The organism is Bacillus sp. BP-3, from assembly GCF_028401955.1.
In the GTDB taxonomy this organism is placed as follows: domain Bacteria; phylum Bacillota; class Bacilli; order Bacillales; family Bacillaceae_G; genus Bacillus_A.
In genome coordinates this window covers 288,358-403,700 of sequence record NZ_JAQOTJ010000004.1, presented here as the reverse complement: position 1 = coordinate 403,700, position 115,343 = coordinate 288,358, and the positions used below count along the sequence as shown (strand labels likewise).

Sequence of the window (115,343 nt, the reverse complement as noted above, 5' to 3'; positions counted from 1 at the left end):
TCACAGTCTTGCTGCATTTTTTCACGATGATTCGATTCCATACGAGTTTCAACTTGAAGTTGATAATGTTATTTTAGGAAAAGCATTGGATCGGTATTTGGAAACAGATCAATCATTTTTATTATTTGTGCATCGTAATGCGCATATATTGATGAGTGATGAAAGTGAAAGTTTACTGCATTTATTATTAACGTATGAGAAGAAAGGGCTTTGTTTAAATCATATTGTGTTAGAAATAACAGAACATGATTTTAAAGAAGAAATTGAACAGTTTAACCATTTGCTTATGTATTACCGTACATATGGGATTCAAGTTGCGATTAATAAAGTAGGAACAGGCACAAGTAATCTCGAACGAATTAGTATGTTAACTCCTGATATTCTAAAAGTAGATTTAACAAACTTACGTCAAACGGCGTTGTTACAATCGTACCAGGATATTTTGTATTCATTATCACTCTTAGCGAGACGCATTGGAGCAACATTATTGTATGAAGATATTGATGCATTCTATCAGTTGCAATATGCGTGGAAAAATGGAGGGAGATACTACCAAGGGAATTATTTGAAAGAATCTTTGTCTAATTTTATTGATAAAGACATTTTGAAAGAGCGCCTTGGCAATGAGTGCCATCAATTTATTCAGCGTGAAAAACGAAAATTGCAGAAGGTTTATGAACTGACAGAAACGCTGCGAGAATATGTTGGGAATGTATTAGCAAAACAGAGAAAAATAGAAGATTTTAATAAATGGCTAATGAATTTTAGTCAACAAGTGACACATTGTAGCTTTCGTATTTTTATTTGTAATGAAGACGGATTTCAAAAATCAGGAAATGTTATGAAAAAAGATGGAGAATGGGTGTTAATGCCAGAGTATTATATGAAAAATTGGAGCTGGCGCCCGTACTTTTTAGAAAATATTATGAAGCTACGCGTTGAGCAAAAGGGGAGATTGTCTGATTTATACGGAGATCTTGAAACAGGTGAATTGGTTCGGACGTTTTCGTTTCCTATTGATGATGAACATTATTTATTTATTGACTTGTCTTATGAATTTTTATATGAAGAAGATGTTTTATTATGATGCACGAAATATTTCGTGCATTTTTTTGTTTGTTTTTATCATAAATTGGTAATAGTGACAACTATGATAAGAATGGTGTCTATCGTTGTAAACATTTTACGAACGAAAGCTACTCTTTCATTGCATAATCATTGCTACAATGAATAGTAGAAGGATAAGCTCTTTTTACAAGGAGGGTACGAAAATGAGGAAATACGGGATTTGGATTGTGCTATTTCTATTCGTTGCATTTGTAATTGGACAAAGTGTGACAACGGTTCTTGGAAAGGAAGAAACAAAAATTGATCAAAATGAAATATTTGAAACGATTCAAAAGGGATATGAGGCACAGTTTTCTATTCGTGATAAGAGACTACCAGTGGGAAAAATGTATGATATATTATCTCCTTATTTCACGGATAACTTTCTTCAAGTTTTTACGGACGAAAATAATCAGGATGTGAAACGGAGTGCTCAATATTTATTACCTACTAAAGAAGCACCATTTACTTTTTCATCAAAAACAAAAATTGTATACAATCAAGAGTATAATTTGTTATATGTGTATGAACGGAATATGAACACGGATGAGTATCAAATTATTACACTGCAAAAAAATGGTGATAAATGGAAAATGGCGGGGTATCATGAAAATAAACAGCTCTTATCTGAAATTAAAAAATACGAAAAAGAGTAAAATGACAGGAGTTGCACTTTATGCTACCATTTTAGTGTCCTTCAAGTATTGAGGTGAAGAATTTATCATTTGTGAATAGCGAAAAAAGTGACATATATACTGTCACTTTTTTTATTGTTCTAATTCTAAAAGCTGTTGTAATTTTTCAATTTGAAACCCAGCTACAACTTCCCCGTCTACAACAACAGTTGGGGTAGAATAGGACTCATAATCATAGAGAAGACGATTGCGAGCGGTAGCGTCCTTTTTGACATCGTATTCTGTAAAAATAACATGATTATGCTTTAAAAATTCTTTTATAATTTGACATGGTGGGCAATCAGGTTGTGTGTATATATCTACTTTCTTCATGGACTTCCTCCTCTTTAACTCATTTTCATTATATTCTCGTATATAAAAAACTTCAATAAAGTAAAATCTTCATTAACATGGAGATTTTTTTATCCCGCTATTCACGGGCAGTAAGACTCACACCTTAAGATTCGGCGAAAGCATTGTCCAGCTCTAGCGGCTAGAATCTCTGGTCGTTTCGCGCCCCCCTCGGACGAGGAAAAAAGCGCCTCTCTGTCGGGTGCGTGGGCGTCCTGCGATTCTGAACGAGCCGCTACCGCTTTTCTTAAGAAGAAAGGTGGAAGATAACTGCCCGTAAAAGCCCGACTGGTGAGGGCTAACCATCGGTGGGAGATGAAGAAAACCCCCGCCGATGGAAGTTTCACTTTATTGAATATGAATGTAATACCCCTTATATATCTTTATTTATAATATTGATATATAAATTCGTTTTGATATTTCAACATAAAGAGTGCTGCTATGTAGAAAAAGGAGCCTGTACTCGCTTTCTCTCTTTGTTTTTACTTCGCATGTGGCAGAAAAAAGGACCTAACTGCTTCTATGCATAGCTAAATCTCCATCTAAAAAGAATGTTTTTATGTCGTTTTTGGCTATTGATATATATAATTTTTCTGTAAAATGTGCAAGAAAAGCAGTAGAAGTGTGTATTTCGGCTTTTTGTATGTTTTTTCGACAAATTTTAGTTGAGTTTCTTGCTCATAAGCATTATCCTAAGGTGTGTGACATTTTTTCAGTTATGACGGATAGAATGAGTATTGCTGTAAAACCTATTCGTAGGAACATTAGAGAAAGGGGAGATTTCATGTCTCTGCTCCAAGGAATTTTAACTCGTCTTGTTAGTCTAAAAGAACAAGCTGAAAGCGGCGAAGTAGCACAACGCTATTTTGAAGTGAACGGTGAACGCAAATGTAGCGTAAAATATTTTGATAAAAGCGATATGTATGAGCTAGAAGTGTATCAACAAGGAGAAAAACCACAAGTATATCAATTCGATAATATTGATATGGTTGCAATCGAAATTTACGACATTCTTTCTTGATACATAAAAAGAAGGTGCCTCAAAATGAAGGCACCTTCTTTTTTTTATGATGAATAAGATTCTCTCTCTGGCCCTAAACTGATAACACATTTTATAAAGTGTAGTTTTCATAAATCGAGCTCTTATGATCAGGTAGCTTTGAGGTAGAATCCTGCTCATAAGCAGTGATATGAAGAGGTGAGAAAAGTGGAAAAAATGCCTATTGTTGTGTGTCCAAAATGTCATAAACAGTCAGAGATTATACATGTGTTAACAGCGCAATCTAATCAAAATGTTATTTTCAAATGTCCATTTTGTACATATTTAATACGGAATATCGAAACGAGCAAAGGATAAGTAAGTCATATTTTGTTGCTTTGTCCCATACAATGATAATGCAAAAGTCTGTCTATGAGAAGGGACGTGACTGTATGGACGGAGAATATCAATTTTATAATTTATCAGAGCGACACATGAGTTTCGAAACGGTATTCTCAAGAATTTGTCATTTTATTCAAAGCGCACCGCACAATATGTATCGATTGTCAATTGGAACAGATTCACAAGTACATCAAAAAGATACACGTTTTATTACAGCTATTCATCTGCATCGCGTTGGAAAAGGAGCTTGGGGGTGTTTATACCACCAAACGATAAAGCGAAAGCCCCCAAGTTTACGGGAAAAAATTTATTTAGAAACACAATTTAGTCAAGAGATTGCTTGTTTATTTACACCTGAGCGAATACAACAACTTTGGGATATTCTTTATCCATACTGCGAAGAAGGTGCTGAATTTGTTATGGAGATTCATCTAGATATTGGAAAATATGGTTTGACGAGAGAGTTTATTTCGGATATGACAAATAAGATTACAGCAATGGGATTAACACCTAAAATTAAACCTGATGCATATGCGGCGTCTAGCTATGCGAATCGGTACACGAAATGACTTTTGTAGTGAATTTTCAATCTATTAAATAAAGGGAATATTTTATATAATAAATAATAAGGACGGTTAAATAAGGGGAGGAAAAAATGAGTAGAGAAATTGATTTAACAAAAGAGGAGCAAAGCTTATTGTTAGATGTGTTGTTTCGACAAAATTATGCGAGTGAAATACTTTCCGTTGAACTTTCTGATATCGAAAACGGGCGAAAGAAAGCAGATGTATCTCATTACAAACAAATTACAAGCTTATTTGCTCGTCTGAAAAACGAAGGATATTAAGGCTACCAGAATGGTGGTCTTTTCTTTTGTTTCTATGGTAAAATGAACTGTGATTATTTATTTTAAATAAGAAAATAAGGACAGATAATAATATGTAAACGCTGTCATAAACTGAAAATAGAAATGAGAAAGTAGAGCATTACTTGAACGAATTGTTTTTTTACGATTGGTTTACAATTGCTACTTGTTAGAATGAGTCAAAATGGGGGATATCAATATGATTAGCATTCCAAAAGAAGAGTTTCAGCAAGTTTTTGTAAAGGACTTAATGATTTCATCGGAAAAAGTAGCACATGTTCAAATTGGAAATAGTCTGGAGCACGCTTTGCTTGTTTTAGTAAAATCCGGCTATTCAGCAATTCCGGTATTAGATCCGATGTATAAATTGCATGGATTAGTAAGTACAGCGATGGTTTTGGATGGTATTTTAGGGCTAGAGCGAATTGAATTTGAAAAATTAGAGGATATGAAAGTAGAAAGTGTGATGAAGGAAGATATTCCACGCCTTAAGTTACAGGATTCATTTTCAAAAGCATTGGAGATGACGATTGATCATCCATTTGTATGTGTTGAAAACGAGGAAGGATGTTTTGAAGGGATTTTGACACGTCGTGCCATTTTAAAATTATTAAATAAAACAGTGAGACGATTTAATCGATAATGTTGGAAAAGGCGACTTCAACTGAAAAAAGAAGTCGCTTTTATCGTTCAGTTGTAACGAAAGAAGGGGAAAACATTGCAAATTGATGATTTTCAGATGATGGTTATCTTAGCACAAGAATTAAATATGAGGAAGGCTTCTGAGCGCTTATTTGTATCACAACCAGCGCTTAGTCAAAGGCTCCAATCGATGGAAAAACAATGGGGGATGAAATTTTTTATTCGCTCTCAAAAAGGATTAACGATTACACCAGAAGGTGAGAAAGTAGCGAATTATGCGAAAGATATGTTGGAAAGGGAGGAAGCAATTAAGAGTGAACTAGCAACTTTTCAAACGGAAACATATGGAACTTTAAAGATTGCTGTTGCCTCTGTTATTGGGCAATATTGGTTGCCACCGGTTTTAAAGATGTTTGTACAAAAGTATCCATTCGTAAAAATTTCTCTCTTTACAGGCTGGAGTAGTGAAGTGCAAAATCACTTTTACGAAGGCGATGTTCATGTAGCAATTTTGCGAGGAACACAGGAATATAAAGGGTATAAACAACAATTATTTGAAGATGAGTTGTATTTAGTTGATACAGAAATTAAGGATATTTCTATGTTAAAAGACACCAATAGGCCGTTTATTCAATTTAAAAGTGATTCAACATATTATGGACAAATCCAAAATTGGTGGTATGGTTTATTTTCTAATCCCCCTAAACGTACGATTGTTGTTGATCAGATTGAAACGTGTAAGCAACTTGTTTTAAATGGTATTGGTTATGCACTGTTGCCATCTACTGTTTTAAGAGAAGTAAGGGAAAAGACATATAAAACTCCGGTACAATTGACGAGAGAAACGTGGTTATTAACAAGTGAATCGGCTAGACAATTAAAACAAGTGCAGGCGTTTTTAGATATTATTGAAGAAATTCAAGCTGGAAAATAAGATTATTTTCTTGCGAGGAGTCCTCTCGTTTGGTAGAGTAACAGTATAAATGGATTTAGGAGGCAACAAGCATGAAAATGATGGATGCAAATGAGATTATCTCGTTTATTCAAAAAAGTGAGAAGAAAACTCCTGTAAAGGTATACATAAAAGGGGATTTAAAAGAAATTATATTCCCTGAAACAGTACAAGCATTTGTAAATAAAAAATCAGGCGTATTATTTGGGGAATGGTCTGAAATTAAGACGATCCTTGAAGAAAATAAAAAACATGTTGTAGATTACGTTGTAGAAAATGATCGTCGTAACTCTGCAATTCCAATGCTTGACTTAAAAGGCATTAAGGCACGTATTGAACCAGGTGCTATTATTCGTGATCAGGTTGAAATTGGTGATAATGCAGTTATTATGATGAACGCAACAATTAACATTGGTGCTGTAATTGGTGAAGGTTCAATGATTGACATGAATGCAGTTCTTGGCGGACGTGCAACAGTAGGTAAGAACTGTCACGTTGGTGCTGGAGCAGTGCTTGCAGGCGTTATCGAGCCGCCTTCTGCAAAACCAGTTATTGTTGAAGATGATGTTGTAATTGGTGCAAACGTAGTAGTTCTAGAAGGTGTTACAGTAGGTAAAGGTGCAGTTGTTGCAGCGGGTGCAGTTGTAACAGAAGACGTACCACCATATACAGTTGTTGCAGGAACACCAGCACGTGTTATTAAAGAAATTGACGAAAAGACTAAAGCGAAAACAGAAATTAAACAAGAGCTTCGTCAACTGAATCCAGAAGAATAAAATAAGAAAGCGTAAGGGCTTGTAGGCTCTTACGCTTTTTATCAATGGTGGTGAAACGATGATAATAAATAAATTTATTCAAATGCGTAGAGACTTACATCAAATCCCAGAGCTTGGTTTTCAAGAATGGAAAACACAACAATATATTATAAATTATATAGATACCCTTCCAAGTGAATATATGGAAGTAAAGACATGGAAAACAGGTGTCATTGTAAAAGTGCATGGCCGTAATCCCGAAAAAACAATTGGTTACCGTGCTGATATTGACGGACTTCCAATTACGGAAGAGACAGGGTATGAATTTGCCTCATTACATGAAGGGATGATGCACGCATGCGGTCATGATATGCATACAACAATAGGCCTTGGGTTATTAACAGGTTTTGTTACAGAGCGAATTGATGATGACCTCGTTTTTATTTTTCAACCAGCTGAGGAAGGACCGGGTGGTGCTCTTCCGCTATTACAAAGTGAGGAGTTACAAGCATGGAAACCAGATATGATCCTTGGACTTCATATTGCACCAGAATATCCAGTAGGGTCTATTGCGACAAAAGAGGGATTGCTTTTTGCAAATACATCCGAGCTATACATTGATTTGAAAGGGAAAGGTGGACATGCAGCATATCCGCATACAGCAAATGATATGATAGTTGCTGCAAGTCATCTTGTCACACAACTGCAATCTGTAATTAGTCGCAATGTCAATCCGCTAGATAGTGCAGTCATTACAATTGGGAAAATTACTGGTGGAACAGTACAAAATATTATTGCGGAAAAGGCTCGTTTAGAAGGAACAATTCGTACATTATCTGTTGAATCTATGAAACGAGTAAAGGAACGGATTGAAGCAATTGTTGCTGGAATCGAAATGTCTTTTGGGTGTACAGCGCATATTGATTACGGAGCGATGTATCATCAAGTATATAACGATGAAACGTTAACGAAGGAATTCATGTCGTTTACGGACGAACATACAGATATGAATGTGATCAATTGCACAGAAGCGATGACAGGAGAAGATTTTGGATATATGTTACGTGAGATTCCAGGTTTTATGTTTTGGCTTGGTGTCGAATCTGAATATGGCCTACATCATGCGAAATTACAGCCAGATGAATCAGTGATTGAAAAAGCGATTCTATTTTTAACAACATACGTAAAATGGAAAGGGAACAGAGCATAATGCTTGTCCCTTTTTTGTATAAGAAAATTTGTATAGTATTTCTATATATTCATTTTAATCTTGCATGTGTTAGAAAAAGAAACTGACCGGTTCTATGTATGGCCAGATGCTCTAACTCACTTAAGAAGAAAGAGGGTTTTTATATCCTTTTTTAACTTGTATATATAGTGCATTTTTTTTGAAATTCTAGCACAATGCTTTATAATGGTAGATGGGAGAAAGAGTTGATAGTTAGTTGTTTTGTATTAATTATTAAATGATATTGACTAAAAACCATTTTTTCCCATATAATATAAGAGTAGACAATATATGACTAAAAATTAACGGAGGTTGGTACATATGGCAGAACGTATGGTAGCAAAACAAGCTCCACGCTTTGAGATGGATGCTGTTATGCCAAACAAAGAATTTGGTAAGGTAAGCCTTGAAGAGGTTATGAAACAAGACAAATGGACAGTGCTTTTCTTCTATCCAATGGATTTCACTTTCGTATGTCCAACAGAAATCATCGCACTTTCTGATCGTTATGATGAGTTCGAAGATTTAGATGCAGAAGTAATTGGTGTATCAACTGACACAATCCATACTCATTTAGCGTGGATTAACACTGACCGTACGAAAAACGGTTTAGGCGAGTTAAAATATCCATTAGCTGCTGATACAAATCATGCGGTATCTCGTGATTATGGTGTATTACTTGAAGAAGAAGGAATTGCGCTTCGTGGTCTATTCATTATTAGCCCAGAAGGCGAATTAATGTATCAAGTTGTCCATCATAACAACATTGGACGGGAAGTTGACGAAGTACTCCGTGTTCTTCAAGCGCTTCAAACTGGCGGACTTTGTCCAGCAAATTGGAAACCAGGTCAAGAGACTTTAAACGTTTAATTTTTGAATGAGTGAACAAGGTCTAGCAAATTGTTGTTAGACCTTTCTCTACATATATAAGGGGGAAATGTTATGAAATTACGTGAACCAATGCCTTCCTTAGAAGGAGCAACGACTGTATTAAATGGAGAAGTAGTTAGAGAAGCGCTAATTGGCGATAAACCAACATTAATTCATTTTTGGTCTGTTAGCTGTCATTTATGTAAAGAAGCAATGCCGAGTATTAATGAATTCCGTGATAACTATAAAGATAAATTAAATGTAATTGCTGTACATATGCCGCGTTCAGAAGAAGATTTAGATCTTGAAAAAGTGAAAGCAGTGGCAGATGAGCATGGTATTGTACAACCTATTTTGGTGGACAATAAGCATGCGATTACAGACTCCTTTGAGAATCAATATGTACCAGCATATTATGTGTTTGATAAAAATGGTGTATTGCGCCATTTCCAAGCGGGCGGTAGCGGTATGCAAATGTTAACAAAACGAGTAAATCGCGTACTTGATGAAGCTGAAAAAGAAGCTGAATAAATAAAAAACCTCCCTTGTAACAGGGAGGTTTTTATTTACATTTTATATGAAAATTGTGTAAAATCAATATGGTACATAGAGAAAAAAGGTAGGGGATAGTGTGCAGATTGGAAGTACTATACTATGTTTCTTTTTATATACATATGTAATTGTAGCAGCGATTTATTTTGGTGTTAGTTTTTATACATATTGTTTAGCAAAAAAAGAAAATTATACGAACACATATGAGTGGGTGAAAGAGTATTTATCACCTGTTGCCGAGATTATGAATGCATTTGCTCTATTCTTATTTGTTGGATTAATCGCTTTTTCGACGAGTTTAGTTGGAAATAAAATGACTTTATTTATCCTTGGCGCCATTCTTTTTATGCTATTAGGAATTCGAATTGGTAATATGGTATTTTGGAATAAGGCACTGGTGGAAGGTTATACTGGCATTTGTATTCCGGGATTGTTAGCTGCAATTGTTACTAATATAGAACATGAGTATTATCAGCTTCATTTTTGGTTAATTATTATTCTAACAATTGTCTCGCTCTTATACATAAGTGCGACTTTTTTAACGTATTGTGCACATAAACGAGAAGACAGGAATGCGGTATTACTCTTTCGAAAATGGGCTTTATTTTGGAGCGTTCCAACGATGGTTGTTATAGGAGCAATTGCAATTGCTGTGAACGGATATGAGCTAGTAAGCTGGCAAAAGATGATGGAAATGTGGTGGGTATTTATTGTTTCTTTTGCTGGTTTTTTAGGAGCAACTCATTATTTATTTCATCAGCATCACTATCAATTGGCGATATTATTTGCTTTTATAAATTTACTATTTGCTTTTTTTGGACAAGAAACATTAATGTTTGTATTTCAAACGTTTAGCTCGTTTGGAAATATATTCATCTTTGGTATGTTAGTATGTATGCTAGCTTTTTATTTACAACAATTTTTATATATTCAAAAACAAAAATAAGAGTGAAGATGCAATTATTGCAGTGTTTGTCTGTTATACGCGTAGTGAAACTGCTGTTTTAGGAATGTGAGGAATTTTGAAAGTCCCAATGGGGGAATGATTTTATTTCTATTATTTGGAATTATATAGTAATGATGGAAGTTTCACTATATAAAATATGCTACAATGATAGTTGGTTCTGATGTATAGGGTACAAAGCCTTCGCATCAAGTTTTTGAAGAGTTAAAGAAGATGGGTGGAATATAAGGGAATTTCACTGATAAAAGTTTTACTTGATACGATTTGATATAACTGGAGGAATTTGTGTGAGCACGAGAGAAAAAGAATTTGCTATTATTGGTCTTGGGCGATTTGGTGGTAGTATTTGTCGAGAATTAGCGCAATTAGGAATGGAAGTTATGGCGATTGATATGGATGAAGATCGTGTAAATGAGTTTGCAAATATTGCATCTCATGCTGTAATCGCGGATTCTACAGATGAGATGGTATTAAAAAGTCTTGGTATTCGAAACTTTGAGCATGTAGTTATTGCAATTGGAGATAATATTCAGTCAAGTATATTAACAACGCTTATTTTGAAAGAGCTAGGTGTGAAAAATATTACTGTAAAAGCACAAAATGATTATCATGAAAAAGTTCTTCGTAAAATTGGAGCAGATCAAATTGTTCACCCTGAGCGTGATATGGGAAAAAGAATCGCCAATAATATTGCCTCAAGTAGCGTTTTGGACTATTTAGAGCTTTCAGATGAGCATAGTATTGTTGAGATTATTGCGAACGAAAAAATTAATGGTCATTCATTGATTGATTTAGATATTCGTGCAAAGTTTGGATTAAACATTGTAGCAATTAAGCGTGGGAAGGAAGTTCTTGTTTCACCGCGTGCCACAGAAAACATTCAAATGGGAGACATTTTAATCGTTATTGGTCACGATAATGACGTAGACCGTTTCGAAATGTTTTTAACGAAATGACAAAAAGGACAATGCCGACATAGCGGCATTGTCCTTTTTAGTTAAATTTCCATAATGATTGGTAAAATCATTGGTCGACGTTTCGTTTTTTCATATAAGAATGGAGCCAATGTATCTGTAATTTCATTTTTGATTTCAGACCACTGTGTCGTTTTGCGCTCCATTACTTTTTCTAAATGAGTTGTAATTAATGTTTGTGCATCGTTAATTAAATCGCTACTTTCGCGCATATAAACGAATCCGCGAGAAATGATATCTGGTCCAGCCGCTACTTTGAAATCCTTCATATCGATGCTAACAACAACGATAACAAGTCCCTCTTCAGAAAGAATACGACGATCGCGAAGTACGATGTTACCGATATCGCCGATGCCATTTCCATCGATATAAACAGAACCAGACGGAATTTTTCCTGCGATTGCTGCTTCATCTTCACGAAGTGCAAGTACATCACCGTTGTCAATTATGAAGCAATTTTCTTCAGGGATACCACAATCATTTGCTAATTTTGCATGCATACGTTGCATACGGTACTCACCGTGAATTGGCATAAAATATTTTGGTTTAATGAGACGTAACATTAGCTTCTGTTCTTCTTGTCCACCGTGTCCACTTGTATGAATATCAGTCAATGGTCCGTGAATGACTTCAGCGCCTGCACGATATAACATGTTAATAGTACGGCTTACGCTTACCGTATTTCCAGGGATTGGAGAAGAAGAGAATACAACAGTATCACCTGGGATGATTTGGATTTGGCGGTGTGTACCGTTAGCAATGCGAGATAATGCAGCCATCGGTTCCCCTTGACTCCCTGTACATAAAATCACAACCTGATTTGCTGGTATGCGATTTAGTTGTGCGGGTTCAATAATTGTCTCTTTCGGACAACGAATATAGCCAAGATTTTGTCCGATTTCCATTGCTGCTTCCATACTTCGACCAAAAACAGCAATTTTTCGATTGTTTGCTACTGCAGCTTCTACAACTTGCTGCAGCCTGTGAATATTAGAAGCAAATGTTGCGAATATAATGCGGCCTTCTACTTTACGGAAAATATCCTGAATGCTGTCACCAACGCGGCGCTCAGACATTGTAAAGTGAGGGACTTCGCTATTCGTGCTATCAGATAGCAAGCAAAGGACACCTTCTTTTCCGATTTCAGCCATCTTTGTTAAGTTTGCTGGCTCACCGACTGGTGTGAAATCAAATTTGAAATCCCCTGTATGCACAACCTGTCCTTGTGGTGTCTTTACGACGATACCATATGAATCAGGAATACTATGTGTTGTGCGGAAGAAGGAAACGGATGTTTTTTTGAACTTAATTACATCGTCTTCTTTAATTTCATGCAATTGTGCTTTTCGGAGTAATCCATGCTCTTCTAACTTATTTTTAATCAGTCCAAGCGCTAGTTTCCCTCCATAAATTGGAATGTTTACTTGGCGCAATAAATAAGGAATCCCACCGATATGATCTTCGTGACCATGTGTAATAAAGAGTCCTTTAATTTTTTCTTCATTACGTACGAGATACGTGTAGTCAGGGATGACATAATCAATCCCAAGAAGTTCGTCTTCTGGAAATTTGATTCCAGCATCAATAATAATAATTTCATCTTGAAATTGAACAGCATATGTATTTTTGCCGATTTCACCGAGTCCGCCAAGTGCGAAAACAGCAGTTTGGTCATTTTTTAAGAATTTCATAAATTAAACGTTCTCCGCTAATTTGAAATCTGCATATTGCTTTTCATATTCAAGATGAGCACCAGTAACAGACTGGACAAACTCAATATTATATGCGAACTTGTGTAATTTTGTGCGAACTTCTCTTTCAGACTCAGCTTCTAGATATAGCACCTTAGTATTTTCACGTACAGGTACTTCTAGCATTTTTTCTTGATAAAATACTTTAAAAATCATTAAAACAATCTCTCCTTGTCTATGTTTTAGGCTATCTTTTACCTATTATAAAGCAAACGGTTATGATTTTCATGTTTTTTCGAATAAGAATGAAGAAAAAAGCCCGAAATGGGCATGAGTTAAGCAATTGTTTTTTTACGAAGCAAATCGTTCCAATATACTTTTAATTTTTTCTTCAATTTCTTTAGCACGGTTGTCCCTTCCTTTCTTCGCTCAAAACATGCAGATGGATCTTATTAGAATTTGAAAGAAGAATTAAGTTTCAAAAAAGAACTACTTGTAAGAAAATATCTCGTTCAACTTATAGTATGAGATAGAATAGAAAAGAAAATGCATATGTTGAACCGTAGTACCATTTTTATTTCAGTATATGCATATTGAGGTAGGAAGGTTAGATAAGAAGCACCTTATACATCGATATGTTATACTTTTTTAGTATTTGAAAAAAATATTTAGGGTATAAAGCGATACGCTTGAATTGATGAAGTAGAGAGGGTTATGTAAATGAATGATAAAATTGTCTTTTTTGATATTGATGGAACACTACTAGATCATAACAAAGAAATACCAAAGTCCACAAAAGAATCTGTCCGTCGTTTGCAAGAAAAAGGTATACATGTAGCAATTGCAACAGGACGTGCCCCATTTATGTTTGAAGATATTCGTAAAGAGCTAAACATTCATAATTATATAAGTTTCAATGGACAGTATGTGGTGTTTGAAGATGAGGTTATATATAAAAATCCTCTACACGCTGATGCATTACATGCTTTCACGAAATTTTCAGAGCAAGAAGGCTATCCGCTTGTGTACTTGAATCATAAAGAAATGAAGGCAACAGTAACATCGCATCATTATGTAACAGAAAGCTTTGCTAGCCTTCATATGGATCACCCTGCGTTTGAACCTAGCTTTTATGAGGAACGTGATGTTTATCAAACCCTTTTATTTTGCAGGGCAGGAGAAGAAGAAAAGTTTATTAACGACTATGCGAAGTTTCATTTTATTCGCTGGCATGCTTACTCTATGGACATTATTCCAATGGGAGGATCGAAAGCAAAAGGGATTGAAAAATTTATTGAAAAGCTTGGATTCACAAGGGAACAAGTGTATGCATTTGGAGATGGATTAAACGATTTAGAAATGATTGAAACTGTAGGTACAGGAATTGCTATGGGAAATGGACATGAAGATTTGAAAAAGCTTGCAAATTATGTAACTAAAGATGTTGCAGAAGATGGTATACTCCATGGACTGCAGTGGGCAGGGTTGTTATAAAGTGAAACTTTAATCAGTGGGAGTATTACTGCCAGTAAATAGCGGGATAAAGTATAAATATGAGATCCATTTTAATAAAAAGAGTCAGTTTTCACCAACTTCAGTGAAAACTGACTCTTTTTATCTTTCTAAAGGTGCTGCATTTTCTGGAGCCATAAATGGATTATCTTTATTTATATGGTCATAAAACATAACGCCATTTAAGTGATCAATTTCATGCTGGAATACAATTGCCGGTAATCCTTTTAAACGTAGCTTGACTTCTTGGCCATTCACTGTTGTTGCTTTTACAGTAATACGAGTGTAACGAGGTACATAGCCAGGGACTTCACGGTCCACTGACAGGCATCCTTCGCCCCCTGATAAGTATGTACGTTCAACAGAGTGGCTAATGATTTTTGGATTAAATAAAGCGTAGCTATATAATGTACCATCTCGATCTGTGACGTGAACAGCAATCATTCTTTTAGAAACACCGATTTGCGGCGCGGCTAAACCAATTCCAGGGCGTAAATTATATTTTTCAACCATTTCAGGGTTTTGACTGTTAATCACAAATTCGATCATCTTTCGTAATATATGAACATCTTCTTCGTTTGCAGGTAGAGCTATTTCTTCAGCCACTGCGCGTAAAATGGGATTTCCTTCACGAATTACATCATCCATTGTAAGCATATATAATCTCTCCTTTCATCATTAGTCTACCAAAGGTTATGAAAAAAGTCATGACAAAGAACAAGACGAACAAACGCCTTGTTCTTTTATAATTGTTTCATTTTACACTAACAGATGCAAGCAGCACCAACGATAATTAAAAGTATAAACAATACAACGATTAAAGCAAATCCGTGTCCAAAGCCTCCGCAACCACCACAACCACCGTAGCCATACGTAGGATATGCGCCAGTGCCAGTTGAGGGGTAACAAAAAGTGTATCCGTACATGGTGTGACCTCCTTTACCATTTCCGCGAATGCTGCGGTTAGTATAATGTATGGAACAAAGGAGAAAAATGTATAGTTATTCGCCTAAAAAGAAGGGAGATGCTGCATATTTTTATTAGGATGCGACAAAAGATAAGAGGGACATGAAACGTTTACATATTATTCTATGAGCAAAATATGTATGAAAAGGGAATAATATAACAGGAGGTTTTTGCTTACTAATACAGATAGTATTTTGAAAACTTGTATTTGTTAAGAAAATCTCTATAACCTTCGAAAAAAAACGGAATCAAAGTGATTGACATGATGATTAGAATAGTTGTAAACTTAAAAACGTGATCAAGATTGTATTAATTTGTTTAAATGAAAACATTAGTACAGATTGTTAGGTGCACAAATTATTCAATAACTGACGAATGATGCGTCAGTTTACAAACTTATGCTTTTATCATAGTGAAAGCGTTTAAGAATATGGTTCAAGAGAGGAAGAGGTGAACGGAATGGGTACTAAAACAAAAAAGGCCCTATTTAATGTTGATGAGCAAATGAAAGCTATCGCAGCTCAATTTGAAACATTACAAATTTTAAATGAAAAAGGCGAAGTTGTGAATAAAGCAGCTATGCCAGAATTAACTGATGAGCAATTAAAAGAATTAATGCGTCGTATGGTATATACACGTGTATTAGATCAACGTTCTATTTCTTTAAACCGTCAAGGTCGCTTAGGTTTCTATGCGCCAACAGCTGGACAAGAAGCTTCTCAATTAGCAAGTCATTTTGCTCTTGAAAAAGAAGACTTCATCTTACCAGGATACCGTGATGTTCCACAATTAGTTTGGCACGGCTTACCATTATATCAAGCATTCCTATTTTCTCGTGGACATTTCATGGGTAACCAAATGCCTGCTGATGTAAATGCACTTCCTCCACAAATCATTATCGGTGCACAAATCATCCAAACGGCTGGTGTTGCATTAGGTATGAAACTTCGTGGTAAAAAATCTGTTGCAATTACTTACACTGGTGACGGCGGTGCGTCTCAAGGTGACTTCTACGAAGGTATGAACTTTGCAGGTGCATTTAAAGCTCCAGCAATCTTCGTTGTTCAAAACAACCGTTATGCAATTTCTACTCCAGTAGAAAAACAATCTGCAGCAAAAACTGTAGCACAAAAAGCAGTTGCAGCTGGTATTTACGGTATTCAAGTAGATGGTATGGATCCATTAGCTGTATATGCAGCAACTGCTTTTGCTCGTGAGCGTGCAGTAAACGGTGAAGGTCCTACATTAATTGAAACTTTAACATTCCGTTACGGTCCACATACAATGGCTGGTGATGATCCAACTCGTTACCGTACAAAAGATATCGAAAATGAATGGGAACAAAAAGATCCAATCGTACGTTTCCGTGCATTCTTGGAAAATAAAGGCATCTGGTCTCAAGAAGAAGAAGAAAAAGTAATCGAACAAGCTAAAGAAGATATTAAAGAAGCGATTGCGAAAGCTGACCAAGCTCCAAAACAAAAAGTAACTGATTTAATGGAAATCATGTACGAAACAATGCCTTATAACTTAGCTGAACAATATGAAATTTATAAAGAAAAGGAGTCGAAGTAAGCCATGGCTCAATTGACAATGATTCAAGCAATCACTGATGCTTTACGCGTTGAAATGAAAAACGATCCAAACGTACTTGTATTTGGTGAAGACGTTGGTGTAAACGGCGGTGTATTCCGTGCTACTGAAGGATTACAAGCTGAATTTGGTGAAGACCGTGTAATGGATACTCCACTTGCAGAGTCTGGTATCGGCGGACTTGCAATCGGTTTAGCATTAGAAGGCTTCCGTCCAGTTCCTGAAATTCAATTCTTCGGTTTCGTATTCGAAGTAATTGATTCTATCTCTGGTCAAATGGCTCGTATGCGCTACCGTTCTGGCGGACGTTGGAATGCTCCAGTTACAATTCGTTCTCCATTCGGCGGTGGTGTTCATACACCGGAATTACATGCTGACAGCTTAGAAGGATTAATGACACAACAACCAGGTTTAAAAGTTGTAATTCCATCTACTCCATATGATGCGAAAGGTCTTTTAATTTCTGCAATTCGTGACAACGATCCAGTTGTTTACTTAGAGCATATGAAATTATACCGTTCTTTCCGTCAAGAAGTACCAGAAGGCGAATACACAATTGAAATTGGTAAAGCTGATGTGAAACGTGAAGGTACAGATGTATCTGTTATCACATATGGTGCAATGGTACATGCTGCATTAAAAGCTGCTGAAGAACTAGAAAAAGAAGGTATCTCTTTAGAGGTTGTGGACTTACGTACAGTTCAACCATTAGATATCGAAACAATTATCGCTTCTGTTGAAAAAACAGGCCGTGTTGTTGTAGTTCAAGAAGCTCAAAAACAAGCTGGTATTGCAGCTAATGTTGTAGCGGAAATCAATGACCGTGCAATCTTAAACTTAGAAGCTCCAGTTGTACGTGTTGCAGCTGCTGATACAATCTTCCCATTCTCTCAAGCTGAGAGCGTATGGTTACCAAACCATAAAGATATTGTTGAAGCTGTTAACAAAGTAATGAACTTCTAATTTGAATTTTATGTGCAAAAGAAATCAGCATGTGCTGACTTCTTTTGCAATTTCTAATAATAATGATATGAATCAGGGGGCTGAAATCCGTGGCATTTGAATTTAAACTACCAGATATTGGTGAAGGTATCCACGAAGGTGAAATCGTAAAATGGTTTATTAAACCAGGCGATGAAGTAAACGAAGACGATGTACTTCTTGAAGTACAAAATGATAAAGCGGTTGTAGAAATTCCTTCTCCAGTAAAAGGAAAAGTACTTGACATTCTTGTAGAAGAAGGTACAGTAGCAATAGTAGGAGATGTTCTTGTTAAATTTGATGCTCCTGGCTATGAAAACCTTAAATTTAAAGGTGACGATCATGACGAAGCTCCAAAAGCTGAAGAAGTAAAAGAGGAAGCTCCAGCAGCAGAGGCTACTCCAGCAGCCACTGAAGAAGTAGTGAATGAGCGCGTAATTGCTATGCCTTCTGTTCGTAAATATGCACGTGAAAAAGGCGTAGACATTCGTCTAGTAGCTGGCACTGGTAAAAACGGTCGTGTTGTAAAAGCTGACATCGAAGCATTTGCAAATGGTGGACAAGCAGCAGTAGCAGCAACTGAAGCTCCAGTAGTGGCAGAAACTCCAGCAGCTGCGAAAGAAGAAGCTCCAAAAGCACAACCAATTCCAGCTGGTGAATACCCAGAAACTCGTGAGAAAATGAGCGGTATTCGTAAAGCGATTGCAAAAGCAATGGTTAACTCTAAACATACAGCTCCTCACGTAACGTTAATGGACGAAGTAGATGTAACAGAACTTGTTGCTCACCGCAAGAAGTTCAAAGCTGTTGCAGCTGAAAAAGGTATTAAATTAACTTACCTTCCATACGTTGTAAAAGCGTTAACATCTGCATTACGCGAATACCCAATGCTGAACACTTCTTTAGATGATGCAAATCAAGAGATTGTTCACAAGCATTACTTCAACATCGGTATCGCAGCTGATACAGACAAAGGTCTATTAGTACCAGTTGTTAAAGATACAGATCGCAAATCTATCTTCACAATCTCTAACGAGATCAATGAACTTGCTGGTAAAGCACGTGAAGGTCGCTTAGCTCCAGCAGAGATGAAAGGTGCTTCTTGCACAATTACAAATATTGGTTCTGCAGGTGGACAATGGTTCACTCCAGTTATTAACCATCCAGAAGTAGCAATTCTAGGTATCGGTCGTATCGCTGAGAAACCAGTTGTGAAAAACGGTGAAATCGTTGCAGCTCCAGTATTAGCATTATCTTTAAGCTTTGATCATCGCTTAATCGACGGTGCAACAGCTCAGAAAGCATTAAACCAAATTAAACGTCTATTAAACGACCCACAATTATTAGTAATGGAGGCGTAATAAACAATGGTAGTAGGAGATTTCCCAATTGAATTAGATACAGTCGTTGTTGGTGCAGGTCCTGGTGGATATGTTGCAGCAATTCGTGCAGCACAATTAGGACAAAAAGTAGCTATTATTGAAAAAGCTAACCTTGGTGGTGTTTGCTTAAACGTTGGATGTATTCCTTCTAAAGCATTAATTAATGCAGGTCATCGTTATGAGAATGCAAAACATTCTGATGACATGGGTATTACTGCAGAAAATGTAAAAGTTGACTTCACAAAAGTTCAAGAATGGAAAAACGGCGTAGTTAAGAAATTAACTGGCGGTGTAGAAGGCCTTCTAAAAGGTAACAAAGTTGAAATCATTCGTGGTGAAGCTTACTTCGTAGATGCAAACACATTACGCGTAATGACTGAAGAAGCAGCTCAAACATATACGTTTAAAAATGCTGTTCTTGCAACTGGTTCTACACCAATTGAAATTCCTGGATTCAAATACTCTAAACGTGTTCTTAACTCAACTGGTGCTTTAAGCTTACCTGAAATTCCGAAAAAGCTTGTTGTAATCGGCGGTGGTTACATCGGTATGGAATTAGGTACTGCATATGCAAACTTCGGTACTGAAGTTACTGTATTAGAAGCTGGCGATGAAATTTTAGCTGGTTTTGAAAAAGCAATGAGCCAAGTTGTAAAACGCGCTCTTCAGAAAAAAGGCAACGTAACAATCCATACAAAAGCTATGGCTAAAGGCGTTGAAGAAACTGAAAACGGCGTAAAAGTTAGCTTCGAAGTAAAAGGCGAAGTACAAACTGTTGAAGCTGATTATGTATTAGTAACTGTAGGTCGTCGTCCAAATACGCAAGAAATCGGTCTTGAGCAAGTTGGAATTAAAATGACTGACCGTGGTGTAATCGAAATCGATGAGCAATGCCGTACAAATGTACCAAACATCTATGCAATTGGTGATATTGTTCCTGGACCACCATTAGCTCATAAAGCTTCTTACGAAGGTAAAGTAGCTGTTGAAGCAATTAGCGGTCATGCATCAGCAATCGATTACATCGGAATTCCAGCAGTATGCTTCACTGATCCAGAATTAGCATCTGTTGGTTATACGAAAAAACAAGCAGAAGAAGCTGGAATGGCAGTAGCGGTTTCTAAATTCCCATTCGCTGCTAACGGACGTGCATTATCGTTAAACAGCACAGATGGTTTCGTACAGCTTGTAACTCGTAAAGAAGATGGCCTTATTGTAGGTGCACAAGTTGCAGGTGCAGGCGCTTCTGATATTATTTCTGAGCTTGGTTTAGCTATCGAAGCTGGAATGACAGCTGAAGATATCGCTCAAACAATTCATGCTCATCCAACATTAGGTGAAATCACAATGGAAGCAGCTGAAGTTGCTCTTGGAATGCCAATTCACATTGTAAAATAATGATATACAAAAACAACCGTCTCCTATGGATTAGGAGGCGGTTGTTTTTATTTTGGAAAGGAATATGATAATGGAAATAGTAAACCAATTTGCTTCTTCTGTCAGTTTCCTCATATATATGTAATGATTTCTTTTAGCGCCCATATATTGTAATACAATAGGACGTGTGAAAGGAGGCAACAGCATGAAAATCACTTTCGTGGCTTTGTTTCATTTTATTATATGGAGCGGATTTTCCATTGTGTTATTGTTATCAAGTCGCGATAAATTTCATTACAAAGTACTGCTCTTTTTTGTGTTTTTTTATTTGGCTTATGTTATTGCTCATATGATGTTGCACTCCAGAAAAGAGGCAATTTTTTTCACTGTTACTAATAGTTTTCTCTTTTTTATGAGTAAGCTGCTCTTTTTTTAGTTAACGTTTATAAAAGTACATTGTTCTTCCATTGAAAAGCCGTAATTCTCCGTCTAATTTCTTTGCTAAAAATCTGCAAAATTCATTAGCTTTTCCTTTATCTCCAAATGTTGCAGTGGACGGTAATGTAATTTGTACAAAATACTGTTCGTTTTCAACTCCTATTCCTAGATAAATAGAATGATAGCGTTCATGATTAGATTTCAAACAGAGTGTTGTATCGGAAGTATCAACGATTTCGTACGGAAAGGCAGTACTTGCATATGCAAAGCCGAGTTGTTGACCTGTTTGAGCTGTAATTGTTTTATAGTTATAAAATAGTTGTTTAACATCGTCTAGAGAAATAGATTGCTGTTTTGAATTTGGGACGAGTTTAATAAATGCATCTTGCATAATAAACCTCCTAAGGACATAATATATTACTATTTTAACATTGTTGTAAATTTTTTGACAATTAAAAGGAATCTTGTTTTTTTTGTTTAATATATACATTGTGGATAAATCAAGAAGAAAGGAGAGGGACGATGTTTGAAAAATTATATGATGAACATGAAAATACAAAAGTCCGCTTTCTTGGTTTTATGACAAATGAGACACGATATGATTTTGGTGTGGTGTACACAACTATGTTTTTTGGTAAACCGCTTGTTGTTTGTATGCAGACTGGTCGAGCAACTCTCCTTGGACAGGATGATATTGAAAATGTGCACTATTTACAAGATGTCTTTAAACTTAAAACGAGTGAAGAAGCAACGGATCTTGCACAGTTTTTTAAGTTTTTATTGCCACCTACTTCTGTGCATGCTGAATATGAGGAATAATTGTGTAAAAGCAGTCGTAATAATAAATATACGACTGCTTATTATTTATAAATGTTTCATACTAATAAATTTAAAAAATAATTAATGTGTCACAATTAAAACTATTGACTAAAAAAGTATAACATATTAAAATGAAGACAGAAAGTTAAGCGGTTACAAAAGATTCTTGGGAATTACAATATTAGGGGGAATTAAAAAATGGGAACTATCGTATGTCAAATTTGTGAGAACACAATTGCGCATTTTGAGGATGAAAAAGTAACGGTATTATACGGAAAATGCGGTTCTAAATGTGAGTGTGAGCATAAAGAACATACTAAAGCCCAATAAATAAAAAAACGCCTGCATCAGCAGGCGTTTTTTAGTGGATTGAAGTCGTGTGGCCAATTGTTGCAATAATTGCATCATCTCGAATGGGAATGAGGTCAATTTCTGTTTGGATTTTCTTTGTAGAGGCAAATTGACTCATCATCCGACTATCTATTCGTGTTAGAAAATCTGTTAAATATGCTGTTAAAAAAGCGAAGGGAATACGTCGTTGATTGAGTACATCAATAATTTGACTTTCTGTTTTTACACCGACCCCATGCCCATAAAAAAAGAAATTTCCTAAATAAATTGCATTCTCTCCTTGCCATTCAATTGTTGCAGGGTTCACTTGTGGATTTTTAAAATAGACAAGGTCACCAGGAACAATTTCTCCTCCTGTTTTTGTAATGAGTTTCAAATCTTTATCATAGTCCCATGTATATAAGTAAAGATTTGCAAATAAACGATTAAAGGTTTCTTCATCATAAAATGCTAGTAGTGATTTATAGAAGAGAATAATCATTGCGGTTGCACATTCTGTTCCGTATTTTTTTCCGTTTAGAAAAATATCGCGAATAGCAAAAGAGGGTAACACATTAGGGCGAAGTTGAAAACCGCCTAAATGGGTTCTTTCCCAAAACTCAGGATTACAGTAAGATTGCTTAAATGTACGAAATTGTAGTCCGCTATTAAATAACTCTAAAGCAGAAGTAATAATATGAACACGGATATTTATATCAAAAGTTAACTCATGTAGTGATTGGAAATTGTATACTTCTTGGTTTCCAGTCATGATTTCTAAAATTTGTTGTTTTTCCGAAAAGAAAGGTTCGTTTTCATTTTTTATATATGGATGTACAATGGAACGGCCAATTACAATCATAAAATCCCACCTATATGTTTACATTCTTTTGATTTTGAATTAAAGGGCGGTGAGGCTCTCAGCTTAAAATTTAGAGGGAGTTAAGAAAAGTACTCTGAGATATCTAATTGATCATCACCAACTACTGTGACACGTATACGAACGTTTAGTGATTGCAAGGAGAGAACTATCCGTAAGAGCTGGGTTGGGCAGGCTTCTCACCTGATGGAAGTTTCACATTATATTGTATGAATAGGCGAATAAAGGGTGCATAGGAAAAAGGATATGAAGGCTGGAGAGGAATATTTGTGAATGAAAAGACCCACTCCAAAATATGAAGTGGGAAGGGAGTTATTCGCTAATCGCTTTATATTCTTTAATGACGCGTAAAGTTTGTAATGTCATATCTTCAGGACCTTGTACTGGTAGTCCTGCTTCTAAATTCTTTTGAATATAGTCTAAATTTTCTTTTGTAATAATTTCACCAGGAGCGAAAATTGGAATACCTGGTGGATAGACCATAACGAAATCGGCAATAATGCGGCCGGCAGCTTCTGCAAAAGGAACAACTTCTGTTTCAGAATAAAAGGCATCGCGTGGAGATAGCGCAAGCACAGGGATTTCTGGGATATCCACTTGCACTTGTACACCTTTTTCTGCTCTATGTTTAAAGGTAGCTGATAAATCACGCAGAGCGTGCACGAGTAGATTTGTTTCATCTTCTGTATCTCCAAGTGTAACAAGACACAAAATGTTATATAAATCGGAAAGCTCAACCTCTATATTATAATGCTCTCTTAACCATAATTCTACATCGTGTCCTGTAATTCCTAATCTTTTTACAGAAATAATGAGCTTCGTTGGATCATAATCAAAAGTTGCATCTGTTCCTAGTAGTTCTTTACCAGGACAATAAAGATGTTCGATCTCATTTACTCGTTTTCGAACATCTTCTGCTAATTGAATGGTTTTTGCAATAAGTTCTCGTCCTTCTGTTGCAAGACGCTTCCTTGCAACGTCAAGTGAAGCTAATAAAATATAAGATGTTGAAGTTGTTGTCAGCATACTAATAATTGATTGAACATGCTTTACGTTTACAAGCCCTTCTTTTACATTCAAAATAGAGCTTTGTGTTAATGAACCACCTAGTTTGTGAACACTTGTTGCAGCCATATCGGCACCAGCCTGCATTGCTGACATTGGCATTTCGTCGTGAAAGTGAATATGAACACCGTGGGCTTCATCAACTAGTACCGGTATATTGTATGAATGAACTAACTTTACAATTTGCTCTAAATCAGCTGCAAATCCAAAATATGTTGGATTAATGACAAGGAGTCCTTTAGCATCAGGATGCTCTTCAAGCGCTTTTTTTACAGAAGGAATTGTAATTCCGTGTGAAATTCCTAATGTTGGATCAATTTCTGGATGAATAAAAATCGGTTTTGCGCCTGAGAAAATAATCGCTGACATAACAGATTTATGAACATTACGTGGTACAAGAATTTTATCTCCAGGACCACAAACGCTCATCACCATTGTCATAATTGCTCCACTGGTTCCTTGGACAGAAAAAAATGTATGATCCGCGTCGAAAGCTTTTGCTGCTAAATCTTGCGCTTGCTTAATCATACCTTTTGGATGATGTAAATCATCGAGCGGTGCAATATTAATTAAATCAATTGATAATGCATTATGCCCAATAAATTCGCGGAACTCAGGATCCATCCCTTGTCCTTTTTTATGACCTGGGATATGAAATTGAACTGGATTTCGCTTGCTGTGCTCTTTTAAAGCAGTAAACAATGGTGTTTCGTATTGGGACAATTTATACACCCCTTCTTTTGGTTAATATTTATTAGTTTTGTTTTATGTTTATTCTGTTCGACTAATCAATAGCAGAAGAAAAATGCCCACTACTATTCGAAGTATCCCTTTATGTTCTATAAAACAAAAGCATTATATCACCTATAGGAGAAGATGTATAGAAAAATAATAATGGTAATTATCGTTTCTTCATGTTGGCAGGATTATTCGTAAAAAATGAATCACTGGATTGATGAAAATTCAAGGATAGAGTATCGACGAACGGAGCTTGAGCAAAATAAGTGACGGAAATAGTGAAAGCTATTTTGATTAACGGATGATATTTTTGCTGGATTCAAGAAAAATATTATTGATAAGATTTCGGATTGGTAAAACTATTAGTGAGTAAGCATACAGGTGGAAGTTTCACTCTATCTCGCGTATGATAATGAAGAAGAATAAATTAGAGTGTGCTGGAATAGATGAGGTGTTATTATGGAATATCAATATCCAATTCATTATGATTGGTCAACAGAAGAAATGATTGAAGTAATTAAATTTTATGAAGCGATTGAACAGGTTTATGAAAAAGGATTGAAAAGAGAAGATTTGATGAGTTTGTATCGTCATTTTAAAGAAATTGTGCCAGGAAAAGCAGAAGAAAAGAAAATCGACAAAGAATTCCAAGAAGTGAGTGGTTATTCCATTTATCGTACAATTCAAAAGGCGAAAAATTTACAAGAAGAAGATGTTGTTAAAATGTAAAAATTTTTTGAAAAATCAAAATCGAAGTGTTATAATGGGATAACAACTAGAAACGGACAATACAAATATTGTCCGTTTTACTTTATCGATTACAAATTTTATATAAAGGAAGGAGTGAGTGCATCGTTGTTTCAATTTTTTGGATGAATTGTGCATCAGTAAGATTTGCAAATTCTTCTGGAGAAATGTGGATTCCTACTAATAATTCTGCTTTTTTAACAGTGCTTAACCGCTCAATCATTTTTTGTAGCTCTTCTAATTGAAGAGTGCTATGTAATTTTACATCAGGCTTAGTATGGTCAATGGACCAAACGAAATCATTTGGTATATTTGTTTTTAAATCATTTAAATGCTTTAAAAAGGCATGAGCCGCTTCCATTTTTTGTGGGCACTCATAAATTAATCCAAAGTATATAAAAGCATGTGTCCCCCATAGTCCAATTTGAAAATGTGGTAGCATTTTATATCCGCGTTTATTTGTTGAAAATGCAACCCAAGTATCGTTTGGTGGATTGACTTTACGACGTGCATGTTTCGCGACATGATAGAAAAAAGGTTCACCAGTTTCATTTGTTAAGAAATGAGAAAATTGTTCGCCGAGAGCTTCTAACTTCGGGTGAATGTTCGTTTTAATTGCAGCCATTCTTTCTTCTAGACCATCCACAGAGAACACAGTGAAGTCTTTTTCTTTGAAAGTTTTTGATGTCATGGTTGTTCCTCCAACTCCTAGTTTGTTTTTATTCTAACATAGCTTGTACAATTCATAAAAAAGGACGCTTATAAAAAATTTTAAGATAAAAATGCAAATTAGTTGCATAGATGATTTATCCCACATAATATAGTATAAAACAAAAAATCAGAAAATTGAGTAAATTTAAAGTCGAGGGCAAACGAATATTGGGAGGAGGCAAACGAATATGAGACAGGTAATTAACGCATTAAAAAGAACAGATGCGGAGAAGAGAATTCCGGTGTTACGTTTAGAATTAGATTATGAATTAGCAACGTTATATGATGCAATGATGGAAAATGATGACATGAAAAAAGAAGAGTGTATGAAAAAATTAGAAGTGTTAAGACTTGAAATGATCCGGTTAGAGGCGTAATAATAGTGTATGTATAAAAAAATAGTTGGTGCGAACCTTATAAAGGGTTCGTTTTTTCTGTGAACTGTACAGATCGGAGTGTTTAAATATGCAAGAGGTATGGGAAGAAATTGATGCATACGCAAAACAATGGATAAAAGAAGCGGGGCAGCACCTTGTTTCATCAATGAAGCAGTCTCTTATTATCGAAACGAAGTCAAATGCCTCTGATTTAGTCACAAATATGGATCGAGAAGTTGAACAATTTTTTATTGAGAAAATTAAAGAGACATTTCCTAAACACTATATTCTCGGAGAAGAAGGATATGGCGATGAGTTGGCTTCAACGGATGGGATTTTGTGGTTAATTGATCCAATTGATGGAACGATGAATTTTGTTCATCAAAAGCGAAATTTTGCAATTTCAATTGGCATATATGAGAATGGTATTGGGAAAATTGGTCTCGTATATGACCCAGTTCATGATGAGTTATATCATGCGAAAATGGGTGCTGGGGCATTTTGTAATGAAATAAAAATCCCATCATTACAGCCGAGTGAAGTATCTTCAGGAGTTATTGCTGTAAATGCTATGTGGCTTACTGATAACCCTCGTCTTGATATGAGAGAAATGGCACAACTTGTAAAAAAAGCAAGAGGAACACGTTCGTATGGCTGTGCAGCACTTGAAATGGTATATGTAGCGACAGGACGATTAGATGCGTATGTGACGCCTCGTTTGTCTCCATGGGATTTTGGCGGTGGGAAGATTATTGTAGAAGAGGTTGGAGGGAAAGTAACCACTTTTACTGGAGAGCCGCTTCGAATTCTTGAGAAGAGCAGCGTTCTCGTTGCAAGACCAGGTGTGTATGAAGAGATGTTAGAATATGTACAATAGGTGTATAAAATCCATAGAAAAAACAAAAAAGTAAGAGGCATAGAAAATCGCTTCTTACTTTTTGCTGTTATTGTAGCTTACGCATTTTTCTTTTTGTTATAAATCCGTATCCGATTGTAAAAACCGTACCGACAATACAAATAATAACACCGACTGGGCTATTCTCAGCAATCATAATTCCAATGCCAATCATAAAAATAACGCCAATGATCGCTGTTAATAAAAAACGATATTGAATTTGTTCCATTTATTTCACCCTCCAATTTCATTGTACTTTCACAAAAGTTAGAATACAACTATATTTTCATTCTTGATTTTATTTTGATTGCTATTGCATCCCCATCGCTCTTATAATAGAGAAGGATTAAAAAGACACTAGGAGTTGGACATGTTGAAAAAACGAGAAGATTTACGAAATATAGCAATTATCGCCCACGTTGACCATGGTAAAACAACACTTGTTGACCAGTTATTACGTCAAGCGGGGACGTTCCGTGCAAATGAGCACGTGGAAGAACGTGCAATGGATTCAAATGATTTAGAAAGAGAACGCGGTATTACTATTTTAGCGAAAAATACAGCGATTCATTATGAAGATAAAAGAATTAACATTTTAGATACACCTGGACATGCTGACTTCGGTGGTGAAGTAGAACGTATCATGAAAATGGTTGATGGTGTTTTACTTGTTGTTGATGCATATGAAGGTTGTATGCCACAAACACGATTTGTGTTAAAGAAAGCACTTGAGCAAAATTTAACTCCAATCGTTGTTGTAAACAAAATTGACCGTGACTTTGCTCGTCCAGACGAAGTAGTTGATGAAGTAATCGACTTATTTATTGAACTTGGTGCAAACGAAAATCAATTAGAGTTCCCTGTTGTATTTGCTTCAGCAATGAACGGAACAGCGAGCTTAGATTCAAATCCAGCAAACCAAGAAGAGAATATGAAATCATTATTTGATACAATTATTGATCATATTCCAGCACCAATCGATAACAGTGAAGAGCCACTTCAATTCCAAGTAGCACTTCTTGATTATAATGATTATGTAGGTCGTATCGGAGTTGGTCGTATATTCCGCGGTACAATGAAAGTAGGACAACAAGTTGCATTAATGAAGGTTGATGGAAGTGTAAAACAATTCCGTGTAACAAAATTATTTGGTTACATGGGATTAAAACGTCAAGAAATTGAAGAAGCAAAAGCTGGAGACCTAGTAGCTGTTTCAGGTATGGAAGATATTAACGTTGGTGAAACGGTATGTCCAGTTGAACATCAAGAGGCATTGCCGTTATTACGTATTGATGAGCCGACACTACAAATGACATTCCTTGTAAATAACAGCCCATTTGCAGGGCGTGAAGGTAAGTATATTACATCTCGTAAAATTGAAGAACGTCTTCGTTCACAGTTAGAAACAGATGTGAGCTTACGTGTAGATAATACAGAATCTCCTGATGCATGGATTGTATCTGGACGCGGAGAATTACATTTATCAATCTTAATCGAAAACATGCGCCGTGAAGGATACGAATTACAAGTGTCAAAACCAGAAGTAATTATTAAAGAAGTTGATGGCGTAAGATGTGAGCCTGTAGAGCGCGTACAAATCGATGTGCCTGAAGAATACACTGGTTCTATTATGGAATCAATGGGTGCACGTAAAGGTGAAATGTTAGACATGGTAAATAACGGGAACGGCCAAGTTCGCCTTATTTTCATGGTTCCAGCACGTGGGTTAATTGGTTACACGACAGAATTCCTAACATTAACTCGTGGTTATGGTATTTTAAACCATACATTCGATTGCTACCAACCAGTACATGCTGGACAAGTTGGTGGACGTCGCCAAGGTGTTCTTGTTTCACTTGAAGCAGGAAAAGCATCACAATATGGTATTATGCAAGTTGAAGATCGCGGTGTAATCTTTGTTGAACCAGGTACAGAAGTATATGCTGGTATGATTGTTGGAGAACACACACGTGAGAATGATTTAACAGTTAACGTTGTAAAAATGAAACAACAAACTAACATTCGTTCTGCGACGAAAGATCAAACTTCAACAATGAAAAAACCACGCTTAATGACTTTAGAAGAGTCATTAGAGTACTTAAACGATGATGAGTTCTGTGAAGTAACTCCAGAATCAATTCGTCTTCGTAAAAAGATTCTTGATAAGAGTGAGCGCGAAAGAGCTGCTAAGAAAAAGAAATCTGTAGAAGCTTAAGTAATGTAGGGCTGCCTTTTAATAAAAGGCAGCTTTTTTATCGTAATTATTTTTTGAAAATTTGTTCTTTTTTGTGGACAGTATTTTTTTTGCAGGGTACTCTTATAGTAAGTAAATTGGAAATGAAATAGAAGGAGTTGTTATTTATTTGCGTGAGTAAGGGGGAGAAATGTAGTGCTTGAAAAAATGTCATTTTTTGCGAAGTTGTACAATGTAGATGTCGATCCAGAGGTGGGAATGTGGCTTCTTTACGGTACAATTATTATATTCAGCATTATTGTTTATAATTTAGGGTTTGCTAGAAAGTTATCTTTGTTAAAGAATGCAATAATTTATACTGTACTAATACTAGGTTGTACTATTTTAACCTTTTTTGCTGTTTTTCTGCCTGTAGGAGAAGGGCTTGTTGTAGCGATTATTATACTTGGTATATATAAATTACGTTTACGACAAGCGAAACATTCAAAAGCGAGCTAAAGGAGGAATGGAAGATGCATTCTGTGCAAGATGCATTATATAATTGGTTAACAATTAAAGTTGTTGCGGAGGCTCGTCCGTATGATGAAGCTGCTCAAGAAACATATATGCTTTTTCATAATATGCTACATGAAGATCATCAGTTAAAATATATAACGGTAGAAAAAAGGGAAGATATGTATTTTGTTACATATGAAAGAGAAGGGGAAAAGAAAGCAGTTCGGTTTCCGCTTGAGCTAATTGATTGTTTTTTAGAACAGATAAATCGAGATCCAGAGAAATATAAATAAGCTCTTATCCTATATTCGATAAGAGCTTATTTATACGTTACAATTATGTACATCATATCGTAGACGGCTGAATTTACTATACAGTAATATTTATTTGATTGCTTTCAGCGTTCAAATAAACGATATACCTATTAGCATATTACCATTCATCTTCAACTGTTTTATCACGATATAATCGGAAGTTACCAGTTGCGTGTCTTTCTAAAGTACGTTCTGAAATTCGATCCGTACATTGTTTACACATAAATGTATGAATAGGACGATTGCGAAGCCGTTTTGCAACGGGATTTTCGTCATTTAAATCTTCTCTTTTATCACAAAGAATACATTTAACTCTCATTTTGTCACCTCGGCACAAATTCTATCTTACTTTAGTATATCATGTGCTTTAGATATTTTTGAACTATAGGAGAAAAAATAAATATTTTCGCAATTCGAAAAATAGGTTATTATATAAGTGAAACTACTATCAACGTGGAATTATAATTTTTGCTGATGGTTAGTGGATCGATAAGGGCAGGTTTCTTTTCTTAAGTTTTTACAGTTAAGTGCCTGGCAGAGCGAAAGTAATATAGATGCTTATGGAGGTGGAAACATGGCAAATATAGTAGAGCTAACATTAACAAATGCTTTAGTGAAAGCGCTGCGTGAAGAGCGTATTGTAACAATTGCAACGACTGATTTTGAGAAAGGCATTCCAAATGTAAGTGCGATTTCATGGGTATATGCAATAGATGAAAAAGTTATTCGTTTTGCAGTGGATCAACGCTCTCGCATTGTAGAAAATTTGCGTCATCATGCGGGACTTGTTCTGACTGTTATGGCAGATGAGTCTGTATATTCTATAAGTGGTAAAGCGATTATAAAAACAGAGCGGATAGAAGGTGTTCCGCTGAAATTAACTTTAATTGAAGTTTCTGTGCAAGAAGTGCGTGACGTAATGTTTTATGGTGCGAAACTTGCTATTGAACCGAAATATGAAAAAACATATGATCTTCGTGCTGCGGCAAAGTTAGACAATCAAGTTGTATCTGCGATGAAGGATATGTGAAAAAGGATGGGCAGCAAAGAAAGTTGTTCATCCTTTTCTTTGTATTTTAAGTGATTTCTATTCTACCTCGTTTGTACAGTACATATAATTATAACAATGGTTCGTCCATAATCATGGATGAAACCCTTGTTCTACAAATTTAATGGTGGAGTCAGGGGGTAACAGGTTGAATAAAATTTATGTGCTAGACACGAATGTACTTTTGCAAGATCCGTTATCTATTTTTTCATTTGAAAATAACGATGTAGTCATTCCGGCTGTTGTGTTAGAGGAAGTAGATTCAAAGAAACGCTATATGGATGAGGTTGGCAGGAATGCACGCTATGTATCAAAACTAATAGATAAATTTCGTGAACTTGGGAAATTACATGATAGCATTCCTCTTGAGAATGGAGGGACATTTCGAATTGAATTAAATCATCGTTCATTTGTTCAATTACAAGATATTTTTGTAGAAAAAACAAATGATAATCGTATTTTAGCTGTGGCTAAAAATTTATCATTAGAAGAGCAAGAAAAAGAAAATGGAAAGTCTGTCATCCTTGTGAGTAAGGATGTACTTGTACGAGTAAAAGCTGATGCTCTAGGTTTACAAGCTGAAGATTATTTGAGTGATCGTGTTACGGAAGTAGAAAACATATATACGGGCTTCTTAGAGTATTACATACAAAAAGAGATTTTAAACCGTTTTTATGAAAAAGGAGAGCTTCCTCTTTCTGAAATTGCGAATCATCCGTTTTATCCCAATCAATTTATTGTAATGAAAGATGCTTTAGGTGGATCAAGTTCGGCTCTTGGGATTGTAGATCATTCAGGGAAAAAGATAAAAAAGCTTATTTTTCCAAATGAGCAGATTTGGGGAATTCGTCCACGAAATGTACAACAAATTATGGGGATGGAATTGTTGTTACGTGAAGACATTCCTCTTGTAACATTGACAGGAAAAGCTGGAACGGGGAAAACATTAATAGCATTAGCTGCAGGACTAATGCAAACAGAAGATTTGGGAATGTTTAAAAAGTTACTCGTGGCAAGACCTATTGTTCCAGTTGGAAAAGACATTGGATATTTACCAGGAGAGAAAGAGGAAAAATTAAGACCTTGGATGCAACCGATTTATGATAATTTAGAATATTTATTCAATACAAAAAAGCCTGGTGAATTAGATGCAATCTTAGCGGGAATGGGTTCTATTGAAGTAGAAGCTCTAACATATATTCGTGGACGTAGTATTCCAGAGCAGTTTATTATTATCGATGAAGCACAAAATTTAACGAAACATGAAGTGAAGACAATTTTAACGCGTGTTGGAGAGAGAAGTAAAATTGTTTTAATGGGAGATCCACAGCAAATTGATCATCCATATTTAGATGAATATAATAACGGTTTAACATATGTGGTAGAGAAGTTTAAAGAACAAAAAATTAGTGGACATGTGAAGTTTGTAAAAGGTGAACGCTCTAACTTAGCGCAACTAGCAGCAGATTTATTGTAGGAAAGAGTGGCGATAAGCCACTCTTATTTGTTTTCTATGAACAAACAATAAGTTCTTTCACTAATAGAATATTCATTTTACACAATAGTAAATTTTCGAATATATCGAATAGGATTATTGACATTAGAGCCATCACCGAAATAAAGGTGAACAGGGCCATCTTCTTTTAGTGGCTTCCCTATACTAGAAAAACCGAGAATAGCATCCTTTGCTTCGTTTATTGAAATGGTTGTAATACCAGATTCAGTATGAATTTCTACAAGTGTTGCGTCATTAGAAATTTCTGCGTTTTCTAAAAAAGGTAAAAAAGGTATGCCGAATGTTCCGGTAATAATCTTTTCTTTTTCAAATCTTGCAACGCTTTTATTAACCGGTGGAAAAATAGCTCCTTCTCTAATTTCACGATCCCAATGTTTGGATGCTTCTTTGGTATATTGTGCTAACTCACTTATTTTTTCTTTTGGAGTTGTAAAGTATGTTGTTAAGTCAACTTTTCGATCATCAAAAATCCAGACACTTGGATCAATTGTAATTGGAAAGCGTACATTTCCGTTAATAAATAAGATTTCATTCATTGTTGTTCCCCCATTTGTCTTATACTCCCACTTTTCAGTATAATAGGACTAGGAACAATTGTCACAGAAAATGTTTCTATTGCAATTTATGAAAACTATCGCTAATATTAATAGATAGGATAGGAGAGTAGGACGGAAACGGAGGGAACCAATTTGGCGTCTGAGACAGTAACAAATCATCAGGAAAAGGCACTTGCCCTTCTACAAGCTGATGCAGAGAAAATTTTAAAACTTATTAAGGTGCAAATGGACCACCTTACGATGCCGCAGTGTCCATTGTACGAAGAGGTACTCGATACACAAATGTTTGGCTTATCCCGTGAAGTTGATTTTGCGGTTCGTCTTGGTCTCATTGCTGAAGAGCAAGGTAAAGAAATTTTAGGAGAATTAGAACGCGAGCTATCGGCGCTACATGATGCTTTTACAAACAAACAATAATAGCTGGTTCAAATAAGGGGCTCAAACTGAATCAGTTTGAGCTTTTTTTGTGGAAAAAAAACGATTTTTCCTGAAAAGCAGGAAGAATGCAAATATATATGGAATACAACTGTAAAAAAGAAGAGAGAAAGAGGATTTTGAATGAAAAGAGTCTGGAAGTCAATAGATTATTCTTTAGTGCTTCCTCTTGTTATCGTATGTGTGATCGGCGTTATTATGGTGTATAGTGCCAGCTCTATTGTTGCGATTACAAAATATTATCCGAAATACGGGTGGACGAGCGATCACTTTTTTCTATCACAGTTAAAAGCATTAATCGTCGGAACAATTGGATTGCTTATTGCTATGTTTGTTCCCTTTCAAGTTTGGCGAAAGCGTATCATTGCTGTTTTAATCGTTGTGGTTAGCGTAGGAATGCTGTTAATTGTTTTAAAATGGGGAATTGTTGTGAATCATGCGAAATCGTGGGTGTTTGGTGTACAGCCGTCGGAGTTTGTTAAATTAGGGATCATCATTGTATTAGCGCGTTTTTATGCAAAAAAGCAAGCAACAGATGGACCGATTTGGCATGGTGCTGGCCGAGTGTTTATTTTTTTATTGATTACAATTTATTTAATTTTAAAACAGCCTGATTTAGGGACAACATTATTAATTATATCAACGATTGGGATTATGACGTTCTGTTCAGGGATCCCCTTTCAAGTTTGGCTAAAACGAATTGTTCTTACATCTATTATATGGATTCCGCTCGGATATCTTATAGGGAAAAATGTTTTAACACCTGTTCAAATTGCACGGTTCACTACATTTTGGAATCCGTTTAGTGATGCGCAAGGGAAGGGATTTCAATTAATCAATTCGTTTGTTGGTATTGCTTCTGGTGGTGTAGGTGGTAGAGGTTTAGGAAATAGTATTCAAAAGTATGGGTATTTACCAGAACCGCATACAGACTTTATTATGGCAATTGTATCAGAGGAACTAGGGTTTGTTGGAGTGGCTATTATTTTAATAGGTTTACTAGTCATTGTCGTTCGTGCTTTTCGAATTGCACAAAAATGTAAAGATCCTTTTGGAAGCTTACTTGCGATTGGAATTGGGAGTATGATAGGGGTGCAATCTATTGTAAACTTAGGCGGCATTACGGGAATTATGCCACTTACTGGTGTGCCTCTGCCATTTGTTAGTTATGGTGGTACTTCTTTAGTGTCAACCTTAGCGGCAATGGGAATTTTATTAAATGTAGCTAGTTTTGTGAAACAGCAAGAAAAAAGAGAGCAGCGAGAGCAAGAGCAAGAGCAACAACAACCTAAACAAGAGAGACATCTTGTTATTGTTAAATAAAAGAAGCTTTGTACAAATGTACAAAGCTTCTTTTATTTGCATATCTTCAGAAAAAAAGATGTTTATTTTGTTATTTCACAATAAAGAGTATGTCACATTTATTAAATGTGTTCTACAAAAAGAATGGTTGCTTCCTTCTTTTTATGCTATACTAATTTTGTCATATAATAATGGACAGAGTGCTTATCATTTGTCAAAAAATAAGGTATGATGAATAAAAATAAGGTGAAGCTTACACGCAGTGAAAAAGTACTGCTGAAAGTGAAATACTTACTCCCGCTAAAACGGGACAAATTTATAGTGTTTTGAATGGTAGGAAAATAGAGGGGGAAAATCATGAAAAGGCTGCAACGTATTCAGAAAGTATTAGTAGCTAACCGCGGAGAAATCGCAATTCGTGTGTTTCGTGCTTGTACAGAATTAGGGCTACGCACAGTTGCGATTTACTCGAAGGAAGATAGCGGCTCATATCATCGCTATAAAGCAGATGAAGCGTATTTAGTAGGAGAAGGTAAAAAACCAATTGATGCATATCTTGATATTGAAGGTATTATTGAAATTGCAAAAAGTAATCATGTTGATGCAATTCACCCTGGATACGGATTCTTGTCAGAAAATATCGAATTCGCAAAACGTTGCGAAGAAGAGGGAATTATTTTTATCGGTCCAAAGAGTAAGCATTTAGACATGTTTGGAGATAAAGTAAAGGCAAGAACACAAGCGCAATTGGCGAATATCCCTGTTATTCCTGGTAGTGATGGTCCTATAAATGATCTTGAAGAAGTAGCCGATTTTGCGAAAAAGTATAGTTATCCGATTATCATTAAAGCAGCTCTTGGCGGTGGCGGACGCGGGATGCGGATTGTACGCAGTGCAGGAGAATTAAAGGAAGCGTATGATCGTGCGAAATCCGAGGCGAAAGCTGCATTTGGGAACGATGAAGTATATGTAGAAAAATTTGTTGAAAATCCAAAGCATATTGAAGTACAAATATTAGCAGATGAACAGGGAAATATTGTTCATCTATATGAACGCGATTGTTCTGTACAGCGTAGGCATCAAAAAGTGGTAGAAGTAGCACCAAGTGTGTCTCTTCCAGTTGAACTGCGCAATCGTATTTGTGAGGCTGCAGTTCAATTAACGAAAAATGTTAATTATGTGAACGCGGGAACAGTTGAGTTTCTAGTAAAAGGAAACGAATTTTATTTCATTGAAGTGAATCCACGTGTTCAAGTGGAACATACAATTACAGAAATGATTACAGGTATTGATATCGTTCAATCACAAATTTTAATTGCTGACGGATATGCTTTACATAGTGAAAAAATAAGTATTCCAAAACAAGAAGATATCATTACGCATGGATTTGCAATTCAATCTCGTGTGACAACAGAAGATCCGCTAAATAACTTCATGCCAGATACCGGGAAAATTATGGCGTATCGTTCTGGTGGCGGTTTTGGGGTGCGTTTAGATACAGGAAATAGCTTCCAGGGTGCAGTTATTACACCATATTATGACTCATTACTTGTAAAAGTAACAACTTGGGCATTAACGTTTGAACAAGCAGCATCAAAAATGGTACGTAACTTAAAAGAATTCCGGATTCGTGGTATTAAAACAAATATTCCTTTTTTGGAAAATGTTGTAAAACACCAAAACTTTTTATCGGGAGAATATGATACATCATTTATCGATTCCTCACCGGAACTATTCGTATTTCCAAAACGAAAAGACCGTGGTACAAAAATGCTATCGTATATTGGCACGGTAACGGTAAATGGATTCCCTGGAGTAGGAAAACAAGAAAAACCGATTTTTGCAGAAGCGCGCATTCCAAACATAATACATTCTGAACCAATCAAGGCTGGTACGAAACAAATTTTAGATGAGCGCGGAGCCGATGGATTAGTAAAATGGGTTCAAGAACAAAAACAAGTTTTATTAACCGATACTACATTTCGTGATGCACATCAATCATTATTAGCAACGCGTATTCGTACAGAAGAGTTGAAACAAATTGCTGAACCAACAGCAAGAATGTTACCGAATTTATTTTCGGCAGAAATGTGGGGCGGAGCAACATTTGATGTCGCGTATCGTTTCTTAAAAGAAGATCCATGGGAACGTTTATTACAATTACGTGAGAGTATGCCCAATGTATTATTTCAAATGCTTCTTCGCGCATCAAATGCAGTGGGATATAAAAACTATCCAGATAACTTAATTCAAAAGTTTGTAGAATGTTCTGCGCAGGCGGGTATTGATGTATTTCGTATTTTTGATAGCTTAAACTGGGTAGAAGGTATGCGTGTTGCAATTGATGCTGTGCGTCAAAGTGGTAAAATTGCAGAGGCAACAATGTGCTACACAGGTGATATCCATGATCCAATGCGCAGTAAATATGATTTAAATTACTATAAAAACTTAGCAAAAGAGTTAGAAGCATCGGGTGCTCATATTTTAGGGATTAAAGATATGGCAGGATTATTAAAACCAAATGCAGCATACGATCTAGTATCCGCATTAAAAGAAACGGTATCGATTCCGGTGCATCTTCATACGCATGATACTAGCGGGAACGGTGTATTAACATATGCGAAAGCAATTGAAGCTGGTGTTGATATTGTAGATGTTGCGGTAAGCTCTATGGCTGGTTTAACATCTCAGCCGAGCGCTAATACATTGTTCTATGCATTAGAAGGAAATGAAAGACAACCAAATGTGGACGTAAATTCATTAGAGAAACTCTCTCATTATTGGGAAGATGTTCGTAAATATTATTCTTCTTTTGAAAGTGGAATGAATGCACCGCATACAGAAGTTTACATGCATGAAATGCCAGGTGGCCAATACAGTAATCTACAGCAGCAGGCAAAAGCTGTCGGATTAGGAGATCGTTTTGATGAAGTGAAAGTAATGTATCGTCGTGTTAACGATATGTTCGGTGATATTGTGAAAGTAACTCCATCTTCAAAAGTGGTCGGTGATATGGCTCTATTTATGGTACAAAATCATTTAACAGAGAAAGATATTTATGAACGTGGTCATGCATTGGATTTCCCGGGATCAGTTGTGGAGATGTTTTCTGGTGATCTTGGACAACCATATGGTGGTTTCCCTAAAGAGTTACAAGAGATTATTCTAAAAGGAAAAGAGCCTTTAACAGTAAGACCAGGTGAATTATTAGAATCGATTGACTTTGAAGTATTAAAAGAAGAATTATTCCATAAACTTGGTCGTGAAGTAACGATGTTTGATATTGTAGCGTATGCGTTATATCCAAAAGTATTTATGGATTATCAAAAGGTTGCAGAGCAATATGGAGATATTTCTGTTCTTGATACACCAACATTCTTCTATGGGATGAGACTTGGCGAGGAAATTGGTGTGGAAATTGAACGCGGTAAAACGTTAATTGTGAAATTGATTTCGATTGGAGAACCACAATTAGATGGTACACGTGTTGTCTACTTTGAACTTAATGGACAGCCTCGTGAAATTGTTATAAAAGATGAAAGTGTTAAAGCGACGGTTTCGCAACGAGTGAAAGGGAATCGTGAAAATCCAAGTCATATTAATGCTACAATGCCGGGCACTGTAATTAAAGTGGTGGTAAAAGAAGGGGAGCAAGTGAAAAAAGGTGATACCATGGCAATTACAGAAGCGATGAAAATGGAAACAACTGTACAAGCTCCATTTACTGGCACGGTGAAAAAAGTGTATGTGAAAGACGGAGATGCAATTCAAACAGGTGATTTGCTGATTGAATTCGAGTGATAAAATAAGGCTATTACTCCAATTTTGGAAATAAAAAAGAGCTGCTTTTGTGCAGCTCTTTTGCTTTTTGAAAATAATAACTTGTCGAAGAGACAAGTTATTATGATAGTTTCGTTTGCTTAGTAGTACGATGTATTTCTGTATTTTTCATGTTTGTTTTACTACGTGTTCCTAGCATCACTAAATAGCATAATACAGCAAATAAACATGATATAAAGAGTGAATGCAGAAGTGACATTGCTAAGCTTGCTTCTGTATATACAACTAAAATACCAGCGATTACTTGACACGCGACAAGAATGAAAGCTGTAATCCATCCATAACAGACAACAGGTTGTTGCTTATAATGCCTAATAGCTATCAGCATTGCATATAAAATCCAAGCGGAAATTAATAGAGCTGCAATTCGGTGTCCCATCTGTACCCATTCATGAAACTGCATTGGAAGTGGGCTATTTTTACTGCATAATGGGAAACTCGGACATGCTAAACTCGCATGCTCATGACGCACTAACGCTCCTGTATAAACAACAAGATAACTGTAAATTGTTACACCGTAAATATGAAATTTCATCTTCTTATCAATAACAAGTGAATGGGCATCAAATTTCTTATCGATCTCAAAGATAAGAAGTGTTAATAAAATAACAGCAGCAAACGAAATAAGGGAAATACCGAAGTGAATTGCTAATACAGCCGGAACTTGCCCCCACACAACCGCAGCAGCGCCCATTAGCGCTTGCGCTATTAAAAACACGAAAGATAAAATAGCCAGTGCTTTTGTTTCACGAACGTGTCCATAATATTTCCAAGATAAGATACATAGTAGTGTAACGAGAATTCCTGCAGAACCTGAAGTAAGACGATGACTGAGTTCAATAATTGTTTCCATGGATAAATTCGAAGGAACAAGTTCTCCGTTACACAGCGGCCAAGATTTACCACAGCCTTGTCCAGAGCCAGTTTTAGTAACTAATGCTCCGCCAAGTAGTACAAATAATAAATCAAGACTTGTAATGACTGCTAACCATTTTATAAAGCGTTGCAATCTTTTTCACCAACTTTCAATTTCAAAGTTATTGTGCAATATTTTAATAAAATAAAGTAAAACTTCCCTCGCTGTTGTTTTTCATCCTTACCAAGGGTTAGTTAAACTAATTTGGCGCATACGAGCAGTTCCTAACCTATATTCTTTCTGTCTTTAGAATCTTGAGGTACAGGCTTAGCTACTTGTAAATAGCCATAAATGTTATAGAAACAGAAATGCACTACAGTCCTATGATATAGAAAATCTGATAAAATAGCAAAGGGGAGAGAAAGGGAGAAAGAAAGGAAAATAAATTGCTTATTTTAACAAAAAATAGTGAGTTTTATAAAGAAATACACGGAAATACATGCAGAATCTGACAAAATGGTTTATTATAAAAGATAATTACATTCTATACTTGATGAAGTAATGGGAAAACTTTTTAAGTCATAGACACAAAAAGTTCATGTTTTCTTCACAATTTCTTCGTGAAATATGTTTTAATATATTCTAGCAAGAAGTGTATATTAATAGTAAAATCATAAAACAACATTTCCACTGTAATAATATTGCTGTATAAAAGCATGCTGTTTTATTTTAAGTAAATAGGCAAAAGAAAGTATGGAAGTTTTAAGAGGGGGTTAAAGTGATGAACCATGCAACAAGTGAACTGCATGATGAGTCAGCTGTAACAAATGTACCGGAAACAACACGTGTACAAGATTTATTAGCGCTCGTTAAGATGGGGATTGTAAATTCAAATACACTTACTGTATTTACAGGATTATGGTTAGCTCTACATTTCAATGGATTGAATGTAATGGACCATTTAGATAAAATGTTTTTTACAATCGTCGGCTCTGCATTAATTATGGCGGGGGCATGTAGCTTAAATAACTATATTGACCGTGATATTGATCATTTAATGGAACGAACAAAAAATCGCCCAACAGTAACAGGGAAATATAAACCTGGATTCGCATTAACATTAGGTATTTCAATTGCGCTTCTGGGCTTTGTGTTTTTACTATTTACAACACCAATGGCAGCATTTATTGGTTTTATTGGTTTCTTTACGTATGTTGTTCTATATTCATTATGGACAAAGCGAAAATATACGTTAAATACAGTAGTAGGGAGTGTATCAGGTGCAGTTCCTCCTTTAATCGGTTGGGCAGCTATTGATCCTAGCTTGAATCATCCTATTGCTTGGATGCTATTCTTAATCATGTTTGTTTGGCAAATTCCACATTTCCTCGCACTTGCGATGAAACGTGTTGAAGAATATCGTAATGCAGGTATTCCAATGCTTCCTGTTGCGCATGGATTTGATATTACAAAACGTCAAATTATGATTTGGACAGTATGCTTATTGCCACTGCCATTTTATATGAATGCACTTGGAGTAACATTTATGGTAATTGCAACTTTGCTTAACATCGGTTGGATCGTGTTAGGGTTTTATGGCTTCCGTAAGAAAGATGACATCAAATGGTCCGTGCAAATGTTTGTATACTCCTTAAATTATTTAACAATCTTATTTATTTCAATGATTGTTGTAACTTTCTTCTAAGACAACGACAACAGGGGATTTCTTTACGTTGAGATTTACTTTACTTACTATAAAGTACAATCTAATTAACAAAGAAAGTGGGGGTTGTTTGCATGAAGAAACAGTGGCGATTGCTTTCGCTTGTTTCACTAGTGGCTTTACTGTTAGGGGGATGCGGTAAAGCCTTTCAATCTACTTTGATTCCACAAGGTGAAGTAGCAAAAATGCAATATGATTTATTGTTATTAGCTAGTGCAATCATGATTGGTGTCGTTCTTGTAGTTACGATTATTTTCTTGTATGTAATTGTGCGTTTCCGTCAAAGGAAAGGCCAGGAAAATTATATTCCGAAGCAAGTAGAAGGAAATCACAAGCTAGAAATTATATGGACAGTCATTCCGATTTTACTTTTATTGGTATTGGCTGTCCCTACTGTTACATATACGTTTAAACTTGCTGACGTAAGTGGAATGGAGAAAAAGAATATTGATAAAGATACAATCGTTGTTGATGTAACAGCGAATCTTTATTGGTGGGAATTTTCTTACAATAATGAAAAATTAGTATCTTCGCAAGATTTAGTCATCCCTACAGGTAAAAAAGTGTATTTAAATTTAAAAGGTGCTGATATCAAACACTCATTTTGGGTGCCATCTTTAGCTGGAAAAATGGATACAAATACAGATAATGTGAACAAGATGTGGATTAAAGCAGATAAGACCGGCACATATAATGGATTTTGTACAGAATTTTGCGGACCTTCTCATTCTTTAATGCAGTTTAAAGTGAAAGCTGTTAATGAAAGCGAGTACAGAAAATGGGTTGCTAGTATGAAAGAATTAGATGGTAAAAAGACTGTTGCTACTTCGAAAGAGCAAGAAGGAAAACAAATTTTTGAAAAGAGTTGTATCGGTTGTCATGCTGTTGGATCAAATGATAGCAGACCACCTTCTGCACGTATCGCACCTAATTTAGCAAATTTTGCAGACCGTGATATGGTTGCGGGAATTGCTGAAAACAATGACGAAAATGTAAAAAAATGGTTAAAAGACCCTGAAAGCATGAAACCAGGAAATAAAATGACTGGAAAATACGGTAATCTTACTGACGATCAAGTAGAGTCATTAAATGCTTACTTGAAAACATTAAAAGTTGAAAAGTAATGAGAAACTATTTGCGAAGGGGAGGTTGAAAACGTGAGTTCTGTAGCAAAAAAACAGGGAGTTGGCTCTGTGATTTGGGATTATTTAACAACAGTAGATCATAAAAAGATTGCCATTCTCTATTTAATTGCAGGTGGATTATTTTTTATCATCGGTGGAATAGAAGCAATATTTATTCGGTATCAGTTAGCGTTTCCAAACAATGATTTTCTTGTTGGAGATGCATATAATCAAGTTTTAACAATGCACGGAACAACAATGATTTTTTTAGCAGCAATGCCGCTTGTATTTGCAATGATGAACGCAGCTGTACCACTTCAAATTGGTGCACGCGACGTTGCGTTTCCATTTATTAATGCGCTTGGATTTTGGCTATTTTTCTTTGGAGGCGTATTTTTAAATTTAAGTTGGTTTTTAGGCGGAGCACCTGATGCAGGATGGACATCATATGCATCGTTATCACTTGCATCAAAAGGGCACGGCATTGATTTCTATGTTCTTGGTTTGCAAATTTCGGGTATTGGGACATTAATAGGTGGAATTAACTTTCTAGTTACCATCATTAATATGCGTGCACCTGGAATGACATATATGCGTATGCCGATGTTTACATGGACGACATTTGTAACATCTGCCCTTATTTTATTTGCATTTCCACCACTCACAGTCGGTTTAGCTTTATTAATGTTAGATCGTTTATTTGGAACAAGCTTTTTTAACCCGGCCTTAGGAGGAAATACGATTATATGGGAGCATTTGTTTTGGATCTTCGGTCATCCAGAAGTATATATTCTTATACTCCCAGTTTTCGGAATATTCTCAGAAATATTCGCGACATTCTCTAAAAAAAGATTATTCGGATATTCATCTATGGTATTTGCAACGGTATTAATTGGATTTTTAGGATTCATGGTGTGGGCGCATCATATGTTCACAGTGGGTCTTGGACCGGTAGCAAATGCTATTTTTTCTGTAGCTACAATGGCAATTGCTGTTCCGACAGGGATTAAAATTTTCAACTGGCTCTTTACGATGTGGGGTGGAAGTATTCGTTTTACAACACCAATGATGTGGGCCGTTTCCTTCATTCCATCATTCGTTATGGGGGGGGTAACAGGGGTTATGCTTGCATCTGCTCCTGCTGATTATCAATTTCATGATAATTACTTTGTTGTCGCTCACTTCCATTACGTAATTGTAGGTGGGGTTGTGTTTGGATTATTCGCTGGGGCTCATTATTATTGGCCGCTTATGTTTAATAAAATCTTAGATGAGACACTTGGTAAAATTACGTTTTGGCTGTTCTTTATTGGTTTCCATTTAACGTTCTTTATTCAGCACTTCCTTGGTTTAATCGGTATGCCGCGCCGATATTTTACGTATTTGCCAGGCCAAGGATTAGAAACTGGAAACTTAATTAGTACAATAGGCGCAGCATTTATGGCTCTTGGAACAATTGTTCTTTTGGTTAATGTTGTAAAAACATCTTTTTCAAAAAAACAAGCCGGCTGCGATCCTTGGGATGGCCGCACGCTAGAATGGGCAATTCCTGCGCCGACACCTGAATATAATTTTAAACAATTACCATTTGTACGAGGGTTAGATCCATTATGGATTGAAAAAAGGGAAGGGAAAAATGAGATAACGCCAGCAGAGCCGATTGGTGATATTCATATGCCAAATTCATCGTTCTTACCGTTTGTTATCTCGTTAGGCCTGTTTATCGCAGCGTTTGGAGCGATGTATATGCAAGGTGGGAAAGAGAAAATGTGGTTAGTGGTAGCAATCGTTGGTCTTATTATTACGTTTGGAGCAATGTTCTTCCGATCTGTAATTGATGATCATGGATACCACATTCATAAAGAAGATTTAGATGATAAAGGGGGCAAGGCGTAATGCATGCAGAGGAAAAATTAACAAATGAAACCTTTCCAGCAGAGCCTGAAAAAGCAACCCTTGAAGGAAAGAATAAATTTATTGGATTTTGGTTGTTTCTAGGAGGCGAAACGGTACTGTTTGCTTCCTTGTTTGGAACATATTTAGCACTAAAAAATTCAACTAACGGCGGACCAACGTCACAAGAAATGTTTCAAATGCCGCTTGTGTTTATTATGACAATGCTTCTTTTAACAAGTAGTTTAACGAGTGTATATGCAATGTATCATATGAAGAATTTTAATTTTAAACAAATGCAGCTTTGGCTTATTATTACGGTCTTGCTGGGGATTGGCTTTTTAGGTTTTGAGATTTATGAGTTCAATCATTATACCCATGAATTTAAGCACACAATGAAAAGTAGTGCATTTGGTTCAGCGTTTTATGCATTAGTTGGTACGCATGGATTACACGTTTTATTTGGATTACTTTGGATTTTGACTCTAGTGGTTCGTAATGCGAAGCGTGGTTTGAATTTATACAATGCGCCAAAGTTTTACGTTGCATCAATTTACTGGCATTTTATCGACGTAGTTTGGGTGTTTATTTTCACTGTAGTATACTTAATGGGAATGGTGGGATAAACAATGGCGATAAAACAAACAAATATAAATAACCCTAAAGTGGATCTTGCTTACCGCAGAAAAAAAAGTGCAGAAGAAATGAAGCATCAAGTTGTTACTTTCGGATTAATGATTTTTTTGACAATTATCGGATTTGTAGCAGTTGCATATCCAAAAACATTTAGTCCACTTTTTTCTGTACCATTTATTTTACTGTTAGCTACCATACAAGTTATTTTTCAATTGTATTATTTTATGCATATGAGCCATAAGGGGCATGAAGCTCCGACATTTTTCTTATATGCTGGTTTACTAGTCGGATTAGTAACGATTTTAGCATTTATGACAATTGTTTGGGTTTAAAAAAGAAAGGAGATTGAGGGTTTATCAATCTCCTTTTATTTATCCCACTATTTGTGGGTAGTAAGCCCCCCACCTCAAGATTGAGAAAGAAGCGTGTCCAACTCTAACGGCTAGAATTTCCGGTCGTTTCGCCCCCTCGGACGAGGCAAAAAGCGCCTCTCTGTCAGGGGCGCGGGCTTCCTGCGATTCTGACAGAGCCGCTTCCGCTTTTCTAAAGAAGATATGTGGGGGATAATTGCCCGTAAAAGCCCGATTGGTGAGGGCTGATAATCAGTGGAGGACACTGATTAAGGTTTCACTTTATGAAAGGGAGGGTGTGAAAAAATGAACAACTTATGGATATTTAGTTTTGAAGCACTGTGGAGCCCAATCTTTTTTCTTTTTATACTAGCTGTCGTGATTAGTTATTTTTTAATTATTGGAAAATATCGATATCGTTTTCCGAACGGAGAGAAAGTAAGTAAACGGAAAATCTTTTATTTTACAAGTGGTATGCTCCTTTTATATTTGGTTAAAGGGGGCCCAATTGATTTACTTGGACATATTGTGTTTAGTGCACATATGTTAGAAATGGCAATCATGTATATTGCCGTACCTCCATTATTACTACTGGGGTTACCAATCTGGTTGTTTGAGTATATAACATCATTTCGATTGATTCATATCATGTTACGCATATGGGCAAATCCTATTATCGCATTAATTGTTTTTAATGGGGCATTTTCGATGTATCATTTACCAATTGTGTTTGATACGGTAAAGCAGAGTCAAATAGGACATCCGATTGTTCTTGCTGCATTGTTTTTTATGGCCATTATGTTGTGGTGGCCAATATTTAATCCGCTACCACAATATCAAACATTAAGTGATATTAAAAAGATTGGTTATATGTTTGCTAATGGGATGCTATTAACGCCGGCTTGTGCGCTTATCATTTTTGCGAATGAGCCGTTGTTTGTGACATATACAGATCCAAATGCATGGATGAAGGCGATGGAGCTTTGCGTGCCAGCTGGAACATTATCTAATTTAAATATTACAGGTCCTGATTTCTTACATTGGATTCCTGTTCTAGAGGATCAGAAAACAGGAGGGATTGTAATGAAGATTATACAAGAAATTGTATATGGCACGGTTATTGGATATGTTTTCTTCTCGTGGGCGCGTAAAGAGCGGAAAAAGGATGCTGAACAGATGCATGCATTACCTCCGTATTTGCAATCTCAATCACCCATGTCTGATGGAAAACTCTCATCTAAATAAAATGAAACTTCTCTCAGTAGGAAGGCTTACTGCGCTAAAGTAGCGGGATAAATTTACCAAACCAAAAGAAGGTGTACCATCGTGTACACCTTCTTTTGGTTTAGATAAATCCATTTTAATTTTTCGACATATAAGTCGCTGCTATGCAGAGTACATTATGATCGCTTCTATGTACGACTAGATGCTCTCGTCCTCTCTTAAAAAGAAAGTGATTTTTATGTCGTGTTTTAAATTGCATTTATAAAGGTTCTTTTTGAGAAGTACGATGTTCATAAAAGTATAGTAGTTTATCTCGGTGAAACTACTAGAAGTTTTCTTTATTCTATAATCGCTAAATCTTGCAACTCTTTTTCGATGTTTTGAAGTAACTGTTCGCTTTTTTGAAGAACATTTTTGGGGAAATTTTCGTTCTCTCCATACTCTACGCCATGTGGATAATAATGTTTACCAAGAAGAGGTTTTAATAACTTAATATGGGCGTGTCGGCTGCCGATATCTCCTTCAATTGCAAAACCTTGTATACGTAAATAATATACATCTTTCAGCAATTCAAATTTATAGTCGTATGTTACTCGCTCGTAATCCCATTGCCCAGCTAGTACAAAGTGATGATTGTCCATTACCTCAGAAAGAAGTGTAAAGTCAACCACTAGGCCTTCAAGTTTCGTATTTGTAAATTGCATGAAATAACCTCCTTATTATAAACGTAGAACCGCTTGAATTTATAATAGTACGAATAGTGAGAAAACGCAATTCATTATAGAGAGAAAAGGGGGAATGTCTGATTTTATAAAAGAATTATGATATAGTGAACATAGTGTGGTACACACAAAATGGAGAAAACAGTTTTGTTTGTGTATACCTCAATTTCATGGTTATTCAGGAGGTATATAATTTGAAAAAGTTGTTTCGTATTATAGTAATTACTATTCTTATTTTAGCAATTGATTTATACGGGAAATTACTCGTTTCTCAATATATATTTCAATCTTCTCAGTTAAAAAAAGAGCATAAAATTGTGAAAACAAAAAAAGAAAAAGAGATTAAGGGAGTACCAGAAACAATTCCAGAGTTACTAGGTAGTGATTCTGAAATTTTATTAGCGAATTGGGGTGAACCGGCACGAATTGAGCCATCTGCATATGGTTATGAATGGTGGATATATAATCAAGACTTATCGAAATATGTGCAGTTTGGAGTTAAAGAGCACAAAATTGTTACGATTTATGTTGGCGGAGAGAAAGTGAGTGTTTCACCATTTCATATTGGTGAAAAGTATGAAGATATTTATAAAAAAAATCCGTTTTCATATGAAATCTCACTTAAAATGGGAAAAAATAGCTATCAATTTGAATTATCTGATGTTGAACTAACAGAACAACCACTCGTTTCTAGCGAAGAGGGATGGGCGCAATTATATTTTGATCATTTTACACATAAACTTGTCGGTGTTCGTTATATGGATGATGAAACGTTAATCAAACAAAAACCGTATCAACTCGTTTCCTCTGGAGAATTAACGAATCCACAGCCGTTATCACCAGAACAAATGAAACAAGTTGAACAAGGAAATGCTCAGCAAATTTTAGATTTGACAAATGTTATTCGAATTCGTAATCATCTTCCATTATTAGTATGGGACCAGCAAACGGCGGTGGTAGCATATGAACATAGTAAAGACATGAAAGACAACAATTATTTTTCTCATGATTCACCTTTGTTTGGCACATTAGGAGATCGTTTGCACAAAGGAAATGTATCATTTCAGTTAGCTGGGGAAAACATTGCTGCGCAGCATAGTGATGCAATCGCGGCGGTTCAAGGATGGTTAAATAGTGAGGGGCATCGAAAGAATTTACTAAACGAACAATTCACTGGTTTAGGAATTGGCGTGTATGATAAATTTTATACGCAAAATTTTATTCAGAAGTAGGGTGTATGGATTGCCTAAAAATAGGCGAACCATGCGCCTTTTTTTTCTTACAATATAGTAAAAAGATACATCTGATGGGGTGGGTGATTGTAATGACAACAGTGAAAGGAGATTTACATCCTTCTATTCAAAAATTCAAAGAGTTTGTACGTCAGCATCCAAAGATGGTTCATGACGTTCGAAATGGAACGAAATCATGGCAACAGTTTTATGAAGAATGGTATTTACTTGGGGAAGGAGATGGTATATGGAATCGCTACAAAGTAAATGGAGAGATAGTTCCTCCTTCTGTACAAGAAGAGAGCGGAGAAAAGTCAGGGGATTTGATGGGACAAATGGTATCGTTTTTAAAAAAAATTGATGTGGAACAGGTGCAACAACATTTAGCGAATATGACGACAGCTATTGGGAGTGTACAGCAGGTTATTCAACAGTTTCAAGGGAATCAGACAACTAAACAACAGCGTAATGCCGAAAATAATCCGTTTTTCTTTCAAAAAGACTAGGAGGATGAGTGATGAGAGCAGAACTCATCGAATTTGTAAGGTCGAATGAAGATTTACAGAAATATATTCGCGAGCAGCCGTATTGGTATCGGAAGCTTTCTAGAAACCCAAGCGAAAAAGAAGCATTTGAATTAGCGGCCATGCAATATTTTAAAAAGACAATCCCAGATAAAGTGGCTAAATTTCAAAATCAATTATCCGTTGCTTCTCTTATGATAGACATGTTTCAATATATGAAACAACAAAACGTTGATTAAGTGGGAGGAAAAACTGTGTCCGTCATGCGAAACTTTTGTTACAATAAAAATGGATTATAGAAAAAGGAGTTGCAGCATGACGGAAATTTGTTTAGTACGACATGGACAAACTGATTGGAATTTTCAAGAAATTATTCAAGGAAGAGAAGATATTCCTTTAAATGAAATTGGGAAAAAACAAGCAAGTCAAAGTGCCGCAGCTTTAAAAGCTGAATCATGGGATATCATCGTTAGTAGTCCGCTAGTAAGAGCACACGAAACAGCACAAGCTATTGCTAATATGGTGAAAATAGACACTATTTACCTTGATGAACGTTTTATGGAACGGAATTTTGGAGTAGCATCAGGAAAGCCAGTTGCTGAAGTTAGACAGTTTATTGCAGATGGTAACGTAGAAGGAATGGAAACGGATCAAGAAATTGTTGAGCGGTGTTTTGCGGCATTAAAAGATGTTGCCCAAAAGTATATGGGAAAACGTATTATTATTGTTGCACATTCCCATGCAATTAAAGCTATGTTACATGCTATTTCTCCAAAAGAAATTACATTTCAAACTCCACTGCAAAATGCATGTATTAGTTATGTGAGAGAAATAGAAGGAACATGGGAAGTTGTAAAGTATAATATCGCTGAACATATTTGTTTGTAATTTATATCTGAATAAAGTCATAGAATTAGTAGTTCTGCTATAAATGTGATATGATTAATATTCGGAGGTGTCTCTCATGATTGTAGCGACGCTAGAGAGCGTAATGATTTTAGACAAGGCTGAACAACTTGCAAAGACAGTTGTTCTTTCAGATATAGCAGAGCAGTACCGCAAGTGCTACCATACATTGCAACAAGACCCGGAAGTACAAATGCTAATAGGGCAATTTACAGCAATGAAAGAGCGTTATGAAGAAGTGCAGCGGTTTGGAAAATACCATCCTGACTATACAACTGTATCGAAACAAATGCGGGAGTTAAAACGAGCGATAGATTTGCATGAAAATATAGCTGCTTTTAAAAAAGCAGAAAATGATTTGCAAAAGTTATTGGATGAGATTAGTGTAATTATGGGAGCCGAAATCTCTCCTGCTATTAAAGTTCCGACAGGCAATCCATTCTTTGATGCAGGTGGTTGTGGAGGCGGTTGTGGCTCTGGAGGTAGTTGTGGGTGTAAAAAAACGGGGTAATGTGCCCCGTTTTTTAGAATATAGAAGAAAAAAGACTATAAGAAACGGCTTCCGTTTTTTTAAAATATTTGAAAATCGATAATGAAATTTTCAACGATGGGGGCTTAATATCAGTTAATACGGGATAAATTTCTGCGGCTTATTGTGAAATAAATGAATGATATTAAATAAAAGGAGAACATTATGTTTGGGCAACGACAAAGTATGATTGTCTATCTACATTCCTTAAAAAATGCTAAAATTTTAAGGAAATATGGAAACATTCACTACATATCAAAACGGTTTAAATATGCTGTTGTGTATTGTGATATGGAGCAATTAGAACATATGATGCAAAAATTAAATAAGCTTCCGTTTGTAAAAAAAGTCGATCCATCTTATCGGCCGTTTTTAAAAACGGAGTTCGAAAATTCCAGACCAGATCGTGCAAAAGAATATGATTACAATAAGATGGATTAAAACCCCCACCAAAATTTTGGTGGGGTTTTTTGTACTCTTCATCTTATCCCGCTATTTGAGGGCAGTAATACTCCCGCCTCAAAATTCAGCAAAAACATTGTCCAGCTTCAGCGGCTAGAATCTCCGGTCGTTTCGCCCCCTCGGACGAGGCAAAAAGCGCCTCTCTGTCGGGTGCTCCAACGTCCTGCGATTCTGAGAGAGCCGCTTCCGCTTTTCTTTGTTGTCCAGCTCCAGTGGCTAGAATGTTCGGTGGCTTCGCTTCTTCCTACGAGGTAAAGAACACCTCGTAGGAAGAAACTCCATCCCTCACACATTCTGGGCGAGCCACTTCCGCTTTTCTTAAGAAGTTAGGCAGGAGATAAATCGCTGGCATGCGCCCGATTGGGGAGGGCTGATAATCAATAGGGGATGAAGAAACCCCCTGCTGATTAAAATTTCATTTTATTGCATCGGTGGAATAAAGTGATTCATTCGTAAAATACCGATGAGATGATTGAAGTATAGTTCATTTTCTGGAAATATTGTAGATGGTTTTACAGTAAAAGAAACTACTTTTTTTCCGATTTGTTCGGCGGTTTCTTCAAATAAAGTAATTCGTTTGCTTTTTTTATCTGTTAATAAAGGGATTCCTTCTCGACATATGTATAAAGGTTGAAAATTGCCTACTGTCGTAGGGTGAAGAACAACGACGAGAGAGCATACAGCTTTTTCGTTTTTCGAAGTATTAAATTGTAGCATATGCGATACTCGATGTTTGTTTGCTTTTGCAATTTCGAGTAATTCGTATAAATCGGAGTATCCCTCTCCTAGTTCAATAAAACGTTGAATCATGTCTTTTCCTCCTCTTTCTTCTACTGTATCATTTCATTTTCGAAATGAAAAGGAGACAAAGAAAAAACCCTGCCGAGGCAGGGCCCTTCTTATACTAGTATGACTAGCAAGAAGGAAAAGGGAGAGGAGAAACCGGAGGAAGAACTTATGGGGAAACGTAAGTCTTCTCCGCGGTTGGCAACAACATCGAAGGTGATGTTGTTATATTTATTTATCTCCAAACTGTGTGAAGATATACATTGTAAAATTAATTTTTCTCTTTTCCTTTTTATTTTTCTTTCGTATGTTTTATGATAGGATAAAAAAGGTGAATATACATAAAGTGAAACTTTCATCAGTGGAGGTATTACTGTCCACGAATAGCGGGATAAAGTTGAGCTTACATAAGAATTATTTATATGAACATTTGTTATATGAATCCATTTTGATTTTTCGACATATAGATTGCTGTTATGCAGAAAAAAAGGAGCCTGCACTTGCTTTCTTCCTTTTTTTGAACTTCGCATGTGGCAGAAAAAAGGCTCTGATCGCTTCTATGCATAGCCAGATGCTCTCACCCGCCTAATAAGGATGGTTTTATGTCGTTTTTTATTTGGATTGATATAGAAAGAGATAAAGGTAGTGAAAAATTATGAGAGTAGTTTCGGGAAAGTGTAAAGGTCATCCTTTAAAAGCTGTACCAGGTAATACGACACGGCCGACAACAGATAAGGTGAAAGAGTCGATTTTTAATATTATCGGTCCTTATTTTGATGGTGGTTTAGCACTTGATTTATTTGGTGGGAGCGGTGGACTTGGTATTGAGGCTCTTAGTAGAGGGATAGATAAAGCTATTTTTGTTGATCGTGATGGAAAAGCGATAAAGGTGATCTATCAAAATTTAGAAAGTTGCAAGTTAGAAGCGCAAGCAGAAGTATATAGAAATGATGCAGAACGTGCTGTAAAGGCGCTCATGAAACGTGAGATATCGTTCGATCTTGTATTATTAGATCCGCCGTATAAAGATCAAAAGATTATTTCTTTAATAAGTATAATGGATCAGCATAATCTATTGAAAGAAGATGGAATCATTATGGCTGAGCATGGGGTAGATATAGAACTACCTGAAACGATTGGTAGACTTGTGAAGGTAAGAGCTGAAAACTACGGCATTACAGCGATTTCGATTTATAAGTATGAAGGTGAGGGGAACGAATGGCAAGCATAGCAATTTCTTCGGGAAGTTTTGATCCGATTACGCTTGGGCATTTAGACATTATAAAAAGGGGTGCAAAAGTTTTTGATGAAGTATATGTTGTTGTTTTAAATAATTCATCAAAAAAACCGCTTTTTACAGTAGAAGAGCGTTTAGAATTAATTCGCGAGGCGACAAAAGACATTCCGAATGTAAAGGTTGATTCGCATAGTGGATTATTAGTAGAGTATGCGAGGATGCGCAATGCGAATGCGATTTTACGCGGTTTACGTGCGGTGTCTGACTTTGAGTATGAAATGCAAATTACATCAATGAATCGTAAATTGGAAGAGAATGTAGAAACATTTTTTATCATGACGAATAATCAATATTCCTTTTTAAGTTCAAGTATTGTAAAAGAGGTAGCTCGGTATGGTGGGAATGTTTCTGGACTTGTTCCGCCAATTGTAGAACGTGCTTTAAAAGAGAAGTTTCAAACCCCGTTATGATGAACGGGGTTTTTTGTTCTGAATTAGGCGGACAACGAGTAATAAAACGTATAAATATAAACAAAATAGTGTAAAGGCCGGGCCAAACGTAACAAGATAATCCCAAGCTTTTGCAAACACGGTAGATTGTTTAGATAAAAAGACTGGAATATCGTATTGGATAGGTGAAAAAGAATGTAATCTTTCATAAAGTGGTCCCCAAAATATGTATGTATAGATTGGAGCAAGGAAGCTTTGAATAATACGTGCAATAAAGTATGGTTTAAACCGTATATCTGTTTCTGCTAAAATACTGGCAACTTGAGCTTGAATAGAAAGGCCGCTAAAAGCTAAGACAAAACTTGTCATCATGGCTTGTTGTAAAATAGAAGTGTGTTCTGTTTGACTAATCATTTGACTCCCAAGTGTCATTTCTAAAAGGCCTGACAAAATAGGGGAACTAAAATAAGGCGAAAGTTGAAATGCGACCAATATTTGTTTCATAATAAAAGCAAGGAAAGTTGTAATATGAAAAACGGTTAACATTTTATTTAAAACAGAGAATAAAATAATAAACCCACCAATCATAAGCAATGTTTGGACAGAAGAAGTAATGGCATCACCAATTAATTTTCCAATGGGACGTTTTTCTTGTAATCGAGTTTTATGAAGAATGGAAAAAGCATGCTGCAATGGAATTGGTGATGTATGTCTTTTTGATTCTTGTTGCTTGCGATTATCTTGGTAAAAGCGCATAAGTAGTCCAACTGTGAAATTACTAACATAATGGGAGGCTGCTAAAATCATTCCTAGTTTTGGATTATCAAAGAAACCGATTGCTACAGCGCCAAAAATAAATAATGGATTAGAAGAGTTTGTGAAAGATACGAGACGTTCTGCTTCAATTTGTGTCAGTTGGTTTTCCTGACGTAACCGAGCGCTTAATTTTGCGCCTGCTGGGAAACCTGATGCCATACCCATTGCCCATACAAAACCTCCGATGCCAGGTACACGAAAGAGTGGACGCATCAAAGGTTCTAATAGCACACCGATAAACTTTACAATTCCCAGTCCGATTAGAAGTTCGGCGATAATAAAAAAAGGTAGCAATGAAGGAAATACAACTTCCCACCATATATTTAAGCCCCGTATAGATGATTGGAGTGCTGCTTGGGGATGGAGTACGAGAGAAATTGTAAGGAAAGAAACCGATATGGTGAGAAAGCCTGTTTTCCATTTTTCGTACATTTTATACCCCCCTTTGTCCCAAATGTTCATTTCAGTATACGAGGATACATAGTGAAATTAGACCATAAGTATAAAAAGAGAGTGAAAAATTTTTGAGGGTGAAGAAGATGAAAGAACCGAAAATTGGGTTAGCGCTTGGATCAGGTGGTGCGAAAGGATTTGCTCATGTTGGTGTTATTAAAGTACTACGAGAAGCTGGTATACCTATTCATATGATTGCGGGAAGCAGTATGGGGGCGTTAATAGGTACGTTTTATGCAGCAGGATGTAATGTGGACCGATTGTATCGTTTAGCAACAGTATTTAAGCGGAAGTACTATTTAGACTTTACTGTACCCAAGATGGGATTTATTACTGGAAAACGTGTAAAAGATATGATTAAAATGTTTACATATAATAAAAAATTAGAAGAGCTAGATATTCCAACGGCGGTTGTAGCAACGGATATTTTAAATGGTGAAAAGGTTGTCTTTACAAAAGGCTCAATTGCAGATGCTGTAAGGGCAAGTATCTCTGTGCCCGGCATATTTGTTCCAGAGAAAATAAATGGAAGACTGCTCGTTGATGGAGGAGTGATCGATCGTATTCCGGTATCAGTAGTAAGAACATTAGGGGCTGATATTGTGATTGCTGTTGATGTATCCCCTATTAAGGTCAATGGAGAAGTTACATCCATTTATGATGTCATTATGCAAAGTATCGAAATTATGCAACATGAGCTTGTAGTAAATAGACAAATTGCATCAGATCTTATGATGCATCCAGCTGTAGAACAATTTAGTTCGCGATCCTTTACGAATATAGAAGATATTATTCGTGTCGGTGAAGAAGAAGCAAAGCAGCACATTCAAACAATTTACACATTGATTGAGCAGTGGAAGGAGAAAAAAGATGTTTAAAAAATTTCGGTATTTATATGCACTACTCATTGGAGTAATGATTGCAATGTTAATCGTGTTTGTCCCTCTGCCATACTATATTACAAAGCCAGGCATGGCAGAGAAATTAGAGCCGTATGTAAAAGTTGAGGGAGGGAATAAAGAGAAAGGAGATTTTATGCTCGTTACAGTTTCGATGGGGCGAGCGAATGTTGTGAACTATCTTTCTGCTAAATTTAACAAATATGAAGAAATTTTTAAGAAGGATGAAATTTTAAGAAAAGGCGAAAGTGATGAAGAGTATCAATTTCGCCAAGTATATGCCATGAAAGAGTCACAAGATGCGGCTATTTATAATGCATATAGAAGAGCGAATGCCTCTGTTACGTTTGAAAATCAAGGTGTGCTTGTAGTTGGTATTGCAAATGATATGCCAGCTGCTGAAAAGTTAAAGCTTGGGGATCGTATTCTTGCTGTTGATGGTCAATCATTGCAAACGGGAGAACAGTTTATTGCCTATATGAAAACAAAAAAACAAAATGATGAAGTAAGCGTTAAATATGTCCGTGAAAATACAGAAAAGGAAGACAAATTTGTACTGAAGCCAATTCCAGAAGATAAAAGTCGCGCTGGTATTGGAGTTTCTATTATTACAGATAAGAAGCTTACAGTAAGTCCTAATGTGAAAATTGATGCGCATAAGATTGGAGGACCTTCTGCTGGTCTCATGTTTACGTTAGAAATTTATAATCAGCTGGTGAAAGAAGATATAACGAAAGGTCACGAAATAGCTGGAACTGGAACGATAAATGAAAAAGGAGAAGTCGGTCCAATTGGAGGTATTTCTCAAAAGGTAGTTGCAGCTCATAATGCAGGTGCAGAAATATTCTTTGCTCCAAATGAGAATGGAAAAGAGAAGTCAAATTATAAAGATGCAGTGAAAACAGCTAAAGATATAAACACTAAAATGAAAATTATACCTGTAGATACGTTAGATGATGCTTTAATGTATTTGGATAAAATGTCAGAAAAAAAGTAAATCCTCTCGTTTAAGAGAGGATTTTTTTATAAAAATATATGTTGTATTTCATCATATCGAAAAGGGTGCTGCGTTATATCTCGCTTTATCATTTCACTGCAAAGGGTTCCTTGTAAAATAGAGAAATAAGCAGCGCTTGCTTTTCGATCTATATCTAGAAGCGGATGCTGAAACGTTTTTGTATGAGAAAGCAATGGAAGTGTTATTTGTTTTTTCTTTGCTGATATATAGGCTTGTCCTTTTTGGGACATGCCGAGCAAACGAATATATTGTGCGTGTTGTTCTACACGGGCTTTGTGCATCTCTTCTTTTGTTGTGTTCGTTAAAATATGTGTACAAATGCGCTGTAGTCGTGTCCATGTGTAACGTTTTGTTTTTAATACTTCCATAAATTTCGTGAATGAAGTTGCTTCCTGAATAGAAGATAAAATCCGATGTTCCAACCCTTCCTCTACTTCATATATATTTTGTAATTGCGATGGTGACATTGTAAGAAGTTTATATTTTAGTAAGTGAAAATAACGCTCCCAATTATGTAATAGGTGATAGGAATGTGTATATTGCTCTAAAAGTAGTTTTGTCATTTTTGGAACAAACGGAATAATTGTTGGAAAAGTTTCTGGATCATTAAATAATTGTTTGCGAATGCTCGTTGCGCTGGCAATTCGTTCATCTTGAAATGTTTCGTCATGATAATGCGAAGCGAAACGCTTAATTGTACTTGCTTTCATTAAACTTTTTTGTTTGATAATTGCTTCTATGTAATGCATTCCTAAAATATTATTAGGCTCTGAAATGTCGATAGTAGCTATGTTTTTTTGTAAGGATGAAAATGCCTCAGAAGTTGCTTTCGCATAGCTTATTCCTGTTTTTAAGTATTGTTGTACGAGGGAATGGAATGTGTCTTGCTCAGCTTGACGTAAAGTAATTGTATTGTAAAAATGATCGATATTACCACTTTCACTCCCAAAGCAAACCTCAGAGACACGAAGAGCATCTAATATTGAAATAGCACCGTCTGCAAATGTTTCAGCTTTTTGCGTTGCAAAGGCATATGGAAGTTCGACGATAATGTCTACACCATTTGCTAAGGCCATTTGTGTTCGTGCCCATTTCGAAACGAGAGCCGGTTCCCCGCGCTGTAAAAAGGGTCCGCTCATAACAGCAATGATAATATCCGCATTTGTTAACTTTTTGGTTTGTTGCACATGATAAGCATGACCATTGTGAAATGGATTATATTCAACAACAATGCCGCTAGCTTTTATAATAATCTCTCCTTTCAGTGTAGCATCTTTTTCTAAAACATGATAATCTATATATTATTTCCTATAATGACTCCATTATAGTGTAAAGAAAAAATATTGACAAATATACAATGGCTAGCTATAATTTTGTTTGTTGCCTTGAGGTGATATGATATGAAATGGTCCATCCATCAATTGAACAAATATCGACATAAAGGACTAACGTTAGATGAGATGGTAGATGTAAGTGAGCTGAAAAATGTTGAGAATGAAGTTCGAGACATTACTCCTGTTCATGTGACAGGTAGAGTTGATTTTAGCTCTAACAAATTTACGTTCCATCTACATATAACAGGAAGCATGGTATTACCATGTTCTAGAACTTTAGTAGATGTAACATTACCATTTGACATTGAAACAACTGAAGTGTTCTTAGTTTCGAAAGAAGATTATGAAACTGAAGCAGATTTTCATTACTTAGATGGAGAAGTACTTGACTTACTCCCTGTAATTAAGGAAAATATACTATTGGAGATTCCAATGCAAATTTTCAGTGAGGATGTTTCAGAAGGAACACCGATGCAAGGTCGAGACTGGCAAGTGATTTCGGAAAAAAGCGAAGAAAAGCCTGTTGATCCAAGATTAGCAGGACTTGCGAAGTTTTTTGACAAATAATCAAAAGACCAGTATGGACTTTCGTATGAAAATAACTCTCTCTTTTAAGGAGGTGGGAAGAATGGCAGTACCTTTTAGAAGAACTTCTAAAACAGTAAAAAGAAAGCGTCGCACGCATTTCAAATTATCAGTACCTGGTATGGTAGAGTGCCCAAGCTGTGGTGAAGCAAAATTAGCTCACCGTGTATGTAAAGCATGCGGTACTTACAAAGGTAAAGAAGTAATCAGCAAGTAATTGCAAAAATAAACGCAGGAGGGAAACCTCCTGCGTTTATTTTTTTCGTTTTTCTTTACATGTTATTCTTCTATCTTTTCTAGTAACTGCATATGTTTAATAAAAAATGCAAAAGGAGGACTAGAGAGATGGCAACAACAAGACAAGATGCATGGACTGATGACGAAGATTTACTTCTGGCAGAAGTAGTGCTCCGGCATATTCGTGAAGGGGGAACGCAGCTTTCTGCCTTCAAAGAAGTTGGAAGACATTTATCGCGGACACCTGCTGCTTGTGGATTTCGTTGGAATTCTTACGTGCGTAAACAATATAAAGAACGCATTGAAGAAGCGAAGCAAATACGGAAAGCTGAAAATTATGAAGTGCAAGAACAAAAGAAGGAGAAAGTGAGCTCTCTTTCAATTACGTTAGAAGATGTAATTGTCTTTTTACAAAGCTATAAAAAAGAAGAAGACAAAATGGAGTTATATAAAAAAATTGAGGTGTTGCAAAAGGAAAAGGAAGGGCTTTTGCAGCAATTGTCTTTGTATGAAGAAGAATACCGTACTTTATTCGATTATATTGACAGAAAACGAAACTCGATGGTATTAGAGCCTTCTGAAAGAGAGAGAAAGCGAGAAAAGGGAATACTTGAAAAAACATCAAAATAAAAACAGCTGTCACGCAGCTGTTTTTATTTTTAAGCAGATTCACTTTTTGTAACCGCATTCAAATTTGCGTTTGGATACCAAACGTAGAAATCGCCATCATCAATGGTTACTTTTTCGAAGTGTAATTTCTCCCAAAAATCAGCAGATTGGACACGAGCAATCGTTTTGATAGGAAGATGCAGTTGTTTTACATAATTGACAAGCATCTTACCGAATCCTTGTTTTTGGAATGTTGGTAACACTTCAAGTTTAAAAAGTTCTACATAAGGTCCGGAAAACAAATTGTTGCTGGACTGTTCTTTCGTATACAAGCTCATGCGTGCGATAAGAGAACCGCCATAAAAAACTCCGTAAAAAGGGGATTCGCTATCGTTTTCGATGATATTTGTTTGTAAGTCCTCCAGCATAGATAATTCTTCAGCACCGCATCCTTTGAATTTTTTAAACTCTTCTAACGTTTTATAATTGATGAGCAAGCGCTCAACTTTCGGAAAATGCATAGAACCACATCCTTTTCTTGTTGTAAAATAAAGAAAAGTATAAATATTTACAATAATATTATAACGCATTTTTTAGTTTTTATGAAGAAAAGAGATCATTCTTTCAATATTTTTTTTAGAAGTTTGCTAAACTAATTTTATAAACTATAAAGTAAAGCTTTCGTTAGTAGAAATTTTTTTTATTAGTGGGAAGCTTTTAACAATTGGTTTTTGTAGAAAGTTATTCATAATGTATCTTTTAAATTTTGATGGATAGCGTGATGAAAATGGGGGTCTTTTTAAAGATGGAAATTGGAATTGTTGGGCCGGGAGCAATCGGACTTCTTTTTGCGTTTTATTTACAAAAAAATGAGCAGGATGTCACACTGTATACACGAACAGTAGAGCAATCTGATTGCTTGAATAAGTGCGGGGTTACATGTGTACAAAACGGTATTAGGGAAACTGTATTTCCTCGTGTTAGCCCTTTAGAGAATATAAAAAATGAAACACATGATTATACCTTCGTCGCTGTAAAGCAATATCATTTAGAAGAGATATTACCGTATTTGCAAGCGGAAAAACGAATTATTTTCTTACAAAATGGGATGGGACATCTTCATTTATTGCAACAAATTCAAGGTGCTAGCGTTGCGGTAGGAATTGTAGAGCACGGAGCGAAAAAGGAAAATGTGAATATCGTTCATCATACTGGGGTAGGTAGTACGAAATTTGGACTCATAAATGGAGAAAATCAGCAATTTGAGCCTTTGTTTCCTGCATTTTCTTCGAGTCTATTCCCAGTAGCGGTTGAAAATGATTGGAAGCAAACAATGATAAATAAGCTTGTCGTTAATGCGTGTATTAACCCGTTAACTGCGCTGTTCGGTGTACAAAATGGAGAGTTATTGACAAATCCTTCGTTTCACCAAGTGATGAAGCAAGTGTTTTCAGAAGTAATGGAAATTGTCGGCGACTTACAATGTAAAGCGTATTGGGATCGTGTATGCACAGTGTGCGAAAATACAGCTCACAACACTTCCTCTATGTTAACGGATGTACGCAATAATAGAAAAACAGAAATTGATGCAATTGTCGGTTATTTAATTCAAGAAGCAGAGAAACAACAAAAATCAGTTCCGACACTGTCTTTTTTGTATCATTCGATAAAAGGATTAGAAAGATAAGAGATATTCTTTGCTTTTATAGCGAACATTGACTACAATTTGGTTGGTGAGAGATCAGGAGATGAAAGGAAGAAGTATATGGAGATAAAAGAAATCTCTGTCCCGCTTCAAGGAGTTGTTGCGGACTATTTAAACCATGAAAAAGACATTCAAGAATGCTTTGATTATCCAATAGCAGAAGAGAGTTTTGTAAGACGTATACAAGATTTACGAAATAGACAGTATCCAAGACAAGAGTTAGTATCACATTTATTACAATATAATCAAAAATTAAATGCAGGAGAAAAAACGCTTCAAAATATTCATGCTTTGTTAGAAGAAGATACATACGTTATTGTAGGGGGACAACAAGCTGGATTGTTAACAGGTCCTCTTTATACAATTCATAAAATTATATCTATTTTACAACTTGCAAAGGAAAAAGAAGCTTCGCTGGGAGTGCGAGTTGTTCCTGTTTTTTGGATTGCTGGAGAAGATCATGACATTGATGAAATTAACCATGCATTCGTTACGAAAAACGGTAAAATAAAAAAGACAATTTTTCATGAGCGTCACCTAAATAAAGCAAGTGCTTCTGAAATGGAGATTTCCATTGAGGATTGTAAACAATGGATCGAAGAAATATTTAAAACATATCCAGAAACAAAACATACAAAGGATGTACTTTGTTTTGTAGAAGAATGTTTACAGCAATCACGCACATATGTTGATTTTTTTGCGCGCTTTATTACAAAACTATTTGCGCATTCCGGTTTAATTCTTGTAGATTCTCATCATCCTATCCTTCGGAATATTGAAATTCCGTTTTTTAAAGAACTACTAGCGCGTTACAAGAATGTACAAGGAGCGCTTAATAATCAGCAACGTGCATTACATGAGTTAGGATATAAACCGATTATTGAAACAAAACAGAATGTAGTTCATATTTTTATGGAAATGAATGGGGAGCGTCTTTTATTAGAGGAGGAAGAGGGACGTTTTATTTGTAAAGAGGGGATGTATTCGTTTTCGTATGAGGAGATTATAGAACGTATGGAGAGTCATCCTGAACAGTTTAGTAACAATGTTGTTACTCGACCTCTTATGCAAGAATATATGTTTCCAACGCTTGCATTTATTGGTGGTCCAGGGGAAATTGCGTACTGGAGTGAATTGCAGCAAGTATTTCATGCACTGGATTTTCAAATGCCGCCTGTCGTTCCTCGTTTGACAATTAGTTATTTAGAACGTGATATTGAAACTGATTTACGGGATTTGCAGATTCAAGAGAGCGAAGTGTTTCACAAAGGTATTGCTGCATTACGAGAAAAGTGGTTATCTATGCAAGTTGAAGAGCCGATGGATAGTCAATTTATGAATGCATCTGAACAAATTGGAGCAATTCATACATCTTTACAGCAATTTGTTCAAAAAGTGAGTCCAGGTCTTCGAAATTTTGCGAAGAAAAATGAGTTGAAAATTATGCAACAACTTGAATTGTTAGAGAGGACACTTCAAGCTGATTTAGAGAGAAAGCATGAAGTGCAGCTTAATAAATTCCGGAGAATTGAACACTCATTACAGCCATTAGGTGCGCCGCAAGAACGGATATGGAATATTTGTTATTATTTAAACGACTACGGTCTTGATTTTGTAGAGCGAGTTATGAAACAACCTTTTCAGTGGAATGGAAAACATCATATTATTAAATTATAAAATCTTGCTCTTGAGAGCAGGATTTTATTTTATTTTGTGGAATTACCTGTAAAATAAATTTATTTATTTATTGACTTTGTGAAATGTAAAGAATATGGATTGAAAGTAGTCTGTTTCTGAAGAACAGCACTTTTTTGCTAAAATGAAACAAAAAGAAGCGGATTATTATCTTTTTTCGACATGTTTTTATGAAATTTCCCGAAAAAGATGATAAAATTTAGTATATAATAAGATAAGACTATTATTTAGTAGGAAGTTGAATTCTTACTAATTACAAACCTCACCAATCGAACTCTTATGGGAAATGATTTCAATTCTTTATCGTTTTTGGAATTGACTTTTAAAGAGGAATAAACAGATGATTCAAGAGGATTATTTTGCAAAAAAGTAGGTGCAACTATGTTTAAACATGTAACAGTGCTTTTAAAAGAAACAGTAGACGGCTTAGAAATTAAACCAAACGGAACATATGTAGATTGTACGTTAGGAGGTGGCGGGCATAGTGCTTATTTACTATCTCAACTTTCTGAAGAAGGAAGACTAATTGCATTTGATCAAGATGAGGTTGCAATTCAAAATGCGCAAGAAAAATTCTCTTCTTATGACGGCCAATTTATAGCTGTAAAAAGTAACTTTCGCTATTTAAAGGAAAAGTTATTTGAATTAGGAATAACGGAAGTAGATGGTATTTTATTTGATTTAGGTGTTTCTTCCCCACAATTAGATACGCCAGAACGTGGATTTAGTTATCACCATGATGCTCCGCTTGATATGCGCATGGATCAAGATGCCCCACTAACAGCATATGACGTTGTAAATAGTTGGTCATATGAACAACTTGTAAGAATCTTTTTTCAATATGGTGAAGAAAAGTTTTCAAAGCAAATTGTAAGGAAAATTGAAGCGTACCGCGAAAAACAACCAATTGAAACAACCGGAGAACTAGTGGAGTTAATTAAAGAAGGGATTCCAGCCCCAGCAAGGCGGACTGGAGGGCATCCTGCGAAGCGAGTATTTCAGGCAATTCGTATAGCAGTTAATGATGAATTGAAGGTATTTGAGGAAGCGTTGGAAGCGGCGATTGACGTGACGAAAACAGGTGGCCGAATTAGTGTGATTACATTCCACTCGTTAGAAGATCGGATTTGTAAAACGACATTTAAAAGAAACAGTACAACACCACAGCTTCCACCAGGATTGCCAATTATTCCTGATGAATACAAGCCGAAGTTAAAACTAATTACAAGAAAGCCGATTTTGCCTTCTGATGAAGAGTTAGAAGAAAATAATCGAGCACGTTCTTCGAAGCTACGAATTGCTGAAAAATTATAAAAAGGAGAGAGAGGTATGACAAATTTAGCTGTTAAGTATAAAAAGCAACAAGTAGAAGTACAATCTCAAGCTCCGCAGCAAGTAGTACAGCCGGCTATAAAAACAAGAATTACAAGACTTGAAAAATTATTGTATGTTGCATTTATTGGTTTTTTACTATATGCATGCGTGGCTTTTATTGGTAATAAAGCGGCGTTATATGAAGCTGATGCTAAAGTAACAGACATGGAAAGCAATCTTATAAAACAACAAAAAGAAATTAAAGAGTTACAAGCGGAAACTGAAAAGCTAACACGTTATGATCGCATTGCAGAAGTCGCCAAAAAGCATGGATTTGAAATTAATGCGAAAAATGTAAAAGGCTTAAATTAATACAATAGGTGTGAAGAAAAGATGAATATACGTAAATTTCATACTAACAAAGGAGCAGGATTCTTCATTAAGGTGTTTCTCCTGCTCTTTTTTCTGTTGTTAGCACGCTTTCTTTATATTCAAGCAACAAAAACAGTGCATGGAGTAGATTTAAAGCCAATTGCAGAGCAAAAACATAGTAAAGATGGAGTACTTGAAGCAAATCGAGGTACGATTTACGATCAAAATGGTTACGTACTTGCCCAAGATACAAATTCATATAAGATGGTTGCTGCACTTAAAGGGCAAAAGTATGTGAAAGACAAAGAAGATGCTGCGGAGAAAATATCGAAAGTACTTGAAGTTGATAAAAATGAAATTTTACAGTATTTAAATAAAGATGCTGAACAAGTAGAGTTTGGAAAGATTGGAAAAAACATAACGAAAGAAAAGAAAGATCAAATTGATAATCTGAAGATAGATGGAATATCTTTTGTTACAGAAAAAGCAAGAATATATCCGAATGGAGATTTTGCATCTTACATACTTGGATTTGCAAAACCAAATGATGAAGGAATTGCAGAAGGGAAATTTGGACTTGAACAAAGCTTAGATAAATATTTACGAGCTTCTAACGGAAGTATGAAGTATACAGGAGATACAAAAGGTATCGCGTTAGAAGGCGGAAAACAGTCTATGAAGCCGCCTAAAAATGGAGATAATGTATATTTAACAATCGACCAACGGATTCAAGGTTTTCTAGAAGATGCGATGGAAGAGGCAGAAAAACATTATGAGCCGTCTATGTTAATTGGAGTCGTAGCAGATCCGAAAACAGGAAAGATTTTAGCGATGTCTAGCAGACCGAGTTTTGATCCGAATAAACGAGATATTCAATACTTTTTAAATGATCCGATTGCAAACGCTTATGAACCAGGTTCAACGATGAAAATTTTTACGTTGGCGTCTGCTATTAATGAGGGTGTATATAACGGACAAGATTACTATCAATCTGGTAGATACAAAGTAGGGAATGAGGAAATTAAAGACCATAATGGCGGTGCAGGATGGGGTTCTATTACGTTTGATGAAGGTGTTGAGCGTTCATCGAACGTTGCTTTTGCTATTTTAGGAAATGAAAAGTTAGGACCTGATCGTTTCCGTCAATATATTCATAAGTTTGGTCTAGATGAAAAAACAGGTATTGATTTACCTGGAGAAGGCGAAAATACAATTTTATTTGATAAGAAAATCCAACAAGTAACAACAGCATTTGGACAAGGTTCTACTGTAACTCCGATTCAACTTGTACAAGCAGCTACTGCAATTGCTAACGATGGGAAAATGATGAAACCCTATGTGATTGATCAGATTGTAGATCCGATGGATGATAAATTTGTCTTGAAACACCGTCCAGAGGAAGTAGGAAAACCAGTTACAAAAGAGACTGCAACACAAGTTAGGCAACTGTTAGAACGAGTTGTAACATCGCCGAAAGGGACTGGAACGATGTATAAACTCGATGGCTATTCCGTTGGTGGTAAAACAGGAACAGCACAAATTCCAGATGGAAAAGGCGGTTATATGACAGGGAAAAATAATTATATTTTCTCTTTCCTTGGTATGGCACCAATGGATGACCCACAGCTTGTCGTATATTTAGCAATTAAACAGCCTAAATTGAAAGACAATGAAAATGGTGCACAGCCGTTATCTGAAATGTTTAAATCTGTTACGAAAAATAGTTTGGAGTATTTAAAAATTAAGCCGAATGAAATAAAAGATGTGAAAAAACAAGTAAACCAGCAGCAAGCTACCATTCCAAATGTAACGGGTAAAACAATGGAAGAAGCAAAAGGAATATTGGAAAAGGAAAAATTCCGACCTGTAGTTTTAGGAGAGGGGAAAGTCGGACAACAAGTGCCAAAAGCGAATGAAAAAACGTTAACGGGTGATCGGGTATTTTTAGTAGGAAATCAACCGAAAATGCCGAATATTAATGGTTGGGCACTTCGTGATGTGATGAATTTAGCGAAAATATTAAATCTTGATTTGAAGCTTTCTGGTACAGGTTATGTAACAGAGCAAAGTGTCGCTGAAGGTACTCCTTTACAAGAAAGAACACAGGTAGAAGTAAAACTTGAACCCCCTCTTGAACCGCAGCAAGAAGCAGAGCAGCAACCAAATAAGAAGGAAAAGAAAGAGGGAACGTAACATAGGCGAAGTGAGTGTACGGGTTCTAATGAAACAAGTACAAGCATATATTGGAACAAGCTAGGCGTAAAGGAGGCTTGTTCCAATATGCGTGTATCAAATGTAACAGTAAGAAAAAGACTTATTTTTGTGCTGATTTTTGGTATACTTATTTTTACAATTATTGATATTCGTCTTGGATATGTGCAGTTTTTTCTTGGTAATATGTTAACAGATCGTGCGAAAGATTCATGGAGTCGTAATATTACATTTGAACCTGAACGTGGGAAAATTGTAGATCGTAATGGTGTGGAACTTGCAACAAATAAAAGTGCACCAACTGTCTTTGTGGTACCAAGGCAAATTGAAAAACCAGCAGAGACTGCAGAGAAATTAGCTGCAGTTTTAGGTGTGTCGAAAGAAGAGATTTATCAACGCCTCACGAAAAAAGAGTCTATAGTTAGATTAGACAAAGGCGGACGGAAAATTTCTCATGATAAGGCGAAAGAAGTTAGAGCTTTAAGTTTAAAAGGTGTATATATTGCTGAAGATTCCATTCGATACTATCCGTTTGGTAAGTATTTATCACATGTGCTTGGGTTTGCTGGGAGTGATAATCAAGGACTTATGGGACTGGAGTCATATTATGATAAAGAATTAAATGGTGACAAAGGATATGTCCGCTTTTTTGCTGATGCGAAAGGACAACGCATGCCGAACATTGGCGATGATTATAAAGAACCTGGTGACGGCTTGAATTTAAAGTTGACAATTGATGCGCGTATTCAGACAATTATGGAGAGAGAATTAAACATAGCAGAGTCTACGTATCATCCAGATGGAATCATCGCGATTGCTATGAATCCAAATAACGGTGAAATATTAGGTATGTCCAGTCGTCCGAGTTTTGATCCAACAGATTTCAAAAGTGTTTCACCAGAAGTGTTTAACCGAAATCTTCCAGTCTGGAGTACATATGAACCAGGGTCCACATTTAAAATTATTACACTTGCAGCTGCTTTAAATGAAAAATTAGTAGACTTGGAGAAAGATACGTTTTATGATGATGGAGCGGCAGAAGTTGGCGGTGCAAGATTGCGTTGTTGGAAAGCGGGGGGACATGGAAGCCAAACCTTTTTAGAGGTTGTTCAAAACTCTTGTAACCCAGGTTTTATAGAACTTGGAGACCGTTTAGGAAAAGAAAAGCTGTTTCAATATATCCGTGATTTTGGATTTGGACAAAAAACAGGTATTGATTTACAAGGAGAAGGTAGAGGGATTTTATTTGATCTAAAAAGAGTAGGACCTGTTGAACAAGCGACTACAGCGTTTGGTCAAGGAGTCTCTGTTACCCCGATTCAACAGGTAGCAGCAGTAGCGGCTGCTGTAAATGGAGGCACGTTATATCAGCCTTATATTGCGAAAGAATTCTTAGATCCAACTACGAACAAAGTAATTAGTAAAAAAACGCCAGTTGCAAAGAAACAAGTTATTTCCAAGGAAACTTCTGAAAAGGTACGTTATGCACTTGAGAATGTTGTTGCGAAAGGTTCAGGTAACAAAGCATATATTGATGGATATCGTGTTGGAGGGAAAACTGGTACAGCACAAAAAGTAAAAGATGGAAAGTATTTGGATAACAACTATATCGTATCATTTATTGGGTTTGCACCAGCGGATGATCCACAAGTTGTTGTATATGTTGCTGTAGATAATCCAAAGGGAGTTACACAATTTGGCGGAGTTGTTGCTGCACCAATCGTTGGGAATATTCTTCGGGATGTCTTACCGGTTATGGGAGTAGAGCCTAGAAAAGAGCAAATTGAAAAGAAATTAACTTGGGATGAGACGCCTTTAGTAGAAGTCCCTAATATAGTAGGGATGGATCGAAAGGAGCTACAAAGTCAACTTGTTGACCTACAAATTGATGCCAGCGGTGATGGAAACAAAGTGGTTGAACAGTCTCCAAAACCAGGTACGAAAGTAAAAGCAGGATCCAAGGTTCGAATATATTTTAATAAGTAAGTATGAAGACATGTGTGTACGATATAATAACACTCAACAAACTATATAAATACAAGTTGAAAAAACGACATAAAAGCCTCTCCTTTAAGGGAGAACGAGAGTACCTGACCGTGCATAGAAGCGGTAAGGTCCTTATCCTGCTACATCCGAGATTGAAAACAAAGGGAGCAAGCAAGTGCAGGTCATGTGTTGTTTTGCAAAGCAGAGGCTGATATGTCGAAAAATTTAAACATATTTATATATATAGATATAAATAAAGTGGCATAAAAACCCCTTTCCTTTTAGGGAGGGACGAGAGCATCTAGCCGTGCATAGAAGCGGTAAGGTCCTTATCCCCACATCCGAGATTGAAAACAAAGGGAGCAAGCAAGTGTAGGTTATGTGTTGTTTTGCATAGTAATGATCTATATGTTGAAAAATCAAAATGGCTTTATATAGTAGTGAGTTGTTGGATTCACACTGTCTGTTGGGTAAATATATGACGTTCTTATGTATGGAGCGTTTTGAACGCATCCATTTATAAGAGGTAAATAAAGAGTAGAGAGGATTTAAAGAAATGAAGTTGCATACACTCGTATCAAGTTTGCATGATTTTCCAGTCATTCCAAAAGAAAATCCAGAAATTACATCTATTGAAGCAGATTCACGTAAAGTGACAACTGGAAGTTTATTTGTATGTATAAAAGGTTTTACGGTTGATAGTCATGAATTTGCTATGCAAGCAGCCGCGCAAGGTGCGGCTGCTATTGTTGCGGAAAGGCCTATTGATGTTGACGTTCCAGTTGTACTTGTTAAAGATACAATACGTTCTTTAGCGGTGTTAGCTGATTATTTTTATGGACAGCCGACCCAAAAGTTACACTTAATTGGAATTACAGGTACAAATGGAAAGACAACAACATCGCATATAATGAACGAAATTATGCGCGCACATGGACATAAAACAGGACTAATTGGAACAATTAATATGAAAATAGGTGATGAAACGTATGAGGTGAAAAACACAACACCTGATGCATTAACATTACAAAAAACGTTCGCTAAAATGGTCGAACAGAATGTAAATAGCGTTGTTATGGAAGTATCTTCACATGCTTTGCATCTTGGAAGAGTGCATGGATGTGACTATGATGTAGCGGTGTTTACAAACTTAACGCAAGATCATTTAGATTATCATAAAACGATGGAAGAGTATAAATATGCAAAAGGATTGCTATTTGCACAGCTTGGTAATAGCTATCATCATAATCGTGTAAAGTACGCCGTATTAAATAATGACGATGCTGCAGCAATAGACTATACGAAAAATACAGCAGCAACAGTAATTACGTATGGGATTGATACAAAAAGTGATATTATGGCAAAAAACATTGAGATGACAAGTGCAGGTACGGCGTTTACACTCGTAACTCCAAGTGAAAGTATCGATATTACGATGAAATTAATTGGGAAGTTTAATGTATATAATGTATTAGCTGCAACAGCTGCATGTCTAATTTCTGGTGTAGCGCTGCAAACAATTATCGATGTTGTGAAAGAATTAAAAGGTGTGCCTGGCCGCTTTGAAGTTGTTGATAGAGGGCAAGAGTTTACTGTCATTGTTGATTATGCACATACACCAGATAGTTTAGAAAATGTATTGTTGACAACGAAACAATTTGCAAAAGGAAATGTGTATTGCATTGTTGGTTGTGGCGGGGACCGTGATCGTACGAAACGACCAATTATGGCCAGTGTTGCAACGGAATATGCAACGCACGCGATCTACACATCGGATAATCCACGCAGCGAACAGCCGCAAGCAATTCTTGATGATATGATTGAAGGTATAAAAGGAAATAATTATGAAGTAATTGTTGATCGAAAAAAAGCGATATTTCATGCTGTATCAGAGGCAAAAGATGGAGACATTATTGTAATTGCGGGTAAAGGTCATGAGACATACCAAATTATAGGTACAGAAGTATATCATTTTGACGATCGCGAAGTTGCTGGAGAGGCAATTGTAAAACGTTTAAGCATGAAAGAATAACAACAAGAGAGGGGGACTAAATATGCTTGAACAAGGATTATTAATTACAGTAGGGGTGGCATTTTTAATTTCGGTTGCGTTGTCACCAATTTTCATTCCATTTTTACGTCGTTTAAAGTTTGGACAGAGCATTCGTGATGAAGGACCAAAATCACATCAAAAGAAATCGGGAACACCGACCATGGGCGGAATTGTTATTTTTATTTCAATTATGATTACATCTATTATTATGATGTTTAAGTTTCAAAAGGGTGCTGAGATGTACTTATTGCTACTTGTTACATTTGGTTATGGGTTAATCGGATTTTTAGATGATTACATTAAAGTTGTAAAAAAAAGAAATCTTGGTCTAACATCAAAACAAAAATTAGTAGGACAATTTATTATTGCGGTAGCTTTCTTTATCATTGCAAAAGGACAAGGATTTGACACACATTTAATGATTCCAGGGACGGAAATTAAGTTTGACTTACATTGGGCGTACTTTATTCTTGTGCTCTTTATGTTGATAGGAGCTTCAAACGCAGTGAACCTAACAGATGGTTTAGATGGATTATTAGCAGGAACAGCTGCCATCGCATTTGGTGCGTATAGTATTATTGCGTTTGCTCAGGAACATTATACAATTGCTATTTTTTGTATGGCAGTTGTGGGAGCTGTATTAGGATTTTTAGTATTTAATGCTCATCCAGCAAAAGTATTTATGGGAGACACAGGGTCTTTAGCCCTTGGTGGTGCTTTAGCGGCTGTTTCCATTTTAACGAAAACAGAATTATTATTAGTTATCATTGGTGGAATGTTTGTTATTGAGACACTCTCTGTTATTATTCAAGTTGTGTCGTTTAAAACGCGAGGAAAGCGTGTATTCAAAATGAGTCCGCTTCATCACCACTATGAATTATGTGGTTGGTCAGAATGGCGAGTGGTTGTAACATTCTGGTCAGTCGGACTTTTATTTGCAATGTTAGGAATTTATATCGGAGTGTGGATGTAATTGAAAACGATAACTGACTATCAAAATAAAAATGTTCTTGTATTAGGTATGGCAAAAAGCGGCTTTGCTGCAGCTGTTTTATTAAAGAAACTGGGTGCAAATGTGATTATAAATGATAGCAAACCGCTAGCTGAAAATCCGTTAGCGACAGAATTGCAAAATCAAGGTATGGAAGTTGTATGCGGCGGTCATCCTTTAGAATTGTTAGAAAAAAATATTTCTGTCGTTGTAAAAAATCCAGGGATTCCGTATTCGAATCCGTTACTTGTAGCAGCAAAAGAAAAAAATATTCCGATTGTAACAGAGGTAGAATTGGCGTATCGTATTTCGGAAGCTCCGTTTATTGGGATTACAGGATCGAACGGGAAAACAACGACCACAACATTAACATTTGAAATGTTAAAAGAAGGAGAAAAACATCCTGTTATTGCTGGAAATATTGGCACGGTAGCATGTGAGGTTGCACAAGGTGTAACGAAACAAGAAGTGGTTGTAACAGAACTTTCTTCTTTTCAATTAATGGGTATTGAAACATTTCAACCGAAGATAGCAGTGTTGTTAAACTTATTTGAAGCACACTTAGATTATCATGGTACGAAGGAAGAATACGGTTTAGCAAAAGCGAATATTTTTAGAAATCAAACTGGAAATGACTATAGCATCATTAATGCTGACGATGAAGAAGTAATGATGTTGTCTGAGAAAAGTAAAGGACAAAAGGTGTACTTTTCTACGACAAAAATAATTGAAGAAGGTGCTTGTGTAAAAGACGGTGCTCTTTACTTCAAAGGTGAAAAAGTGATTGATGTTCAAGATATCGTATTGCCGGGGAAACATAATTTAGAAAATATCCTAGCTGCTATGAGTACTGCGAAGCTCATGGGGGTTGCAAATGAAGCGATTATAACAGTTTTAAAACGGTTTACAGGTGTAAAGCATCGTTTAGAATATGTAACGACGATTCAAAACCGTAAGTTTTATAATGATTCGAAAGCAACAAATATGCTAGCGACAGAAAAAGCATTGTCTGCATTTACGAACCCAGTCATTTTATTAGCTGGTGGACTAGATCGTGGGAATGAATTTGACGATTTAATTCCATACTTTGAGCATGTGAAGGCGTTATTTACATTTGGACAAACTGCACCAAAGCTTGTCAAAGCTGCAGAAAAGGCTGGAATGAAAGTTATTAAATGTGTCGATAATGTGGAACAAGCGGTGCAAGAAGCGTTTGCTTTGTCTGAAGAAGGAGATGTAATTCTCTTATCTCCTGCATGTGCAAGTTGGGATCAATTTAAAACATTTGAAGAAAGAGGAGACATGTTTATACAGGCTGTGCATAAGCTAGTATAAAGTGAAAGAATCATCAGTGGATTATTTCTACTGATGATTCTTTTATAGGTAGGATAATGTGGAATTTCTATTAGTGGGAGATCTCAGCATCTACTGATGGAAACTTAACAGGCAGTTATTTCGCACATATCTTCTTTGATTTTGCACATTTTTGAGGTGGGAATCATGCTGCTAGATGGCTGAATAAATGGGCTTCGGTTGTGAAAAAAGTATGCTTAACGAAAAGCTGCATTCAAAGAGGTGATACTCATTGCCAACAAAGAAGACTCCTGACTTTATTCTTATTATTGTAACATTGTTGCTTTTAACAGTAGGGATGGTGATGGTGTACAGCGCTAGTGCTGTATGGGCTTCGTATAAAATGGGAGATTCATTCTTTTTTGCAAAGCGTCAATTGTTATTTGCTGGGATTGGTGTTGTTGCTATGTTTTTCATCATGAAGATTGATTATTGGGTGTGGCGTACATATTCCAAATTAATTTTACTTATCTGTTTTGTTCTCCTTATTTTAGTTTTGATTCCTGGCATTGGACTGGTGCGCGGTGGAGCACGAAGTTGGATTGGGATAGGAGCATTTTCTATTCAGCCTTCTGAGTTTATGAAGTTTGCGATGATTATTTTTTTAGCGAAATTTTTATCAGAAAAGCAAAAAATGATTACATCTTTTAAAAGGGGATTACTTCCCTCGCTTAGCTTTGTGTTTGTAGCATTTGGTATGATTATGCTGCAACCAGATTTGGGAACAGGAACTGTAATGGTTGGAACTTGTATTGTTATGATTTTTGTTTCGGGAGCACGGATTTTTCACTTTTCCATGCTAGGACTAATAGGAATAGCAGGATTTGTAGGGTTGATTGCATCAGCACCGTATCGAATAAAACGGATTACATCTTATTTAGATCCATGGTCAGATCCGCTTGGAAGTGGATTTCAAATTATTCAATCGCTACTTGCGATCGGGCCGGGAGGATTATTTGGTCTTGGTCTTGGACAAAGTAGACAAAAATTTCTTTACTTACCAGAGCCGCAAACAGACTTTATTTTTGCCATTCTATCTGAAGAATTAGGTTTTATTGGTGGTTCGTTTGTGTTATTATTATTTAGTCTGTTGTTATGGCGTGGGATTCGTGTAGCCTTAGGAGCGCCAGACTTATACGGTACGTTTTTAGCAGTCGGGATTGTGGCGATGATTGCGATTCAAGTTATGATTAACATCGGTGTTGTAACGGGATTAATGCCAGTTACAGGAATTACCTTACCATTTTTAAGCTATGGTGGGTCCAGCTTGACCCTTATGTTAATGGCGGTTGGAGTGCTACTAAATATAAGTCGTCATTCTCGCTACTAAACCCTGTTTCTATGACAGGGTTTTTCGTATGTAAAAATAGAAATTAAGCGATTGACATATGAACAGCATACAGTGAAATTTACGATCAATAAGGTTAGCTAAACAAATTGTACTATTATCCCGCTATTGGCGGGATAATAGAAAAAAGAAGCGGAGGAATAGGCAGTGCGAGTATTAGTCAGTGGTGGCGGGACGGGTGGGCACATTTATCCAGCTCTTGCGTTAATTCGAGAAATCAAAAAAATTCATCCTGAAGCAAGGTTTTTATATATTGGTACAGAAAATGGTTTAGAAAGTAAAATTGTTCGCAAAGCTGGCATACCATTTCAATCTATTGTTATTAGTGGATTTAAGCGGAAATTATCAATGGATAATGTGAAAACGGTGATGCGTTTTGTAAAGGGGGTACAGGATAGTAAACGATATATACGTCGTTTTAATCCAGATGTTGTAATTGGCACAGGTGGTTATGTATGTGGTCCAGTTGTATACGCAGCAGCTAAAATTGGTATTCCGACAATTGTACATGAACAAAATAGTGTACCTGGTGTAACAAATAAATTTTTGAGCCGTTACGTGAATAAAGTAGCGGTGTGTTTTGAAGCGGCAGTAGAACATTTCCCGCAAAATAAAGTTGTGATGACAGGGAATCCTCGTGCTTCAGAAGTGATGAATCAAAATGGTATGAAAGGTAAGCGTTCGGTTGGTTTATCACTTTCAAAAAAATCAGTGTTAATTTTTGGAGGAAGTAGAGGCGCTAGACCAATTAATGATGCGTTTTTAGAGGCAATTGAACAATTTGGTAATAAATCTTATGAAGTATTGTACGTTACAGGTGAAGTGCATTATGATAAAGTAATGGAATTGGTGAAACAAAAAGGGAATCCACACAATGTCATAATTAAGCCGTTTATTGATAACATGCCAGAAGTACTTACTGGAGTGGATCTTGTTGTTTCACGTGCAGGTGCCACAACGTTAGCTGAGTTGACAGCTTTAGGTAAACCAAGTATCTTAATTCCAAGTCCATATGTAACAAACAATCATCAAGAAAAAAATGCTCTTTCTGTCGTTGAGAAAGGAGCAGCGAAGATGCTTCTTGAGAAAGAGTTAACAGGTGAAACACTTCTTGGTGATATTGATGAAATTTTATTGGATGCACAGAAATTACAAAATATGAAACTAGCTGCAAAAGAGTTAGGAATTCCAGATGCAGCAAACAAGTTATTTGAAGTGATGAAAAAACTTGTAGAAAATAACGTAAGGTGAATGCCCTGCATACTACTGTAGTACGGAGATTTAATATGGGGGAGAGCATCATGAAACAATTAGCAAACGAACTTATGGAAGCCAAGGTAGGAAAAGTATTAGAAAATGAACCATTAGCTCGTTATACAACGATGAAAATAGGTGGTCCAGCAGATATTTTAGTAATTCCAAGCAGCGTGGAAGGTGTAGAAAAATCATTAAAGCTTGTGAAGAAGCATGGAACAAAATGGACTGCAATCGGTCGCGGGTCTAATCTGCTTGTATCAGATAACGGAATTGAAGGTGTTGTTATTCGATTAGGAGAGGGTTTGGATCATTTAGAAGTGACAGGAACCAATGTCCGTGTAGGCGGAGGATACCCTCTTATTAAGCTTTCAACTTTACTAAGCCGTCAAGGACTCGCTGGATTAGAGTTTGCTAGTGGAATCCCAGGAAGTGTAGGCGGAGCCGTTTATATGAATGCAGGTGCCCATAAATCAGATATGTCTGAAATTTTGAAGAGTGCTCGTGTGATGTTTGAAGACGGAAAAATTGATTGGTTAACGAAAGAAGAACTAGGATTTTCTTATCGTACATCTGTTTTACAAAAGAAGCGTCCTGGTATTGTACTAGAAGCAGAGTTGCAGTTGAAAGAAGGAAATCGTGACGAAATTATTGGGATTATGCAAAAAAATAAAGATTATCGTCGTGATACACAACCTTGGAATCATCCTTGTGCAGGAAGTATTTTTAGAAATCCACTACCAAATTATGCTGGTAATCTGGTGGAAAATGCTGGACTACGCGGTTATCAAATTGGTGGTGCGAAAATTTCAGAAATGCATGGGAATTTTATTGTAAATACGGGGACAGCATCAGCTCAAGATGTTCTTGATTTAATTGCTTATGTAAAGAAGACAATAAAAGAACAATTTGGAGTAGATATGCATACTGAAGTAGAAATCATTGGAAGATAACAGTTGTCCGTCCTGCTCTTTATTATTTATGATATAATAATAAGAAGAACGGCATGCATAACATGCCGTTCTTTACGTTACATAGGGGGAGCGTACATGAAGAATAGTAAAGTTATTAAGCTACAAGATCGTGTACCAAAATTAAAAAATCCAAAGAAGAAAAAGCAAGTAAATAAACGATTAATTTTATATGTATCGATTTTATTTTTATTGGTGCTTTTTTTAATTTATTTTCGATCTCCGCTTAGCAATATAAAGAAGATTACAATCCATGGTAATCATTATATGACGGATGAACAAATAATGGAACAATCAGGAATTACATATAAAACAAGCTATTTTCGTGTAATGAGTCATCAAGCGGAAGCGAATTTAAAAAAGCAAGAGGAAATTAAAAATGTCCATGTGAAAAAACAATTTCCAAACAACATTGTTATCGATATTGAGGAATATGTGACAATTGGCTACATTAATAAAGAGGACAAATTATATCCTCTTTTACAAAATGGAAAATCATTAAATGCTCTACCAAATGGGAAGTTGCCAGTTGCTGCACCGATTTTTGTTCCTTTTGAAGAAAAGAAAATGAAAGAATTGATTGCTGAATTAGAAAAGTTAACACCAGCTGTTCTTCGGTCCATTTCAGAAATTCAGTATAAACCAACAGATTTGTATGCGGATCATCTTACACTGTATATGAATGAGGGATACGAAGTAAGTACAGTTATTCAAGACTTCGCAAAACGAATGGAAGCTTACCCTCTTATTATTAAGAACTTGTCGCCAGATAAAAAAGCAATTATCCATCTAGAGGTAGGTGCTTATACTGAATATATAAATTAATAAATAAAAGCGTGGTAAAGAGGCAAATTTGAGTGTAAAATATGTTTTGTTAGAGAAAATAGGAATGTATTCTTGAAAATCATGTGATTATGTCATATTTTTCCCTATTTTCTTTTTTTTAATATATTCTTGGGTTCAAGTTTCACTTTGCTAGAAGTACATCTTAGTGTAGACTTATATTTGGCGACAATCTTTGTAGTTAGAAAAGATTGTTTCAAAAAATAACAGTGATTTGCATATTACTGTTATAAAAGTGAATGAATGCCAAACAAAAATAAGAAAAATATATTGTTAAAAAAGGGAAACGCATAAATACGTTGAATATTTTTCTTATAACATAGTAAAACAACGATTGTTGTTCCATATATTGGATTTTGTGGTATAAATAAAGAAGGAGGTGCCAAAGAATGAACAGCAATGAAATATATGTTAGTCTTGACATCGGTACATCCAATGTTAAAGTTATTATTGGCGAGATGGTCAATGACGCTTTGAACATTATTGGTGTTGGAAATGTAAAGTCAAATGGTTTGAAAAAGGGCTCCATTGTTGACATAGATGAGACTGTACAATCGATTAAAAAGGCGATTGAACAAGCTGAACGCATGGTAGGAATACACATTGAACGAGTTGTTGTAGGTGTAAATGCAAATCAAGTGCAGCTTCTTCCTTGTCATGGAGTAGTCGCTGTTTCAAATGAAGACCGTGAAATTGGAAATGAAGATGTGCTTCGGGTACTTGATGCAGCACAAGTTGTGTCAATTGCACCAGAGCGCGAATTTATTGATGTGGTACCTCGACAGTTTATAGTAGACGGTCTCGATGAAATTAATGATCCGCGCGGAATGATTGGCGTACGTTTAGAAATGGAAGGTACATTAATTACAGGCTCGAGAACATTGTTACATAATTTACTTCGATGTGTAGAAAAAGCGGGTCTTGAAATAGTTGATATTTGCCTTCAGCCATTAGCAGCATCAGCAGTTGCTTTATCGAACGATGAAAAAAATCGAGGGGTTGCTCTTGTTGACATCGGTGGAGGTTCGACGACATTATCAATTTTCCAGGATGGAGAATTACAAACAACAAGTATATTACCGATTGGCGGAGATCATATAACAAAAGATATCGCCATCGGATTGAAAACATCAACTGAAAATGCCGATCAAATTAAGTTGAAATATGGACATGCTTTTTATGATACAGCATCTGAGGAAGAAATGTTTACTGTTTCCATGATGGGCAGTGATCAAACAGAGCAATATTCTCAATTAGAGCTAGCTGATATCATAGAAGCTCGTGTAGAGGAAATTCTTATGCTTGTACAAGATGAGGTACAAAAACTAGGCATCAAACACTTACCAGCTGGTTATGTACTTACTGGTGGTGTTGTTTCTATGTCTGGTATACTTGATCTTGCAAATGACATTCTACATCAAAATGTTCGTGTTGCAACGCCTGATTATATTGGTGTACGTGAACCACAATATACAATTGGTGTTGGACTTATTAAAAATGCATATCAAAAAGCTAAGTTGCGAGGAAAGAGTGTGCAGGAAAAACAGGAAAACTATGAATTACAGCATACACATGCGCCAATACCTGCTGCAGTGCAACAACCGGCAAAGCAAAAGTCTCGTAATAACAATAATAACAAGAATAACAATGATAACAATAATAACAATGAACGAATGATGTCAAAAGTGAAGCGTGTATTCCGATATTTATGGGATTAGATTTGAACGCGAAAAATGAGGTTCTAGGGGGATTTCGACATGTTAGAGTTTGATACTACACAAGATCAATTAGCAAATATAAAAGTTATTGGTGTAGGCGGCGGCGGAAACAATGCTGTCAATCGTATGATTGAAAATGGCGTACAGGGCGTAGATTTTATCGCTGTAAACACAGATGCACAAGCGCTAAATTTATCAAAAGCTGAAACAAGAATGCAAATCGGTGGTAAATTAACGCGTGGACTTGGTGCAGGAGCAAATCCAGAAGTAGGAAAAAAAGCTGCTGAAGAAAGTAAAGAACAAATTCAAGAAGCACTTCGTGGTGCGGATATGGTCTTTGTCACAGCTGGTATGGGCGGTGGAACTGGGACAGGAGCAGCTCCAGTTATTGCACAAATTGCAAAAGAATTAGGGGCATTAACAGTTGGTGTTGTAACTCGCCCATTTACATTTGAAGGTCGTAAGCGTGCAACACAAGCTACATCTGGAATTGCTGCGTTTAAAGAAAATGTAGATACAATCATTGTTATCCCAAATGATCGTATTTTAGAAATTGTGGATAAAAATACACCAATGCTTGAAGCATTCCGTGAAGCAGATAATGTATTACGTCAAGGTGTTCAAGGTATTTCTGACTTAATTGCAACGCCTGGTCTTATTAACTTAGACTTTGCAGACGTAAAAACAATTATGTCTAACAAAGGTTCTGCTTTAATGGGTATTGGTATTGGAACTGGTGAAAACCGTGCGACAGAAGCGGCAAAACGTGCGATTTCTAGTCCATTGCTAGAAACATCTATTGATGGTGCACAAGGTGTTATTATGAACATTACAGGTGGAACGAATTTAAGTTTATATGAAGTACAAGAAGCAGCTGATATTGTAGCTTCAGCTTCAGATCCAGAAGTAAATATGATTTTCGGTTCAGTAATTAATGAAAGTTTAAAAGATGAAATTGTTGTAACAGTGATTGCAACAGGTTTTGATGACAGCATTTCAATGCAACCACCTAAGCCAATTACTCGCCCTACAGCAACTTCTACTAAAAATGTACAGCAATCAGTACAACCGGTTAAACAACGTGAAGTAAAGCGTGAAGTTATGCGTGAAGAGCCAGTTGTGAATGATCGTCATACAGATGTAGATGATATCGATATCCCAGCGTTTTTACGTAATCGTCGTAGACGCTAAGGGAGCAATTATAAAGTGAAACTTTAAGCAGTGGGGACTCCCCACTGCTTATTATTTAAACCAATCAAGCTCGTCCTATTTATAGGTAGCGAGATGAACTTTCGTATATTATGGAACAAAAAAAGGCAATCATCTATGTATAATAGATGGTTGCTTTTTTAATTCTTTTTATCCCACTATTTTTGGTTAGTAAAATCCCTACTGATAGTGGTTTGTATATATATACAAATTTCGTTATCTGCTTAAAGAAAGTCTTTTTTCTACATGACAAATTATTCCTCAAAGTTTCAAAATAACAAAAAATCCCTTCCGTGAATTGACACACTTTTCCATTGGATATGCATTATACTAGTCTCAACTTTATAAAAAAGAGGTGAACCGTTTGGTCGTTTACGCCGACATTATATGGTTATTAAATGTCTGCATTGATTTTCTTTTACTTTTATTAACAGCAATTGTTTTAAAACGGAAAGTGAAAAGATGGAGACTTGTGCTTGGCGCATGTATCGGTTCAACAATTGTTATTTTTGCATTCACGCCGTTAGCATCGTTGATGACACATCCTGTAATGAAATTAATATATTCATTTCTTATTGTTTATGCTGCGTTTGGCTTCATTCGTTTTCGGACATTTCTACAGAGCGTTTTAATGTTTTATTTTGTGACGTTTATGGTAGGTGGCGGTCTTGTTGGCACACACTTTTTTCTTCAAACAAATGACATGATGAATGGACTAATTTCAACAAAATCTATTTCGTATGGTGATCCTGTAAGTTGGTTGTTTGTTATCATTGGGTTTCCTGTTATTTATTATTTTTCTAAAAAGAGAATTGAGGATGTAGAAGTGACAAAAATTCACTATGAGCAAATTGTGAAAGTAGCTATCAAAATTGATATAAATGATATTCAGCTAGATGGATTGATTGATAGTGGAAATCAATTGCATGACCCGCTAACAAAAACACCAGTTATGATTATTCATGTTTCTTCTTTGGAACATGTTCTTCCGCAATGGCTAATAGAACAAGTTCAAATGAAAACAGCTATTCCTTATATACCAGATGAAGAATCAAAGTGGACAACTCGGTTGCGTTTAATTCCTTACCGAGCTGTAGGAATTAATCAACAATTTTTATGGGCGTTTAAACCTGACTATGTGCAAATTTATCATGAAGGCACAAAGGTTACTGTAAGTAAAGTATTAATTGGTTTGAATGCACAGCAGTTATCGACGAATGGTGAGTATCAATGTATTTTACATCCAAAAATGTTATTGTCACAAAAAATAACAATTGCTTAATACAGGAACGGAGGGATTGGATTGAAATTGAAATTTCGGTTAACGTATCTTTGGTATAAATTATTATTAAAACTTGGAATTAAGACCGATGAAATTTACTATATCGGTGGAAGTGAAGCGTTGCCACCTCCATTAACGAAAGAAGAAGAAGAAATTTTGCTGCAAAAACTACCAAAAGGAGATGAGACAGCAAGGTCACTTTTAATAGAGCGCAATTTACGTCTTGTCGTATACATTGCTAGAAAGTTTGAAAATACAGGAATTAATATCGAGGATCTTATTAGTATTGGAACTATTGGTTTAATTAAAGCGGTTAATACATTTAATCCAGAAAAAAAGATTAAACTCGCAACGTATGCATCAAGATGTATTGAAAATGAAATATTGATGCATTTGCGAAGAAATAATAAAAATCGTTCAGAAGTATCATTTGATGAACCCCTTAATATTGATTGGGATGGAAATGAACTATTGTTATCAGATGTTTTAGGGACAGATGAAGACATTATTACAAAGGACTTGGAAGCAACTGTTGACCGGCATTTACTTATGAAAGCATTACATCAATTAAATGATCGAGAGAAGCAAATTATGGAACTTCGTTTTGGCTTAGATGGTGGGGAAGAAAAAACACAAAAGGATGTTGCTGATATGCTTGGGATTTCCCAGTCCTATATATCGCGTTTAGAAAAACGAATTATTAAAAGGCTTCGCAAAGAATTTAATAAAATGGTATGAGGCTAAGTGGTCGATTATTTCGTTATAAATAGTGTAAGTTTCATTTGAGAAAGTGAGATAAATGAATATATGCATAAAATTCCCTCCCAAGGAGATACTTTACACTGTACAGCAACTCCCGATAGGAGGGAACACTTTGACGAGAAACAAAGTAGAAATTTGCGGTGTTGATACATCTAAACTTCCAGTACTAAAAAACGAAGAAATGCGACGGCTATTTCGAGAAATGCAAAGCGGTGAAATAAGCGCTAGAGAGAAACTAGTAAACGGAAACTTACGTCTTGTACTGAGCGTCATCCAAAGATTTAACAACAGAGGGGAGTTTGTTGATGATTTATTTCAAGTTGGCTGCATTGGACTTATGAAATCCATTGATAATTTTGATTTAGGCCAAAATGTTAAATTTTCAACATATGCTGTACCGATGATTATCGGAGAGATTCGAAGATATTTACGTGATAATAATCCAATACGAGTATCGCGTTCCTTGCGAGATATTGCGTATAAAGCGTTGCAAGTACGTGAAAGACTCATTGCTGAAAATTCAAAGGAACCAACAGCGATGGATATAGCGAAAGTACTTGATGTGACGCACGAAGAAATTGTGTTTGCACTTGATGCAATTCAAGACCCAGTTTCATTATTTGAGCCAATATACAATGATGGTGGAGACCCGATTTTTGTTATGGATCAGTTAAGCGATGATAAACAAAGGGACGAGCAATGGGTCGAAGAGCTGGCACTAAAAGAAGGAATGAAGCGATTAAATGAACGCGAAAAGATGATTATTCGTAAACGTTTCTTTCAAGGGAAAACACAAATGGAAGTGGCTGAGGAAATTGGGATTTCTCAAGCACAGGTGTCACGTCTTGAAAAATCAGCAATTAAACAAATGAATAAAACAATTCAAGGCTAAGGTCTCATCATTATAGATGAGGCCTTTTATCGTTTTGAGATTCTGTTCATAGGAAAGATGTCCAACTCATATAATGACTATAAAGAAAAGGTTTTGTACGTGAAGGATGTATTCTCTGAAATAGAAATTCCGCTTTATCTCACCATGGTATACGGTAGAACCTTCATCTTAAGATTTAAAGAAGAAGAAGGTGTGAGAAGAAAAAAGCACCTATTGATGGGGTGGGATTTTTTATTGAGGTTGTTAGTTAAATATGGGGAAAAGGAGAGGATGACAATGATACGTATTTCAGAATTTCAAATGAAAGATGTTGTCAATGTATCAGATGGGAAAAGGCTTGGAAACATTGGAGATATCGATATTGATATGAGAACAGGGAAGATTCAAGCAGTTATCATTACAAAGCAAGGGAAAATGTTAGGGTTATTTGGAAAAGAGGAGGAATTTGTAATTCCTTGGAAACAAATTGTAAAAATAGGGGAAGATGTTATTTTAGTTCGAGCAGATCATGTTCCTACTGTTACAGAAACAATACAAACACCGACAACTTCTTAAAGAATATTACAAATTTCACTTTTTTTTATGTTGTCATTATGGAAAAATAAAAGTATGGTAAAATAGACGGGAAGTACCATACTTTTTATGTTATTTTATTATAAGGAGCCTTTTTATGAGAGAACCATTTACATATAAGGACGGTATGTTACATTTACATATGTGGGAAGAACATGGACACATTATAGCAGGATTTACTACAAAAGAAGGTGGAGTGAGTACCGGCTCCTTTCATACAATGAATTTAGGTTTACACGTTCACGACAAAGTAGAAGATGTTCATGAGAATCGACGGCTTTTAGCAGGGAAATTACACATTCCATTAGAAACTTGGGTTTGTTCGGAACAAGTTCATGATCGTCATGTTGTAAAAGTGGGCAAGCAAGAGAAAGGAAAAGGCGTCTTTTCTTATGAAGATGGTATCCCTAGTACGGACGGCATATATACGACAGATGCAGATGTGTTGTTAACATCTTGTTATGCGGATTGTGTGCCACTCTATTTTTATGCGCCATCTTATAGAATGATAGGACTTGCACATGCTGGCTGGAAAGGAACAGTCAAAGGAATTGCTAGTGAAATGATCGACAAGTGGAAAGAGGAAGGTATATCGCTTGATGATATACATGTGGCGATTGGTCCATCTATTGGTGCGTGTTGTTATGCTGTAGATGACCGTGTATTATCTGCTACGAAACAAGTACTTCATGATACTGTTCCATATGAAATGATTTCTGAAGGACAATATACAATAGATTTAAAGGAAATAAATCGTTTGCTATGTTTACAAGCTGGGATAAAAGAAGAAAATATTGCGATGTCATCTTTTTGTACAAGCTGTGAAACGCAATTATTCTTCTCACATCGCCGCGACCAAGGAAAGACGGGGAGAATGCTTAGCTTTATTGGGTTTAAGGAGGAGGGAAAGCAGTGACCGTACAAGAGAATTTAGCATATGTCGAGCAAGAAGTTAAAAAAGCATGTCAGCGAGTGAATCGATTCTTAGATGAAATTACACTTGTTGCTGTTACAAAAACAGTAGGCATTGAAAAAACAAATGAAGTGTTACAAGCTGGGCTTGTACATCTTGGTGAAAATCGCAATGAAGGTTTTTTACAGAAGTATGAGCATTTTGGAAACAAAGCGACATGGCATTTTATCGGGTCATTGCAAACTAGAAAAGTAAAAGAAATCATACATGAGATTGATTATTTACATTCACTTGATCGTCTTTCACTTGCAAAAGAAATTCAAAAACGAGCAACGAAACCCATTCGCTGCTTTGTTCAGGTAAAAACCTCAGCGGAAGAGTCTAAACAGGGGTTAGACGTAGATGAGATAATTGACTTTATTTACAACTTACAACAATTTGATAAAATTGAAGTTGTCGGACTGATGACAATGGCACCTTATACAGACGATGAAATGCAAATTCGCAGTTGTTTTCAAAGGTTGCGTAAGCTGCAAAAGCAGGTGCAAGATTTAAACCTATCATATGCTCCGTGTATGGAGTTATCAATGGGTATGTCAAATGATTATACAATTGCAATTGAAGAGGGCGCTACATTTATTCGTTTGGGAACGATTTTAGTGGGGAAAGAATAGAAGGAAGGAGAATTTTATTATGAGTTGGTCAAAAGTAAAGTATTTCTTTTTTGACACACCAGAAGAGAGAGAAGCACAATATGCTTACGAAAAGGAGCAAACTGAAATGACAAAACAACAGGACCCAGAGCAGGATATTCCTTTTGCAAAGGTACAATCGAAACAAAACGTAGTAAGCATTGAAACAGCGAAACAACCTTCGAAAGTTGTTTTATTAGAGCCGCGTACGTACTCGGAAGCACAAGGGATTGCTGATCATTTGAAAGGTCGTCGTGCAGTCGTAATTAATTTACAACGCATGTCGACAGATCAAGCGCTACGTATCGTTGACTTTTTAAGTGGAACTGTATATGCAATCGGCGGGGATATTCAAAAGCTAGGTCCAAAAACATTTATATGTACGCCGGATAATGTAGATATTGTTGGAGCAATTTCTGAATTGTTTGGTGAAGAAGAAGAGAAAAATATCAAAAGGTGGTAGTGCGCTATGACGATGATTTTAACAATTTTGCTCTATCTATTCAGGTTTTATTCATATGCGCTTATTATTTATATCCTTTTATCTTGGGTTCCGGGAGCAAGAGAGTCTACATTTGGTGATTTCCTTGCCCGTATTTGTGAGCCGTATTTAGAACCGTTTCGGAGATTTATCCCACCAATTGGTGTAATTGATATTTCTCCAATCGTGGCAATACTTGTTCTAAATTTAGCAAGTTCAGGATTAGTACGTGTATTTGAGTTTTTTTTGAGGTAAGACAGTATAGATGAGCATTTATGAACATTTCAGGCCTGAAGAAACGGTTTTTGTTGATAAAGTATTAGAATGGAAGCATGCGGCAGAAGAATATCATCAAGTGAAACTTACTGATTTTCTTGATCCGCGTGAACAGCAAATTGTTTCGATGATTGTTGGATATCAAGGGGATGCTGCGTTTCAATTATATGGAGCTGCTCCCAGTGCAGAAAGAAAACGGGCGTTAATATATCCCAATTACCTTATGCCGAATGCAGAAGAATTTCAGATAGAAATATTAGAAATTGACTATCCTTCTAAATTTTATTCACTGGAGCATCGTCAAATATTAGGAGCATTTATGTCACTTGGTTTAAAGCGAGAGAAATGCGGAGATATTTGGCTCCAGAATGATCGTGCCCAAATTGTAGTTGCAAAAGAAGTCGCATCGTATATAGAAATAAATTTACAATCAATTGGAAAAATAAAAGTATCTTTATCGCCTGTACCAACTGATCATTCATTACATATAGAAAATCAGTGGAATGAAAAGTCAGGGACAGTATCATCGCTTCGATTAGATGTATTGCTAGCAGAAATATTTCATGTATCTCGTCAAAAGGTTCAGCCGTCCATTAAAAATGGTCTTGTGAAAGTGAATTGGAAAGTTGTTGAGCAATCTGCTTATGAATGCTTTCCAGGCGATGTATTTTCTGTGAGAGGTTATGGCAGAAGTAAATTACTTACTGTTGAGGGAAAAACAAAGCGTGATAAATGGAGAATTTTGTATGGAATCTTAAAATGATTTCTTTTTTTAGAAGGAAACTCTCCCATTTTGTCGAAGAAAAGATATAATTAAAAGAGGAAATTTTAGATAACCTACTTGGAGGTGGCGTTTGTGCCGTTAACACCGTTAGATATTCATAATAAGGAATTTAGCCGTGGTTTTCGTGGCTATGATGAGGATCAAGTAAATGAATTTCTTGATCAAGTCATCAAAGATTATGAATTAGTAATTCGTGAGAAGAAGGCGTTAGAAGAAAAAGTCGCACAACTTGAAGGGAAATTAGAACATTTCTCTAATATTGAAGATACATTGAATAAATCTATTGTTGTAGCGCAAGAAGCAGCAGAAGAAGTTAAGCGTAATGCTCAAAAAGAAGCGAAATTAATTGTTCGTGAAGCAGAGAAGAATGCGGACCGTATTATTAATGAAGCACTTGTAAAATCAAGAAAAGTTGCATTTGATATTGAAGAATTAAAAAAGCAAGCAAAAGTGTTCCGTACACGTTTCCGTATGCTATTGGAAGCGCAGCTTGAAATGTTAAACAATGATGATTGGGACAAGTTAATTGAGTTAGAAGAAGAAGTAGATGAGCTTCTTAAGAAAGAAGAAACAGTGTAAGCTTGACGTTTTTCGTATTATTACATATAATTCTATACAACATAATTTTTTAGAAAAACGAAGATAGGGATAAGTACTTTTTTCATACCTTATATAGCGAACTGAGGACGGTGGAAGCTCAGGATAAGGAGAGAATGGGAATATCACCCTGGAGTTCCTCGCTGAACAACCAAGTAAGTAGAGGCGTGTATTCGCGTTAAGAATATAAAGAGGATTACTATATGTAGTAGTCTACTAGGGTGGTACCGCGGGAGACCTTCTCGTCCCTTTTTGGGGGATGAGAAGGTCTCTTTTTTATTCCATTTATTTAGAAAAAATATCATTCTTTTATATATTCAAGGAGGAATTAAGCATGGAGTATAAAGACACATTATTAATGCCAAAAACAGAGTTTCCAATGCGTGGAAATTTACCGAAACGTGAGCCTGTCATGCAAGAGCAATGGGCTGAAATGAGCATTTATGAAAAGGTACAAGAACGCACAAAGGGACGTCCACTATTTGTGCTACATGATGGACCGCCATATGCGAACGGCGACATTCATATGGGACATGCGTTAAATAAGGTATTAAAAGACTTTATTGTTCGCTTTAAATCAATGACGGGATACTGTGCACCATATGTACCAGGTTGGGATACACACGGATTACCAATTGAGCAAGCTTTAACAAATAAAGGTGTTAAGCGTAAAGAAATGACAGTTGCTGAATTCCGTAAACTTTGTGAAGAATATGCATACGAACAAGTAAATCGTCAGCGCGAGCAATTTAAACGTTTAGGTGTACGCGGTGATTGGGATAATCCATACATTACATTAAAACCAGCATATGAAGCACAGCAAATTAAAGTATTTGGTGAAATGGCGAAAAAAGGTTATATCTATAAAGGTCAAAAACCTGTTTACTGGTCTCCAACGAGTGAGTCTGCATTAGCTGAAGCGGAAATTGAATATAAAGATAAGAAATCTGCATCTATTTATGTGGCATTCCCTGTAAAAGATGGAAAGAATGTTTTAGAAGGCGACGAAAAATTCATTATTTGGACAACGACACCTTGGACGTTGCCAGCAAACTTAGGTATTTCTGTTCATCCAGAACTTGAATACAGCATTGTAAAAGTCGCAGATGCGAAGTATATCATTGCTTCTGAGTTATTTGAAACAGTTGCGAAAACATTAGAGTGGGAAAATGCTGAAGTTGTGAAAACAGTAAAAGGTAGCGAACTGGAATATACAACGGCAAAACACCCATTCTATGACCGTGATTCTCTTGTTATGCTTGGTGAGCATGTCACAACAGATGCTGGTACGGGGTGTGTACATACAGCACCTGGACATGGGGAAGATGATTTCCTTGTTGGAAAGCAATACGGTTTAGAAGTTCTTTGTCCAGTTGATGATAAAGGTGTATTAACAAGCGAAGCTCCTGGATTTGAAGGATTATTCTACGATAAAGCAAATAAACCAATCACAGAAAAATTAGAAGAGGTTGGCGCGTTATTAAAATTAACATTTATTACGCATTCTTATCCGCATGACTGGAGAACAAAACAACCAATTATTTTCCGTGCAACTGCACAGTGGTTTGCATCTATTGAAGCGTTCCGCAGTGAATTATTACAAGCTGTGGAAGAAACGAAATGGGTACCAGCTTGGGGTGAAACACGTCTTCATAACATGGTTCGTGATCGCGGTGACTGGTGTATTTCTCGTCAACGTGCATGGGGTGTTCCGATTCCTGTATTCTATGCAGAAAATGGTGATCCAATTATTACGGATGAGACAATTAATCATGTAGCAGGGTTATTCCGTGAACATGGTTCGAATGTATGGTTTGAACGTGAAGCGAAAGATTTATTACCAGAAGGTTTTACACACCCATCTAGTCCAAATGGCGAATTCCGAAAAGAAACAGACATTATGGATGTATGGTTTGATTCTGGTTCATCTCATCAAGCTGTATTAGAAGAGCGTGATGATTTGCAGCGTCCAGCTGATTTATATTTAGAGGGATCTGATCAATATCGCGGTTGGTTTAACTCTTCACTCTCAACAGCAGTTGCGGTAACAGGAAAAGCACCGTATAAAGGAGTTTTAAGTCACGGCTTCGTATTAGATGGTGAAGGCCGTAAGATGAGTAAGTCTATTGGAAACATTGTTGTACCGAAGAAGATTATGGACCAATTAGGCGGCGATATTTTACGTTTATGGGTATCTTCAGTTGATTACCAATCTGACGTACGTATTTCTGATGATATTTTAAAACAAGTAGCGGAAGTATATCGTAAAATTCGTAATACATTCCGTTTCTTATTAGGAAACTTAGCTGATTTTGATCCAAGTAAAGATGCGGTATCTGCTACAGAACTTCGTGAAGTAGACCGCTACATGTTAGTGCAATTAAATGACTTAATTACAAAAGTAAAAGATGCTTATGAAACATATGAATTTGCTGCTGTATATCATGCGATTCATAACTTCTGTACAATTGATTTAAGTTCATTCTATTTAGATTTTGCAAAAGATATTTTATATATCGAATCAGAAAATAATCACGACCGTCGTGCAATTCAAACGGTACTATATGATGTACTGGTTGCATTAACAAAACTTGTAACGCCAATTTTACCGCATACAGCAGATGAAGTATGGCCATATATCCCTGGAGTAGTAGAAGAGAGCGTCCAATTAACTGATATGCCAGAAGCTGTAGAAGTAGAGGGTGCTGAAGAGTTAAAAGGAAAATGGGATGCATTTATGACACTTCGCGATGATGTACTAAAAGCGTTAGAAGATGCACGTAATGCAAAAGTAATTGGTAAATCATTAAATGCAAGTATCACACTTTACCCAACAGCAGAAATGAAAGAATTGTTACAATCCATAACAGAAGATGTGAAACAATTATTTATCGTTTCTGAGTACCATCTTGGTGGAACGATGGAAGAAGCACCAGCTGCTGCACCGAAATATGAACATACAGCTGTTGTTGTAGCGCAAGCAACTGGTGAAACGTGTGAACGTTGCTGGGTTGTCTCTGAAACAGTAGGAAGTAATGCGGACCATCTAACACTATGTAAGCGTTGCGGAGAAGTTGTAACTGAACATTATGTAAAATAATGCAATGAGGAAAATCGACTGCATACAAGGCAGTCGATTTTTTTCTTCCTTGGAAGGAAAAATGTGTGTGCGGTAATCGTGTGCGTTTCGGATAAACTAACGATACATTCCAGCCGGGAGGGACGCACTTGTGACTGACACATACATGGAGATTCAAGTAGAACTACAATTAATGCAGCGAGAATTACAGGAGAGATTAGCTAAAGAAGAGTTGTATGCATATGATGTAGAATTTGGTCAGGAATTGCTAGGTATGGCGAAAACAGATGTGAAAAATAAATTATTATTGCATGATATGAGGGAAGATTTAAAAGATATAGAGCGAGCACTTTGGAAAATGGAAATAGGTATGTATGGAATTTGTGAGGAAACCGGACAAAGAATGACACTTAAACAATTAAAGGGAATGCCAACAGCACGTACAATTTATGAGTGTTTTTATGAAAAGGTAAAAACAATTTAAAGATAACAATATTATATTACCTAATTCATTTTATTTTATGCTCCAATGCGATGCTTCATTGTGAAAACATAGCAGCTATGCTAAAATTTTGAGGTACACTGTCATTGTGGGGGAAACGAAAATGATATATTATTTAATAGCTTTATTTGTGATTGCCATTGATCAAGTATCAAAATGGATTATCGTGAAGGAAATGGAATTAGGTGAGAGCATTCCGATTATTGATAATGTGCTGTATATAACGTCTCACCGCAATCGCGGAGCTGCATGGGGCATTTTAGAGAATAAAATGTGGTTCTTTTATGTTATTACAGTTATCTTTGTTATTTTTATTCTGTTTTATATGAAGAAATACGCAAAGACAGACAAGCTTCTCGGTATTTCGCTTGGGCTTATTCTAGGCGGAGCAATTGGTAATTTTATTGATCGTGTCGTGCGAAAAGAGGTTGTTGATTTTATTCATACATATATTTTTTCGTACAACTTCCCAGTATTTAACGTTGCAGACTCGGCATTATGTGTAGGTGTGGCGTTAATTATTATTCAAACATTACTAGAAGGAAAGAAAATAAAGGAGTAAATAATGAGCGAAGTAGTACAAGTAACAGTTTCAGAAGAGCAAAAGAGTGAACGGATTGACAAATTTGTTGCTGGAGTGAATAATGAATGGTCTCGTTCACAAGTACAACAATGGATTAAAGACGGTGTTGTAACGGTAAATGGAAAAGATGTTAAAGGGAACTATAAAGTAAAAACAAATGATGAAATTACAGTTACCATTCCAGAACCAGAGTCATTAGATATTCTTCCAGAAGATATGAATTTAGAGATTTATTATGAGGATAGTGATGTACTTGTAGTAAACAAACCGCGTGGTATGGTTGTGCATCCTGCACCAGGGCATACGAGCAGCACGTTAGTAAACGGCTTAATGTATCACTGTAAAGACTTATCAGGTATTAACGGTGTAATGCGCCCTGGGATTGTGCATCGCATTGATAAAGATACATCTGGGTTATTGATGGTGGCAAAAAATGATATGGCACATGAAGCGCTTGTTAACCAGCTTGTAGCAAAAACAGTAACAAGACGTTATCAAGCAATTGTTCATGGTGTTATTCCGCATGATAAAGGAACGATTGATGCACCAATTGGTCGTGATAAACAAGATCGTCAAAGTATGACCGTTGATGATAAGGGAAAACATGCTGTGACTCATTTCCGTGTATTAGAACGTTTTAATAACTTTACTCATGTGGAGTGTCAATTAGAAACAGGCCGTACGCATCAAATTCGTGTACATATGAAATATATTGGTTATCCACTTGCAGGTGATCCGAAATATGGTCCGAAGAAAACATTTGATATAAATGGTCAAGCACTACATGCAGGTATTTTAGGCTTTATTCACCCGCGCACAGGTGAATATTTAGAATTTGAAGCACCAGTTCCACCAATTTTTGTAGATCTTCTAAATGATTTGCGAAAATAAATATTGACAATCGTTATAAAAACTGACATAATAACAGCAGTTGAATAAGTCCTTTAACACAACCCCGTGAGGTTGAGAAGGTAACGGTTTGAAATACATAGGGTATATTTGTACCCTTTTTCAGAAGACCCTCTCGCACACGACGAGAGGTTTTTTTATACCATTCCTCTCATGCATGAAAAAAGCCTGGAGGTGAAGAACATGCAAGAAAAAGCAGTGGTACTAGATGATCAAATGATTCGCCGCGCTTTAACACGCATTAGTCATGAGATTGTAGAACGCAATAAGGGTGTTGAAAATTGTGTTCTAGTTGGGATTAAAACACGCGGTATTTTCATCGCACAGCGCTTAGCAGAACGAATTGGTCAAATTGAAGGAAAAGAAATGGCCGTCGGTAAATTAGACATTACGTTATATCGTGATGACTTAACTTTGCAATCTAAAAACAAAGAACCGCTTGTAAAAGGTTCAGACATTCCAGTTGACATCACAAATAAAAAAGTTATTCTTGTTGATGACGTATTATATACAGGAAGAACAGTGCGAGCTGCTATGGATGCGTTAATGGACATTGGTAGACCATCACAAATTCAGCTAGCTGTTCTTGTAGATAGAGGTCACCGTGAACTGCCAATTCGCGCTGATTATGTTGGGAAAAACATTCCAACATCAAGCGAAGAACGTATTGAAGTAGACCTTCAAGAAACAGATAAACAAGATCGAGTAAGCATATACGAAAAAAAATAAAGCCCTTTTAAATGTAGTCCCGTGAGGCTGCCAAAGGGTCTTGACTTTCATATGTCTAATTTGACATACGTAAGTATAGGACTCTTTGTGCATAGTCACAAAGAGTTTTTTTATTGTAAGTTTTCAGGTATTGGAGGAGGAGATATCAATGGAACAAAAGCCAGTGTTAGATATTCATGAAATACCGAAACCAGGAAAATGGTTATTGTTAAGTATACAACATTTATTCGCCATGTTCGGGGCAACGGTGCTTGTGCCATTTTTAACAGGGTTAAGCCCAGCAGTTGCTTTAATATCGAGTGGAGTAGGAACACTAGCATTCTTACTTGTGACGAAAGGGCAAGTACCAGCTTACCTTGGATCATCGTTTGCATTCATTGCACCGATTATTACAGCAAAAGCAGCAGGTGGCCCAGGAGCAGCTATGCTTGGCGGAATGATGGCAGGGCTTGTCTACATGTTGATTGCACTTGGAATTAAAAAGTCTGGATCAAACTGGATTATGAATCTCTTACCACCAATTGTAGTTGGTCCAGTTGTTATGGTAATTGGACTGGGGCTTGCACATACCGCGGTAAATATGGCAATGAATAATGCAGATGGAAAATATAGCTTTACACACTTTTCAGTTGCACTCGTAACATTAGCAATTACAATCATCTGCTCAATTTTTGGAAGAGGCTTCCTTAGCATCATACCAGTTTTAATTGGAATCATAGGTGGTTATATCTTTGCCTACTTCCAAGGCTTAGTTGATTTGAAACCAGTGGTAGAAGCAAAATGGTTCGATGTACCAGACTTCATAGTACCATTTGTCACATATACACCGGAGTTTTCGTGGAAATTAGTACTAGTAATGGTACCAGTTGCGGTCGTAACAATTTCAGAACATATTGGGCATCAAATTGTACTTGGAAATGTTATAAATAGAGATTTGATTCAAAAACCAGGTTTACACCGCTCTATTATGGGTGATGGCATTGCAACATTTATCGCATCAACAATTGGAGGACCACCAAATACAACATACGGTGAAAACATTGGGGTACTTGCGATCACAAGAGCATACAGTGTGTACCTATTCGTCGGATCAGCAATATGTGCAATTATCTTCGGATTTATTGGGAAAATCTCAGCGCTTATCCATTCGATTCCAACACCGGTAATGGGCGGTGTATCAATCTTACTCTTCGGTGTGATTGCATCAAGCGGTTTACGTATGTTAGTAGATGAGAAAACAGATTTCGGAGATAAACGTAATCTAATGATTGCGTCTGTCATATTAGTAATTGGCATTGGCGGTGCAGTACTTCATATTGGTCAATCTTTCCAAGTGGAGGGGATGGCTCTTGCGGCAATCGTGGGAGTACTGTTAAATCTCGTTTTACCTGAAATGAAAGAGAAAAAAAATCAAAGCAGATTGCTTCATAAAGACAGCCTTTTAATTCAGTCCTGTGAGACGGAAAAGGGTGTGTAGTTTGTTACACCCTAGTCTCACAAGATTAGGGTGTTTTTATGCAGTTAATATTATATAAATTCACAAGTGCTATGATAAAAATCAGAAAGATGAGGGATGACAATGAACCATTTGTTAACGATGAGTGAGTTATCGGAGCAGGAGATTTCAGAAATTCTAAAAGATGCAGAAGATTTCGCAAGCGGAAAGGGCATAAAAGCGACAGAGCAAACGTTTGTCGCAAACTTATTCTTTGAGAATAGTACGAGAACACGTTTTAGCTTTGAAGTAGCAGAGAGACGTTTAGGACTTGATGTTCTCAACTTCTCAGCAGAGTCTTCTAGCGTGCAAAAAGGAGAAACATTGTACGATACGGTAAAAACACTAGAATCGATAGGAACAAGTGCTGTTGTCATCCGCCACGAGCAAGATCGATACTTTGATGAACTTAGAGAGCAAGTGAATATTCCAATCTTAAATGCAGGTGATGGATGTGGAAATCATCCAACACAATGTTTGCTTGATCTACTAACGATAAAACAAGAATTTGGAACATTTAAAGGACTGAAAATTGCAATTGTTGGAGATATCAGTCATAGCCGAGTAGCACGTTCAAATGCAGAAGCGTTAACGAAATTAGGAGCAAGCGTTTATTTTGCAAGTCCAGAAGAATGGAAAGACGAAACGAACACATTTGGAACGTACAAAGCATTAGACGAACTAATTCCAGAAGTTGATGTAATGATGTTACTACGCGTGCAGCATGAGCGTCATGATCACTATGAAACAGACATTATGAAAGAGTATCATGAAGAACACGGTTTAACGATTGAACGTGAGAAACGCATGAAGCCAGGAAGCATTATTATGCACCCAGCACCTGTGAACCGTGATGTAGAAATTGCAAGTGAACTTGTCGAGTGTGAACGCTCACGTATCTTTAAACAGATGGAAAACGGTGTTTATGTAAGAATGGCTGTATTAAAACGCGCATTACCAAATGTATTAGGAGGAATGAAACATGAATTATTTGTTTAAAAATGGTCGCTATGTAAATGAAGAGGGAATTATCGTGACAACAGACCTTCTCGTACAAGACGGTAAGATTGCGAAAGTAGCAGAAAACATTACTGCTGAAAATGTAGAAGTGATTAATGTAAACGGAAAATTAATTGCACCTGGGTTAATTGATGTACACGTACATCTTCGCGAACCGGGTGGTGAGCATAAAGAAACAATTGAAACAGGTACACTTGCGGCAGCAAAAGGTGGATTTACAACAATTTGTGCAATGCCGAATACGCGTCCTGTACCAGATAGTAAAGAACATATGGAAGATTTACAAAAACGAATTCAAGAAAAAGCACACGTTAATGTATTACCGTACGGTGCTATTACAGTGCGTCAAGCAGGTTCTGAAATGACAGACTTTGAAACATTAAAAGAACTTGGTGCATTCGCATTTACTGATGATGGAGTAGGCGTACAAGATGCGAGCATGATGCTAGCTGCTATGAAGCGTGCAGCAAAATTAAATATGGCAGTTGTTGCACACTGTGAAGAAAATACGTTAATTAATAAAGGTTGTGTACATGAAGGGAAGTTTTCTGAGAAACACGGATTAAACGGTATCCCATCAGTATGTGAATCTGTACATATTGCCCGGGATATATTACTTGCAGAGGCGGCGGATTGCCATTATCACGTATGTCACGTAAGTACAAAAGGATCTGTACGAGTGATTCGTGATGCAAAACGTGCTGGAATTAAAGTAACAGCAGAGGTAACACCGCATCACTTAATATTATGTGAAGATGATATCCCATCAGCTGATCCAAACTTTAAAATGAACCCACCGCTTAGAGGAAAAGAAGACCAAGAAGCGTTAATTGAAGGATTATTAGATGGAACGATTGATATAATAGCAACAGATCATGCACCGCATGCGGCGGAAGAAAAAGCACAAGGTATTGAAAGAGCACCGTTCGGAATTACTGGTTTTGAAACAGCATTCCCATTACTATATACAAACCTTGTGAAAAAAGGAATTATCACATTAGAACAGTTAATTCAATTCTTAACAGAAAAACCAGCTGACACATTTGGTTTAGAAGCAGGTCGCCTGCAAGCAGGAAGAGCAGCTGATATTACAATTATCGATTTAGAACAAGAAGAAGAGATTGACCCAGAAACATTCTTATCAAAAGGAAAAAATACGCCATTTACGGGCTGGAAATGTCAAGGATGGCCGATTATGACATTAGTTGACGGTAAGATCGCATGGCAAAAGGAGAGTGCATTAGTATGAAAAGACAGCTTATCTTAGAAGATGGAACAGTATTAATTGGAAAAGGTTTCGGAGGAGAAATCGAAAAGTCAGGTGAAGTTGTATTTACAACTGGAATGACTGGATATCAAGAAACACTATCTGATCCATCATACTGCGGTCAAATTGTAACATTTACGTACCCATTAATCGGAAACTACGGCATTAACCGTGATGATTTCGAATCAATTCATCCATCTGTAAATGGTTTAATAGTAAACGAAATTTGTGATCACCCATCTAACTTCCGTAATGAAATTTCGTTAGATGATTATTTAAAAGAAAGAAACATTCCAGGATTAGCAGGAATTGATACAAGAAAATTAACACGAAAAATTCGTCAATATGGAACATTACGCGGACGTCTTTGCAACATGGATGTGGATGTAGAGTACATCGTTAGCCAATTAAAAGAGACAGTCTTTACAGATCATGTGAAAAGCGTATCAACAAAAGATCCATATCCAAGTCCAGGCCGTGGTCATCGCGTTGTACTTGTAGACTTCGGTATGAAGCATGGTATTTTACGAGAACTAAATAAACGTGACTGTGATGTAATTGTTGTACCATACAATACAACGGCTGAAGAGATTTTACGTCTTAGCCCAGATGGAATTATGTTAAGTAATGGACCTGGGGATCCAAAAGATGTACCAGAAGCAATTGAAATGCTAAAAGACATTATCGGAAAAGTACCATTATTCGGGATTTGCCTTGGCCATCAATTGTTCGCTCTAGCATCTGGTGCAAATACAAGCAAGTTAAAATTCGGTCACCGTGGTTTAAATCATCCAGTAAAGCATCTTGCAACTGGAAAAGTAGCCATTACTTCTCAAAACCATGGTTACGCAGTAGAAGAAGAATCAGTTAAAAGTACAGATCTTGAAATTACACATGTAGCTTTAAATGATGGAACAGTAGAAGGTCTTCGTCATACGAAGTTCCCAGCATTTACAGTGCAATATCATCCAGAAGCATCAGCAGGACCAGAAGATGCAAACAATTTATTTGAAGACTTCTTAACAATGATCGAAAACTTTAAGAAAGAAGGGGAAGAGTTATGCCAAAACGCCTAGACATTAACACAATTTTAGTAATCGGATCAGGACCTATTGTAATCGGGCAAGCAGCTGAGTTTGACTACTCTGGAACGCAAGCTTGTCAATCTCTTAAAGAAGAAGGTTACAAAGTAATCCTTGTAAACTCTAACCCAGCAACAATTATGACTGATACTGCAACAGCAGATAAAGTATACATTGAGCCTTTAACATTAGAATTTGTAAGCCGTATTATTCGTAAAGAGCGTCCAGATGCAATCTTGCCAACACTTGGCGGACAAACGGGACTAAACATGGCTGTTGAACTTGCGAAATCAGGTGTACTAGAAGAGTGCGGAGTTGAAATTTTAGGAACAAAATTATCAGCAATTGAGCAAGCGGAAGATCGTGATTTATTCCGTACATTAATGCAAGATTTAAACGAACCAGTACCACCAAGTGAAATTATTCATACGCTTGATGAAGCATATGAATTTGTAAAAGTAATTGATTATCCAGTCATTGTTCGCCCTGCATTTACGCTAGGCGGAACTGGCGGTGGTATTTGCCATAATGAAGAAGAGTTAATTGAAATTGTAACAAGTGGTCTAAAACATAGTCCAGTAACACAATGTTTATTAGAAAAAAGTATCGCTGGTTTTAAAGAGATTGAATATGAAGTAATGCGTGATGCAAACGATAATGCGATTGTAGTATGTAACATGGAAAATATCGATCCAGTTGGTGTGCATACAGGAGATTCCATCGTTATTGCACCAAGCCAAACATTAAGTGACCGTGAATATCAAATGTTACGTAATACTTCATTAAGAATTATTCGTGCATTAGGAATTGAAGGTGGATGTAACGTTCAGCTTGCATTAGACCCACATAGTTTCCAATACTATGTAATCGAAGTAAATCCACGTGTAAGTCGTTCATCTGCATTAGCATCAAAAGCAACAGGATATCCAATTGCAAAATTGGCAGCGAAAATTGCAGTCGGCTTAACACTTGATGAGATTGTAAACCCGGTTACACAAAAAACATATGCATGCTTTGAACCAGCATTAGACTATGTTGTTTCTAAAATTCCACGCTGGCCATTTGATAAATTTGAATCGGCAAACAGAACGCTTGGCACACAAATGAAAGCGACTGGGGAAGTCATGTCAATCGGTCGTAATTTAGAAGAATCATTATTAAAAGCAGTTCGTTCTTTAGAGCTTGGTGTTTATCATTTAGAGCTTGATCACTTAAAAGAGCTGGATAAAGAAACAATGAAAAAACGTATTATAAAAGCAGATGATGAGCGTCTGTTCGTTGTAGCAGAAGCGATTCGTCAAGGTGTAACGCAAGAAGAAATTAATGCATGGTGTGAAATGGACTTCTTCTTCTTACAAAAAGTTGAAAACATCGTAAACATGGAGCGTAACATTAAAAATCATGTAGGTGATATGGAAGTATTACAAGAAGCAAAAGCAATGGGATTCAGCGATCATTACATCGCAGCTGCTTGGGGTAAAACAGAGCGTGAAATTTATGATATGCGTAAAGAAAACAGTATGACACCAGTATTCAAAATGGTAGATACATGTGCAGCAGAATTTGAATCCGCAACACCTTACTACTACAGCACATATGGTGATGAAAACGAATCAATCGTGACAGAGCGTAAAAGTGTAGTCGTTCTTGGTTCTGGTCCAATTCGCATCGGTCAAGGTGTCGAGTTTGACTATGCAACAGTTCATTCTGTATGGGCAATTAAAGAAGCTGGTTACGAAGCAATTATTATAAATAATAACCCAGAAACAGTTTCAACAGACTTTAGTATTTCAGATAAATTATATTTTGAACCACTTACAATTGAAGATGTAATGCACATCATCGATTTAGAACAACCAGAAGGCGTAATCGTTCAATTTGGTGGGCAAACAGCAATTAACTTAGCGGCAAAATTACAAGAGCGCGGCGTGAAAATTTTAGGTACATCGCTAGAAGATTTAGACCGTGCAGAAGATCGTGATAAGTTTGAAGCAGCTTTAACAGAGTTAGGCATTCCACAGCCAGTTGGAAAAACAGCAACGACTGTAGAACAAGCGGTAGAAATCGCTGAAGAAATTGGTTACCCAGTATTAGTAAGACCATCTTATGTACTAGGTGGACGTGCGATGGAAATCGTATATCGTCAAGAAGAACTACTACACTACATGAAAAATGCGGTTAAAGTTCATGCGGATCATCCAGTATTAATTGACCGTTACATGGTTGGTAAAGAAATTGAAGTAGATGCAATTTCAGACGGTGAAAATGTATTCATTCCAGGTATTATGGAACATATTGAACGCGCTGGAGTTCACTCTGGTGACTCAATTGGAGTATATCCACCGCAAAGCTTATCTGCAAAACTGAAAGAACAAATTATCGAAAATACAATCGCACTTGGAAGAGGATTAAACATTGTTGGATTACTGAATATCCAGTTTGTAGTATTCAAAGACGAAGTGTATGTAATTGAAGTAAACCCACGTGCGAGCCGTACAGTACCATTCTTAAGTAAAATTACAGGCGTACCGATGGCGAATATCGCAACAAAAGTTATTTTAGGTCAAAATCTTGTAGAACAAGGATATGAAACTGGATATCGTCCAGAAGAGAAAGAAGTGTATGTAAAAGCTCCGGTATTCTCTTTTGCAAAACTACGTTCTGTTGATACAACATTAGGACCTGAAATGAAATCAACAGGGGAAGTAATGGGTAAAGATTTAACGCTTGAAAAAGCATTATATAAAGGACTTGTTGCTGCCGGAATCAATATTCCAACGCACGGATCTGTAATCATCACAGTAGCAGATAAAGATAAAGAAGAAGCAATGGAAATTGCAAAGCGATTCCATGAAATTGGCTATAATTTATTAGCGACAGCAGGAACTGCGAAATCATTAACAGACCAAGGCGTTCCAGTTCAAGTTGTAAACAAAATTGATTCTGAAGACTACAATTTGCTTGATATTATTCGCCAAGGAAAAGCGCAATTTGTTATTAACACATTAACAAAAGGAAAACAACCAGCACGTGATGGCTTCCGTATTCGTCGTGAGTCTGTAGAAAATGGTGTAGCATGTTTAACATCACTTGATACAACAAGAGCGATTTTACGAGTACTAGAGTCTATGACATTTTCAGCTCACGCAATGAAAGAATTTGCGGGGGCTGAGCGTCACGAGGTGGTACATGCATGATGCAAAAGCAAAATATGATCGTCGTTAACCAAAAAGAAATCGCAAAAAATATTTACGAGCTCGTGCTTCAAGGTGATTTAGTACAGCACATGAACGAACCTGGGCAGTTTGTACACATTAAGGTAGCAGAGGGCATTACGCCCCTCTTGCGCCGCCCAATTAGTATTTGCAATGTAGATCAAGAGAAAAATGAATTTACAATGCTATACCGTGCAGAAGGACAAGGAACAAAAACATTAGCAAAGAGAAAACAAGGTGACCTTGTAGACGTATTAGGGCCATTAGGTCATGGATTTCCAGTAGAAGAAGCAGAGGTAGGACAAACAGCTTTATTAGTTGGGGGCGGGATTGGTGTGCCACCACTTTATGAATTATCACAACGCCTTGTTGCAAAAGGTATACGTGTCATTCACATCTTAGGCTTCCAAACGAAAGATGTCGTCTTCTACGAAGATAAATTTGCAGAACTTGGTGATACGTATGTTGCAACAGTCGACGGTACACATGGTACAAAAGGCTTTGTAACAGATGTAATTGATGCATATGGAATTGACTTTGACATTCTTTATTCATGTGGACCACTGGCAATGCTACGTGCATTAGAAGGCCGTTATAAAGAGAAAAAAGCCTATATTTCCCTAGAAGAACGTATGGGCTGTGGAATTGGGGCGTGTTTCGCATGTGTATGCCACTTGCAAGAAGATCCAAGCGGACATTCTTACAAGAAGGTGTGTAGCGACGGGCCAGTATTTCCAATCGGGGAGGTTGTACTATGAACAGATTGCAAATTGAATTACCAGGATTATCATTGAAAAATCCAATCATCCCGGCTTCTGGTTGCTTTGGGTTTGGTCGTGAGTATGCACAATTTTACGATTTAAGTGTACTTGGATCAATCATGATTAAAGCAACAACAGAGCAACCTCGTTATGGAAATCCAACGCCTCGCGTTGCTGAAACACCAGGTGGAATGTTAAATGCAATTGGACTTCAAAATCCAGGTCTAGAAAAGGTAATGACTTCCGAATTACCTTTTCTAGAGCAATTCGATCTTCCTATTATTGCGAATGTTGCTGGGTCACAAGCTGAAGATTATGTAGCAGTTGCAAAGGAAATTTCGAAAGCACCAAATGTTCATGCGCTAGAATTAAATATTTCTTGTCCAAATGTGAAGACAGGTGGAATTGCTTTCGGTACAGTACCGGAAATTGCAGCAGATTTAACGAAACGTGTAAAAGAGGTATCTGAAGTTCCGGTATACGTAAAGCTATCACCGAACGTTGCAAACATTGTTGAGATTGCAAAAGCAATTGAAAACGCGGGGGCAGACGGATTAACGATGATTAATACATTGCTTGGCATGCGTTTAGATTTAAAAACAGCAAAACCAATTTTAGCAAATCGTACAGGTGGATTATCTGGACCAGCGATTAAACCAGTTGCAATTCGCATGGTGCACGAAGTGAGTCAAGCTGTTAACATTCCGATTATCGGAATGGGCGGTATTGAATCGGCGGAAGATGTAATTGAGTTCTTTTACGCTGGTGCAAGTGCAGTAGCAGTTGGCACAGCCAACTTCGTTGATCCGTTTGTATGTCCAACAATTATTGAAGAATTACCAGCACTTTTAGATGAATTAGGATTTGAACACATTTCGGAATGTCGTGGAAGGAGCTGGAAGTAAACATGTCACAATCTTTAATAGTTGCACTAGATTTTCCAGGTAAGGAAGAGGTAGAACAGTTTTTAAGTTACTTTGAAGGAGAACAATTATTTGTCAAAGTTGGTATGGAACTGTTTTATAAAGAGGGACCTGCCATTATCACGTATTTAAAAGAAAAAGGACATCAAATTTTTCTAGATTTGAAACTTCATGATATTCCGAATACAGTAAAAAGTGCAATGCGCAATATAGCTAGTTTAGAAGTTGATATGGTAAACGTTCATGCTGCTGGGGGAAGCAGTATGATGAAATATGCGCTTGAGGGATTAGAGGAAGGTAAGAAAGAAGGAAAAGAGAGACCGATTTGTATTGCAGTTACACAACTAACAAGCACATCGGAAGAAGTAATGAAAAAAGAGATCGGCATTGAGAAAACGTTAGAAGAAGCGGTTGCTCACTATGCGAAATTAACAAAAGAAAGCGGTTTGGACGGCGTTGTTTGTTCAACGCTTGAAGTACCAAAGTTACGCGAAGTATGCGGAGACGCTTTCGTAACAGTAACACCGGGGATTCGTCTTGCAAGCGACGATGTAAATGACCAAGTACGTGTGGCAACGCCAAAACGTGCGCGTGAACTAGGCTCTAGTTATATCGTAGTAGGACGTAGTATTACAAAAGCGGAAAACCCACGCGAGGCGTATCAAATTGTAAAAGAACAGTGGGAGGGTGTAACAGTATGAAAAAACAAATTGCATCTCATTTATTAGATATCGGAGCAGTATTTTTACAACCAAATGATCCATTTACATGGTCTTCTGGCATGAAATCACCAATTTATTGTGATAACCGTTTAACGTTATCATACCCAGAAGTACGCCAAGCGATTGCAGCAGGATTAGAAGAATTAATTCAAACTCACTTCGGAGATGTTGAAGTTATTGCAGGTACAGCAACAGCAGGTATTGCTCACGCTGCTTGGGTAAGCGATCGTATGAACTTACCAATGTGCTATGTACGCAGCAAGGCAAAAGGTCACGGTAAAGGAAATCAAATCGAAGGTAAAGCAGAAAAAGGCCAAAAAGTTGTTGTTGTAGAGGATTTAATCTCAACTGGCGGCAGTGCAATCACTTGTGTAGAGGCACTTCGCGAAGCTGGTTGTGAAGTATTAGGAATCGTATCAATCTTCACATACGAACTTGAAGCAGGCAAAGAAAAATTAGCAGCAGCAAACGTTGCATCATACTCTTTAAGCGACTACAGTGCACTTACAGAAGTAGCAGCAGAAAAAGGTATGATTGGCGAAGCAGAAATGAAGAAACTACAAGAATGGCGCAAAAATCCAGCTGACGAGGCTTGGGTTACAGCGTAATCATAAAGAAAAACACGACCGTGTGGGGGAAACGCGGTCGTGTTTTTTATATAAATACAAATTAAAAACCGAGCCTGAAAAACTTTTTCTTTTTTAGGTGGGCAAGAGCGTCTGGTCATGTGTAGAAGCGGTCAGGGCCTTTTTCTGCCGCATGCGATGTAAAAATAAAGATAATTTGAAATATGAATAGTATCTGATGGAAAGTGTAATAAGAAAGACTTTAAAGAATATAAGGATGTAAAAGATGACTTCGGTATTGGCGGAGTCATCTTTCTCATGTTCATAAATTTACATATTACAAGAAAAAGGAAAAATGTGCTATGTGTCGAAAATAAGTACGATGAAGGATGTCGTATCGAAAAGATAATAAAATGAACCGCCCTTATTAGTTTTTATTATTACATTTTTAACTAGGTGTAAGAGTTAGGAGAATTGTAAGTAGATTGTAACAAAAATAACGAAGGACTTGGGAGGAAAAGATGAATAATGATCAATTTAAAACAATAGAAGCAGCACGAGAAGGGAGAAAGAAAGTACATCCTATTTTAGCGGTAATATTAACAATTTTATTTTTAGTGTTAGGTGAAGTGTTTATGCTCTTTATGTTGTTTTTACCAAAGGCAAAAACGACCTTTATGGAGGGAATATATCTTGATTTACAAATGATATTAACATTTGGAGGAACAATTTTTATTGTATTTTTATGGGTTCGATTTGTAGAGAAAAGATCATTTTCATCCATTGGACTTTGGAAAGGACAATGGATAAAAAAGTATTTGCGCGGAGCTTTGCTAGGATTTATTTTCATATCAATACCAGTAGTAGTTCTTATTATAACAGGAGCTGTACAATTGCAAATACAACATATTACAACGACAGGTATCTTTAGTATATTCGGATCTTTAGTTGCATTTTTAATACAAGGAGCCGCAGAAGAGGTTGTAGTACGAGGGTGGTTGTTTCCTGTTATATCTGTAAGAAGTCGCACATGGATTGGGGTGGTTGTAACTTCAGTTCTATTTGGTTTTCTTCATTTATTTAACCCTGATATTACAATTCTCTCAATATTAAATATCATATTAGTTGGTGTATTTGCGGCATTTTATGTACTAAAAGAGGGCGGTCTTTGGGGGATATGTGCTTGGCATTCTATATGGAATTGGGCTCAATTTAATGTATATGGTTTTGCAGTGAGTGGAACAACTGCATATTCTACACCTTTATTTAAATCAGTTACGAGTGGTCCCGACCTATTACATGGGGGAGCATTCGGAATCGAAGGAAGTGTGATTACGACAATTATGCTTGCAGTTGTTTCGGTAGGACTATGGAGACAACTATGGGGAAGGAAGGGAAACAGCATAATGCCTGAGTAACTACTCATTCCCTCTGTAAATAAAGGAAGAAAAGCACTTTTTTAGATGGTCGAGAGGGACTGGTTATGTTTTGGAGCGGTCAGGGCCCTTTTCTGCCACGTGCAAAGTTTTAAAACAAAGAAAGGTAGCGAGGTGCATTGCTATTTATCTCTTCATGGTAGCAATTTATATGCTGAAAACTTCTAAATGAAATATATGGCTGAGTAGCTACATAATTTCATATGAAAATAATCTTATTTTAAGAAAAAAACGACCAAGGAGGAAACTAACGGGCAGTTTAGTTGAAGAAAAGGGGGAGAAAACTATGAGTGAGCAAGTTCAATCTTTGAATGAACTTATTGATTTAGAAGATGGATTAAGATTAGTTTATCAAGAACCGAAAGAATACATTCGATATTATTCCATTTATTATGGACAAAAATATGCAGACTACTTTTTTAGAAGGTCCTTGGAGACATTGTTAGAAATTGTAACCATTTTTGACTGTGGATATTTAATTATGAATGAGGAAAACATCATTGGTGGTGTTTTCCTAAAGCCAAATTTTATGTCAGATTTATTTGTTGTTCCTCCTTATGAGGATTATGACGGATTAGTCCACAAGCTTTTAAGCCATTTAAAAAAGGTATCGAAGACTGAGGAGAAAATCATCCTGAGAGACATTGTAGAAGAACGCGTACCAACTTATGAACAAAAAGGATGCCAGGTTCATGAAGTTAATTATTGGATGATTCGTCCAACACAATCATTAAAGGCAATGCTTCCTGAAGGGTATATCTCTAAATCTGTTTTAGGCGAAGATATAGATGATATAGCATGTTTAATAATGAAATCTTATAAAGCAAATCCAGCTTATAAACAAATCGGACTCAAAGAGGATTATACGAATCATGTAAAGGGGTTCATAGGAAAATATCAAAATAATAAAATCATGGATGAGTGTTCAAGAGTTATTATAGAACAGAGCACGAACAACATTGTTGGTGTATGTCTGCACATGGAATTTGAAGACTATCCTCTAATCATGAGTTTAGCTGTAGACCCTGAACATCAACATAAAGGTCTTGGACGATTTTTGTTAACCCATTCTATAAACATATCAAGTAAAGAGTACCCAGCTACCCGTTTAGCTGTAATCAAAGATAATCCAGCGATTAAGCTTTATGAAGACCTTGGATTTATTAGAAATAAATCTTTAAGCGATATGTATGTAGTATGATTGAAAAAAGATGGGGTCCCAAGAGTTGTTAAACTAACAGGTGCTTTATGAAGAAGATGTCATTTAAATTCATAAGAAAAGGAACTTGATTAAACAAGCTCCTTTTTATTGTGCTATTTTCACTGTTTTTTGGTGTTTTGTACTACAAAGCCGAACCCGTTAGGAGGAAACACGGTCGTTTTTTTATATGGATGGACTACAATATGGCTCCTTGTCTCAACATTCAGGGAAAATAAAATAGAGGTCCAGTAATCATTATCTAACAATTTTATCATGACGTACTAGAGCGTTTATGTAAGTATAGAAATTAGCTCATGCAATGATTGTATAGTAGGGACACTACATTGTTGTTTTTTATTACCTCGATCTAACCATATTCCGTGCATACCAGCATTTTTACTGCTAAGAGCATCTGTTTCTAATCTGTCTCCTATATAATAGCAATCTTGAACCCGGCACTTTGCTGTCATACTAGCTGCTTGGAAGATAGCTATATTTGGTTTTGCCACCCCTACCCTACTAGAGGCGATGACTGCATTAAAATAATGTAGGATATGTAAACGGTTTAGTTTTTCAATTTGTTGATTGTAATCTCCATTACTAATAATTCCTAATAGATAACCTTTTTGTTTTAAGCTCTCCAATACATCGATTACATCTGCATACACTGTCCAGTTTTCTTTGTATGAGGATAAATATAGGTTAAATTTCAGATCAGCTTCTTTGTTCGTTAAATGAATACCGTATTGCTGAAAAAGGTCTTTCATTCGTAATCTTTTTTGCTCTTGAAACGATAATTCATTACATAAAAATAGATTGAAGTATTGTTCTGAGAGTCGATTCCATAGTTTACTAGCTTCGAATTCTTTGCCAGAAAAAACGGAATTATGTTTACGAAAGAAGTCAAGAATACCATTTTTTTCAGCAAGCTCATAATCAAGTAAAGTACCATCAATATCAAAGAAAATCATGAATAGTGCTCCTTTAGTAACATGTAATGATATATATAAATCCAAATTAAAAACCTGACATAAAACCTTTTTCTTTTTAGATGGACGGGAGCGTCTGGCCACGCGTAGAAGCGGTTAGTTCCTTTTTCTTCCACATGTAATATTTAAATAAAGAGAGAAAGTAGCAAGTTACTTGTTGCTTTGCATGGCGACAAATTGTGTGTTGGAAAGTCGATTTGTATGTATATAGTTATTGCTTTTTATCTACTTCTTTTTTACCCTTTACAAATAATAGTGTTATATAAGAAACAAGAAATGAAAAAATACTATACATCCCAACCCAAAAGAAAAATGATCGATTAAATAAGGTTACTGCCAAAATAAGAAAAATCGCAAATGTAATAATAGGCATCACATAATATGTTTTTGTAACCCGTGTACCAATAACAGAAAAAATAAAGATAAGTAATGGACAAACAAATAATACGAATATAAATTCACTCATGCGTTGTCCTCTTTTCTTACAAGTTTATTATTTTCCTGTTAAACGTTTTTCTGTACTCGTTTCTTTTCCTTCTAATCGCTTCTTAAATGTATTTCGCCAGCTACCTGATAAAGAATCAACTGCTAATATGCGTTGTATACCCTCAATATTTTGTTTATCGTGGTGCATGATTTCATTTGCGAAGGCTATTGTGATGCGATGTTTATTTTGTTCTATTAATTTTATTTCATCAGAAGGGGAAACAGTTCCTTCTGTTAGTACTCTTACATAAAAGCCAGTAAATCCCGTGTTTTGAACAAGAAGCGGGAAGTCTTTTAGATCGTAGCGATAAGATAGTTTATAGCAAGGTTGCCTCGGCTGTGTTACTTGTACGAGAGCTTCTCCTATTTTATATATATCACCAATGCATACATCTGATTCCAGTAATCCTGTTACTGTTAAGTTTTCTCCGAATGCTCCGTATGGAAGTTGCTGCGTTAGCTCTTGTTCCCAATATGGATAATGTTCAATGGCATATATACAAACAGCTTTATCTTTCCCGCCGTGGTGTTTTAAATCAGCTTGACCGTCGCCTTCGAAGTTAAGTGTCGATAAATGTAACGGTTTGTTAACACTTTTTTTAAACAAACCAGTTTCAATTTCTTTCCCTTGAAACTGGAATTTTTGCGGTGTTCCGATATTGATAGAAATAATGTGTGGCATAAGTATAACTCCTTTCGGTCTTTATATATGGTTTATATTACCATAAAATGTGATAGGGATTACGATTTTTGTTAGAAAATTCATGTAATTGCAAATTGATTATAGCAGAGGTCATAAATAGCATGAAAAAGTATGAATATCCTTCAGTATGGTTAACTGTTTAAAATAGGAGAACAATTTCACTCACCGTAATAGAATAAGGACGACATACAGAAAACATAATGAGTAAATGTTATAATAAAAGTAATTCTAAATATGGAAAATAAAGGAGGGGTTATGGCGAAAAAAATAGGTTTTTACGGCTTAATTGGTTGTTTTATTTTATCTATTATTTTAAATCATCGAATTGCAGGCAATTGGATAAACATTGTTTTTATTGTTGGAATTATTTTTTCTTTGCTATATAGGTGGGATGATATTCGAAATTTAAGTAAGAAAAAGAAACTAATTTTTACGATTGAATATATTATTCTAGTACCTACTGTAGCATTTTTATTATTAGAAGGTCAGAAAAAAATGGCTGTTATGTCACTTTTTCAAGAGTGGTTATTTTTAGCGAAATTCATTTATATATTTGTAATTTTAATCGTTTCTGGAATGATTGTTTCCACAGTTAATAGAAAGTTATTATTACATGACGATACATTTAATGTATAAAAAATATTGCTTTTTCACCTTATTTATTATAGGATAATCATTAAGTAAATAAGATAAGCGATGAATGGAATAAAGTAGTGTATGTTCTCCCTGTTAAAGAGAGCTGGCGGTTGGTGTAAGTCAGTACATAGAACAACATGAATTACGATCCAGGAGCATCTTCTTCGAGCGAATAGTAAGGGGAAGACGGTGAAGAGCCGTTATAGAGAATGAAGAGATTGGCATATAAAGTTTGCCAATAACTAGGGTGGTACCGCGAATAAAATCGTCCCTACTGATTAATTTCAGTAGGGATTTTTTGTATTTTCATAACAACAAAATAATAGATAAGCGATGAATGGAATAGAGTAGTGTATGTTCTCCCTGTTAAAGAGAGCTGGCGGTTGGTGTAAGTCAGTACATAGAACAACATGAATTACGATCCAGGAGCATCTTCTTCGAGCGAATAGTAAGGGGAAGACGGTGAAGAGCCGTTATAGAGAATGAAGAGATTGGCAGATAAAGTTTGTCAATAACTAGGGTGGTACCGCGAATAAAATCGTCCCTACTGATTAATTTCAGTAGGGGCTTTTTATTCGCTTTTTAAATAGAAGTACCTAAATGTATGAATGATGATGTTTTTAAAAGGCTTAATTGTGGATAAGATTGACAGGCCGTTATTTAAAAAATGAATTTAGCTAATATAAATCAATTCATTCACCAAGTACAAATAGAAATGTAAAGGAGGTGAATAGCTATGGAAGATGGCTATTACTATGTAAAATCACTTGCAAAACAATTTGAAAAACTAGGAACAGAAAGAGGAGAACAGAATGAAGAAAGATGGTTTAAAGAAAGAGTTATTACCTAGACATGTGCAATTTTTAGCGTTAGCGGGAATGATTGGTACGGGTATTTTTAAAGGTAGTGGAGATACTTTAGGGATTGCTGGGCCTGGCGTAATTATTTCGTACTTACTTGGTGGATTATTAATGATGATTGTTATGGTGGCTTTAGCTGAAATGGCTGTTGTTTATCCAAATCAAAATGTTCAACATTTAGTTCATAAGGCTTTTGGGTTTCACGTATCATTTGTAGTTGGATGGCTATACTGGATTAACTGGACGCTTGTTACAATTGTAGAAATATTAGCTGCAGGATCTTTTTTACAATTTTGGTTTCCAAATGTACCTCTTTGGTTACTAAGTGCTATTTGTGCGCTTTTAGTTGTGGGAATTAACAGTTTTCAAGTGAAATTTTATGGCGAAATGGAATTTTGGTTTGCTAGTATAAAAATTTTGGCACTTGTATTATTCATCCTTTTAGGAGGAGCAGTCTTATTTGGACTAACGAGTTTTGCTCCGTCAACACCAACGGAACATTTACTTGGGCATGGTGGATTCTTTCCAAATGGTATTAAAGGGGTATTTAGTGCTTGTTTTATTGTAATGTTTTCGTTCGGAGGATCTGAATTAATAGGGGTAGCAATTTCTGAGACAAAAGACGTTGAAAAGGTGTTACCTAAAGTTATAAAGGGTGTTGTTTGGCGCGTAATCATATTTTATATCTTGCCCATTATAATTATTGCGGGATTAATACCTTGGAATGAAGTTGCAGGAAATGAAAGTCCATTTATACAAGTAATGAATGCCATTGGTATCCCAGGTGTTGCGCACATTATGAATTTTGTTTTATTAACTGCAGTTCTTTCAGCTGCGAATTCAGGAGTTTTTGCTACTTCCAGAACAATGGTTGCGTTAGCTGAAAAAGGAGAAGCGCCAAAAATATTGAAACAGACTGCGAAATCAGGTGCGCCAATCATTGCAATTGCTTTAAATGGCTTATTATTATTGATAGGGGCAGGACTAGCATTCTTTGCTCCAAATAGTATTATCGGAACAATGATGACAATTCCAGGGTTTACAATGTTATTGCTTTGGTTAAGTATTTGCTTTGCGCAACTTAAATTACGTCCTAACTATGCAACGATGCCTAACTTTAAAATGAAGTTATTTCCAACTACAACTATTATTGGAATCGTGGGATTATGTATTATTTTCATAGGCTCAACGTTTAGTAATGGAATTTCAGTCGGAACAGTGGTTTGTTTTACAACTTTAGCAATTTTAATTGGTTTTGCTTTATTTAAAGGGCGGAATAGAAAGAAAGAAGAAACACAATTAAAGCATATAAGCTAAATTTATGAGCGGAATAATATAGTATATTTTAAAACTTAATAGAGTAATGATCAGGGTACACTTCTATTGAATAAGTGTGCTCTGTCATGTTTGAAGATAAAAAGTGTAGTCTGGGGCAAAAAAATAATTTCATTTACTGAAATAAGAGTTTAATAAAATTAATCAAAGTCATAACAAAAAGCTGTATTACTTCACCTATAAAGTAATACAGCTTTTTTACATATTATTTTACGGATTGAGCCTGTTGCATTTTTTTAATCATGCGAATTTGTCCACGATGATTTAGTTCGTCTTCAAACACATGAAACCATTTGAAATAATTGTTTGCTGGCTTATCCTCCCAAAATGGAGTTGTTTTAAATAACCATTCGTTTGGAAGTGATTGAAATGTAGCGATTGTTTTATCACGAACTTCTTGTAATGTGTTGATGTAGAAGTCTAACGGTTGGTTTTTTATTTTTTGGCGTCCAAGATTACCTAATTCAACGCCTGGTAGCCAGCGTTCTAGTTCTTCCTCCGTCGGCTCTCTTTCTTCAAAGGTATGAATTTGATAATAAAACTCGATAGCCGCCATATGATACAGAAGCATACCGATTGAATTTGCATTTTCATCATATAAGTAATCTAATTCTTCAGTTGTTAAATCTTGAATGGCACGTAGTGTTGAGAAGCGTGCATAATTCATCATCGAAACAAGTTTAGAAAAATCGTCGCTTAATCCGTCGATTTTATCAATTAAAAATAAATTCTCCATTGTAATCCCCCTATTATGGAATGTAGACCTTTATCCCGCTATTCGCGGGCAGTAATACTCCCGCCTCAAAATTCAGCGGTAGCATTGTCCAGTTCCAGTGGCTAGAATCTTGCCCACCTCGGACGAGGCAAAAAGCGCCTCTTTGTCGGGGGCTTCGACGTCCTACGATTCTGAACGAGCCACTTCCGCTTTTCTTAAGAAGCTAGGCGGGAGATAAACTGCCCGTAAAAGCCCGATTGGTGAGAACTGATTAAAGTTTCACTTTATTTCATTTCTTCAAATAGGAAGAGATTCCTTTTTTTGTAGGGGAATAAAAATGTAGTGATTGATCTTTAACTGCTATGATTTTGGGATTTAAATTATTCCTTCACGTTTTTTGTTGATAAATAATATGTTCAACTTCCTTTTCTAGAGAGGTCAGTAGATGAGAATCTAGTTTAGCATTGTTTTGCATAATGATGCTTAGTGTTCCTGTTTCTTTAGGGAAGAGACGGACAGTTTTTTTAAGTCTGTAACTTTTATATTTTTTTCTATATACGAGACATAAGTGTAGAGAAATTGCTAATAAGTAATAGAAAAGAAAAAAATATATAATCGTATTATTTTGGAATACAAAGAAAAATAAAAGGAAAATAGGAATGGTTAATTTGAGAATATAATGTTGCAGGAAAAGGGGAACTACTTCGATATGTTGATTGTTCATTTATAACCTCCTGTTGCATTTTATTTTAAATTTGTGAGATGGCATACTATTTTGGTTATAAATACAATAAAATTCTGTTTGTTCAGAATTTTATAGGGGTAACTGAAAGGTATGAATCTCTATTAGAGTACAATTCTGTGTCAAAAATAATCTGGAGATAACTTTTATGTAATAAAAGTTTGGAGAGTCACACATTTATTTGAATTAAAGGAACAATCAGTTGAACGGTATAGACAAAATAACAAATGATATACATAAAGCCTTTTAGAGTTGAAAGAAATAAAAAAAGGACACCTTACAAAATGGATGTGAAAAAATAATAAGATTTTGTAAGATGTCCGGTGGAACAAGTGTTAGTCGGTGTTCTATTTATATATAATTAGAGACCTTTTGAACGATATATTGTATTGTAGATTCCATTTTTGAGTCGTCTACTTCGTCTTTATATTTATGATGAATGATTTGTTGCTTTTTAAGAACGTAATAATCAAAGAGTGCTTGATATAAAGTCATATTGTTTTGAATTAAGATTGTAGGTTCAAAAAGCTTTCGCAGTAGTATATCGTCTTGGAGCAGTATGAGTGCTGGATTGATATCGTTGAACACTTCTGTGTCTATATGTTCCTCATAGAATTTTTTTAATTTAGTATTTCGTTCGTTTTGAGCTTGTATGATTTGTTCATATAGTACAGGAGCATTATGTTTTAAGTCTGATAGAAAGGTATCAGATATGTAGAAAGCTATGAGTAATGACTGTTCAAATGTTTTTTGAAATCGCTCTCCAAATGGAACTGTCACTTCAAAAATTATTTGGTCAATGCTTGTAATATATTCGGCATAAATTTTGACGATGTATTGGATAATTTCTTCTTTTGATGAGAAATATTTGTACATAGTTGCTTTGCTAATATCCATATAACGGGCAATATCATCTGTTCGTAATGAGCTTATTCCATGTTTTTTTACGACTGGTAATAATTTGAAAATGAGCTTCTTTTTCATTTCTAC

The 115,343-nt window shown here is 36.2% G+C and carries 116 protein-coding genes, 2 pseudogenes and 3 other annotated features (2 of these 121 only partly in view); of the genes and pseudogenes, 94 read left to right on the top strand and 24 right to left on the bottom strand.

Going from position 1 to position 115,343, the window contains the following annotated elements:
* Together PLX19_RS09690 and PLX19_RS09685 are read left to right on the top strand one after the other, a co-directional pair.
* Positions 1 to 1,087 carry the 3' portion of an EAL domain-containing protein gene (locus tag PLX19_RS09690; protein WP_272188302.1) on the top strand. Its footprint begins 131 nt before the window's first position, so 1,087 of the gene's 1,218 nt are visible here — the last part of the coding sequence; its start codon lies off the left edge, out of view; it ends in the stop codon at positions 1,085 to 1,087.
* A 184-nt stretch (positions 1,088 to 1,271) separates the two neighbouring features.
* On the top strand, positions 1,272 to 1,763 hold the full coding sequence (locus tag PLX19_RS09685; protein WP_272188301.1) for a DUF3993 domain-containing protein: 492 nt from the start codon (positions 1,272 to 1,274) through the stop codon (positions 1,761 to 1,763).
* 111 nt (positions 1,764 to 1,874) lie between these two features.
* On the opposite strand, the gene PLX19_RS09680 is transcribed toward PLX19_RS09685, so the two are convergent.
* Positions 1,875 to 2,114 carry a glutaredoxin domain-containing protein gene (locus tag PLX19_RS09680; protein ID WP_272188300.1) on the bottom strand — a complete coding sequence of 80 codons (240 nt, stop codon included), beginning with the start codon at positions 2,112 to 2,114 and terminating at the stop codon, positions 1,875 to 1,877.
* A gap of 802 nt (positions 2,115 to 2,916) precedes the next feature.
* Here PLX19_RS09680 and PLX19_RS09675 point away from each other — a divergent pair.
* The 11 genes from PLX19_RS09675 to PLX19_RS09625 all read left to right on the top strand — a co-directional run bounded on the left by PLX19_RS09675 (position 2,917) and on the right by PLX19_RS09625 (position 11,297).
* Positions 2,917 to 3,153, top strand: a complete 237-nt coding sequence (locus tag PLX19_RS09675; protein ID WP_020059327.1) for a YkuJ family protein — start codon at positions 2,917 to 2,919, stop codon at positions 3,151 to 3,153.
* Positions 3,154 to 3,563: 410 nt separating this feature from the next.
* Complete coding sequence (locus tag PLX19_RS09670) at positions 3,564 to 4,082, top strand: ribonuclease H-like YkuK family protein (protein WP_272188354.1); 519 nt, start codon at positions 3,564 to 3,566, stop codon at positions 4,080 to 4,082.
* A gap of 86 nt (positions 4,083 to 4,168) precedes the next feature.
* Positions 4,169 to 4,360, top strand: a complete 192-nt coding sequence (abbA, locus tag PLX19_RS09665; protein ID WP_272188299.1) for an antirepressor AbbA — start codon at positions 4,169 to 4,171, stop codon at positions 4,358 to 4,360.
* Positions 4,361 to 4,577: 217 nt separating this feature from the next.
* On the top strand, positions 4,578 to 5,021 hold the full coding sequence (cbpB, locus tag PLX19_RS09660) for a cyclic-di-AMP-binding protein CbpB (protein ID WP_272188298.1): 444 nt from the start codon (positions 4,578 to 4,580) through the stop codon (positions 5,019 to 5,021).
* Between the two features lie 96 nt (positions 5,022 to 5,117).
* A complete protein-coding gene (locus PLX19_RS09655; RefSeq protein ID WP_090994990.1) occupies positions 5,118 to 5,954 on the top strand; it encodes a LysR family transcriptional regulator in 837 nt (278 codons plus the stop codon).
* 71 nt (positions 5,955 to 6,025) lie between these two features.
* Positions 6,026 to 6,748 (top strand): 2,3,4,5-tetrahydropyridine-2,6-dicarboxylate N-acetyltransferase, encoded by a 723-nt coding sequence (dapD, locus tag PLX19_RS09650; RefSeq protein ID WP_272188297.1) that lies wholly within the window; start codon positions 6,026 to 6,028, stop codon positions 6,746 to 6,748.
* 58 nt (positions 6,749 to 6,806) lie between these two features.
* Entirely contained in the window at positions 6,807 to 7,937 is a 1,131-nt protein-coding gene (locus PLX19_RS09645) for an N-acetyldiaminopimelate deacetylase (RefSeq protein WP_272188296.1), read from the top strand.
* Positions 7,938 to 8,276: 339 nt separating this feature from the next.
* Positions 8,277 to 8,825: a peroxiredoxin gene (locus PLX19_RS09640; RefSeq protein WP_272188295.1), complete on the top strand. Its 549-nt coding sequence runs from the start codon at positions 8,277 to 8,279 to the stop codon at positions 8,823 to 8,825.
* Between the two features lie 72 nt (positions 8,826 to 8,897).
* The gene (locus tag PLX19_RS09635) at positions 8,898 to 9,356 is read left to right on the top strand and encodes a TlpA disulfide reductase family protein (RefSeq protein WP_272188294.1); all 459 of its coding nucleotides are present in this window, start codon (positions 8,898 to 8,900) and stop codon (positions 9,354 to 9,356) included.
* Positions 9,357 to 9,456: 100 nt separating this feature from the next.
* Positions 9,457 to 10,323 carry a cytochrome C oxidase assembly protein gene (locus tag PLX19_RS09630; RefSeq protein WP_272188293.1) on the top strand — a complete coding sequence of 289 codons (867 nt, stop codon included), beginning with the start codon at positions 9,457 to 9,459 and terminating at the stop codon, positions 10,321 to 10,323.
* Between the two features lie 305 nt (positions 10,324 to 10,628).
* Entirely contained in the window at positions 10,629 to 11,297 is a 669-nt protein-coding gene (locus tag PLX19_RS09625) for a potassium channel family protein (RefSeq protein WP_272188292.1), read from the top strand.
* 41 nt (positions 11,298 to 11,338) lie between these two features.
* Here PLX19_RS09625 and rnjA read toward each other — a convergent pair whose 3' ends face one another.
* Complete coding sequence (gene rnjA, locus PLX19_RS09620; protein WP_272188291.1) at positions 11,339 to 13,006, bottom strand: ribonuclease J1; 1,668 nt, start codon at positions 13,004 to 13,006, stop codon at positions 11,339 to 11,341.
* 3 nt (positions 13,007 to 13,009) lie between these two features.
* The gene (locus tag PLX19_RS09615; RefSeq protein ID WP_272188290.1) at positions 13,010 to 13,222 is read right to left on the bottom strand and encodes a DNA-dependent RNA polymerase subunit epsilon; all 213 of its coding nucleotides are present in this window, start codon (positions 13,220 to 13,222) and stop codon (positions 13,010 to 13,012) included.
* 504 nt (positions 13,223 to 13,726) lie between these two features.
* Between PLX19_RS09615 and PLX19_RS09610 the strand changes: the two genes are divergently transcribed.
* Positions 13,727 to 14,500, top strand: coding sequence for a Cof-type HAD-IIB family hydrolase (locus PLX19_RS09610; protein ID WP_272188289.1), 774 nt, complete (start codon positions 13,727 to 13,729; stop codon positions 14,498 to 14,500).
* Positions 14,501 to 14,620: 120 nt separating this feature from the next.
* On the opposite strand, the gene def is transcribed toward PLX19_RS09610, so the two are convergent.
* Together def and PLX19_RS09600 are read right to left on the bottom strand one after the other, a co-directional pair.
* Positions 14,621 to 15,175 carry a peptide deformylase gene (gene def / locus PLX19_RS09605; RefSeq protein WP_272188288.1) on the bottom strand — a complete coding sequence of 185 codons (555 nt, stop codon included), beginning with the start codon at positions 15,173 to 15,175 and terminating at the stop codon, positions 14,621 to 14,623.
* A gap of 107 nt (positions 15,176 to 15,282) precedes the next feature.
* Positions 15,283 to 15,363, bottom strand: a pseudogene (locus PLX19_RS09600) (YjcZ family sporulation protein); the annotation flags it as partial.
* 580 nt (positions 15,364 to 15,943) lie between these two features.
* Between PLX19_RS09600 and pdhA the strand changes: the two are divergent.
* From pdhA to PLX19_RS09575, 5 genes are all read left to right on the top strand, one after another.
* The gene (pdhA, locus tag PLX19_RS09595) at positions 15,944 to 17,059 is read left to right on the top strand and encodes a pyruvate dehydrogenase E1 component subunit alpha (protein ID WP_272188287.1); all 1,116 of its coding nucleotides are present in this window, start codon (positions 15,944 to 15,946) and stop codon (positions 17,057 to 17,059) included.
* Between the two features lie 3 nt (positions 17,060 to 17,062).
* Complete coding sequence (gene pdhB, locus PLX19_RS09590) at positions 17,063 to 18,040, top strand: pyruvate dehydrogenase complex E1 component subunit beta (RefSeq protein WP_272188286.1); 978 nt, start codon at positions 17,063 to 17,065, stop codon at positions 18,038 to 18,040.
* Positions 18,041 to 18,129: 89 nt separating this feature from the next.
* Positions 18,130 to 19,419 carry a dihydrolipoamide acetyltransferase family protein gene (locus PLX19_RS09585; RefSeq protein ID WP_272188285.1) on the top strand — a complete coding sequence of 430 codons (1,290 nt, stop codon included), beginning with the start codon at positions 18,130 to 18,132 and terminating at the stop codon, positions 19,417 to 19,419.
* A gap of 6 nt (positions 19,420 to 19,425) precedes the next feature.
* Positions 19,426 to 20,838 (top strand): dihydrolipoyl dehydrogenase, encoded by a 1,413-nt coding sequence (lpdA, locus tag PLX19_RS09580; RefSeq protein WP_272188284.1) that lies wholly within the window; start codon positions 19,426 to 19,428, stop codon positions 20,836 to 20,838.
* Between the two features lie 184 nt (positions 20,839 to 21,022).
* Complete coding sequence (locus tag PLX19_RS09575) at positions 21,023 to 21,253, top strand: hypothetical protein (RefSeq protein ID WP_272188283.1); 231 nt, start codon at positions 21,023 to 21,025, stop codon at positions 21,251 to 21,253.
* Here the strand turns inward: PLX19_RS09575 and PLX19_RS09570 are convergent, their stop codons facing one another.
* Entirely contained in the window at positions 21,254 to 21,646 is a 393-nt protein-coding gene (locus PLX19_RS09570) for a DUF1885 family protein (RefSeq protein ID WP_272188282.1), read from the bottom strand. It abuts the gene before it with no gap.
* Positions 21,647 to 21,777: 131 nt separating this feature from the next.
* Here PLX19_RS09570 and PLX19_RS09565 point away from each other — a divergent pair, with 131 nt between their 5' ends.
* Both PLX19_RS09565 and PLX19_RS09560 read left to right on the top strand, forming a co-directional pair.
* Positions 21,778 to 22,074, top strand: a complete 297-nt coding sequence (locus tag PLX19_RS09565) for a DUF3055 domain-containing protein (protein ID WP_272188281.1) — start codon at positions 21,778 to 21,780, stop codon at positions 22,072 to 22,074.
* 198 nt (positions 22,075 to 22,272) lie between these two features.
* Positions 22,273 to 22,404: a GapA-binding peptide SR1P gene (locus PLX19_RS09560; RefSeq protein WP_020059303.1), complete on the top strand. Its 132-nt coding sequence runs from the start codon at positions 22,273 to 22,275 to the stop codon at positions 22,402 to 22,404.
* A 31-nt stretch (positions 22,405 to 22,435) separates the two neighbouring features.
* Here PLX19_RS09560 and PLX19_RS09555 read toward each other — a convergent pair whose 3' ends face one another.
* Positions 22,436 to 23,266 (bottom strand): protein-glutamine gamma-glutamyltransferase, encoded by an 831-nt coding sequence (locus PLX19_RS09555; protein ID WP_272188280.1) that lies wholly within the window; start codon positions 23,264 to 23,266, stop codon positions 22,436 to 22,438.
* 330 nt (positions 23,267 to 23,596) lie between these two features.
* Positions 23,597 to 25,081 (bottom strand): aminotransferase class I/II-fold pyridoxal phosphate-dependent enzyme, encoded by a 1,485-nt coding sequence (locus PLX19_RS09550; RefSeq protein WP_272188279.1) that lies wholly within the window; start codon positions 25,079 to 25,081, stop codon positions 23,597 to 23,599.
* A 465-nt stretch (positions 25,082 to 25,546) separates the two neighbouring features.
* Here PLX19_RS09550 and PLX19_RS09545 point away from each other — a divergent pair, with 465 nt between their 5' ends.
* Complete coding sequence (locus PLX19_RS09545) at positions 25,547 to 25,816, top strand: UPF0223 family protein (protein WP_272188278.1); 270 nt, start codon at positions 25,547 to 25,549, stop codon at positions 25,814 to 25,816.
* A gap of 82 nt (positions 25,817 to 25,898) precedes the next feature.
* On the opposite strand, the gene PLX19_RS09540 is transcribed toward PLX19_RS09545, so the two are convergent.
* Complete coding sequence (locus PLX19_RS09540) at positions 25,899 to 26,525, bottom strand: YktB family protein (RefSeq protein ID WP_272188277.1); 627 nt, start codon at positions 26,523 to 26,525, stop codon at positions 25,899 to 25,901.
* 208 nt (positions 26,526 to 26,733) lie between these two features.
* On the opposite strand from PLX19_RS09540, the gene PLX19_RS09535 reads away from it, so the two are divergent.
* Together PLX19_RS09535 and PLX19_RS09530 are read left to right on the top strand one after the other, a co-directional pair.
* Positions 26,734 to 26,922 carry a hypothetical protein gene (locus tag PLX19_RS09535; protein WP_035429204.1) on the top strand — a complete coding sequence of 63 codons (189 nt, stop codon included), beginning with the start codon at positions 26,734 to 26,736 and terminating at the stop codon, positions 26,920 to 26,922.
* Between the two features lie 88 nt (positions 26,923 to 27,010).
* Positions 27,011 to 27,799: an inositol monophosphatase family protein gene (locus PLX19_RS09530; protein WP_272188276.1), complete on the top strand. Its 789-nt coding sequence runs from the start codon at positions 27,011 to 27,013 to the stop codon at positions 27,797 to 27,799.
* A gap of 67 nt (positions 27,800 to 27,866) precedes the next feature.
* Here PLX19_RS09530 and PLX19_RS09525 read toward each other — a convergent pair whose 3' ends face one another.
* Entirely contained in the window at positions 27,867 to 28,046 is a 180-nt protein-coding gene (locus PLX19_RS09525) for a DUF5325 family protein (RefSeq protein WP_272188275.1), read from the bottom strand.
* Positions 28,047 to 28,187: 141 nt separating this feature from the next.
* Here PLX19_RS09525 and typA point away from each other — a divergent pair, with 141 nt between their 5' ends.
* The 3 genes from typA to PLX19_RS09510 all read left to right on the top strand — a co-directional run bounded on the left by typA (position 28,188) and on the right by PLX19_RS09510 (position 30,799).
* On the top strand, positions 28,188 to 30,032 hold the full coding sequence (gene typA / locus PLX19_RS09520; protein WP_272188274.1) for a translational GTPase TypA: 1,845 nt from the start codon (positions 28,188 to 28,190) through the stop codon (positions 30,030 to 30,032).
* A gap of 174 nt (positions 30,033 to 30,206) precedes the next feature.
* Complete coding sequence (locus tag PLX19_RS09515) at positions 30,207 to 30,509, top strand: YlaH-like family protein (RefSeq protein ID WP_272188273.1); 303 nt, start codon at positions 30,207 to 30,209, stop codon at positions 30,507 to 30,509.
* A 14-nt stretch (positions 30,510 to 30,523) separates the two neighbouring features.
* Positions 30,524 to 30,799 (top strand): hypothetical protein, encoded by a 276-nt coding sequence (locus PLX19_RS09510; RefSeq protein WP_272188272.1) that lies wholly within the window; start codon positions 30,524 to 30,526, stop codon positions 30,797 to 30,799.
* Positions 30,800 to 30,938: 139 nt separating this feature from the next.
* Here the strand turns inward: PLX19_RS09510 and PLX19_RS09505 are convergent, their stop codons facing one another.
* Entirely contained in the window at positions 30,939 to 31,139 is a 201-nt protein-coding gene (locus PLX19_RS09505) for a YlaI family protein (RefSeq protein ID WP_272188271.1), read from the bottom strand.
* Between the two features lie 255 nt (positions 31,140 to 31,394).
* Between PLX19_RS09505 and PLX19_RS09500 the strand changes: the two genes are divergently transcribed.
* Together PLX19_RS09500 and PLX19_RS09495 are read left to right on the top strand one after the other, a co-directional pair.
* Positions 31,395 to 31,850 carry a pyridoxamine 5'-phosphate oxidase family protein gene (locus tag PLX19_RS09500; protein WP_272188270.1) on the top strand — a complete coding sequence of 152 codons (456 nt, stop codon included), beginning with the start codon at positions 31,395 to 31,397 and terminating at the stop codon, positions 31,848 to 31,850.
* A gap of 166 nt (positions 31,851 to 32,016) precedes the next feature.
* Positions 32,017 to 33,345 carry a PhoH family protein gene (locus PLX19_RS09495; RefSeq protein ID WP_272188269.1) on the top strand — a complete coding sequence of 443 codons (1,329 nt, stop codon included), beginning with the start codon at positions 32,017 to 32,019 and terminating at the stop codon, positions 33,343 to 33,345.
* A gap of 77 nt (positions 33,346 to 33,422) precedes the next feature.
* Here the strand turns inward: PLX19_RS09495 and PLX19_RS09490 are convergent, their stop codons facing one another.
* Complete coding sequence (locus tag PLX19_RS09490) at positions 33,423 to 33,920, bottom strand: peptidyl-prolyl cis-trans isomerase (RefSeq protein ID WP_272188268.1); 498 nt, start codon at positions 33,918 to 33,920, stop codon at positions 33,423 to 33,425.
* Between the two features lie 153 nt (positions 33,921 to 34,073).
* Here PLX19_RS09490 and PLX19_RS09485 point away from each other — a divergent pair, with 153 nt between their 5' ends.
* The 3 genes from PLX19_RS09485 to pyc all read left to right on the top strand — a co-directional run bounded on the left by PLX19_RS09485 (position 34,074) and on the right by pyc (position 39,479).
* Positions 34,074 to 34,358, top strand: coding sequence for a YlaN family protein (locus PLX19_RS09485; RefSeq protein ID WP_020059288.1), 285 nt, complete (start codon positions 34,074 to 34,076; stop codon positions 34,356 to 34,358).
* A gap of 141 nt (positions 34,359 to 34,499) precedes the next feature.
* Positions 34,500 to 35,699: an FtsW/RodA/SpoVE family cell cycle protein gene (locus tag PLX19_RS09480; protein WP_272188267.1), complete on the top strand. Its 1,200-nt coding sequence runs from the start codon at positions 34,500 to 34,502 to the stop codon at positions 35,697 to 35,699.
* Between the two features lie 336 nt (positions 35,700 to 36,035).
* Positions 36,036 to 39,479 (top strand): pyruvate carboxylase, encoded by a 3,444-nt coding sequence (pyc, locus tag PLX19_RS09475; RefSeq protein WP_272188266.1) that lies wholly within the window; start codon positions 36,036 to 36,038, stop codon positions 39,477 to 39,479.
* 100 nt (positions 39,480 to 39,579) lie between these two features.
* Here the strand turns inward: pyc and PLX19_RS09470 are convergent, their stop codons facing one another.
* Positions 39,580 to 40,527, bottom strand: coding sequence for a COX15/CtaA family protein (locus tag PLX19_RS09470; protein ID WP_272188265.1), 948 nt, complete (start codon positions 40,525 to 40,527; stop codon positions 39,580 to 39,582).
* A 628-nt stretch (positions 40,528 to 41,155) separates the two neighbouring features.
* On the opposite strand from PLX19_RS09470, the gene cyoE reads away from it, so the two are divergent.
* The 6 genes from cyoE (at position 41,156) to ctaG (ending at position 47,345) form a co-directional block, all read left to right on the top strand.
* Entirely contained in the window at positions 41,156 to 42,079 is a 924-nt protein-coding gene (gene cyoE / locus PLX19_RS09465) for a heme o synthase (RefSeq protein ID WP_272188264.1), read from the top strand.
* A 92-nt stretch (positions 42,080 to 42,171) separates the two neighbouring features.
* Positions 42,172 to 43,221: a cytochrome c oxidase subunit II gene (coxB, locus tag PLX19_RS09460; RefSeq protein ID WP_272188263.1), complete on the top strand. Its 1,050-nt coding sequence runs from the start codon at positions 42,172 to 42,174 to the stop codon at positions 43,219 to 43,221.
* A gap of 33 nt (positions 43,222 to 43,254) precedes the next feature.
* Complete coding sequence (ctaD, locus tag PLX19_RS09455) at positions 43,255 to 45,117, top strand: cytochrome c oxidase subunit I (protein ID WP_272188262.1); 1,863 nt, start codon at positions 43,255 to 43,257, stop codon at positions 45,115 to 45,117.
* Positions 45,117 to 45,740, top strand: coding sequence for a cytochrome (ubi)quinol oxidase subunit III (locus tag PLX19_RS09450; protein ID WP_272188261.1), 624 nt, complete (start codon positions 45,117 to 45,119; stop codon positions 45,738 to 45,740). The genes ctaD and PLX19_RS09450 overlap by 1 nt, the downstream gene beginning before the upstream one ends.
* A gap of 3 nt (positions 45,741 to 45,743) precedes the next feature.
* Positions 45,744 to 46,082 carry a cytochrome c oxidase subunit IVB gene (gene ctaF, locus PLX19_RS09445; RefSeq protein WP_272188260.1) on the top strand — a complete coding sequence of 113 codons (339 nt, stop codon included), beginning with the start codon at positions 45,744 to 45,746 and terminating at the stop codon, positions 46,080 to 46,082.
* Positions 46,083 to 46,406: 324 nt separating this feature from the next.
* Positions 46,407 to 47,345, top strand: coding sequence for a cytochrome c oxidase assembly factor CtaG (gene ctaG, locus PLX19_RS09440; protein WP_272188259.1), 939 nt, complete (start codon positions 46,407 to 46,409; stop codon positions 47,343 to 47,345).
* 317 nt (positions 47,346 to 47,662) lie between these two features.
* On the opposite strand, the gene PLX19_RS09435 is transcribed toward ctaG, so the two are convergent.
* Positions 47,663 to 48,028, bottom strand: a complete 366-nt coding sequence (locus PLX19_RS09435; protein ID WP_272188258.1) for a YugN family protein — start codon at positions 48,026 to 48,028, stop codon at positions 47,663 to 47,665.
* Positions 48,029 to 48,240: 212 nt separating this feature from the next.
* Here PLX19_RS09435 and PLX19_RS09430 point away from each other — a divergent pair, with 212 nt between their 5' ends.
* The 6 genes from PLX19_RS09430 to PLX19_RS09405 all read left to right on the top strand — a co-directional run bounded on the left by PLX19_RS09430 (position 48,241) and on the right by PLX19_RS09405 (position 51,678).
* Positions 48,241 to 49,278 (top strand): CAP domain-containing protein, encoded by a 1,038-nt coding sequence (locus PLX19_RS09430; protein WP_272188257.1) that lies wholly within the window; start codon positions 48,241 to 48,243, stop codon positions 49,276 to 49,278.
* Between the two features lie 92 nt (positions 49,279 to 49,370).
* The gene (locus PLX19_RS09425; RefSeq protein WP_272188256.1) at positions 49,371 to 49,784 is read left to right on the top strand and encodes a YlbD family protein; all 414 of its coding nucleotides are present in this window, start codon (positions 49,371 to 49,373) and stop codon (positions 49,782 to 49,784) included.
* An 11-nt stretch (positions 49,785 to 49,795) separates the two neighbouring features.
* The gene (locus PLX19_RS09420) at positions 49,796 to 50,041 is read left to right on the top strand and encodes a YlbE-like family protein (RefSeq protein WP_272188255.1); all 246 of its coding nucleotides are present in this window, start codon (positions 49,796 to 49,798) and stop codon (positions 50,039 to 50,041) included.
* A 76-nt stretch (positions 50,042 to 50,117) separates the two neighbouring features.
* Positions 50,118 to 50,690 carry a histidine phosphatase family protein gene (locus PLX19_RS09415; protein WP_272188254.1) on the top strand — a complete coding sequence of 191 codons (573 nt, stop codon included), beginning with the start codon at positions 50,118 to 50,120 and terminating at the stop codon, positions 50,688 to 50,690.
* 76 nt (positions 50,691 to 50,766) lie between these two features.
* On the top strand, positions 50,767 to 51,219 hold the full coding sequence (locus tag PLX19_RS09410) for a YlbF family regulator (RefSeq protein WP_272188253.1): 453 nt from the start codon (positions 50,767 to 50,769) through the stop codon (positions 51,217 to 51,219).
* Between the two features lie 183 nt (positions 51,220 to 51,402).
* The gene (locus PLX19_RS09405; RefSeq protein WP_272188252.1) at positions 51,403 to 51,678 is read left to right on the top strand and encodes a YlbG family protein; all 276 of its coding nucleotides are present in this window, start codon (positions 51,403 to 51,405) and stop codon (positions 51,676 to 51,678) included.
* 441 nt (positions 51,679 to 52,119) lie between these two features.
* On the opposite strand, the gene PLX19_RS09400 is transcribed toward PLX19_RS09405, so the two are convergent.
* Positions 52,120 to 52,509: a DUF7147 family protein gene (locus PLX19_RS09400; protein ID WP_272188251.1), complete on the bottom strand. Its 390-nt coding sequence runs from the start codon at positions 52,507 to 52,509 to the stop codon at positions 52,120 to 52,122.
* Positions 52,510 to 53,140: 631 nt separating this feature from the next.
* Here PLX19_RS09400 and rsmD point away from each other — a divergent pair.
* Both rsmD and coaD read left to right on the top strand, forming a co-directional pair.
* A complete protein-coding gene (gene rsmD, locus PLX19_RS09395) occupies positions 53,141 to 53,716 on the top strand; it encodes a 16S rRNA (guanine(966)-N(2))-methyltransferase RsmD (protein ID WP_272188249.1) in 576 nt (191 codons plus the stop codon).
* Complete coding sequence (coaD, locus tag PLX19_RS09390; protein WP_020059268.1) at positions 53,704 to 54,192, top strand: pantetheine-phosphate adenylyltransferase; 489 nt, start codon at positions 53,704 to 53,706, stop codon at positions 54,190 to 54,192. The genes rsmD and coaD overlap by 13 nt, the downstream gene beginning before the upstream one ends.
* Here the strand turns inward: coaD and ylbJ are convergent.
* Positions 54,187 to 55,419 (bottom strand): sporulation integral membrane protein YlbJ, encoded by a 1,233-nt coding sequence (ylbJ, locus tag PLX19_RS09385; RefSeq protein ID WP_272188248.1) that lies wholly within the window; start codon positions 55,417 to 55,419, stop codon positions 54,187 to 54,189. The genes coaD and ylbJ overlap by 6 nt on opposite strands.
* Positions 55,420 to 55,526: 107 nt before the next feature.
* On the opposite strand from ylbJ, the gene PLX19_RS09380 reads away from it, so the two are divergent.
* Together PLX19_RS09380 and PLX19_RS09375 are read left to right on the top strand one after the other, a co-directional pair.
* Positions 55,527 to 56,318: a patatin-like phospholipase family protein gene (locus PLX19_RS09380; RefSeq protein WP_272188247.1), complete on the top strand. Its 792-nt coding sequence runs from the start codon at positions 55,527 to 55,529 to the stop codon at positions 56,316 to 56,318.
* Positions 56,311 to 57,336 carry a SepM family pheromone-processing serine protease gene (locus tag PLX19_RS09375; protein WP_272188246.1) on the top strand — a complete coding sequence of 342 codons (1,026 nt, stop codon included), beginning with the start codon at positions 56,311 to 56,313 and terminating at the stop codon, positions 57,334 to 57,336. The genes PLX19_RS09380 and PLX19_RS09375 overlap by 8 nt, the downstream gene beginning before the upstream one ends.
* Positions 57,337 to 57,362: 26 nt before the next feature.
* Here PLX19_RS09375 and PLX19_RS09370 read toward each other — a convergent pair whose 3' ends face one another.
* Positions 57,363 to 58,604 carry a nucleotidyltransferase gene (locus PLX19_RS09370; protein ID WP_272188353.1) on the bottom strand — a complete coding sequence of 414 codons (1,242 nt, stop codon included), beginning with the start codon at positions 58,602 to 58,604 and terminating at the stop codon, positions 57,363 to 57,365.
* Positions 58,605 to 58,757: 153 nt separating this feature from the next.
* On the opposite strand from PLX19_RS09370, the gene PLX19_RS09365 reads away from it, so the two are divergent.
* From PLX19_RS09365 to PLX19_RS09355, 3 genes are all read left to right on the top strand, one after another.
* Positions 58,758 to 59,258: a YceD family protein gene (locus PLX19_RS09365; RefSeq protein ID WP_272188245.1), complete on the top strand. Its 501-nt coding sequence runs from the start codon at positions 58,758 to 58,760 to the stop codon at positions 59,256 to 59,258.
* Positions 59,259 to 59,319: 61 nt separating this feature from the next.
* Complete coding sequence (gene rpmF / locus PLX19_RS09360; protein WP_001984764.1) at positions 59,320 to 59,493, top strand: 50S ribosomal protein L32; 174 nt, start codon at positions 59,320 to 59,322, stop codon at positions 59,491 to 59,493.
* Between the two features lie 128 nt (positions 59,494 to 59,621).
* Positions 59,622 to 60,143: an RsfA family transcriptional regulator gene (locus PLX19_RS09355; protein WP_272188244.1), complete on the top strand. Its 522-nt coding sequence runs from the start codon at positions 59,622 to 59,624 to the stop codon at positions 60,141 to 60,143.
* Positions 60,144 to 60,172: 29 nt separating this feature from the next.
* On the opposite strand, the gene PLX19_RS09350 is transcribed toward PLX19_RS09355, so the two are convergent.
* The gene (locus PLX19_RS09350; protein WP_272188243.1) at positions 60,173 to 60,643 is read right to left on the bottom strand and encodes an N-acetyltransferase; all 471 of its coding nucleotides are present in this window, start codon (positions 60,641 to 60,643) and stop codon (positions 60,173 to 60,175) included.
* A 284-nt stretch (positions 60,644 to 60,927) separates the two neighbouring features.
* Here PLX19_RS09350 and PLX19_RS09345 point away from each other — a divergent pair, with 284 nt between their 5' ends.
* The 41 genes and pseudogenes from PLX19_RS09345 (at position 60,928) to PLX19_RS09145 (ending at position 107,887) form a co-directional block, all read left to right on the top strand.
* Positions 60,928 to 61,809, top strand: coding sequence for a 2-dehydropantoate 2-reductase (locus PLX19_RS09345; RefSeq protein WP_272188242.1), 882 nt, complete (start codon positions 60,928 to 60,930; stop codon positions 61,807 to 61,809).
* A gap of 78 nt (positions 61,810 to 61,887) precedes the next feature.
* Complete coding sequence (bshC, locus tag PLX19_RS09340; protein WP_272188241.1) at positions 61,888 to 63,504, top strand: bacillithiol biosynthesis cysteine-adding enzyme BshC; 1,617 nt, start codon at positions 61,888 to 61,890, stop codon at positions 63,502 to 63,504.
* Positions 63,505 to 63,903: 399 nt separating this feature from the next.
* The gene (gene rsmH / locus PLX19_RS09335) at positions 63,904 to 64,836 is read left to right on the top strand and encodes a 16S rRNA (cytosine(1402)-N(4))-methyltransferase RsmH (protein ID WP_272188240.1); all 933 of its coding nucleotides are present in this window, start codon (positions 63,904 to 63,906) and stop codon (positions 64,834 to 64,836) included.
* 15 nt (positions 64,837 to 64,851) lie between these two features.
* Positions 64,852 to 65,208 carry a cell division protein FtsL gene (gene ftsL, locus PLX19_RS09330; protein WP_272188239.1) on the top strand — a complete coding sequence of 119 codons (357 nt, stop codon included), beginning with the start codon at positions 64,852 to 64,854 and terminating at the stop codon, positions 65,206 to 65,208.
* A gap of 21 nt (positions 65,209 to 65,229) precedes the next feature.
* Positions 65,230 to 67,401 (top strand): penicillin-binding protein, encoded by a 2,172-nt coding sequence (locus PLX19_RS09325; protein ID WP_272188238.1) that lies wholly within the window; start codon positions 65,230 to 65,232, stop codon positions 67,399 to 67,401.
* An 87-nt stretch (positions 67,402 to 67,488) separates the two neighbouring features.
* A complete protein-coding gene (locus tag PLX19_RS09320; protein ID WP_272188237.1) occupies positions 67,489 to 69,405 on the top strand; it encodes a stage V sporulation protein D in 1,917 nt (638 codons plus the stop codon).
* 556 nt (positions 69,406 to 69,961) lie between these two features.
* Positions 69,962 to 71,437 (top strand): UDP-N-acetylmuramoyl-L-alanyl-D-glutamate--2,6-diaminopimelate ligase, encoded by a 1,476-nt coding sequence (locus PLX19_RS09315; RefSeq protein ID WP_272188236.1) that lies wholly within the window; start codon positions 69,962 to 69,964, stop codon positions 71,435 to 71,437.
* A gap of 22 nt (positions 71,438 to 71,459) precedes the next feature.
* On the top strand, positions 71,460 to 72,431 hold the full coding sequence (gene mraY / locus PLX19_RS09310; protein ID WP_272188235.1) for a phospho-N-acetylmuramoyl-pentapeptide-transferase: 972 nt from the start codon (positions 71,460 to 71,462) through the stop codon (positions 72,429 to 72,431).
* A complete protein-coding gene (murD, locus tag PLX19_RS09305; protein WP_272188234.1) occupies positions 72,432 to 73,784 on the top strand; it encodes a UDP-N-acetylmuramoyl-L-alanine--D-glutamate ligase in 1,353 nt (450 codons plus the stop codon).
* A 250-nt stretch (positions 73,785 to 74,034) separates the two neighbouring features.
* Positions 74,035 to 75,132, top strand: a complete 1,098-nt coding sequence (gene spoVE / locus PLX19_RS09300; protein ID WP_272188233.1) for a stage V sporulation protein E — start codon at positions 74,035 to 74,037, stop codon at positions 75,130 to 75,132.
* A 165-nt stretch (positions 75,133 to 75,297) separates the two neighbouring features.
* The gene (murG, locus tag PLX19_RS09295) at positions 75,298 to 76,401 is read left to right on the top strand and encodes an undecaprenyldiphospho-muramoylpentapeptide beta-N-acetylglucosaminyltransferase (protein WP_272188232.1); all 1,104 of its coding nucleotides are present in this window, start codon (positions 75,298 to 75,300) and stop codon (positions 76,399 to 76,401) included.
* 50 nt (positions 76,402 to 76,451) lie between these two features.
* Positions 76,452 to 77,357, top strand: a complete 906-nt coding sequence (gene murB, locus PLX19_RS09290; RefSeq protein WP_272188231.1) for a UDP-N-acetylmuramate dehydrogenase — start codon at positions 76,452 to 76,454, stop codon at positions 77,355 to 77,357.
* 96 nt (positions 77,358 to 77,453) lie between these two features.
* Positions 77,454 to 78,200, top strand: a complete 747-nt coding sequence (locus PLX19_RS09285) for a cell division protein FtsQ/DivIB (RefSeq protein WP_272188230.1) — start codon at positions 77,454 to 77,456, stop codon at positions 78,198 to 78,200.
* Positions 78,201 to 78,607: 407 nt separating this feature from the next.
* Positions 78,608 to 79,936 carry a cell division protein FtsA gene (ftsA, locus tag PLX19_RS09280; protein ID WP_272188229.1) on the top strand — a complete coding sequence of 443 codons (1,329 nt, stop codon included), beginning with the start codon at positions 78,608 to 78,610 and terminating at the stop codon, positions 79,934 to 79,936.
* A 39-nt stretch (positions 79,937 to 79,975) separates the two neighbouring features.
* A complete protein-coding gene (gene ftsZ / locus PLX19_RS09275; protein ID WP_272188228.1) occupies positions 79,976 to 81,127 on the top strand; it encodes a cell division protein FtsZ in 1,152 nt (383 codons plus the stop codon).
* A gap of 382 nt (positions 81,128 to 81,509) precedes the next feature.
* Positions 81,510 to 82,427: a sigma-E processing peptidase SpoIIGA gene (gene spoIIGA, locus PLX19_RS09270; RefSeq protein WP_272188227.1), complete on the top strand. Its 918-nt coding sequence runs from the start codon at positions 81,510 to 81,512 to the stop codon at positions 82,425 to 82,427.
* Between the two features lie 21 nt (positions 82,428 to 82,448).
* On the top strand, positions 82,449 to 83,165 hold the full coding sequence (gene sigE, locus PLX19_RS09265) for an RNA polymerase sporulation sigma factor SigE (protein ID WP_020059244.1): 717 nt from the start codon (positions 82,449 to 82,451) through the stop codon (positions 83,163 to 83,165).
* 136 nt (positions 83,166 to 83,301) lie between these two features.
* Positions 83,302 to 84,081 (top strand): RNA polymerase sporulation sigma factor SigG, encoded by a 780-nt coding sequence (gene sigG, locus PLX19_RS09260; RefSeq protein WP_272188226.1) that lies wholly within the window; start codon positions 83,302 to 83,304, stop codon positions 84,079 to 84,081.
* Between the two features lie 276 nt (positions 84,082 to 84,357).
* The gene (locus PLX19_RS09255; RefSeq protein ID WP_272188225.1) at positions 84,358 to 84,636 is read left to right on the top strand and encodes a YlmC/YmxH family sporulation protein; all 279 of its coding nucleotides are present in this window, start codon (positions 84,358 to 84,360) and stop codon (positions 84,634 to 84,636) included.
* A 115-nt stretch (positions 84,637 to 84,751) separates the two neighbouring features.
* Positions 84,752 to 85,570: a peptidoglycan editing factor PgeF gene (gene pgeF, locus PLX19_RS09250; RefSeq protein ID WP_272188224.1), complete on the top strand. Its 819-nt coding sequence runs from the start codon at positions 84,752 to 84,754 to the stop codon at positions 85,568 to 85,570.
* Positions 85,567 to 86,241: a YggS family pyridoxal phosphate-dependent enzyme gene (locus PLX19_RS09245; RefSeq protein ID WP_272188222.1), complete on the top strand. Its 675-nt coding sequence runs from the start codon at positions 85,567 to 85,569 to the stop codon at positions 86,239 to 86,241. The genes pgeF and PLX19_RS09245 overlap by 4 nt, the downstream gene beginning before the upstream one ends.
* A gap of 19 nt (positions 86,242 to 86,260) precedes the next feature.
* Positions 86,261 to 86,722, top strand: coding sequence for a cell division protein SepF (locus tag PLX19_RS09240; RefSeq protein ID WP_272188221.1), 462 nt, complete (start codon positions 86,261 to 86,263; stop codon positions 86,720 to 86,722).
* 6 nt (positions 86,723 to 86,728) lie between these two features.
* Entirely contained in the window at positions 86,729 to 86,995 is a 267-nt protein-coding gene (locus PLX19_RS09235) for a YggT family protein (protein ID WP_272188220.1), read from the top strand.
* A gap of 10 nt (positions 86,996 to 87,005) precedes the next feature.
* Positions 87,006 to 87,779 (top strand): YlmH family RNA-binding protein, encoded by a 774-nt coding sequence (locus PLX19_RS09230; protein WP_272188219.1) that lies wholly within the window; start codon positions 87,006 to 87,008, stop codon positions 87,777 to 87,779.
* A 93-nt stretch (positions 87,780 to 87,872) separates the two neighbouring features.
* A complete protein-coding gene (gene divIVA, locus PLX19_RS09225; protein WP_098916275.1) occupies positions 87,873 to 88,379 on the top strand; it encodes a septum site-determining protein DivIVA in 507 nt (168 codons plus the stop codon).
* Positions 88,380 to 88,430: 51 nt separating this feature from the next.
* Positions 88,431 to 88,650 (top strand) — a binding site (T-box leader).
* Between the two features lie 81 nt (positions 88,651 to 88,731).
* A complete protein-coding gene (gene ileS, locus PLX19_RS09220) occupies positions 88,732 to 91,497 on the top strand; it encodes an isoleucine--tRNA ligase (RefSeq protein ID WP_272188218.1) in 2,766 nt (921 codons plus the stop codon).
* A 130-nt stretch (positions 91,498 to 91,627) separates the two neighbouring features.
* The gene (locus tag PLX19_RS09215; RefSeq protein WP_272188217.1) at positions 91,628 to 91,960 is read left to right on the top strand and encodes a molecular chaperone DnaK; all 333 of its coding nucleotides are present in this window, start codon (positions 91,628 to 91,630) and stop codon (positions 91,958 to 91,960) included.
* Between the two features lie 121 nt (positions 91,961 to 92,081).
* Positions 92,082 to 92,540, top strand: a complete 459-nt coding sequence (gene lspA / locus PLX19_RS09210; RefSeq protein WP_272188216.1) for a signal peptidase II — start codon at positions 92,082 to 92,084, stop codon at positions 92,538 to 92,540.
* A 3-nt stretch (positions 92,541 to 92,543) separates the two neighbouring features.
* On the top strand, positions 92,544 to 93,452 hold the full coding sequence (locus PLX19_RS09205; protein WP_272188215.1) for an RluA family pseudouridine synthase: 909 nt from the start codon (positions 92,544 to 92,546) through the stop codon (positions 93,450 to 93,452).
* A 201-nt stretch (positions 93,453 to 93,653) separates the two neighbouring features.
* Positions 93,654 to 94,199 carry a bifunctional pyrimidine operon transcriptional regulator/uracil phosphoribosyltransferase gene (pyrR, locus tag PLX19_RS09200; RefSeq protein WP_272188214.1) on the top strand — a complete coding sequence of 182 codons (546 nt, stop codon included), beginning with the start codon at positions 93,654 to 93,656 and terminating at the stop codon, positions 94,197 to 94,199.
* 148 nt (positions 94,200 to 94,347) lie between these two features.
* Positions 94,348 to 95,673, top strand: a pseudogene (locus PLX19_RS09195) (solute carrier family 23 protein); the annotation flags it as partial.
* A 105-nt stretch (positions 95,674 to 95,778) separates the two neighbouring features.
* Positions 95,779 to 96,693, top strand: a complete 915-nt coding sequence (locus tag PLX19_RS09190) for an aspartate carbamoyltransferase catalytic subunit (protein ID WP_272188212.1) — start codon at positions 95,779 to 95,781, stop codon at positions 96,691 to 96,693.
* A complete protein-coding gene (gene pyrC / locus PLX19_RS09185; protein ID WP_272188211.1) occupies positions 96,677 to 97,963 on the top strand; it encodes a dihydroorotase in 1,287 nt (428 codons plus the stop codon). The genes PLX19_RS09190 and pyrC overlap by 17 nt, the downstream gene beginning before the upstream one ends.
* A complete protein-coding gene (locus PLX19_RS09180) occupies positions 97,960 to 99,057 on the top strand; it encodes a carbamoyl phosphate synthase small subunit (RefSeq protein ID WP_272188210.1) in 1,098 nt (365 codons plus the stop codon). The genes pyrC and PLX19_RS09180 overlap by 4 nt, the downstream gene beginning before the upstream one ends.
* Positions 99,042 to 102,260 carry a carbamoyl-phosphate synthase large subunit gene (carB, locus tag PLX19_RS09175; protein ID WP_272188209.1) on the top strand — a complete coding sequence of 1,073 codons (3,219 nt, stop codon included), beginning with the start codon at positions 99,042 to 99,044 and terminating at the stop codon, positions 102,258 to 102,260. Before PLX19_RS09180 ends, carB begins: the two co-directional genes overlap by 16 nt.
* Positions 102,257 to 103,036 (top strand): dihydroorotate oxidase B electron transfer subunit, encoded by a 780-nt coding sequence (pyrK, locus tag PLX19_RS09170; protein ID WP_272188208.1) that lies wholly within the window; start codon positions 102,257 to 102,259, stop codon positions 103,034 to 103,036. Before carB ends, pyrK begins: the two co-directional genes overlap by 4 nt.
* Positions 103,033 to 103,944, top strand: coding sequence for a dihydroorotate oxidase B catalytic subunit (gene pyrD / locus PLX19_RS09165; RefSeq protein WP_272188207.1), 912 nt, complete (start codon positions 103,033 to 103,035; stop codon positions 103,942 to 103,944). Before pyrK ends, pyrD begins: the two co-directional genes overlap by 4 nt.
* Before the next feature lie 2 nt (positions 103,945 to 103,946).
* Positions 103,947 to 104,663, top strand: a complete 717-nt coding sequence (pyrF, locus tag PLX19_RS09160) for an orotidine-5'-phosphate decarboxylase (protein WP_272188206.1) — start codon at positions 103,947 to 103,949, stop codon at positions 104,661 to 104,663.
* Entirely contained in the window at positions 104,660 to 105,292 is a 633-nt protein-coding gene (gene pyrE / locus PLX19_RS09155) for an orotate phosphoribosyltransferase (RefSeq protein WP_272188205.1), read from the top strand. Before pyrF ends, pyrE begins: the two co-directional genes overlap by 4 nt.
* Positions 105,293 to 105,771: 479 nt before the next feature.
* Positions 105,772 to 106,668, top strand: coding sequence for a CPBP family intramembrane glutamic endopeptidase (locus PLX19_RS09150; RefSeq protein ID WP_272188204.1), 897 nt, complete (start codon positions 105,772 to 105,774; stop codon positions 106,666 to 106,668).
* Positions 106,669 to 106,972: 304 nt separating this feature from the next.
* Entirely contained in the window at positions 106,973 to 107,887 is a 915-nt protein-coding gene (locus PLX19_RS09145) for a GNAT family N-acetyltransferase (RefSeq protein WP_272188203.1), read from the top strand.
* Positions 107,888 to 108,177: 290 nt separating this feature from the next.
* Here PLX19_RS09145 and PLX19_RS09140 read toward each other — a convergent pair whose 3' ends face one another.
* The 3 genes from PLX19_RS09140 to PLX19_RS09130 form a co-directional block, all read right to left on the bottom strand.
* Positions 108,178 to 108,858 (bottom strand): HAD family hydrolase, encoded by a 681-nt coding sequence (locus PLX19_RS09140; protein ID WP_272188202.1) that lies wholly within the window; start codon positions 108,856 to 108,858, stop codon positions 108,178 to 108,180.
* A 229-nt stretch (positions 108,859 to 109,087) separates the two neighbouring features.
* Positions 109,088 to 109,342 (bottom strand): YbeF family protein, encoded by a 255-nt coding sequence (locus PLX19_RS09135; RefSeq protein ID WP_272188201.1) that lies wholly within the window; start codon positions 109,340 to 109,342, stop codon positions 109,088 to 109,090.
* Between the two features lie 27 nt (positions 109,343 to 109,369).
* A complete protein-coding gene (locus tag PLX19_RS09130; RefSeq protein ID WP_272188200.1) occupies positions 109,370 to 110,044 on the bottom strand; it encodes an MOSC domain-containing protein in 675 nt (224 codons plus the stop codon).
* A 276-nt stretch (positions 110,045 to 110,320) separates the two neighbouring features.
* Between PLX19_RS09130 and PLX19_RS09125 the strand changes: the two genes are divergently transcribed.
* Both PLX19_RS09125 and PLX19_RS09120 read left to right on the top strand, forming a co-directional pair.
* Positions 110,321 to 110,701: a YoqO family protein gene (locus PLX19_RS09125; RefSeq protein WP_272188199.1), complete on the top strand. Its 381-nt coding sequence runs from the start codon at positions 110,321 to 110,323 to the stop codon at positions 110,699 to 110,701.
* 51 nt (positions 110,702 to 110,752) lie between these two features.
* Positions 110,753 to 110,977 (top strand) — a binding site (T-box leader).
* 48 nt (positions 110,978 to 111,025) lie between these two features.
* Positions 111,026 to 111,250: a binding site (T-box leader), on the top strand.
* Between the two features lie 263 nt (positions 111,251 to 111,513).
* Positions 111,514 to 112,878, top strand: coding sequence for an amino acid permease (locus PLX19_RS09120; RefSeq protein ID WP_272188198.1), 1,365 nt, complete (start codon positions 111,514 to 111,516; stop codon positions 112,876 to 112,878).
* A gap of 223 nt (positions 112,879 to 113,101) precedes the next feature.
* Here PLX19_RS09120 and PLX19_RS09115 read toward each other — a convergent pair whose 3' ends face one another.
* From PLX19_RS09115 to PLX19_RS09105, 3 genes are all read right to left on the bottom strand, one after another.
* On the bottom strand, positions 113,102 to 113,632 hold the full coding sequence (locus PLX19_RS09115) for a DinB family protein (protein WP_272188197.1): 531 nt from the start codon (positions 113,630 to 113,632) through the stop codon (positions 113,102 to 113,104).
* A gap of 367 nt (positions 113,633 to 113,999) precedes the next feature.
* Positions 114,000 to 114,335 carry a hypothetical protein gene (locus PLX19_RS09110; protein ID WP_272188196.1) on the bottom strand — a complete coding sequence of 112 codons (336 nt, stop codon included), beginning with the start codon at positions 114,333 to 114,335 and terminating at the stop codon, positions 114,000 to 114,002.
* A gap of 369 nt (positions 114,336 to 114,704) precedes the next feature.
* On the bottom strand, positions 114,705 to 115,343 hold the 3' portion of the coding sequence (locus PLX19_RS09105) for a TetR/AcrR family transcriptional regulator (protein WP_272188195.1). Its footprint extends 27 nt past the window's final position; 639 of the gene's 666 nt are visible here — the last part of the coding sequence; its start codon lies off the right edge, out of view; it ends in the stop codon at positions 114,705 to 114,707.

Bases quoted from the DNA above. Each gene is read 5' to 3' on its own strand.
- PLX19_RS09685 (WP_272188301.1), top strand. From the start codon at position 1,272: ATGAGGAAATACGGGATTTGGATTGTGCTATTTCTATTCGTTGCATTT.
- PLX19_RS09680 (WP_272188300.1), bottom strand. From the start codon at position 2,114: ATGAAGAAAGTAGATATATACACACAACCTGATTGCCCACCATGTCAA.
- PLX19_RS09675 (WP_020059327.1), top strand. From the start codon at position 2,917: ATGTCTCTGCTCCAAGGAATTTTAACTCGTCTTGTTAGTCTAAAAGAA.
- PLX19_RS09670 (WP_272188354.1), top strand. From the start codon at position 3,564: ATGGACGGAGAATATCAATTTTATAATTTATCAGAGCGACACATGAGT.
- abbA (WP_272188299.1), top strand. From the start codon at position 4,169: ATGAGTAGAGAAATTGATTTAACAAAAGAGGAGCAAAGCTTATTGTTA.
- cbpB (WP_272188298.1), top strand. From the start codon at position 4,578: ATGATTAGCATTCCAAAAGAAGAGTTTCAGCAAGTTTTTGTAAAGGAC.
- PLX19_RS09655 (WP_090994990.1), top strand. From the start codon at position 5,118: ATGATGGTTATCTTAGCACAAGAATTAAATATGAGGAAGGCTTCTGAG.
- dapD (WP_272188297.1), top strand. From the start codon at position 6,026: ATGAAAATGATGGATGCAAATGAGATTATCTCGTTTATTCAAAAAAGT.
- PLX19_RS09645 (WP_272188296.1), top strand. From the start codon at position 6,807: ATGATAATAAATAAATTTATTCAAATGCGTAGAGACTTACATCAAATC.
- PLX19_RS09640 (WP_272188295.1), top strand. From the start codon at position 8,277: ATGGCAGAACGTATGGTAGCAAAACAAGCTCCACGCTTTGAGATGGAT.
- PLX19_RS09635 (WP_272188294.1), top strand. From the start codon at position 8,898: ATGAAATTACGTGAACCAATGCCTTCCTTAGAAGGAGCAACGACTGTA.
- rnjA (WP_272188291.1), bottom strand. From the start codon at position 13,006: ATGAAATTCTTAAAAAATGACCAAACTGCTGTTTTCGCACTTGGCGGA.
- PLX19_RS09615 (WP_272188290.1), bottom strand. From the start codon at position 13,222: ATGATTTTTAAAGTATTTTATCAAGAAAAAATGCTAGAAGTACCTGTA.
- PLX19_RS09610 (WP_272188289.1), top strand. From the start codon at position 13,727: ATGAATGATAAAATTGTCTTTTTTGATATTGATGGAACACTACTAGAT.
- def (WP_272188288.1), bottom strand. From the start codon at position 15,175: ATGCTTACAATGGATGATGTAATTCGTGAAGGAAATCCCATTTTACGC.
- pdhA (WP_272188287.1), top strand. From the start codon at position 15,944: ATGGGTACTAAAACAAAAAAGGCCCTATTTAATGTTGATGAGCAAATG.
- pdhB (WP_272188286.1), top strand. From the start codon at position 17,063: ATGGCTCAATTGACAATGATTCAAGCAATCACTGATGCTTTACGCGTT.
- lpdA (WP_272188284.1), top strand. From the start codon at position 19,426: ATGGTAGTAGGAGATTTCCCAATTGAATTAGATACAGTCGTTGTTGGT.
- PLX19_RS09575 (WP_272188283.1), top strand. From the start codon at position 21,023: ATGAAAATCACTTTCGTGGCTTTGTTTCATTTTATTATATGGAGCGGA.
- PLX19_RS09570 (WP_272188282.1), bottom strand. From the start codon at position 21,646: ATGCAAGATGCATTTATTAAACTCGTCCCAAATTCAAAACAGCAATCT.
- PLX19_RS09565 (WP_272188281.1), top strand. From the start codon at position 21,778: ATGTTTGAAAAATTATATGATGAACATGAAAATACAAAAGTCCGCTTT.
- PLX19_RS09560 (WP_020059303.1), top strand. From the start codon at position 22,273: ATGGGAACTATCGTATGTCAAATTTGTGAGAACACAATTGCGCATTTT.
- PLX19_RS09555 (WP_272188280.1), bottom strand. From the start codon at position 23,266: ATGATTGTAATTGGCCGTTCCATTGTACATCCATATATAAAAAATGAA.
- PLX19_RS09545 (WP_272188278.1), top strand. From the start codon at position 25,547: ATGGAATATCAATATCCAATTCATTATGATTGGTCAACAGAAGAAATG.
- PLX19_RS09540 (WP_272188277.1), bottom strand. From the start codon at position 26,525: ATGACATCAAAAACTTTCAAAGAAAAAGACTTCACTGTGTTCTCTGTG.
- PLX19_RS09535 (WP_035429204.1), top strand. From the start codon at position 26,734: ATGAGACAGGTAATTAACGCATTAAAAAGAACAGATGCGGAGAAGAGA.
- PLX19_RS09530 (WP_272188276.1), top strand. From the start codon at position 27,011: ATGCAAGAGGTATGGGAAGAAATTGATGCATACGCAAAACAATGGATA.
- PLX19_RS09525 (WP_272188275.1), bottom strand. From the start codon at position 28,046: ATGGAACAAATTCAATATCGTTTTTTATTAACAGCGATCATTGGCGTT.
- typA (WP_272188274.1), top strand. From the start codon at position 28,188: ATGTTGAAAAAACGAGAAGATTTACGAAATATAGCAATTATCGCCCAC.
- PLX19_RS09510 (WP_272188272.1), top strand. From the start codon at position 30,524: ATGCATTCTGTGCAAGATGCATTATATAATTGGTTAACAATTAAAGTT.
- PLX19_RS09505 (WP_272188271.1), bottom strand. From the start codon at position 31,139: ATGAGAGTTAAATGTATTCTTTGTGATAAAAGAGAAGATTTAAATGAC.
- PLX19_RS09500 (WP_272188270.1), top strand. From the start codon at position 31,395: ATGGCAAATATAGTAGAGCTAACATTAACAAATGCTTTAGTGAAAGCG.
- PLX19_RS09490 (WP_272188268.1), bottom strand. From the start codon at position 33,920: ATGAATGAAATCTTATTTATTAACGGAAATGTACGCTTTCCAATTACA.
- PLX19_RS09480 (WP_272188267.1), top strand. From the start codon at position 34,500: ATGAAAAGAGTCTGGAAGTCAATAGATTATTCTTTAGTGCTTCCTCTT.
- pyc (WP_272188266.1), top strand. From the start codon at position 36,036: ATGAAAAGGCTGCAACGTATTCAGAAAGTATTAGTAGCTAACCGCGGA.
- cyoE (WP_272188264.1), top strand. From the start codon at position 41,156: ATGAACCATGCAACAAGTGAACTGCATGATGAGTCAGCTGTAACAAAT.
- coxB (WP_272188263.1), top strand. From the start codon at position 42,172: ATGAAGAAACAGTGGCGATTGCTTTCGCTTGTTTCACTAGTGGCTTTA.
- PLX19_RS09450 (WP_272188261.1), top strand. From the start codon at position 45,117: ATGCATGCAGAGGAAAAATTAACAAATGAAACCTTTCCAGCAGAGCCT.
- ctaF (WP_272188260.1), top strand. From the start codon at position 45,744: ATGGCGATAAAACAAACAAATATAAATAACCCTAAAGTGGATCTTGCT.
- ctaG (WP_272188259.1), top strand. From the start codon at position 46,407: ATGAACAACTTATGGATATTTAGTTTTGAAGCACTGTGGAGCCCAATC.
- PLX19_RS09435 (WP_272188258.1), bottom strand. From the start codon at position 48,028: ATGCAATTTACAAATACGAAACTTGAAGGCCTAGTGGTTGACTTTACA.
- PLX19_RS09425 (WP_272188256.1), top strand. From the start codon at position 49,371: ATGACAACAGTGAAAGGAGATTTACATCCTTCTATTCAAAAATTCAAA.
- PLX19_RS09420 (WP_272188255.1), top strand. From the start codon at position 49,796: ATGAGAGCAGAACTCATCGAATTTGTAAGGTCGAATGAAGATTTACAG.
- PLX19_RS09415 (WP_272188254.1), top strand. From the start codon at position 50,118: ATGACGGAAATTTGTTTAGTACGACATGGACAAACTGATTGGAATTTT.
- PLX19_RS09410 (WP_272188253.1), top strand. From the start codon at position 50,767: ATGATTGTAGCGACGCTAGAGAGCGTAATGATTTTAGACAAGGCTGAA.
- PLX19_RS09405 (WP_272188252.1), top strand. From the start codon at position 51,403: ATGTTTGGGCAACGACAAAGTATGATTGTCTATCTACATTCCTTAAAA.
- PLX19_RS09400 (WP_272188251.1), bottom strand. From the start codon at position 52,509: ATGATTCAACGTTTTATTGAACTAGGAGAGGGATACTCCGATTTATAC.
- rsmD (WP_272188249.1), top strand. From the start codon at position 53,141: ATGAGAGTAGTTTCGGGAAAGTGTAAAGGTCATCCTTTAAAAGCTGTA.
- coaD (WP_020059268.1), top strand. From the start codon at position 53,704: ATGGCAAGCATAGCAATTTCTTCGGGAAGTTTTGATCCGATTACGCTT.
- ylbJ (WP_272188248.1), bottom strand. From the start codon at position 55,419: ATGTACGAAAAATGGAAAACAGGCTTTCTCACCATATCGGTTTCTTTC.
- PLX19_RS09380 (WP_272188247.1), top strand. From the start codon at position 55,527: ATGAAAGAACCGAAAATTGGGTTAGCGCTTGGATCAGGTGGTGCGAAA.
- PLX19_RS09375 (WP_272188246.1), top strand. From the start codon at position 56,311: ATGTTTAAAAAATTTCGGTATTTATATGCACTACTCATTGGAGTAATG.
- PLX19_RS09365 (WP_272188245.1), top strand. From the start codon at position 58,758: ATGAAATGGTCCATCCATCAATTGAACAAATATCGACATAAAGGACTA.
- rpmF (WP_001984764.1), top strand. From the start codon at position 59,320: ATGGCAGTACCTTTTAGAAGAACTTCTAAAACAGTAAAAAGAAAGCGT.
- PLX19_RS09355 (WP_272188244.1), top strand. From the start codon at position 59,622: ATGGCAACAACAAGACAAGATGCATGGACTGATGACGAAGATTTACTT.
- PLX19_RS09350 (WP_272188243.1), bottom strand. From the start codon at position 60,643: ATGCATTTTCCGAAAGTTGAGCGCTTGCTCATCAATTATAAAACGTTA.
- PLX19_RS09345 (WP_272188242.1), top strand. From the start codon at position 60,928: ATGGAAATTGGAATTGTTGGGCCGGGAGCAATCGGACTTCTTTTTGCG.
- bshC (WP_272188241.1), top strand. From the start codon at position 61,888: ATGGAGATAAAAGAAATCTCTGTCCCGCTTCAAGGAGTTGTTGCGGAC.
- rsmH (WP_272188240.1), top strand. From the start codon at position 63,904: ATGTTTAAACATGTAACAGTGCTTTTAAAAGAAACAGTAGACGGCTTA.
- ftsL (WP_272188239.1), top strand. From the start codon at position 64,852: ATGACAAATTTAGCTGTTAAGTATAAAAAGCAACAAGTAGAAGTACAA.
- PLX19_RS09325 (WP_272188238.1), top strand. From the start codon at position 65,230: ATGAATATACGTAAATTTCATACTAACAAAGGAGCAGGATTCTTCATT.
- PLX19_RS09320 (WP_272188237.1), top strand. From the start codon at position 67,489: ATGCGTGTATCAAATGTAACAGTAAGAAAAAGACTTATTTTTGTGCTG.
- PLX19_RS09315 (WP_272188236.1), top strand. From the start codon at position 69,962: ATGAAGTTGCATACACTCGTATCAAGTTTGCATGATTTTCCAGTCATT.
- mraY (WP_272188235.1), top strand. From the start codon at position 71,460: ATGCTTGAACAAGGATTATTAATTACAGTAGGGGTGGCATTTTTAATT.
- murB (WP_272188231.1), top strand. From the start codon at position 76,452: ATGAAACAATTAGCAAACGAACTTATGGAAGCCAAGGTAGGAAAAGTA.
- PLX19_RS09285 (WP_272188230.1), top strand. From the start codon at position 77,454: ATGAAGAATAGTAAAGTTATTAAGCTACAAGATCGTGTACCAAAATTA.
- ftsA (WP_272188229.1), top strand. From the start codon at position 78,608: ATGAACAGCAATGAAATATATGTTAGTCTTGACATCGGTACATCCAAT.
- ftsZ (WP_272188228.1), top strand. From the start codon at position 79,976: ATGTTAGAGTTTGATACTACACAAGATCAATTAGCAAATATAAAAGTT.
- PLX19_RS09255 (WP_272188225.1), top strand. From the start codon at position 84,358: ATGATACGTATTTCAGAATTTCAAATGAAAGATGTTGTCAATGTATCA.
- pgeF (WP_272188224.1), top strand. From the start codon at position 84,752: ATGAGAGAACCATTTACATATAAGGACGGTATGTTACATTTACATATG.
- PLX19_RS09240 (WP_272188221.1), top strand. From the start codon at position 86,261: ATGAGTTGGTCAAAAGTAAAGTATTTCTTTTTTGACACACCAGAAGAG.
- PLX19_RS09235 (WP_272188220.1), top strand. From the start codon at position 86,729: ATGACGATGATTTTAACAATTTTGCTCTATCTATTCAGGTTTTATTCA.
- PLX19_RS09230 (WP_272188219.1), top strand. From the start codon at position 87,006: ATGAGCATTTATGAACATTTCAGGCCTGAAGAAACGGTTTTTGTTGAT.
- ileS (WP_272188218.1), top strand. From the start codon at position 88,732: ATGGAGTATAAAGACACATTATTAATGCCAAAAACAGAGTTTCCAATG.
- lspA (WP_272188216.1), top strand. From the start codon at position 92,082: ATGATATATTATTTAATAGCTTTATTTGTGATTGCCATTGATCAAGTA.
- PLX19_RS09205 (WP_272188215.1), top strand. From the start codon at position 92,544: ATGAGCGAAGTAGTACAAGTAACAGTTTCAGAAGAGCAAAAGAGTGAA.
- pyrR (WP_272188214.1), top strand. From the start codon at position 93,654: ATGCAAGAAAAAGCAGTGGTACTAGATGATCAAATGATTCGCCGCGCT.
- PLX19_RS09190 (WP_272188212.1), top strand. From the start codon at position 95,779: ATGAACCATTTGTTAACGATGAGTGAGTTATCGGAGCAGGAGATTTCA.
- pyrC (WP_272188211.1), top strand. From the start codon at position 96,677: ATGAATTATTTGTTTAAAAATGGTCGCTATGTAAATGAAGAGGGAATT.
- PLX19_RS09180 (WP_272188210.1), top strand. From the start codon at position 97,960: ATGAAAAGACAGCTTATCTTAGAAGATGGAACAGTATTAATTGGAAAA.
- carB (WP_272188209.1), top strand. From the start codon at position 99,042: ATGCCAAAACGCCTAGACATTAACACAATTTTAGTAATCGGATCAGGA.
- pyrK (WP_272188208.1), top strand. From the start codon at position 102,257: ATGATGCAAAAGCAAAATATGATCGTCGTTAACCAAAAAGAAATCGCA.
- pyrD (WP_272188207.1), top strand. From the start codon at position 103,033: ATGAACAGATTGCAAATTGAATTACCAGGATTATCATTGAAAAATCCA.
- pyrF (WP_272188206.1), top strand. From the start codon at position 103,947: ATGTCACAATCTTTAATAGTTGCACTAGATTTTCCAGGTAAGGAAGAG.
- pyrE (WP_272188205.1), top strand. From the start codon at position 104,660: ATGAAAAAACAAATTGCATCTCATTTATTAGATATCGGAGCAGTATTT.
- PLX19_RS09150 (WP_272188204.1), top strand. From the start codon at position 105,772: ATGAATAATGATCAATTTAAAACAATAGAAGCAGCACGAGAAGGGAGA.
- PLX19_RS09145 (WP_272188203.1), top strand. From the start codon at position 106,973: ATGAGTGAGCAAGTTCAATCTTTGAATGAACTTATTGATTTAGAAGAT.
- PLX19_RS09140 (WP_272188202.1), bottom strand. From the start codon at position 108,858: ATGATTTTCTTTGATATTGATGGTACTTTACTTGATTATGAGCTTGCT.
- PLX19_RS09135 (WP_272188201.1), bottom strand. From the start codon at position 109,342: ATGAGTGAATTTATATTCGTATTATTTGTTTGTCCATTACTTATCTTT.
- PLX19_RS09130 (WP_272188200.1), bottom strand. From the start codon at position 110,044: ATGCCACACATTATTTCTATCAATATCGGAACACCGCAAAAATTCCAG.
- PLX19_RS09125 (WP_272188199.1), top strand. From the start codon at position 110,321: ATGGCGAAAAAAATAGGTTTTTACGGCTTAATTGGTTGTTTTATTTTA.
- PLX19_RS09120 (WP_272188198.1), top strand. From the start codon at position 111,514: ATGAAGAAAGATGGTTTAAAGAAAGAGTTATTACCTAGACATGTGCAA.
- PLX19_RS09115 (WP_272188197.1), bottom strand. From the start codon at position 113,632: ATGGAGAATTTATTTTTAATTGATAAAATCGACGGATTAAGCGACGAT.
- PLX19_RS09110 (WP_272188196.1), bottom strand. From the start codon at position 114,335: ATGAACAATCAACATATCGAAGTAGTTCCCCTTTTCCTGCAACATTAT.